This window comes from Pseudomonas sp. GM79, assembly GCF_000282495.1.
GTDB lineage: Bacteria > Pseudomonadota > Gammaproteobacteria > Pseudomonadales > Pseudomonadaceae > Aquipseudomonas.
The window spans coordinates 1-115,343 of record NZ_AKJE01000028.1 but is presented as its reverse complement, the minus strand read 5'-3'; the positions used below and the strand labels follow the sequence as shown (position 1 = coordinate 115,343).

The window sequence follows — 115,343 nt, the reverse complement described above, 5'->3', positions numbered from 1 at the left end:
GATCGGAGTCATAGTGCATGACTGATCATATTTTTCCCGGAACCATATCGTAGATCCGGTGAGCTGATTCGTGTCGCCCTTCGAGATCTTCTCAGCTAGTACTGCGCCGCTTTTGCACTCAATCACAAGATATTTGAGATCACCTAACGCCCAAAGGTTGTCAGGTCCGCGGCCCACTGTGTCCTCTGGCCGCTGCGAACCAAAACCGAGAAAACTGCCCAGATCGTGCATTGCTGCCTCAAATCGGTTCGACCCCTCCTCCCCCCAATTAAGATCGTCCAACAACCCATTCGCCCAAATTATTAAATCGTTTCCCTCTAGAAATTTCTGCATATAGGCGATTGCAGCGGAAACCTGGCCCGCAGGCGGCGCGCTGAGTTTATTGTAGGTGGCACCCGCGATGGGCTTCAGCAAACGAGGGTTCAGGCTAAGCGCGGCCAGTTGAAGCTCCTGCGCTTGTACCGGATTGACGAAATTGGTGTGTTCCGCGAGCAATTGCTTTAGATATCCCTTGAGTTTTTGCTCGGTCGTTTGGTTGGCTGCTTTTTGAGCCTTTCCCACCGCTATGTCGTGCCTTGCGACACGGACAGCATCGAAAGCTTCACGGAGTAACACTTGGTTGTCGTCTAAATGCGCGTTACCAGCTGCTGGAGCATTCACTACAGCATTACGACTCGCTTGCCCCCACTGATCATTTCGCTTCAGGCACAGGTCCAGAATTGGTCTGAGTTCTGAAATGGGCTTTCCTTTAACCTGAACCGATACGGCCTTTCCGAGATTGATCTGAGCACGCGTTGCTGACGAAAACATTTCCTCCGCTTCGGGCTGGTGCAGCCTCTGAGTCAATCGACCGCCCAGAAGGAGCACCACGCAATGGTCGTCACTGGATCGAACCCCACGGCCCATGCCTTGTTCAATACGTTGAACTTGACGGACCAATTGCCTCCTAGTGCCGTCGAGGAGCAGCATCTCTTGACGCTCCGCTAGCCCGTACACCTCTGGGAGTCCATCTATAATCAGCAGTTCGCACGCCCTCCCTGGAAGATCGATACCATCATATTTGTTAATGAGAACCGTCAGCCCTACTAGGCCCGCTCTTAGTCTATCGACACCATTGTGAATTGTGTCCTTATCTAAAACCTGAGCGGCAACCGGTCTCCAAAATTCCGCACGCTGCTTTGAGGGCACAATGACTACGACATTGATCTCTGTGGCCATCACTGCTGCAAGATGCTTGATCTGATCAACCGTATACTCGGGGTTAATTTCCTGAGGAGCCAAGATCATCCGGTCACCTATGTCGCCCCCCCCTCTAGGCCGGATCGGCACAGCAATCTCTGAAGCATTGGCCTTGAAATGGCTTACTAAGATGGTGTCGTCCGCCAAGGTCGCAGTCATGTATATACGCCGATGGGCAGAGTCGAAAGCGGGTATTCGGTCAATAGGGACGAAGCGTGGAGCGATCTCAAGACGACCACCACCAAAAACACACGTGCACTGGGAAATACAATCATTCAGTAAAGGCCAGCACCACTCTAGATCTTTGCTGTTTCGGTGTTCGTGTAAAAGAGCAAGGACGTCATCCTGGCGGTCCACCCAAGCCCAATATGGGAGCGTCATCACAATTGACGGGTCTTGAGCTTTGACGTCCAGCAGGCCTGTTGGGGATTGAGCCTTTAGGTCTTCTTCGAAAAGTTCTAGAAGCCTATCGTAGATCGGGCTCCCAACCTTGGAGGTGATTGAGAACTGCTCGTTGACCACAGATAGACAAGCGTGAGCGTCATCGATAACGACGGATCCAATGGGAATCTTTCTTTCACCGACTCCAAATACTGAACGCCCGTTGAAAAGCTTATGCACGTTAGCGACCAGAATGGATCGCCCCGCAATGAAGTCAGGATCCTTTTCATCCACTGTTACTGGGATCCCCAGCGCTGAGGCTTCCGCCGTTACCTGAGCAACTAAAAACGGGTCGGGCGTGATGTAAACCGCAGGTTTCACATTCTCATTCAGAGAACTTTGAAGGCAGAGAAGGCCGACAACCGTTTTGCCGCCTCCCGTGTTCATTTTGATGGTCAAATCCGACGCTTGTCGGCGGGTGTACCACGCATCAAGTACATCCGATTGCTCATCGGAGGGCCGCTTAAACCGGCCATCACGTTTCAGTGTCGTGAAAATTTTCCTGGGGTCAGTCTGCTTCACTGCCGCCCCGTCATTCAGCATGTCAAAATCCAGAATCATAGAACCTCCCTTCCCCAGTATATTTCCTCAGTTCGACTTTCGCACACCTCTTGAAAGAATCCGAGTCCCAGTAGGGGCAGACGGAGGCAATACTAGGAATACCCCACCCTCCTTCCAAGAGACGGCATCTGCGGACGACTGAGCGGCAGCTATGGGTCGATTGCCACCTTTCGTCGCGGGCTGCCATCAGTAAGCGCATCCTGCGCTTAAAGCTGCGAAAAGGCGCTCAACATCTTAGTGTTCTGAAGCACTTCTATAGTTATGGGACGGATCGCAACACTGGCAATTTGAGAGATCCAGATGTGCCAGTTGGGCCGTACGGACCTCTTGGGTTACCGCCCTCGACCTCCGCCTTTTGGTCGTTTGATCACGTGCAGCAATCGGTTGATAACTGCCTTATCCAACGCCAACACAAGGATCTGCTAGACACGACGTCATATGCTATTGCATGGGGGTAAGCACCCCCAAGTATTCACGTACTCCCAGATGAGACGGCGCTCAAGGTACTTAATGTAAGCTGTCGTGTACGGCTCTCCCAAGGCCACCGGGCAGGCCGATACCCAAAGATGACCGGGCGTTGCGTCTGGCATGTTCCGTTTGAAAGTATGTCCACCTGAGTGACCGGGCTTTCCGTTGAAAGCTGAGGTATTAAACTCCCAAAGACGACGGCCCAAGGTGCGCTGCGACGTCTCTCCTATGTAGACGATCGCTTCATGATGCGCTCGGTAACTCTCGGGCTCTTTATCGCTACAGGCAATGAAATACACCCCTGGCGAATCCTTCCCCGGTACCTCTCCGCGATTCTCCCAAGAACGCCACTCGCAAAACCCCACTTCACCGTGCATGTTGAATCCTTTGCCTGAAAAAAGAGATACCCCAACGTGCTACCCGAAACCGTAGGCCCATTTAGCTTATAGACACCCATTCAGACTCAATGTAGCTTTTTGCCATCCGTGATCATCGATCACCATGGGATTCTGCACAGAGGGAACTGAAGTGCTCGTAAAATCTCTTCGCCTGACCAACTTCAAGAAATTCAGCTCTTATGAATTTCAATTCAACGATGATGTGAACGTCTTCGTCGGTGACAACAATGCTGGCAAGAGCACAATCCTCGAAGCTTTAGAAATTGTGCTCAATTCCAACCATCGCGGTCGCCCATTCAACAGTGAATTCTCTCCAGATCTGTTCAATGCCAAAGCGGTAGAGATATTTCTGGCGACCGACATGACGCCAGAGCGAATGCCAGAGCTGGTTATTGAGGCGTTCATCGAAGGTATTCCTGAGTATAAAGGCACTAACAACAGTTTAGGGTTGGACGTGCAGGGGATTATGATACGCGCCCATTTCGACCCTGATTACGACGCCGTCTACCGGGATTACTTAGCTAGCAAAGCTCAGATCACCAGCATCCCTGTCGAGTTTTACAAAGTTGAATGGCTGGATTTCGCTGGTGGAATCATCAAGCCCATGAGCAAGCAATTCCGGGCTCTATACATTGACCCCACGCGCATTCATCCAACCGTAGGGAAAAATCAGTACATCCTGAACGTCCTAAGCACCGCACTTGAGAAGGATCAACTCAATAAACTGACGTTGAATTATCGTGAGAATCTCCAGTCCTTTAACAGCTCCGCCGAGGTCAAAGCAGTCAATGCAGACCTCGACGCTGACAATAAAATCACCGAAAAAATGCTCTCCATCGCGGCCAACACGATGCCGGCGGGAGCGATTCAGACGGGGCTTCAACTCGAAGTGGATGACGTGCCATTCCACCTGATTGGCAAAGGTGAGCAAAGCAACGTTCAGATCAAGCTGGCGATTCACAACAAGGCAAAAGACATTGATCTGGTGATGATGGAGGAACCAGAAAACCACCTCTCTCACATGAGTCTAATCAAGCTCGTGAACTACATTGAGGAGCAGCGGGCATACAAACAGCTGTTCATAACGACACATAGCTCCTACGTTCTGAACAAGCTCAGCATCGACAAGATTTGCCTGGTGCATACGGGCTACCAACGACTCAATAAGCTTCATCCCGACGTTGTTAAGACGCTAAAACGCCTTCCTGGATACGACACGCTCCGGGTTGCTCTATCTCAAAAGGTTGTACTCGTTGAAGGGCCTTCTGATGAGTTGATTTTGAAAAAAATCTACCATGACACGCACGGACGGCTGCCAGAACAGGATGGCATCGACATTATCGTGGTACGCGGGGTGGGCTTTAAAACATTCATTGAAATAGGCAAAGAGATTGGCACGGCGATTAACGTTCTTCGCGACAACGATGGCGACTACAAAAAAAACGTTGTGGCAGCTCGGAAGGATTACGACGGCCATGCAAACATCAAACTCGTCTCATCCGAGGAGGATGATGAGTTCTCTCTCGAACCGGCGATGATTGCTGCTAACGCTACCACCGAGGCAGAGCTGAACACCTTCGCAAAAATTGTGCTCTCCAAGCAGACGCTCAACAAATATGACCTCGAAACCTCTCTTGCAGACAAAAGAGCTTTTCTCGTCAGCTGGTTCAAGAGCGAACCTGGCAATGGAAAAGGCACGAAAAAGGTCGATGCTGCGATGCGGCTCTTTGACACTCACGAAGCTTTCAAATATCCAGAGTTCTTGAAAGAGGTGCTTCGCTTTGCCTAACGAACTCTGCTTGGCGGGTGCAGGGTCAGGAAAGACCCACAAGGTGGTCACCGAATCAATCGCGGAAATCGAGCGCGGCGGCAAGGTTCTGGTTGTGACATACACTACCAATAACCAAATCGAGTTGCGCTCCAGATTCCTGAAAGAATATGGCAAGGCCAGCGAGCGGTTTGTGGTTAAAGGTCTCTACTCTTTTTACCTTGAGGACATGATTCGACCGTATCAGCGTGTCGTTTTTCCCGACCGTATTGAGAGCTTTTTTTTCAACGCCGATAACCCGCATTTGAATCAAAAAACCCGAAGACCTCTGCCTGGACGCGCTGAGAGGCTAGCCGATGGACAGGTGAATCCGCTCTATTACCTGACATCCTGTAAGACCAAAGCCCATACCGGATTGCTTGCGAAGCTTGCCACCCACATTGCCAAAGAGACCAAAAATTCGGCGTCACTCAGGCTGAAAGAAATCTACACCAAAGTGTACTTTGACGAGGTTCAAGACCTAGTCGGCTGGGACTACTCCGCCCTAAGCTATCTAAACAAAGCAATGCCAGGTTCGATCTGCTGCGTCGGAGATTTCCGACAGACGATTTATGACACGACCTTCGGCCAAAAAGCCCCACAGAGCGCTGTCGATAAAATCAAATCCTTTACTGCGATGAAATTCGAACTCAAGCCTTTGGCAATGAATCGGCGTTGCATTAAATTGATCTGCGAAATCGCAGACCAGGTTCACCAACATGCATACGAAAAAACTGACTCGGCGGTCGTAAAAGTGCCGGATGAATTCAATCACCATCTAGGAGCTTTCGTAGTAAGGCAATCGGAGGTTTCGGATTACATCGCGACCTTCAGCCCAATAGTGCTTCGCTCTAACGTGAGGTCAGGAACAAAATACCTTCCGCCTGAAGCTCGGTGTCACAACTTCGGCGGTAGCAAAGGACTCGGTTTTGATAGGGTGCTTATTATACCTTCCGAAAGCCAATTGGACTTCGTGTATGGCTTAGAGAATCCTTTTGGGGGCAAGGACTCAGAGGTCGCCCAAAACAAGCTGTATGTAGCCATCACCCGGGCACGCTACAGCCTTGGTTTCGTAGTAGCAGACAAAAAGGCGGACGGTCTCCCTTACCCCATTTGGCAAAAACCCTAGACGTGTGTTTGGGGCGGCATCGTATCCGAAACCCAGTTCGGGATGGCGCTGACTGCTGATTTTGATGCGGCTTCATGGGCATTCACGCGTCATTGGATACCCGAACCTGGTACCCCAGTTGATCCTTGCGGCGACCTCAGCCGGGCCGGCTATGCAGATGAAACCCGCCGACATTCTCAATTTTTTTCGGCAGGAGTAATAGCGCCAGAAAACGGAAGACAGAAGGCTCGGGGAATTCGATACAGGCGCTGCTGCACTTCGGTGTGGTGAACGGCATGCTCACGGTAAACCCGCGAACTTATTACCACCAACTCACTGCCTTGGTCGGCTGGACCAGCCTGCTGCGACTGTTCCGTCTGCGCAAACGAACACTGATCCTCACCGGCGAACGCGACACCTTAGTGCGTATGTACAACGCGCGGATTCTACTCAGCACCATTCCCCGCGCCGAACTGCACGTCTTGCTGGGCGAGGGGCATTTTTTCGTAGTGACCAGTGCCAAGCGAACCGCTGAAGCGATACACGCATTCCTCTGCCGGTAACAGCGCAATAACGCGCCCGGGTGACCCTTCATAAGTCCTATTTAGGTCACCACGTCGAATCATCGAAATGCTAAACGCTGAGGATTCTCTCGATACGCTCTCGCGCCGCCCCTGTGAGACGTTTGACACCTAACAACCTGGCGACCTCCAGAGCTAGATCCCCTGCGTCGATAATGCTCGCTGCGATGCGCAATTCTTCCGCGGCAATTTCCTCGATTGAACGCGCGTCGTTTGCCGATGCTGGAACACGGTACGTGGACCATTCCATCACATCGCCCTCGGCGTGCCAGACGAAAACCTCTTCAAAAGCTGCTTGCTGAACGTGATGGTACTGTTCAGCCAACTCCAGCACTCGGTCTTTAATAAGCCGTCCTGATCGCTGGAAGCCGTGCGCGCGGGCGATACGCTGGACTAAGACCGTGTCGAGGATTGGCGCTTCCTGACGCAGCACCTCTTCGATGATCTGCCGCAGTACCGAGTTGTAAGTCGGCGAGTGAAACTGCTCGGGTTGGATCATGGGAGCAAGCGCAGAAAGATCAGCGACTCGGTACTGGCCCTTCTGTCCAAGAAACCCTGGCTGATCAGTATGAGCACGTGCGATTCGAACCTCACCGATTTCCGCTGGCAACTCACTCGCAGAAGTAACCGGCGCTTCGGAATGCTCTTCGCTAACAGTGGAGTCAGCTGCGAAATCGATAAGAATCGGAGCGGCCTGTGGCGCTTCCGTTACCTGACCGCTAAGAGTAGCTACTCGGGACTGGTCCAGAAGGTTGTTCAGAGCTGCGTGGAGCGCCTGTAACGCGCCTTCCTTATCGACCCACCACTCAGTGGACCACAATCGTACCAGGTTCCATCCCAAGCCACTGAGAATAGCGCCTCGTACTTTGTCACGATCACGAGCAGTCGCGGCGCTGTGGTAAGTAGCGCCATCACATTCCACACCAGCCAAGTAGTCGCCTGGACGGTCAGGGTGAACAATGCCCAAATCGATGCGGAAACGCGACACGCCAATTTGTGGGACTACCTGCCAACCAAGGCGACGCAGCCCTTGAGCAACAGCTTCTTCAAACGGCGAGTCATAGCCGCCTACCGAGCCTTGGATAGCCTCGGCAAGAGCCCTTGGACCGCGCTGGGCGAACTCGATGAAGTGCTTCAAATCCCGGACTGCGCGAGCGTTGGTCCGGTTCAGGTCGATCATCGACGGGTCGAACGACGTGAAGACCAACATCTCTCGTCGTGACCGTGTAATAGCAACGTTCAACCTGCGCCATCCGCCGTCTTTGTTGAGGGGGCCGAAGTTCATCGACATAACCTGCGCACCTGGCTCGGTTGGGCCATAGCCTATCCCGAGAATAATCAGATCCCGCTCATCTCCCTGGACTGTTTCCAGGTTTTTGACGACAACAGGTTCTGTCTGGGTGTCCTGGAAGAACGGCTCGATCTGCGGGTATTGCTTGCGTGCGGAATCCAACAAATCGTTGATCAGCTTTTGCTGATCAGAGTTGAGCGTGATGATCCCGATGGAATGACCCGCCGCGATGAACGCGGGATCGGTAAGGCGCTTGACGGTCTCGTTCACTATCGCTTCAGCTTCAGCCTGGTTGTAGCGCCCTTTTCCCTTTGCGTACACGCCTTCAACCCTGCGCCACTCGACCGCACTGGCACGGGTTTCTGCCGCAGGAAAGGTGATCAGATTGCTGTCGTAGTAGCGGTGGTTGGAAAACGCAATCAGGCTTTCATGACGACTACGGTAGTGCCAGCTCAAACTGTGGCTCGGCACGCCTGCCCCCAAGCACTCGTCAAGGATGCTCTCCATATCCTCGGCCGTGTCATCGTCACCCGCATTCGAACCACGGCTGAAAAAGTTCGTAGGCGGCATCTGACGGGGGTCGCCGGCGATAATGACTTGCTTGCCCCGGGCTATCGAACCAATTGCATCCCAAGGGGCGATCTGCGATGCCTCGTCAAAAATAACCAGATCGAATGGAGGCTGAGCGGCCGGCAAGAACTGAGCGATAGACAACGGGCTCATGAGCATGCATGGGGCCAAGCGGTTCAGCGCATCACCCATCTCAATCGCCAACTGGCGGACAGGTTTGTGCCTGCGAGACTTTTGCAATTCATGCTTGAGAATGGCAAACCCGCTGCTTTTAGGAATGTCGTTCTTTGAAGGGATCAGGCCACATAATTTCGCCCGGATGTAACGTACCGTCAGTTTCGCAAGCTCGTCGTCTAGGCGAACGAAAGCTCCAATGTCACTCATATGCTCGGCAGCAACAAAATTCCTCAGAAGCGGTTCGCCGTCGATGCCCTGTGTCGCAAACCAATGAGCATAGGCCGTGACAAAAGTATCCTCGCTTGCAGACGGCATTAAGGTTCCCTCTTCCAATGCATGGGCAAGCCTTCCCAGTCCAGCTTCACCAGCCTGCTCTCGCACTCGACACCAGTCACACCAAGCTTTGAGTTGTTCTTCCTGCTGCTGGATGGAAATTGAAGTAGCCCGCAACGCTGCAACGTTTGGCTGCGCATTTGTGTCCCTTGCAGCCAGTCCAGCGAATAGCCGAGCTGCGTCGTTATAGCGAGACAACGCCTGCTGCAATGTTGATAACGCTGCGCTGATTTGCCCACCCGGCGCCAACATTTCATTCGCATCGATGACAAGACGCGCGACTGCGCCGCGCAAGGAAACCAGGTGGTCGGGTGATTCAGCCACGCCACTCAGCATCCCTCGCAGAGTTTCGGCTAGTGTGATCGCCCGCAGTATACGGGCGGTGTCGCTGGTCAGACCTTGCCAGCCGGGTACCGACAGCATGTCACTTGCCAGCGCATCCAATTCCAATAGCTGCGAATGCAGGCGCTCAAAAATAGTGAGGTCACCAAGCGTGTCCGGAAGGCCCGCCGCGCCACCTAAAGAGGCTAGCTTCTTCGCCACCTTTTTCTTGGCGAAAGTAGCCAGGAACCAGAACTTGCCCTCGGCCTCCCGCCACTCGCTGTGCATTGACCCAAGGGGAATGCGACGGCAAGCTTCATCGGCATAATCCAGTGAAAGGCCTTCCTCCAGCTCTCGATAGCTCTCTAACAGCTGACAAGCACGCCGGGCTGCTTCGATACGCGAGACAGCATCGGGTGCAAATGCAAATGAAAGGTTTATCCCATAGCATTCCACGACCAAACTCACCAGATCGTGAAGCTGCTGTACCTGTGAAGCTTCAGTCACAGGCAACGCCAAGTGGGTCAGGACAAGAAGTCTCTCACTTGCAGTGTTTAGCGCGTCAAGGGCCTGCGGCAACTCTCGGGAGGCGATTGCGATTTGTGCCTGCCAGGCATTCGACCATTGGGTGTGCGCCAGAGCACCAAACTTGCCGGACAAATCGCGAGCGGCGACACCATTAAGCCCAAGCCGCCGCGCAAGATCGAGCAACTGGCCATACTCGGCAGCATCGTGTTCCTTGCTTGGCGGCCAAGCAAGTCTCGGCGTCTGAGGCCCGTGGTCACGAACGACACGACCAATCGCCTGGTGCAGGGACAGTCCATTGCTCCAGCGTCGATGCAGGACCTCGACCAACTGGTTTAATCGCGACCGCAGCGTTTGCATTCGAGCAGCCTCACGCTCCCAGTCCTCGGCGCTCAATGCGTCACTTACATCCCATGCGCGATCCAACTGCTTGAGCACTTCAACTTTGGATGCTTTGCTAGAATGTAGCTCCAGGCAAAACTCACCCAGTCCCTTCTCTGCCAAGCGACGATAAACCACGTCAAGGGCAGCCCGTTTCTCTGCCACAAACAGGACGCGACGCCCCAACGCGAGGTTGTGCGCAATCATGTTGGCAATGGTCTGCGACTTACCGGTTCCCGGAGGCCCATCCATTACAAAGCTGTGTGTACTGGCAGATGCCACTACGGCTGATAATTGAGAAGAGTCAGCAGGGAGTGGAGCAAAAAGCTGTGCCGGTGTTACAGCGGAGTCCAGACTCTCGGGTCTAGGAAACTCATCTGAGCCAAAGAAGCGCTCACCTGCCTCGTGAGGCTCCAACAAGTGCTTGACCAGTGGACTTTGCAGCAGTTGCGCTGTGTTGGCATTCAGGTCCTTCCACATCAAATATTTGGCGAATGAGAAGGTGCCCAAGACCAGTTCGGTACTCACCTCAAATCCGGGCACATCTCGTACCGCTCGCCGCACCATGTTCCAGATGCCAGTCACATCGATTCCGCTCTCATCACTCGGTAGTTCGCCATCGAGCCCGGGTATGACCAATTCAAAATCATGACGCAGCAACTCAAGTAGCGTCAGGTTGAAACGGGGCTCCTCGTCAAGCAACGTCAGAGTCACCCCAGACAAGGCACTTTTGCGCTCAAGTTTTACCGGGAGCAATATCAGTGGTGCGGAGTACGTTTTCGGATCTTCCGCGCTTTTCTTCCACTTCAGGAAGCCAATGGCCAAAAACAGCGTGTTTGCACCGCCCTCCTCCAGATCGCTGCGCGCCTTTCGGAACAGCTCAATTAGCGTTGCTTCAAGCTTGACCTTTTCCAGGCTGGCGAGCACTTCACCCCGCGCGAGCGCCTGACGGGCGACTTCGTCGACCAGGCTTTCATTATTTTGCTGCTCGTAAACTGCCACATCACGGCCGCTGCTTTTCAGGTCAGGTACCGGCACGACGCGGATGCGCTGGCCACTTGAAAGAAGGTCCTCAAGAGCCGCTGGATCCGGGCAAAGAAGACGCACGCCTTTAGCGCTGTCTGGCAAATGCAGAAGACGGTTACGAGTAGTTAGATCAAGGAGCTTGCGTTGCCACAGCGTTAATTTGTCGGCAGGACCTTCAGTACCCTCGTTGATTTCGACATCGAAACCAGGGAGTGCGGGGGCCTCCTCCAACCCTTCAGCCGCCGGCGGAGCATCATCGGCAACACCAGATACATTCACTGATGACACTAGCGCCATTGGGCGGATCTTCTGCATCCGAGCACGGTGCAAATCGATAGCCATGATGAACTGTTCATCATCGAGTTGTCGCTCAGCAGCCGCGACAGCTTGGGAAAAGCTAGGCGCGGGCGCCTGCGTAGCAAGGGTGGTTTCGAAAACCACCATTTCCTTGAGGTCCAGTCGCTTGCGTACTGCCGATGCCTCATCGGTCAGCAGCTGTGAAAACTCTTGCGGCTGCAACCAAACGCCTGCAAACGCGTGCCCCTTTGTCATGATCAGCAGGGCATTCAATCCAGCCTGCTCCAAAGCCGCAGCGAACAATAATGCCGTATCCAGACAGGTCGCCACTCCGTTCTCCAGAATGACGCTTGGCGGCCTGATCTTTTGGCCCTGCTGCTCAAAACTGGCTGGAGGCAAGGCATAACTCAACTGAAAGCTGCACACCCCAGACCAAATCGCAGAGGCAAGCTCCCAAGTGCGCGTACGCGATTTGCTTTCATAGCCATCAATACCGTCTTTCTTCCCAGCGCGTCGCAAGACTTGTGAAGCAGCTTTGAGTACTCGGTCCACCGCGGGATCATTGGGCATGCAGAAAGCCGCCAGCAACTCCGGCATGGCACTCAATCCACCCCATTCAGTGCGAGCAAGCAGCTCGGTGGGAAAGCGCTGTTCGACGAGTACGTTGTCGCCTTGGGATAAGCGCATGACCACATCGGCGCTCAAGCTTTCGCTTAGCCCGAACAGGTAGCCAGCATTTAGCTTGATGTTGCGTTCAGAAATGCTGAGGCGATCACCCGCATGGATACGGTCTATATGCCAGGTTCGGCTTTCAACGAAATCCGGGTCGGTGCTTAGAGTCAGTACCAGATTTTCAAGATTTGTTTCTTCCTGGTTCCAAATGCTCAATTCTCGTACAAGCGGAATGGCATTCTGGTGGGAAGCGAAGCCGATCTTGCGAGCGATCATTGCCTCAATCTTGATGGTCATTTACAGGCTCCTGAAACTGCCAGCGCTCGCCTCATGAAGAGGCAGCTAAAAAACCCCTATAGTCCATGACAAATCATTAGTTGGGAATTTCTTTATCTCAGAAGCCAGACCTATTGATCGGACAAATGGGTTGAAGGACTGCTGTGTACCACGTAGCGCGAGCTTCGCTGGTAGGGCTGGTTGAAACGTGCTTCCTGTACAACACTAGGCCTAACCACCTTTGGGCAATTCGGGAGATGTACTGATATGGAAATCGCTTTGGTAGATGGCGTACGAGTGCTCCCTTCGCCCGGTGCGCAAGGGAGTTGCCAAGCTTGTAGTGCGCCCATGACCGCAAAATGCGGAGAGCAGAACGTCTGGCACTGGGCGCATAAAGGACGGCGCGTATGTGATCCGTGGTGGGAAAATGAAGGTGAGTGGCACCGTGCCTGGAAGCGATCCTTTCCTGAGGATTACCATGAAGTTGTGCAGCACGACATCACAGGTGAGAAACACATCGCCGACGTCAAATTGCCTAGCGGCCTCGTGATCGAACTCCAACATTCAGCCATGTCGTCCGAGGAGATGCGCAGTCGGGAAGGTTTTTACGGCAATATGGTGTGGATTGTAGATGCCGAACCTTTCAGAAAAAACCTGCACATTTTTTATCCCCTCCCGGATCCCGCCGAGCCCTTTGCCGCAGATCTAAAGTTCGTTACCCCGGTGCCTGAGTGGCGCGATCACCAACGCCGGAATGACACGGGCTTCAATCCACTCATGTTCTTCCGGCGCTCGGAACGGATCGAAGGGTCGAATATGCAACTTCTACATTCTGGACGTGAAATCGCCGAGCACTTTCCGGCGACCTACCGAGGGCATCATTTGCACCTCTGGATGAGGCCCCGAGATATTTGGTATCAAACCACTAAGCCTACGTACTTGGACTTAGGAAATGACATCTTGGCTTTGCTTGCTCCCTACGGGCCCTGGGAGGATGCGATCATGTGCTTGCAGCTCATACCTAAAGAAGCTTTAGTCAAAGATCTTTTAGGATCCTGACACGACGATCCATTCGTGCTTACCCGCCACGCATCGATTTTCGCAATGGCATCCCAGCGGCCATCTTTCTTGAAGCGTAAAAATACAATCACCGTCCCTTATCTTGAGCTGTCTCGCCAGCCAGTAGAGCATTGATGATCGCTTGCTCGACCGCTTCAGTGGCGGCCTTAAATGGGTGTAAATGGGTGTGTTATTGGGTTTTGAGGCGCGGTCGCTCGTTGTAGATCAACTTTCCCTCAGCTTGGAGGAGGTGTGCTTTTGCTTTACCGGCTCGATGCTCTGGCTTTGGGAAAATTTCTTCCCCATGGCGGCTCATGAAAAGCTGAGGCGGATGTCCGAGTCCCCGATGGTGTTTAACGGTGACCACCACTCGATTTGAATTCCGGTAAAGGGGCGCTTTCAGCGCTGCTTTACGATGCCCACGAGGGGAAAACTGCCATACCTAATCCCCCCGACTTATATTTGGTTACAAATAGTGGCATTTAGCCGCCCAGGCGGTCATCATCCTGCCACTTTCAATGAATGGATTCAAAAAATGGGCTGGGTAGTCACGATTTCCGTCGACAGCGTGATTTATCCGCTAAGCGTTGTGCAAAGAACCTCTTACGCACTCGCTCAAAAACTGATGATCCAAGTCAGGCAGACAGAGAATTTGATCCATCTAGATGCTTGCCCCACCTTGCTTGCAGGTGGAACCACAACTGTCACATCCGCGCAGCAGGCTCGGGAACTGATTCTTCGCAGCCTCAACGACTTTGCGTTGCGTGCACAAATTCAAAACGAAACATCAGGTTTGCGGGAGCTACTCGCGGCTGCGGCGCTTCGCGGTGCAGGGGTGTGAGCGCAACTTTGATCGCTAGAGAGTCGAGCTATCGATTGCTGCCGTTTCGATTTGCACGCCTTGACGACCATGGCATTGAAAGCATCTTGCTGACAGCAGAGACCGGCGAGTACCTTTTCATCTCTGAAAAGCAGTTGAAGGATCTAGTTTACAAAACAGTGGACTACGGCTCCGCTCACTACAAAGACCTCCTTGCCCGCCACTTTATTTTCGAGCAGCACGGACATAACCCCTTGCCTGAAATGGCGGCTCAATACCGCAGTCGTAAAAGCTTCGTCCTTGATGGGCCGGCGCTACATATATTTGTCGTCACGCTGCGCTGTAATCACACGTGCCAGTACTGCCAAGTCTCACGCGCCCCACTGGGAGGCTCCGGCCATGACATGTCAGCCGAGCATGCAGAGCTGGCAGTCGAGCGATTGTTCGAATCACCCTCCCCCGTAATCACAGTAGAATTTCAAGGTGGTGAGCCCCTATTGGCGTTTGATCGCATCCGTCAAATTGTCGATATGGTGGTAGCCCGAAATGTTGTTGAACAGCGAAGCATCCAGTATGTGATCACGACAACGCTCCACCACCTGAATGAGGAAGTCCTGGATTTCGCACAACGATACAAAATCCAGTTTTCGACATCCCTCGACGGCCCCGCGTTTCTACACAACGCCAATCGACCGACCCCCACGAAAGACTCGTATGAGCGAACAGTTGAGGGCATAGAGCGAGTACGAGCTAGGCTCGGCCACGATGCCGTATCCGCGTTAACGACAATCACCTCGAAAAGCCTGGAGCACGCGAAAGCAATCATCGATGAATACGTGGCTCGTGGATTCAACAGCATCTCTTTGCGCCCCCTAAGCCCATACGGATTCGCCAAGACATCCGCGAAACGCCTGGACTATTCGATGACCCAGTTCATCGATTTCTACATGGAAGCTTTGTCTTATTTGATGAAGCTGAATGCTCAAGGTACGTTCATTTCAGAGGGCTATGCATCGCTCCTTCTGAACAACATTCTTACCCCGTTTGCATCTGGCTATGTGGACCTGCGCTCGCCCCTTGGCGCTGGGCTAGGGACTCTCGTCTACAACTACGACGGTGATGTCTACCCTTCGGACGAATCCCGCATGTTTCTCGAAATGGGGGAAGACGGATTCAAGCTCGGCAATGTTAGGCAGACTCTGAATGAGCTGCTCCAATCTCCATTGATCGAGATGTTGCTATCCGCGGGCGTAGCGGAAGCATTACCTGGATGCTCCGATTGCGCACTGGTCCCTTACTGCGGAGCTGATCCTATCGAGCATTTCGCTCGCCAAGGCGATCCAATCGGTCACCGCTCGTTCAGCAGTTTCTGTGAGAAAAATACCGCACTGCTTACACATCTTTTTCGCTTACTGCGTGACGGTGACAACGAGACTCAAAAGATTCTGATGTCATGGCTAGCTCGTCGGTCACTGAGCGACCTTCCCTCTGCTGGCTACCGGGGCTGACCATGCTGCGTCTAGACACTCACTTTGAAATCCAAAACGTCGCGACTCCCAAATTGTTCAAGGTCATCACGCCTGAAGAGTTTGTCTCCAAAGGTACCGGCAGTTGCGCTGGGGAAGCGTCTTTTTATGACCTGATGTTGTGGCTAGACGAGTCGTCCACCGGCAACTTGGAGCAGTGGCTATCAGTGCCGGTCGGAGGTTTTTTGCTCCCCAGCTATCCGGACGAACTTGTGTCCGTCAGCGCTACCGTACTGACGAATCCAAAAGACCCGCTAGTGGTGCAACCAGGCGACGTTATCGCCGTGAGCCCCGGATCGAAAGTCGTGCGCGTGCTTTACCGTCGTGGTGCCAATAGCAACCTTCTGTTCATGACGGATCGGTGCAATAGCCTTTGTTTGATGTGCTCTCAGCCTCCCAAGGACATCGATGACAGATGGCACATCGACGAAAATCTGAAGCTAATCGACTTGGTTGACCGAGGCGCAGAACAGCTGGGTATCAGCGGGGGAGAACCCACGCTGTACAGGGAAGGACTACTCGCAATCATTGAGCATGCAAAAAACGTTGTCCCGGAAAAATCCCTACACCTACTCAGTAATGGGCGCCTTCTGAGTGACTCCACATGGATCACCGATCTTCAAATAGTAAATCACACCAATCTCACTTGGGGCGTCCCTCTGTACGCGGATAACGCAGCGGACCATGACAATGTTGTCCAGGCCCCAGGAGCGTTCAGCGAAACAATGGCTGGGCTTTACAACCTTCAGCGAGCAGGACAGAAAATCGAAATTCGCATGGTGCTAAGCAAATTGACCACTGGCCGGCTTCCAGAATGGGCGCATTTCGTTTTTCGAAACCTGCCTTTCGTTCACCACGTTGCGCTGATGGGCATTGAGAATACTGGGCTCGCTAAGAAGAATTACGACCAGCTTTGGATCGACCCAGCTGATTACCAGGCGGAGCTGAATAACGCCGCATTTTTCCTCGATATCCGTGGTATCGCAGTTTCAATTTATAACCTACCGCTTTGCGTGCTGGATCCGGTATTGGGACGCTTCTATCGGCAGAGCATTTCCGACTGGAAGAACCTGTTTATTGACGCCTGCCAGTCCTGCGCAGCAACACACGCATGCGCAGGTTTTTTCAAATCCCATTCAACGAAATGGCAGAGCCGTAATATCCACCCCCTCTCCGTTGACGACCTGAAAGAAATGCAAGGAGCACCTCATGAAACTGCTTGATCGCTGGAAGCTCTTGATCGGCCAATCTATCGCCATAATGCCCATGATCGGCAGTCCAATGGCCGATGCCAATCAAGCACAGCTGGCTTCAGCTGATTGGTTGCCGAATCCAAACAGTGCTCCGCCTGCATTCAAGAACACGCTCAACGCGAAAGACGCTATCAACGTTTACGCAGCACATCGCTCTCACAGCTCTCATCGCTCGCATAGCTCGCACAGTTCCCATTACAGCGGCTCCGGTGGCTACAGCGCGCCGCGAACCTACACTGCTCCGAGCACGAATTACTACACGCCACCAGCAAGCACAGGCAGCAGTTATCGTTCAGCCTCCCCAGGCACCGCCACAGTTCTCCCTGGGACTGGATCGACTACAGGATCAAATGCGTACAGCGCTACACCTGCAAAGCCGGCAGCAAATGACCTATCGATGCTTGTCCGACGCGTTCAATTGGCCTTGATGGTCAAAAAGTACTATTCGGGGCCAATTGACGGAGTCCTTGGCAACAGCACCCGAGGTTCTTTAATGGCTTTCCAGGTGGACTCCGGGATCATCAGCAGCGGCAAAATGGATACACCGACGCTGAATGCATTGGGGATTACTATTCCATAAGCTTGTCTGGTGATCTGAATAGTTCCACTGCCGGCAAACGTAATCCGCAATGCGCCAATAACTTACGATTGACTCTGCATCTAAGAACAGGTCAATAGGGAATTTTCTAATCAAAAAAATGGTGACGAGTGAAACACGCAGAATGGATCAGAGACGCTTTTTTGGCTACCTCGGAGGCGATAGCTTCTTGCTACAACGAACATGAAATAGATGGGTGGAATGAAAACATCATTACGAACCGAGTGATGGGAGCACTCAAAAGTCTCGGTCTCGAAATAAATTGGACAGACAAGGCGCAAAAAGTTAAGTGGGAAGGTTATAAATTAAGAGGAAAAACTGAAAGCACATTCGGAGACATCGCGCTAGTTGTTAAAATACAATTGGCACATGATGCTTTCATCGAAGGAGTGGCGTTTTACGAGGCAAAACGACAGTTTTTTCAGCCTGATCAAACTCCGATAGGTTTTAAATCGATCAAACTTGAACAACTTTCCAGAATTGGAAAGAGCACACACGCGGCCAATATTCTATTATATGACGTAGATAGACATGAACGCACAACAATAGCGTCATCCGTGTCTACAACTTTTGTAGAGTCATTACTAATGCAACGCGCATCACTTCCGCCTGGTCGTATACTACATCACTATGGGGATTTCTGGGTAAGGTCTATTGCTAACAACTTTATAGGATTAAATTTAGATTTCAGCCCTGCCGCCGTATCCGCCATAAAAGAGTCGGTCAGCTCCCTAAATCGCCCAGCATTTGTTCTGAATGCCTCTGTTGCGATGACCAAATTATTTGATCTTGAGCTTGATAATTCATTCATTAAATCAGCTGACTATGAACACTGGATAAAAAGCGAAAGTTTGCAATCAAATTATGATACACCTCGAGGGGACGATGGACCAAAATTCGGCCCATGAATTGATAAATAAACAAGAGAAACTAAGCGTTTGCTTTTAAGCACAACACTATCGCTCCTACAAAATGGTGTCGAGCATCGGTATCTAATGCCTCATGCTCCTCACCTTCATCAAGAACCCTACCGATTAAATCACGGCTAACGGTGAAAGACTGAATTCTAAACTCATGCCCATTTAAATCTCCGACTTGCGGAATTAGCGACTTGTAAAAGTTATCAACCTTCGCTAGATTCGCTAGCAACCCAGCCTCATCATAAGTACTGTTGAAAGAATGAAGCGCCGAAAACAAAGAAAATGGCAGCACACTTTCACCGGTATTTCCAAATACTTTATGAAACTCTAGATTTCGCTGTAGATCAGCCACGACTAGTGCCCGAGTAGGATTAAATCCTTTAAGCTCGATCGCACACAGCGGTTGCGTGCCGAAATAGGCTGTTAAGGGATCATTGTAGTAAACAACGACATCAATACGGCCATTCCTCTTAATAAAGGGACGCCCCTTTCTCAAAACACTGCTCCCCCTCACCAAAGGATTCCCAAATACTACGGGATGAAGGCAATCCCTAGCAAAATCTCTCGTTGGCTTCTCGATATAAATTTTATAAGGATCGGCCGGCTGCATATTTAATTCATCGATGGCCTTAGCGACGTTAACGGTCAGCAGATACTCAGCGTTGATTTTGCGTGCGGGCTCATCGGAAAACCTCAACATATCATTGCAAGCTGCTTTCATTGCAATCTTTACTTTTTCGGTGATATCGCCCAATGCTCGCTTCTGCACATTATTCATTTAACTACGAAATCCTTATGATTCGATATTAAAAACAAAACCAATTATTATCACTACGCTTCCGAATCATAACCTTATAACTCTGTACCTGAATTGGCGATTTGTGACCGAAAAGATAGCGGCAGCGCAGTTCGCCAAGCGCCCCAAGGATTTGGCTATACTTGACGAAATTTGAGCAGGACCTAGAGGATTTAATCGCTTTTAGATTTCGACTCATAGGGCTGAAAATAGTCGATCCCCTTAGCTTGAAGCTCTGTGGCAACATAGCTAGGAATTGCTAATCCCCTCAAAATAAAATCAGGAGCATCACCTTCTACGGTGTGAGCATGCAGTTCATTATTATGATGTCGTACTGTTTTTGAAAATTCTAAAAAAGTAGCGTCGGGCTTAAGCGAACTCGGATTTTGGCACAAGATACAGAATGCCTCGCTCAATCGCCAATGCCCACCCAATTTATCCTTCGATGCCGGATCTTTATGCCGATGGTAAAGGTTTGTTAACAGAACGAGATCTACCCTGTCGTAGGCAGATGTATCCCAATAAGATTCGACTGTGAATAAACCTTTGGCACCATACAGGTACGAGTACCACTTCTGCATATCCATGGCGTCATCGCATCCAACAACAAGCACATTCAACTCATGATTTGAAGTGGCGGGGGTAAATTTTTCATGGGCGGACACAAGAAAATCTTTAAGATTATTATCCATATGCCTTTGCCGAGACAACACGTGGCCGTCGCTGGAAAACAGATTACCTAAGTCTAATACGATATCATCGTAATCATCCATCCGACCTAATGATCCAATCTTGAAACCATCACTGGCATCAACAGCATGTTTTTTTGAGAAATCGGCGCATTTCACTTCGATGTTAAATTTAAAACCTTCTACTTTAAACGAACAATCCACATCTTTAGGTGGATTCACCTTCTCCTCGTAAATGAAATTCTCAGGGAAAAATCTGGCAAAATGCGCGCACACTGTTGCCTCTACCGCCGCCTGAATATATGCTTTTTCAACAACATTATCAGACTTTAACCCTAGCTTATTGAAACAAAGCTCCTCCCTCTCTACAGCACTCAGGTGCGGCGCCAAATCGTTTATAGCTTCAATCAGTCCACCCGCATATTCTTTAGTAGAAACAAACTTGCTATTCAAATCAAACTGCAACAACACTTCTTCTTTACTCACTTCATCCCCTCGCAATATTAGTCCAATCCCACAGCAATGTTTACCCATCGATACGAAAAAATGCCTTAAGGCATGCGATTTTGTGTAAGCGCAAATAACAGGATACCATGTTCAAGCTACAGACCCCTCTTATAACGCCGAAAGCGATATCTCATATTTCGACCTGGCCATCCCTTGGTTGATGAAGCCTGCGTTCTCTTCAATTGTTGAGCGCGCTCCTCGAATGTTTCCGCCTACTTCCTCCAAGCCACTTTTTTTCCGGTACAAGGGGTAATCTTTATAATTGCTGCTTCCGGCATAAGTTTGTTCTGATTCATCCTCTGTAACACGCCATGCAGCGATTAATCGTCTCTTATGCATTGGCTCCATCTAAAACCCCGAGCGTAGCAGGACATCTGCCCATTCCCCTTCCGCCCGCGAAGCTCACCAGATTCGTCTCTAGCGAGACGCATATTTGCTCACCAACGCCGCACCGGACGGTAAAAAGAAGACGGCATTTAGGACATACGCCACGCCTAAAATGCCGATCAGATCTAGCTTACAACGATGCTTAATTTTTTATTAAGTGCAACTCACTGATAAAAAACTCGGACAACCTTACAAAACTTTACATTAAAAAACTGCAAGGTAATGTCAACATTACAGTAAATCAACAAAACACATTCAATTGTCAGGCGTATTTACAATTTCATTCATCGTCACAATTAATTTCACTACCACTAAAATTCACCATCACAAAATTCGCACGAGCACACTGAGCGCCACCCATTTGACGATAACCATTTTCGAACTATCTTAATCTCCCACAGCTAGGAGATTTTTTCATGATGCAGATCGAGCGCTTCCCTGTTAGCAAAAAAGATCTAGAACACAAGAATATTTCCGGCTCTGCAAGGAAACTCATAAAAGCGCTTGGTGCCGATTTGAAACTCGGGCAAGGCAGAGAGATGATTGCAAGAATATTAGGTTATTCCAATTGCCATGAATTAGAACAAGAAGCAAAAAATAGCATCGACTGTTCACTCCCTACCTTTGTAGAAAAATCAAAAGCTTACTTGAAAGTTGCTATCAATATCTCCAACACACTCAGCATCCCCTTGCCAAAAGCTATTGGGCTGGTAAACCAGCTAGGACTTCACTACTACTCTGCAATGAAAAATGGCCAAGCAAACACCAGTGACGTTGAATCGCTTGAGTTTCAGATCGAACCAGATGGCCAGACTACCAATCAAAGGGAAAGCACTGCGTTTTCTTACCACTGTAAAGATGCAAATGTCGTAGTAACATTTAAACAGCGCCGAAAAATCATAGCTCCTTTAGACGCTTAGTTAAAAACATACTACTGCCAGAATCTGCCCACTCAAATAACTACCTCGCTTTCAGCATAAGGAGCAAAATATGAAACCAATGTTATCCCGCGAAAGGCGCATAGCGGAAGTAAAAAAGATGAAATCAAAACTGGAAAATATGAGGTCCGGAATGGGTCATCAGCCGACCACGCTCACCTATTTGATAGACTCCCACTTGATGTACATAGATTTTCTTCTTAAGGATAAGGACTTTAACAAAGATGTAGAAATTGAATGGTGGTCTCTCACAGATACAGAGCCCGGACATACTCTGCATTAATGCCAGCGCACGCAACAGACGAACTATTTGCGGGCTGATAGTTTTATCCCCTGCGGGGGTTCACATTTACTGACTCTGCGAAGCCATCTCTGCCCGACCACCCCCGACTAGACTAATCCGGCAAAGCCGGGCTGGCTTGAACGTGTAGGAATTCGCAAGCCCCAAGCTCTTAACTAGGAATTACACTAACTTTTCAAAACGTAATATTAGCGCATTGCCGGATGCGCCTTTCCAGCTTTTTCACAAGCGACCCTGTCCGCCTCAGCGTTAGCGCTAAAATCCAGAGCTAACTTATCTATCAGACCGCGAACTGAAGGCAGCAGACCTCTACGGGAAGGGAAGACAGCATGAATGAGCCCACTACGCAGCACGAACTCAGGTAATACCTCCACCAATAGCCCATCATATATTGCGTGCCGCACCATGATCTCAGGCAGTTGCACGACCCCCACACCTTGTATTGCAGCGCGGTGTAACGCATCAAGATCAGAGGTAACAAATCGGGGCGTGTGTACGACCTCGATTCGATGATCTTTCCCTCCTAAGAACGTCCACTGGTGTTCACGGTTTGGTGGACCAAGATCCATGCTAGGGAAGCTCGTTAGGTCATTTGGGGTGTTGAGATTTAATCCCTCGATTAAAGATGGCCGCGCAACCAGTTTCTGATGGCTATCTCCCAGCACTCTCATCACCAGGTTATCGTCTTCCAATGGCGGAAAACGCACTCTCAGCGCGATGTCATAACCCTCGCCCAGTACATCCACCCTGCGATTTGTACTATCTATGTGCACTTGGACTTTAGGGTGCAACACCATGAATTCCGCGATGATGTCGCTCACACCCATAGCACCCAGCGCAGGAGGGCAACTGACACGCACGATCCCTTGGGGCTCAGAGCGTGAATGTTCTACAACTTGTTCCGCCGCGTCAGCTTCGACCAGCATTGCCACACAATGACGGTAGTAGTCTTGGCCGATCTCTGTGACCGTAAACTTCCTCGTTGAACGCTGGATCAGGCGGACACCAAGCCGCTCCTCCAGGGCTGCGATACGCCGGCTCAGCTTCGACTTTGGAATGTCGAGTTTTTTACTCGCGCTTGAAAATCCGTTGTGGTCGACGACCTGAACGTAGTAATACAAATCATTGAAGTCGTACACGGAGCGATTCACTCACTGTCTAAATGCAGGATGTAGTATCGCAGGTGATGGCGTTTGTTTCACATCACAGGCACTCGCTTCCTTATGCTTTGCTCGGACGTACCGGCTCCTTTGACCGGAATCGACATTGGCAGGGTGCAGGGGTGTAGGGGTGTAGGGGTGTAGGGGTGTAGGGGTGTAGGGGTGTAGGGGTGTAGGGTTGCTATCGAGAATTAGGCGAGTAAACATAAGCTTTGTCACAACTGGCGATAGGATTTTTCTTTGACGATCGTCAATCCAAAAATGACCATTTTTCATATCAATTTCAAAAGCTTATGCGTTTGATGAAAGTGGTCTTTCTAGGAAAATGCTTGACCTCTACTATTTCGCCAAAGTGGTCGAAGCCGGTGGCTTTGCTGCAGCCGGGCGTTTGCTGGGGATTCCCAAGTCGCGATTGTCGCGACGCATTGCTGAGCTGGAAGAGCGCCTCGGCGCGCGCCTGCTGCAACGCACAACCCGCCAACTCAACCTCACCGCCGTGGGCGAGCGCTACTTGCGCCATTGTCAGGCGATGCTGCTGGAGGCCGAAATGGCCGACGAAGCGGTGGCCAGCATGTCCAGCGAACCCCGGGGGCGCTTGCGAGTGTCCTGCCCCGTAGGGTTGGCCCACCAAATGCTGCCTGGCGTAATCAGTCACTTCCTGGAGAAGTTCCCTCAGGTTCAACTGGAAGTCATGCTGCTCAATCGTCGGGTTGATTTGATCAACGAGGGCGTCGACGTTGCCTTGAGAGTGCGGGATCTGGGTGATGAAGATCCATTGCTGGTGACCCGTCGCCTGCGTCAGGCTCAGATGCTGTTGCTTGCCAGTCCCGCCTTTTTGCGGGGCCATGAAATCAATCACCCCGAAGACCTGAAAAACTTGCCCGTGCTCGGCGCTCTGGAGGCCGATCGCATGGTGCACATCCGCATGCTTGATCAACAGGGCAAAAGCTACGACCTGAGCCTCGAGGCGCGATTGGGCTGCGAAGATTTCATCGTGCGTAAAGCCTGCACCCTCAGCGGCCAGGGCTTTACCATGCTGCCCATGATGTATTGCGAGCAAGAGCTGGAAAACGGTTCGCTGGTGCAACTATTGCCCGACTGGTCATTGCCGGGCGGCTGGCTGCAAGCCGTCTACCCTCATCGACGCGGGGTGATGCCGGCGGTGCGCGCCTGGATCGACCATTTGATCGAATCATTCAATGTTTGCGGGGACAGACTGTTATGAAAGCGGGACGAATGAGCGAAGAGGATGTCGCGCAATACTGCCTGGCGTTGCCCGGCGCGCGGGAGGATTACAAGTGGGGTGGCGTGCGGGTGTTTTCGATTGCGGGGAACAAGATGTTTGCCTTGCAGAACCTGCGGGGACAGTCCCTGGCTTTCAAGGTCGACAAGGACCTGTTCCTGGGCCATTGCGACCGCCCGGGCATTCACCCGGCACCGTATCTGGCCCGGGCCCAGTGGGTCATCATGGAAACGCCCTACCCGCTGGGCACCGAAGAACTGCAAGGCTTGCTGCAACGTTCCCACCAACTGGTGGTGAGCAAGTTGCCCAAGCGCACGCAGGTCGGCTTATTGCTTTGAAGCGCTTTAAAACAATGCAAACAGGTTAGCGCCCAGAAACAGCTGATCGATCCAGAACACTTGATGCATCAGCACGATGAGCCAGAACACCAACTGAAACGAGACTTTGCGGGTCTTGTGCCGAAACGCTTGCTGGGCCAGCAAGGCTCCTGGCCAACCTCCCGCCAGCTCCACCGCGTGCAAGACGTTCTCCGGCGTGCGCCAGCTATCGGCGCGGGCCTTGTGCTTGTCGCTCCAGTACAGGAAAAACGCCAGCACGCTGACGATGCCGTAGGCCGCCAGGGGAATCACCGACACCCCGCGCAGCCACATCGACACCGAGCCAAACAACGGCACTGCGCACAGCACAACGAACACCAGCAGTTTCAGCCGCAGATTCTGCATGGCGCCCCCGGACTTGCGCCCGGGGTTGTTGTTGCGTGCACTGGAATCGCTCATGGCTTGACCGCGGTCCAGTCGACCCAGCCGAATTGCCAGGTGGCCAGGATCACCAGACCGAACGCAATGCGATACCAGGCGAATGTCGCGTAGCTGTGGCTGGCAATGAATATCAGCAGGGCCCGAACGGCGATCATCGCAAAGATGAAGGCGGTGATGAAGCCAATGGCAAATACCGGAAAATCAGCCGGCACAAACAGGTCGCGGTATTTGTAACCCGAGTACACCGCCGCCCCGACCATGGTTGGCATGGCGAGGAAGAACGAGAATTCGGTGGCCGTTTTGCGCGACAACCCGAACAGCAAGCCGCCAATGATCGTCGAGCCGGAACGCGAAGTCCCCGGAATCATGGCCAGGCACTGGGCGAAGCCGACTTTGAGAGCGTCTTTCCAGGTAATGTCATCGACGCTTTCAGCATGCACTTCATGCTGACGACGTTCGGCCCATAACATCACGACCCCGCCCACGACCAATGCGGTAGCCACGGTAATCGGGTTAAACAGGTACTCGTGAATCAAGTCGGCGAAAATCACCCCCAACACCACCGCCGGCAGGAAAGCGATCAACAGGTTCGCGGTAAAACGCCGAGCGCTGGGCTGCGTCGGCAAGCCAATGACCACGTCGAAGATCTTGCGGCGAAACTGCCAGACCACCGCCAGGATCGCGCCGAGCTGAATGATGATATTAAAAGCCATGGCCCGCTCGCCGCCGAAATTGAGCAAGTCCGCCACAATAATCTGGTGCCCGGTACTGGAAATGGGCAAGAACTCCGTCAGCCCTTCTACCACGCCTAAAATCAATGCCTGAAAGGCCGTCCAAAGATCCATCAATCCCCCAAGAAACAATGCCCCCAGGCATGCTCCGTTAATAATTCATATGCATTAGCTGCGATCAACCTTAGCTGAATCCCCGCGCGCACAAGATCCACGCAACACGGTAAAAATTGCGTGAAAAAAGACTTGGGCTCAGGTTTTCCTGCGCGGGGCCGAAATCCTATCAGACAAGCCTCGTTTACGCTGCCGCGTAATAGGACCTGAGTCGGATAGGCCCGATCGGCAAAGTGTGATTGGATGCTGGCGATCGTTTATTACAAGAACAAGAAACCGGAGTAACCGCGTTATGAACAGCTTGCGCAGTGTGTCGATCAGCCGACGCTTGTGGCTCATCTTGATCGTGGCCGTGGTGATGCTATTGACGTTGGGCGTGTTGATGCTCAAGCAAATTCACGACGACCTCTATCAGGCCAAGGCCCAAAAGACCCAGCACGTGGTGCAGACCGCCAGCGGGATCCTCACCTACTATCACGGCCTGGAAACTGCCGGCACCCTCACCCGCGATGCCGCGCAAAAACAGGCACTGACCGCCGTGCGCGGTTTGCGCTACGACCAGAACGATTATTTCTGGATCAACGACCTGACGCCCGTCATGGTCATGCACCCGACCAATCCGAAACTTGAAGGTCAGAATCTCTCGACGATCCGCGACCCCGACGGTTTCGCGCTGTTCAACGAGATGGTCGCCATCGCCAAGGCCAAGGGTGCCGGCATGGTCGATTACCGCTGGCCGAAACCGGGCGCCAGCGCGCCGGTGGAAAAAACCTCCTACGTGAAACTGTTCGAGCCCTGGGGTTGGGTGATCGGTTCCGGCGTGTACATCGATGACATGCAGGCCGAGTTTTATGCCCAAGTCTGGAAGGCCTCTTTTGTGGGTCTGGTCATTGCGCTGATCATGGCCCTGCTGGTGATCATGATTGCCCGCAGCATCGTGCGTCCGCTCCAGGAAACCGTGAACGCCATGGCCAACATTGCCAGCGGTGAAAGCGACCTGACCCGCAGCCTCGATACCCACGGTCAGGACGAAGTCACGCAACTGGCCCGGCACTTCAACGCCTTCACCGCGAAACTGCGCCTGGTGATCAGTCAGCTGCAAGTGTCCGCTGGTGCGCTGGGCCAATCTTCCAATGAACTGGGCAACGATGCCGCGCAAGCCCAGCAGCGCAGCCAACAGCAATCCCAACAAATGGAACTGGTGGCGACCGCGATCAACGAAGTGACCTACGGCGTGCAGGATGTGGCCAAAAACGCCGAACACGCGGCCAGCGAAATGCGCAATGCCGAGTCTCAAGCGCAACAGGGCCAGGTCAATATCGACGGCAGCCTGCAGCAGATCGACAAGCTGTCGTCGACCATCGATCAAGCCGTTGAAGTGATTCGTACGCTGGCCGCCGAAAGCACGCAAATCGGCAGCGTTCTGGAAGTGATCCGCTCCATCGCCGAGCAAACCAACTTGCTGGCCCTCAACGCAGCCATCGAAGCCGCCCGAGCCGGCGAGCAAGGTCGCGGGTTTGCGGTGGTTGCCGATGAAGTGCGCCTGTTGGCCCAGCGTACTCAAAAATCGACGGCGGAAATCCAGTCGATGATCGAACGCCTGCAAAGCCATTCGGAAGCGGCGGTCAAGGTGATTGGCGACAGCAGCCGTGCCTCGCAACTGACCATCGAGCAGGCCGGCCTTGCCGGCGCCAGCCTGAATGCCATCGGCCAGGCCTTGCGCAATCTCAATGGGTTGAACGCTTCGATTGCCAGCGCGACTTTGCAACAGGCCCACGTGGTGGAAGACATCAATCAGAACGTGACCCAGGCCGCAGGCTTGTCCCACAGCACGGCACTGGCGGCCGAGCAGTCGAGCGTGGCCAGCGTTCATCTCAAGGAATTGAGCGAGCAGTTGAACGGGTTGCTGGAGCAATTTCGGGTGTAACTCTTTTCTTCACCTGACGCGATCCCTTGTGGGAGCGGGCTTGCTCGCGAAAGCGGTGTATCAGGCAGCATCAATATTGACTGTGCCGCCGCCTTCGCGAGCAAGCCCGCTCCCACAGGGATTGCGTTTGATTGACTGGCATTGGCAAGCCCCCTTCCCCACAACAAGCCCATTCCCCAACAATCCGGGTACAATTCGCCCCCCTTCATTTTTACAACACCAAGGAACCTCCATGTCCGGGCTTGAACTGTTTGCTGCCGCCCTCGGCGTGATTGCCGTCTGGTTGACGGTCAAACAGAACCCCTGGTGCTGGCCGATCGGTCTGGTCATGGTGCTGCTGTATAGCTGGATCTTTTTCGAAGTGAAGCTGTATTCGGACATGCTGCTGCAAGTGATCTACGCCGGTTTGCAGATCTACGGCTGGTGGCAGTGGACCCAGGGGACCGCGACTCATGGCAAGCGGCATGTCAGCCTGCTCGATGGCAAATCCGTTGCGCTCGGACTGGCCGTCGGCGCAGTCGGCAGTTTGCTGCTGGGCGCCGCGATGGCCCACTGGACCGATGCCGCGCAGCCCTGGCTCGATGCGGCACTGACCGGTTTCAGCCTGGTGGCGCAGTTATGGATGGCGCAAAAACGTCTGCAATGCTGGCCGCTGTGGATCGCACTGGACATCATCTTTGTTGGCCTGTTCATCTATAAAGCGCTGTACCTGACCGCCGGCCTCTATGGGGTATTCGCACTGCTGGCTGTGCATGGCTGGCGGACATGGCGCACCGACCCGGCGTTGCGCACATGAAAGTACTGGTACTGACGGGGCCTGAGTCCAGCGGCAAGAGCTGGCTCGCCGCCGAACTGCAACAGCAATTCGGTGGTGTTCTGGTGGGTGAATACGTGCGCTGGTTTATTGAGCAGAAGGCGCGCGACACCTGCCTGGCCGATATCCCTGAAATCGCTCGCGGTCAGTTGCAATGGGAAGACGACGCTCGCTTCCAGGGGCCGTCGTTGCTGATTCTCGATACTCACTTGCTGAGCAATATGCTCTGGAGCCAGACCCTGTTTGGCGATTGCCCGGCCTGGCTCGAGCAAGCACTGCTGGCTCGACACTATGACTTGCACTTGCTGCTGTCGCCCGAACAAGTCGATTGGACCGATGACGGTCAGCGCTGTCAGCCCGAGCTGGAGGAACGCCGGGCTTTTTTCAACGCGACTCAGGCATGGCTGGTGCAGCATCGACAGCCTGTTCAAGTGCTTCAGGGCAATTGGGCCGAACGCCGGCTTCAGGCATTGCAAGCCGTCACGCTGCTGCTCGGGCGCTGAGCCGGCCAACACCTAAATCCCTGTGGGAGCGGGCTTGCCCGCGAAGACGGCGGCACAGTTAATATTGATGTCGCCTGACACACCGCTTTCGCGGGTAAGCCCGCTCCCACATTGGCTTGCGCGGAGCTGAAGGACACTGGCCAAATACCCCAGCATTTGTTGCAGAATTTTTGCAAATACGTCCGCTTCTGAAACACCGCCCCCTCTCGAACAACCCGTCTCAACGCTGGTCATCTTATTGTCATGCGATGTGTTAGAGCGCTGATACATCCTGAACAAAGCTTGGATCCAGTGCTATTGCGATCTCTTATCAATATTGCCGTCCCGGCGGTTGTCTCAGACCTGAAACACCCTTTTATCGATCCACTAGCGTTGATCGATAACCCTCTGAATCAAAACAATAATCAAAAACCGGCACAGCTTTCGCTCATTCCTTCACAACGCTGACCAGGACCAGCCACAACAAAGAAGGAATTGCCGCCGTGGGGACATTTGATAACAGCATCTTTAGCCTCCTACTGATCGGATGTGTACTGGGCTCAAGTGTCAGCCTGCCGGTTCAGGCTGACAACGGCCTCATCATTATCAAACGTGATGTCCAACCGCGCATGGCAACGCGTGCACCGGTGATCCCAGACCCTAGCCCCACGACCGCCAATGCCAACCCGTCCAAACAAGTCCTCAGGCAAACGAACGAGTTGAGCGACGGCGACTTCGCCAACGTCGCCAGTGGTGCCGGTATCTCCCGCCTGGTCACTCAAGGCACCAACAACCTGGGCGGCAATATCACCAACCAGACCCAGCTTTCCAACCTCCCCGCTGGACGTTCGGGAAACTCGGGCAACGGTATTGCCAACATGGTCAATTCAAATGTCCAGCAAGGCCTGGGTGCTCTGAGAGTTGTAACGGGAGACCGTTGAGATGAATCGTACGCTGCTGATGATCGCCATGTTTTGCAGTGCATCCACCTTTGCCCAATCACCCGTCATCAATAACGCCAACATCGACGGTTCGGGCATGCAGCACCAGGGCAACCTCTCGGTCAATCAGGCGGCGGGCGATCAGCAGCAACAGGCCAACGCCCGGGCCATCGCCATTGGCAACAACGCCAGCGCCACCACACAGATTCGCCAACGGCTGCGTACGCAGGTCGACCCCAGGATCGATGCTCGATCCAGCATTCAAGGCGACTCCTTCAGCCACGGCAACGGTGTACTGGGCGTCAACCAGAGCGCAGGCGCCAGCAACCAGCAAGCCAATGCCCTGCGGATAAGTATCAGTACACAGCCGCAAAGTATCGACGACAGCGTCCTCATGCAGCAGAACGTGACGCTGATCAACAACTCCGATCCAACTGACTCTGCACCAGGCAATCGCCAGGTCGCTACCAGCGATCAGGCCTTCACCGGTAGCCGTGGGGTGATCCAGTTGAATCAGAGCTCCGGGGTGGGAAACCGAATGGCCAACACCCTGAGCGTACGGGTCACGGATTGATCCAAACAGGTAGAAACAACACTTAACCTAAAATAAGTACGGAGAATCACCATGAAACCTTCGATGGCACTCAAGCCTCTGGTTTTCGCAATTGCTGCGGTCATGGCTGTTGCTGTACAAGCGAACGATTGGCGTGACAATGACCACCACCATGGTCATAAACCCCCTCCTCCAACAAAGATCCCTGTCTATGCGACGGCCAATGCGTGGGATAACCAGAGCAGTACCGGCAACCGCATCCGTAACGAGGGGACGGTCAACGAAGCTGAAATGAGCAGCTCTGCCACAGGCGCCAGCGGCAACGTCGGCGTCAACGTGGCGGCAGGTAGTGGCAACCAACAAGACAACGCGTCCGCCATCGCCAATGCTGCCTCAAACTCCAGTCAGGACAACAGCTTCGTGTTCGGCACTGCCGAAGCCACCGCCGACGTCACGCAATACAGCAACAACAACAGGGTCAACAACTTCGGCAGCACAGCCTCTGCCGTGATGAACGGATCGGGGAATGGCGGCAGCGGCAATATGGGTATCAACATTGCTGGCGGCGACCTCAACCAACAGAAAAACACCATGGCCATTGCCAACACCAATGCCCCGCTCGGTAACGCAACAGCCACCGCCTCTGCCGATCAACAAGGTCCTGGCCTGGTCGTAAATAACAACGCCGATCGGACATATCGCCAGGATACGTTCACATTTACCAGAACGGCCAGCGGTAGTTCCTCTCGCGACAAGTCTTCCGATTTGAGCGTTGATAAAAGCGCTTCTTCGAGCTTCGATGTGAGTGGTTCCAGGAGCGCTGATGCGAGTGGTTCCAGAAGCTCCGATGCGAGCGGCTTCAGAAGCTCGGACAGCAGCTCTACCAGCAGTGCTTCTTTGAGCGCTGCTTTGGATGCGTCTGCTAATGCCACCAGAACTGTTACCTGGAACAATGGCAATGGCGATCGCACCCGCACCAGGACTGTCGACGTATCGGTTGACGCATCGATCGATGCAGATTTCGACGCATCGCGTGAAAGATCGAGCGACTCCTCGTTCGAAAGATCGTTCGATAAGTCGTGGGAGAGATCGTCCGCCTCCTCGTTCGAAAAATCGGGCAGTAAAGAGTCCGAATCTTCGTACGACAAATCGAAAAGTTACAGCGAGAGCAGCTCTTTTGATTTGAGCAACACCTATTCCTATCAAGTGCTGACTCCAACTGGCTGGGCAAACCCTGTGACCAACACCGCAACCCTGAACGGTTCGGTGAATGGTGGCAGTGGCAACCTGGGCGTCAACGTGGCTGCGGGTGTGGGCAACCAACAAAGCAACTCGTTGGCCATTTCCAACAACTCGTTCTAATGGCTGTCTCTGGAGGCCCCCTCACGGGGGCCTGTTTCAACACAACCAGAAGGCGTTCCACCATGCGCATTATCGCCTTGGCATTTTTGCTTTATGTGGCCAGTGTGAGCGAGGCTGCACAAATGCCGCTTTCCGTCCTGCCGGGTGGCGCGGTGGTGTACAAACCGATCCAGAGCATACGCGAGCGTAAGTTTGCCGACCTGGTGCAGCAGAAAACCGACTTCAGTTGCGGCGCAGCTGCGCTGGCAACCATATTGCGCCAAGCCTATTGGCTGGACGTTAATGAAGAACAGATCATCGAAGGCATGCTGGCACATTCCGATCAAGATCTTGTCCGTGTCCAGGGCTTCTCCATGCTCGACATGAAGCGTTACGTGGAAAGTATCGGCATGCGGGCCCGTGGCTACCGGGTAGCGCCGCAAACGTTGAGCGACATCAGAATTCCGGTTGTGGTGCTTCTGGATATCCGTGGCTACAAACATTTTGTGGTCATGCAAAGAGTCCACAAGGGCTGGGTCTATATCGGAGATCCGGTACTTGGTCATAAACGCTACAAAGTCGACGACTTTGTAAAAGGCTGGAACGGCATCATCTTTGCCGTCATCGGTCAGGGCTACGACAAAGCCAATGCGTTGCTCGACCCACCGATGCCACTGACCGCCAAGAACCGCATCAACACCTTCACCCCGGTGCGAGACGCAGAATTGATGGATTTCGGATTCATCCAAAGCGACTTCTTCTGATAACAAGGAGCACGACGCTCCGGGAGCATTCAATGAAGACTCCACTCTGGCTGGTCGTGGTTTGCCTGGCCGCCAGCCTCCCGACCCAGGCACAGACGTTCAAACCCATTGAGCTGAAGGATCAGGAATTGGCGACCCTGCGCGGCCGCTATGTCATGCCGGGGCGGATCATCAGTTTCGGTATTGTCATGACCAGCACCTGGCAAAATGCCAATGGGGAAGTGATCGGGGCAACGTCCTCGATGCAAATTCAACAATCGACCATCAAGCCACAGTTCTATGTGTCGATGATCAATGAAAAAGGTAATGGCTCCACGAGTTCGCAAGGCACCGGCATCGTCACGGGTGGCAATGGCCTCAACAGCACCGAAGGCGTCACTCAAGTCGTGCGTGCTGCCGGCGACCATAACAGTGCCTACAACAACGTTCAGATCAACGTCACAAAGGCTAGCCAGGCGCCAGCAACAGAACAACAGGGCCAGGCGTTGGCCGCAGGCTCGACGTTGGTCGGCGCCAATGGCGCGGGCGCGTTGAGCGTTTCCTCGACCGCTACGGGTGTGCAACTCAACATCGTGGCCAACAACAACCAGGGCAGCACCGAACAACGCCTGGCCCAAGGCGGGCTGATGCAGAACACGACTTTGCTCGGCGGTGGTAACCAGGTCAACAACCTCACATCCTTCAATGTCGTGCTGCGTGACAACGTGACAACCGGGTCGCTGAACGGCAACCTCGACCAGCTCAAAGGTCTTCGCACTCAAGGATTCTGATCTACGCTCAGTGTCACCCGATGTAGTCAGAAGGGACGGCTAACCCATGCACCGATCGTTGACGTTTAGAGCTATCGTTTGTTTGAGTAGCCTGGCCCCGGCCACACTGCTGTGCGCAGCACCGGACCCCCAGGTCGAAGCACTAAAACAAGAACTCATGGAGTTGAAACAGCGTTACGAAGCACAACAGAACGCGCTGATGGTACTCGAGCAGCGCATTCGCCAAGTCGAAGAAACACCTGCGACGCCTGCCCCCAAACGCCTGACCAAATCCCCCGCAGAAACGCCCGGCGGTGGTCAGGCAGTGGCCGCCGGTGCGCCGGGAACCACGGGCAGCTCATACGGCCAGTCGCTCAAGGACGACTCGGAACCTGCGCAAAGCGTTTCCAACCTGTATGACGAAGCCAGCGGCTTCTTCGGTGGCGGCAAGTTCAGCTTCGAAACCGGCCTGACGTACACGCACTACGATACCCGTGCATTGGTACTCAACGGCTTCCTGGCACTGGACTCGATTTTCCTTGGCAACATCAACCTCGACCGTATCAAGGCGGATAACTGGACCCTGGACCTGACCGCCCGCTACAACGTGGCGCAACGCTGGCAGTTCGACATTAACGTCCCCGTGGTGTATCGCGAATCAACGTATTCCTCCGGTGGCGCCGGTGGCGCGGGCCCGGTGACGTCGGACGCAACCGTGACCCGTGACCCGACCATCGGCGATATCAACGTTGGCGTTGCCTACAAGTTTCTGGATGAGTCGGCCAATCTGCCCGATGCGGTCTTTACGCTGCGCGTCAAGGCGCCGACCGGTGAAGACCCTTACGGCATCAAACTGGTCAATGACCCGAACAACGATAATCTCTCGGTACCCGAGGAATTGCCTACCGGCAATGGTGTCTGGTCGATCACTCCGGGTCTCTCACTGGTCAAGAGCTTCGACCCGGCTGTACTGTTCGGCAGCCTGGCCTACACCTACAACATGGAAGACTCTTTCAGCGACATCAGCCCTCAGGTCAACTCCAAGGTGCCCGGGGACGTGAAACTGGGGGATTCCTGGCAGATCGGCGCCGGTATTGCATTCGCCTTGAACGAGAAGATGAGTATGTCGTTCTCGTTCACCGATCAGTTTGCCAGCAAGAGCAAGATCAAGCCGGACGGTGGTGACTGGCAATCGATTTCCAACAGCGATTACAACTCGGCCAACTTCAACATCGGCATGACCCTGGCCGCGACCGATAACCTGACGATCGTTCCCAACCTGGCCATCGGCCTGACCGACGACTCGCCGGACTTTTCCTTCAGCCTGAAATTCCCGTACTACTTCTAATCCCGCGCACACACTTTTGTTGATCATGTAGCAGCGAGGCTTGCCCGCGAAGAACGCCAGGCGGTTTAACTGAATCACCGCGCTATCGTTCTTCGCCGGCAAGCCTCGCTCCGGGTCTGCAATCGCTCAACGTATCTGATGCTTGTGCAACAAACGGTAGAAGGTAGGCCTGGATATCCCCAGCACCTTGGCGGCGTTGCTCAAATTATCGCTGTGGCGGTTAAGTACATCGCACAAGGCCTGGCGCTCTGCCCGGCACTTGTAGTCTTCCAGCGTGCCCATCGGCGAAGCGGTGGCATGTTGACTGAGCAACCCCAGGTCTCGCGCCTCGATCTGCCGTCCTTCAGCCAGAACCAATCCGCGCCGTACCCGGTTGGCTAACTCGCGGACATTACCCGGCCAGTCGTGCTTGCCCATGGCGATCAGCGCGTCTTCGCTGAAGCTGCGCGGACGACGACCGGTTTCATGGCTGTAGAAATGGGAAAAGTGATTGGCCAACATCGAGAGATCACCATGGCGCTCGCGTAGCGGCACGGTGATGACTTGCAGGACGTTCAAGCGGTAATACAGATCTTCGCGAAAGCGTTTCTTCTCGATGGCCGCTTCCAGGTCGACGTGCGTTGCCGCCAATACCCGCACATCCACCGGAATAGGCTGGTGCCCCCCTACACGCTCAATGTGTTTTTCCTGCAGGAAGCGCAGCAGATTGGCTTGCAGTTCCAAGGGCAAATCACCGATTTCATCGAGAAACAGCGTTCCGCCGTTAGCCGCCTCGATCCGCCCGACCTTGCGCTGATGAGCGCCGGTAAAGGCGCCCTTCTCGTGGCCAAACAGTTCGGACTGGATCAAGTGTTCGGGGATCGCGCCGCAGTTGATCGCCACGAACGGTTTGCTGTGACGCTGGGATTGTCGATGCAGGGTGCGGGCGACCAACTCCTTGCCAGTCCCGCTTTCGCCGCGAATCAGCACCGGAGATTCGGTGGGTGCCAGTTTGCTCAGCAGTTTGCGCAGTTCGCGAATCGGTTTGCTGTCGCCGAGCAGTTCATGTTCAGGCTGATCGATATGAACCGTGCCCTGGCCGCGCAAGCGTGCCATACCGAACGCTCGGCCCAGGGTGACCTGAACCCGTGAGACATCGAACGGCAGGGTATGGAAGTCAAAAAACCATTCGCAGACGAAGTCTCCGACATTTTGTAATCGCAGGACTTCTTGATTCAGCACTGCAATCCACTCGGTACCACTACGGGTGATCAATTCCTTGACGGCTTCCGGGCGCTCCAGATGAAATGGCTGCAAACGCAACAGGCCGACATCGCAGGTTCGTTCAGTGGCGTTTTCCAGGGTGCAGCTGTCAACATCCCATCCAACGGCGCGTAAACCCGGCAACAAGCGGTGGCAGTCGTCGCAAGGATCCACTACTAAAAGACGTCGTAAGGCAGGCGCTTCGATCATGACTGTTCCTTGACGCCAAATTTAGGAAATATTAGTAAAAACAGTCATTTGGCGGGCTTCGATGTAACACTAGCAAGATTTTGACGCGAGCTTGTATCGATTGCTTATAGGGTTGTTTGCTTATTAGTTATAAGAAGTCAGTTGGTTAGTTGCCTAACGGGTTAAACCTTTCATTCAGCTTTCAGAAGTGGCCTGAATATCGAATCAATCCAAGAAAGTTAACATTTCTTTCGATTGTGTGTGACCTAAACCCCAGTTGCGGACATCAGTACAAGTAACCAGCCGAACGGTAAGCCCAACCGACGGCACATCACTTGTTTGGGCATATAGAGAGAAGATCCCATGAACGCCCCGCTCCGTATCAACGAAGCACTTTTGATTGCCGACCGCGCATTCCAACCCTTCCAATGCGTGGCCTGGGCTCTACAAGACGGTAGCGAACTAAGCCTGGCCATCATTGATCGCACCAACACGCGCATCAGCTGCAAACAAATTCCAAGCAGCGCCTATTCCGATCCAGAGCAACTCGAACACGTGCTGGAAGAAGCCCGTGCCGAGTTGAGCCAGGAAGGTTACACACTGCAATCATGGTCCATGCCGCACTAAGTGTTTTCGCGGATTGCCTTCCGGCAATCCGCTCCCCTCTTCTTCTTAGTTGACGATTTTCTACAGTCAGCTGCGCGACACCACTCTCCTGTTTCAACTTCTAGTCGCCGGATTACTTGGCAGGCTTTTCAGTGGTTCGAAAAGACACTGTTCTGGCACAAAACGCCCCCCCTCCGGCCCATGAAAACAGTTGTGCGCCGAGTCATTCAGGGATTGAATGTTTTGCTCAGGCAGTCACCTTCCGGGCACCCGGATCAGGACGACTGGCAAGGAGATGCATGCATGTCACCCCAGACTGCTTTTGCCTTACCTGCAACCGTGAATGGCGCCGAACGGCTCGATGCGAGTTTCGCTGGCACCGGCAAGACTCAAGTGTATTTTTCCGGCAGTCTCTCCAGCATGGCCAATGACATTGCGATTGACCCTGTCGGCCGGTTGATGGTGGCGGCAAAAGTCGGTACGCCGGGCGGCCATCGCTTCGGCCTGGCCCGCCTGCTTGCAGATGGTTCGGCGGATCTGGCATTCGGCAAACAAGGCAGCATCAGCGGGCAGTTCGCCCACGGCTTCGAGGCCATGGCCGGCAAGGTGCGGGTGTTGGCCGACGGGCACATTCTGGTGGCCGGCCTGCATTACGAAAATGCTCACCGTACGCTGCCTGCCCTGGCGATGTTCGATCAGCAAGGCTGCCTGGTCCAGGGTTTTGGCGACAATGGATACTGCGTGGTGCGCCTGCCGGGTGATCTTTCCCGGGGCGCTCGCGATACCTGGTTACCGCGCGGCATGCCGGGCACTGAAGCCTGTGATGTCTGCGTGCAGGACGACGGTCGAATCCTGCTGCTGGCCAATCATCACTTCGACCCGGCCGATCACGCCGGCATGCTGATACGACTCAATGCCGACGGTTCGCTGGACGATAGTTTCAACGGCCGTGGTTTCGTCATGGTCCGGCACCTGTTAATGAACACCTGGCTCTGCAGCTTGATGGTGCAGCGCGATGGTCGGATCCTGGTGAGTGGAACAATCAATGTTCCCGAGGAAGGTCTGCTGGCGCGTTATCACCCGGATGGCCGGCTGGACGACCGCTTCGCCGTGGATGGTTTCATGACCTTCAAGGCACGCGAGCACAGCGCTCGGGTCTGCCAGATCGTCCAGCATGAAAACGGTGACTTGCATTGCTTTGGCAGCAGTCGCGACCCGATGCTCTGCCTGTCTCTGAAAGTTCACAGTAATGGCCGGCCGGATATTCATTGCAACGGTGGCCAGCCAAAGCTATTGGGAGTCAGCCGCAGCGACTGCCACTGGACCGCCGCCGGGGTTCAACCGGACGGGCGAGTGCTGACAGTCGGAGCGACGGTCGGCGGGGTCGAAGCTGATCTCGTTTTTGCCCGATATTTACCCAGTGGGCAGCTGGATCGCAGTTTTGCCAAGGGCATCGGCTGGTGTCGCACACACCTGAGTCGCGGTTCGCATACTGCTACTTCATTGGCCATTCAGGCCAACGGTTGCATTGTCATAGGCGGCTATTCACTGGACGGAAACTGCCGCGCGGTCGTCGCGCGTTATCGGTGTTAGGCCAACGTCATTTTCCACACTTGATCTTCTGTTGTTCTTACGGCAACTTGCGCGCTTCTTAATACAAGGAGTAGCCGATGTCTGGTTCAATCGCCCAGGCCTTCGCGCATAATTTTCTCGGGCACTCACCTCGTTGGTACAAGGCGAGCATTGTCGGCTTCCTGATTCTCAACGCTCTGGTGTTGTGGACGGTCGGTCCGGTGGCGGCCGGCTGGTTATTGGTGCTGGAGTTTATTTTCACCCTGGCCATGGCGCTCAAGTGTTATCCGTTGATGCCCGGCGGGTTGCTACTGGTCGAAGCATTGCTGCTGAAAATGACCACGCCCCAGGCGCTCTATGATGAGCTGGTGCACAACTTCCCGGTGATCTTGCTGCTGATGTTTATGGTGGCAGGCATCTATTTCATGAAAGACCTGCTGCTGTTTCTCTTCTCGCGCTTGTTGTTGGGGGTTCGCTCCAAGGCCCTGCTGGCGTTAATGTTCTGTTTCCTGTCCGCGTTTCTGTCGGCGTTTCTCGATGCGTTGACCGTGACTGCGGTGATTATCAGTGCGGCGGTGGGTTTCTATTCGGTGTATCACCGTGTCGCCTCGGGCGGCGATCCGCGTCAGGACAGCGAAATCGGCGATGACCGGCACTTGCCCACGCTCCATCACGCAGACCTCGAACAGTTCCGCGCCTTCCTGCGCAGCCTGCTGATGCACGGTGCGGTCGGCACCGCATTGGGCGGTGTGTGCACGCTGGTTGGCGAGCCGCAGAACCTGTTGATCGGCCATGAAATGGGTTGGCACTTCGCCGAATTCTTTTTGAAGGTCGCACCGGTGTCGTTGCCGGTATTGGCAGCGGGTCTGGTGACTTGCGTACTGCTGGAGAAACTGCGCTGGTTCGGCTATGGCACGCTGCTGCCGGACAACGTGCGTACGGTGCTGGCCAACTACGCCGCCGAAGACAACGCCGCACGCACTGCACGTCAGCGCGCTGCGTTGATGGTTCAGGGCGCGGCAGCGCTGATCCTGATTGCCGGCCTCGCGTTTCACGTCGCCGAAGTCGGCTTGATCGGTTTGATGGTGATCGTGCTGATCACCGCATTCACGGGCATTACCGATGAGCATCGCCTTGGCAACGCCTTCAAGGATGCCATGCCGTTCACGGCGCTGCTGGTGGTGTTTTTCGCAGTGGTGGCAGTGATTCAAGATCAGCAACTGTTCACACCGCTGATCCAGTGGGTGCTGGCGCTACCGACAAGTCAACAGCCGGGCATGTTGTTTATTGCCAATGGCTTGCTATCGGCCATTAGCGACAATGTGTTCGTGGCGACCATTTACATCACCGAAGTGAAACAGGCGTTCCTCTCCGGCCACATGAGCCGCGAACAGTTTGAAACCCTGGCGATTGCGATCAATACCGGCACCAACCTGCCGAGCGTGGCGACGCCCAATGGTCAGGCGGCGTTCCTGTTCCTGCTGACCTCGGCGATTGCCCCGCTGATTCGCCTGTCGTACGGGCGGATGGTATGGATGGCGTTGCCTTATACCGTGGTGATGGGCGTGTTGGGTTGGTATGCGGTGAGTTACTGGCTATAACACCGGCCAAATGTGGGAGCGGGCTTGCTCGCGAAGGCGATGTGTCATTCAACAACGATGTTGAATGTGACGGCCTCTTCGCGAGCAAGCCCGCTCCCACATTGGTTTTGTGTCGTTATCGAGGGAGGATGTATTGCTCGATCGCCTGGGCCGCGCCGTCTTCGGTATTGGCTCCGGTCACCACGTCGGCCTGACGCTTCACCGCCTCTTCCGCCTGCCCCATGGCGATCGACAACCCGGCCCGGTGAAACATCGCCGGGTCGTTGCCACCGTCACCCATGGCGGCGGTCTGCTCCAGCGGCACCCCGAGAAACTCGGCCAGTGTCGCCAATGCCTCGCCCTTGTTGGCTTTCATCGCCGTCACGTCCAGATAGATCGGTTGTGAACGCGAAACCTGCGCCTGCCCTTCGACCTTGGGCAGCAACTGCGCTTCCAGCTCGATCAACAGCCCGGCGTTGTTGCTGGCCGCGACGATTTTGTCGATACGTGCAAGGTAAGGCTCGAAATTCTCGACCACCACCGGCGGATAACCCAGGCCGTGCTGCTCTCGCGGGACCATCGGGCCGTACTGATCCTTCAACAGCCAGTCGCCGCCACTGAATACCCAAACCTCAATGTCCGGCTGATCGGCAAACAGCGTCAGCGCCGTCAGCGCCGCCGTTGCCGGCAAATAATGTGCAACCAGCACACTGCCGTCCGGGTTTACAAGGGTGCCGCCATTGAAGGCCGCCGTCGGCAGATCGACACCCAGGGCTTCGATCTGTTGCAGCATGGCTTTTGGCGGACGTCCGGTGGCCAGGCTGAACAGTACGCCAGCCTCGCGCAAGGCGCGGACCGCTTCGATCGTGCGCTGACTGAGGCTGTGATCAGGGAGCAGTAACGTGCCGTCCATGTCGCTGAGCAGAAAACGGATGGGCTGTTGCGTTACGTCACTCATCCGACGCTGTGCCAGACGCGACCATCGCGGGTGAGCAACTCATCAGCAATCTTAGGCCCGTCTTCGCCGGCCGCGTAGTTCTCCACTGTTGCGTCCTGCTGCCAGGCATCGAGGAATGGCTGCACGGCGCGCCAGCCGTTCTCGATGTTGTCGGCGCGCTGGAACAGCGTCTGATCGCCGGTCAGGCAGTCGTAGATCAGGGTTTCATAGCCGGTCGATGGCTGCATTTCAAAGAAATCCTTGTAGGCAAAACCCAGCTCGATATTGGCCATGTTCAACGCCGGCCCCGGCCGCTTGGCCAGCAGGTCGAACCACATGCCTTCGTTGGGCTGGATCTGGATCCGCAGGTAAGTCGGCTGCAACTCATCGACCTCGGTGTCGCGGAACTGCGCATACGGCGCCGGCTTGAAGCAAATGACAATCTCGGTGTCGCGCGCGCTCATGCGCTTGCCGGTGCGCAGGTAGAACGGCACGCCGACCCAGCGCCAGTTGTCGATCATGACTTTGAGCGCGACATAGGTTTCGGTCGTGCTGTCGGGCGCCACGTTGGCTTCCTGGCGATAACCGGGCAGCGGCTCGCCACCAATCTGGCCGGCGGTGTATTGGCCGCGCACCGAATTGGCTCGCGCTTCCTCGGTTGTCCAGGGGCGAATCGCGCCGACAACTTTGGCTTTTTCGCCGCGTACCGCATCGGCGCCAAAAGCGGCCGGTGGTTCCATGGCCACCATCGCCAATAATTGGAACAGGTGATTGGGCACCATGTCCCGCAGGGCGCCGGTGACCTCATAAAAACTGCCGCGGGTTTCCACGCCGACGGTTTCGGCGGCGGTGATTTGCACGTGGTCGATGTAATGGTTGTTCCAGAAGGCTTCGAACAGGCTATTGGAAAACCGGCTGACCAGAATGTTCTGCACGGTTTCCTTGCCCAGATAGTGATCGATCCGGTAGATCTGCTTTTCCGTCATCACTTTGAGCAAGCACGCGTTCAAGGCTTCTGCGGTATGCAGATCGGAGCCGAAAGGCTTTTCGATCACCACCCTTCTGAAGGCATCGGGGGTTTCTTGCAGCAATCCGGCAGCACCAAGACGCCGCACCACTTCGCTGAAAAAGCGTGGCGCGGTGGCCAGATAGAAAATCGTATTGCCCGTGCCGCTGTCGGCGATTTTCGCCGCCAGCGCTTCGTAGGTGCGTTCGTCAAGGAAGTCGCCCTGGACATAGCTGATGTGCTTGGCCAGTTTGGCCCACAACGCCGGATCAAGGGCTTGATCGCCCTTGCCGACCTTGGCCGCCACTTCCGCCCGAATGAAATCTTCGAGTTTTTTGGCGAAGGCTTCGTCACTGATAGCGTTGTGATCAACGCCGATGATCCGCAGTCCATTCCCCAGCAAACCGTCGCGACTCAGGTTGTACAGCGCCGGCATCAGCAAGCGCTTGACCAGATCACCATGGGCACCGAACAGAAACAGCGTGGTAGGCGGTGCGGGTTCTGCCTTGGATTTCCTGCGGATCACATGGGTCATTTTTTCGGGGTCTCCACATGGCCACCGAAGCCGAAGCGCTGGGCCGAGAGAATCTTGTCGCCAAAGGTGCCTTGCCCGCGCGAACGGTAGCGCGAGAACAGCGAGTTCGACAGCACCGGTACCGGCACCGATTGCTCCATCGCGGCTTCGATGGTCCAGCGCCCCTCACCGCTGTCAGCCACCGAGCCTGAGTAGCCGTCGAGCTTCGGATCGCTGGCCAGTGCGTCGGCGGTCAGATCAAGCAGCCAGGACGACACCACGCTGCCACGACGCCAGACTTCGGCGATGTCGGCAACGTTCAGGTCGAAACGCTGGTCTTCCGGCAGGTTGGTGCTGGCTTTGGTCTTGAGGATGTCAAAGCCTTCGGCGAAGGCCTGCATCATTCCGTATTCGATGCCGTTGTGAATCATTTTCACGAAATGGCCAGAACCGGCCGGGCCTGCATGGATGTAACCGCGCTCGGCGCGATCGTCATCGGACTGGCGATCCTTGGTGCGCGGGATATCGCCCATGCCCGGGGCCAGCGTTTCGAACAGCGGGTCAAGACGCCTAACGGTGTCGGCATCGCCGCCGATCATCATGCAGTAACCACGCTCCAGACCCCAGACGCCGCCGGAGGTGCCGACGTCAATGTAGTGCAGGCCTTTTTCCGACAGGGTTTTGGCCCGGCGGATGTCATCCTTATAGAAGGTGTTGCCGCCATCGATGATGGTATCGCCCGCTTCAAGCAAGGTACTCAGGGTGTCGATGGTGTCTTCGGTCGGTGCGCCGGCGGGCAGCATGACCCACACCGCGCGTGGTTTGGCCAGGCCAGCGACCAGGGCTGGCAAGTCGGCAACACCGGTGGCGCCTTCTTCAGCCAGGGTATCGACAAAGGCGCTATTGCGGTCGTAAACAACGGTGGTATGTCCGTTGAGCATCAGGCGCCGCGCAATATTACCGCCCATGCGGCCCAGTCCAATAATCCCGAGTTGCATGTACTGATGCTCCCTACTACAAATAAAGTGTGTCAAAGGTTATAGCCCAACGCGACTCATTCGAGTTAGTCCAGCGTATGGGGATGAAGTTTCCGGGCATTGTGCCCGATCCAGACTGATAACGTCGGGAATCGTACCGAAGACACAACGACCATGAAAAATAAAAAAGTTCCCTTCAGGGGCAAAAGAAATCAAAATTGGCGCCGATAGTAAGTGAGCACCCGAATTCGGGAGCGAACTTACAGTTGAGACAGCCATTTGCGAGGTGAGCAATGGGCACCGTACACACAGCACTGCCAGCACAAACCCTTTACGTCACGATCCGTCGCGATGAACTGCGCCAGTTGAAAGATGAGCGCGACCAGTTGAAACGGGAAGTCGCGCAATTGCGCCTGCTGACCCAAGGCAATCAGGCTCAGCCTTTGCCTGTCACCCAACGTGCTCCCCACGCCTGACCCCCTCGTTTGAATCGGAAGCAGCCGCTGCTGTTTCCGACTTGCTGCAACCCTGCCAGCCCTGGCAACTCACAAAGTTTTCACACCTTCTTGTTGATACTCCGGCTCATTGTGGCCGCTCGGTATCCACGCGGCGCCCGTTCGTCTGCGACAAGGAGAGTGCCGACGGCCGAAGTAATTATCAGGCTGGAGTGCTGAATGGCTTTGTTTAAACGCAGCAAAACGTCTGCGAAAGGTTTTGATTGGGCAGGATTTCTCTGGTTATTTCTGTTCTTCTGGTATTTTTCCGGCATCACCCAACTGCTGATTCAACTGACAGGTACTTCCGGTTTTGCCGGGTTCCGTCAGGCCTTTGTGATGAGCGCCATCTGGCTCGCGCCGATGCTGCTGTTCCCCAGACAAACACGGGTGATGGCCGCACTGATCGGCGTGGTGCTGTGGGCCTGCTCGATGGCCAGCCTCGGTTATTTCTTCATCTATCAGCAGGAATTTTCCCAGAGCGTCATCTTCATCATGTTCGAATCGAACGTGTCTGAAGCCGGCGAGTACATGACCCAGTATTTTGCCTGGTGGATGGTACTGGCGTTCCTCGCCCACACCGCGTTCGCGTATTTGCTGTGGACCCGTTTGCGCCCGGTATACCTGCCACGCGGCCAGGCATTGGTCGCGGCGACGGCGATTCTGCTGGCCGTGGTCGGTTACCCGCTAATCAAGCACACCGCACGCAGCGGCAGCCTGGCGGGCGGCTTCGAGAAGTTCGAAACCCGCATCGAGCCCGCCGTGCCTTGGCAGATGGCCGTGGCCTATCACCGTTACCTCGATACCCTGGCCGGCATGCAAGACATGCTCGACAGCGCCAGCAAAATTCCACCGCTCAAAAACCTCACCGATTCGATGGCCAATCAGCCGGCGACCCTGGTGCTGGTGATCGGCGAGTCCACCAACCGTCAGCGCATGAGCCTGTACGGCTACCCTCGGCAAACCACCCCGGAGCTGGACAAGCTCAAGGATCAACTGGCGGTCTTCGATAACGTCATTACCCCGCGTCCCTACACCATCGAAGCGTTGCAGCAGGTGCTGACCTTCGCCGACGAAGAAAACCCGGACCTGTACCTGTCGACGCCGTCATTGGTCAGCATGATGAAACAGGCGGGTTACAAGACTTTCTGGATCACCAACCAGCAGACCATGACCAAGCGCAACACCATGCTCACGACCTTCTCCGAACAGGCCGACGAGCAGGTGTACCTGAACAACAATCGCAACCAGAACGCCGCCCAGTACGATGGCGACGTGATCGAACCGTTCAACAAGGCCCTGGCCGATGCAGCGCCACGCAAGCTGATCGTTGTGCATTTGCTCGGCACGCACATGAGCTACCAGTACCGTTACCCGCCGACATTCAACAAGTTCACTGACCGCAAAGGCGTTCCGGACGGCGTGCGTGACGATCAGGTGCCAACGTACAACAGCTATGACAACGCAGTGCTGTACAACGACTTCGTGGTGTCGAGCCTGATCAAGGACTACGCCAAGTCTGATCCGAACGGCTTCCTGCTGTACCTCTCCGACCATGGCGAAGACGTCTTCGACTCCGTTGGCCATAAAACCCTGGGCCGCAACGAGAGCAAGCCGACGGCGCCGATGTACACCATTCCGTTCATGGCCTGGGCTTCGCCGAAATGGCGCGAAACCCATGACTGGAGTTTTGCTGGCGACTTGAGCCGGCCGTACAGCAGTTCGCAACTGATTCACACGTGGGCGGATCTGGCCGGCCTGAGTTTCGATGAACTGGACCGCAGCAAAAGTCTGGTCAGCGACAGCTTCAAGCCTCGGCCATTGATGATCGGCGACCCTTATGCACGTAAGCAGAGGCCGTTGATCGACTTCAGCCTGATGAAACCCAAGGGCGCACCTATCACGCCGGAAGTCGTTCAGCAGTAATTCTGGCGCGGATCCTGTGGGAGCGGGCTTATGTGGCGAGGGAGCTTGCTCCCGCTCGGCTGCGAAGCAGTCGCAAACCCTTTACATGCGGTTTAACTTTGAAATGCCGGGGTCGCTGCGCGACCCAACGGGAGCAAGCTCCCTCGCCACAAAAGCCCCACTCCACAACAAGCTCGCTCCCAAAGGACTGCGAATTAAAGCGCCTTGGTCCAGAACAGCATCCGACCGTGCGCCGGGTCGAACATGCCTGGCGAGAAACCGAATTTGCCATAAGCCCCCTGAGCCACCGCATTACCTTCCAGCACTTCCAGGGTAATTTTGCAGCAGCCGCGCTGGCGCGCGATGTCTTCGACTTTGTGCAGCATCTTCTGACTCAGCCCCAACCCGCGAAACTTCGACACCACCGCCACATCGTGCACGTTCACCAATGGCCGGCAGGCGAATGTCGAAAAACCTTCAAAGCAGTTGACCAACCCTGCCGGTTCGCCGCCGACAAACGCCAGTACACTGAAGGCATGGGGACGTTTGGCCAGTTCCCCCGGCAGTTGTTGCAACACATCGGCGGGTAACGGATGACCGCCGCCCATCGGGTCTTCGGCGTAATGGTTCAACACCAGGCTAATCGCCTCTGCATGCACCGGGTTGGTGTAGCTGGCCTGAAGCACAAGAATTTCTGCGGATTCCATTTCCATCCTCAATCACACAAGTTGCCCCAGCTCGCTTCTTGCGCACTGAAAGGTCTGACGACCTTATCGCGAGTGCCGGTGTGCCGACAACCGGATCCTGTTGTGATCGTTCCTCCTCAAACACCCCAGATCAATGACTCGGTCCATCCCAACTCAGCAAAATCCTCAGCCCTCAACCCCGACTCACCCGCACAAAAAAACTCGTCCAGTTGCGGTGGCTTGACCGACGTGCCACTGAGCATCGCGTGAACCTGCCCGCGATGATGAATCTGATGCTCGAACAAATGGGACAGCATGCGCAAACGGCTGTCATGTTGCGGGGTGTCGCGCGCGATGGTCACGAGCCGTCCTAGGTCTGCGTCGCGCAGTTGCTCACAGTAGGCAATCAGTCGACGGTCCACCAGGGCTTGCTCGCGCTTGAGATCGGCGCCGTGGGCGAACGGCTCGTCTTCGTTGAAAAACACGTAGCAATCGGGATGCGGTTCGTCACCGCGCAACTCCCGCTCAAGTGCATCAACATAGAACCAGTCACAGGTCAGAATGTGATTGAGGGTCGCGCTGAGGCTGGGAAAGAAACTGACTCGCGGCGCTGCCAGTTCGGCCGGGCTTAGCTGAAGCCAGGCCTTGGCCAGTCGGTGATTGGCCCAGGCGTTCTGATAGGCCATGGTCAGCAAATGGTGGGACAAGGGCTGATTCATGTTCGCTCCTCCCGGAGATCAAACCTCGGCGAAACGTTTGAGCTGCATTTCCTGCAGACGACTAAGGGTGCGACGAAACGGAAACTCCAGATAGCCCTCGGTGTACAACGCCTCCATCGGCACCTGCGCTTCGAGGTACAGCGGCACCTTGCGGTCGTAGCATTCGTCCACCAGGGCGATGAACCGCCGCACGCCATCGTCATGCACCGACAACTGCGGTAACTCGCGATCCCCCGCCGCCACCCGTTCAACGCCGTCTTCAGTGCCGCGGGCGATGCGCCCTTCGCGTTTTTGCGCGCTGAGATTGGGCACATCACTCAACACAATAGCGCTGAAGGTATCGCACAGGGCCATGAAGTCCATGGCGGCAAATGGCTGCTCGCAGAGCTCGGCGTAACGGCACCAGAGCACGGTTTGACTGGCCTGCCTGACATTGACCGAACGGTAGCCGATCTTGACCGGATCGCTGGACAGCGACTGGCCGACGGTCAAGGCTTTGAACACCTCGCTCAATGCGCCAGGCTGACCCGGTACGTTCACCCAGTAACGCTGCAGACCGGCGCCAGGATGCAGGCGATGATCTTCCCCGCCATCCACCGCAATCACTTGCATGTGTTGCTTGATCGCAGCAATAGCCGGCACAAACCGGTCACGGTTGAAGCCATCCGCGTAAAGCTGATCCGGCGGCTGATTGGAGGTGCAGACCACCACCACGCCCTGCTCGAACATCACCTGAAACAAACGTCCGAGAATGATCGCGTCACCGATGTCGTTGACGAACAATTCATCGAAACACAGCACCCGCACTTCCTGGCTCAGCTCGCGGGCCAGCGCTTTCAATGGGTCGGCGGTGCCGGTCAATTGAAAGGAGCGCTGATGCACCCAGCCCATGAAATGATGAAAGTGCTGACGCCGGGCCGGGACGCGCAGGTTTTGGTAGAACTGATCCATCAACCAGGTCTTGCCCCGCCCGACCGGGCCCCAGAGGTACACGCCGGTGACGGGCGTGCGGTCTTCATGCAAGGCTTCGTGGCATTTTTGCAGCGCCCACACAGCGTGTTCCTGGGCTTCGTCCTGGACGAAGCCCTTCTGTTCGATGGCGTGTTGCCAGGCGCTTAAGGGAGAGTCGACATTCATGCGCGGCAGTATAGGTAAAACGCAATCCATGTGGGAGCGGGCTTGCTCGCGAAGGCGTAGGGTCAGCCAACATCAATGTTGAATGACACACCGCTTTCGCGGGCAAGCCCGCTCCCACAGGTTTCGCGCCGGGTTACAGCGAGATGTCCAGCCGGGCAATCTTGCCCTGCTCATTGAGGCGGAACATGTAGCGCAGTTCCAGCGGGCTGCCAGGAAATGTGCCGGAGATCAGGTTGTGCACCAGCACTTTGCCGGTGCGCAGTTGAACGTCGAGCACCTCGACCCGGGGCTGATAACGTTGTGCGGTGTCTTGCATCCATTGGGCGATGGCGTGTGTGCCGACCTGATGCTGCCCCTCATCGAACACATTGGCATCCTCAGCGAAAAAACTGGCAACCCTCGACGTGTCGCGAGCATTGGCAGCGGCAATGTAGGCGGCAATGGCGGGGGCCAGTGAAGAGGCTGGATTGGACATGTTTACGGCTCCTTGTGAGTTGATTCTGGAGCCATGCTAAAACAAGCCTGTGTCAATTCTTGTCAGGAGTGAAACGCCCTGCTTCGTCCAGTTGCATCTGCTTGCGCCAGGTGCGCAACAGGTCGCTGCGCCGCCCCGGATAGCGCTCACCCTGCTCGCTGGCGGCCGAGATCCGGTCGGTGCGAAAGGTGCGATAGGCACTGCGCAACTCACACCAGGCGACGATGATCCGCACCTCGTTGAGAAAACCCAGGGCCAGTGGCCAGATCAGCCGCTGACTCGGCACCTGATTGGCGTCCGCGTAGTCGATGTGCAGCTTGGCCTGATCGCGGATGGCTTGGCGAAACACATTCAAAGGCACGGCATTTTGCGGGTAGCCATAGCCCGGCGGCCCCGGCAGCACCGTCGGGTTGCGCAAGGCCTCCTGGGCGGCGGGGTCGAGTACCGCGGCGATTTTTGCCAGGGCATCGGCCGCGGCTTTGCCCAACACCTCATCGCCACGCTGATCCACGTAGCGCAAGCCGAGCACGATGGCTTCGGTCTCATCGGCATTGAGCATCAAGGGCGGCAGAAACAGGCCGCTGCGCAACACATAGCCGATCCCCGCCTCGCCAAAAATCGGCGCGCCGAGCGCGGTGAGTTCAGCGATATCGCGGTACAGCGTGCGTTCGGAAATCTCCAGTTCGCTGGCCAATGTCGCGGCAGTCACCGGACGACTTTTGCCCCGCAGCACTTGTAACAAAGTCAGTAAACGGCTGGTTCGCGACACGGTCGGCAGGCTCTTTCCTGAAAAGTCGTCGGAGCTTAGCAGAGGCTGCTGTCAGAAACTGGCAGGAGCGACAAGACCATCGCTCGATGGCCTGGCACAGATCAAATGTGGGAGCGGGCTTGCTCGCGAAGACGGCTTAACATTCAACACTTCTGGTGGCTGACACTCCGCTTTCGCGAGCAAGCCCGCTCCCACATTGGCTTGTGTGTTACCGATCGACCTTGTGTTTGGCCGCATACAAACACAGCATCTCCATGGCCAATGTCGCCGCTGCCAGTGAGGTAATGTCCGCGCTGTCGTAGGCCGGCGCCACTTCCACCACGTCCATGCCCACCAGGTTGATCCCGCGCAAGCCGCCGAGGATTACCAGCGCCTGCACCGTGCTCAAGCCGCCACACACCGGCGTTCCGGTGCCCGGCGCAAAGGCCGGGTCGAGGCAGTCGATGTCGAAGGTCAGGTACACCGGGTTATCACCGACCCGGGCACGAATCGCCTCGACGATCGCCTCGCACCCTTGCCGATGCACCTGCCGCGCATCCAGTACCTGAAAGCCCTGATGATCGTCATTGGTGGTGCGCAACCCGATCTGCACCGAGCGCGACGGATCCACCAACCCTTCTTTGGCCGCATGCCAGAACATCGTGCCGTGATCGACGCGCTTGCCCTCCTCATCCGGCCAGGTGTCGCTGTGGGCGTCGAAGTGAATCAATGACAACGGGCCATGCTGACGGGCATGGGCCTTGAGCAGCGGATAACTGATGAAGTGATCGCCGCCAAACGTCAGCATTGCGCAACCGCTACTCAGGATGTGCTCGGCGTGGGCTTCGATACTTTCCGGCACCGAATGCGGCGTGCCGTAATCGAAGGCGCAATCGCCGTAGTCAATCACCGCCAGGTGATCGAACGGGTCGAACGTCCACGGCCAGTGGCGTTCCCAGGCGATCCCGGTGGACGCCGCCCGAATGCCGCGCGGTCCGAAACGCGCGCCGGGGCGGTTGCTGGTAGCGGTGTCGAACGGCACGCCGCTGACCACCACGTCGACGCCACGCAAGTCGCGGCTGTAGCGGCGGCGCATGAAACTGGTGATACCGGCGTAGGTGCTTTCGGCGGCAGTCCCGTAAAGACTGTCGCGGGTCATGGCCTGATCGTTCTGTGCAGGGACGTCCATGGTGTATTCCTTGTTATTGGCTTATTGGCGGCTACGGAAAGTGGTCCACAGGCGGGTGCGCTGACGCATGTCCTTGAGGCTCATGCTGCGGTCGGCGTACAGCCGTTCACGCACCTCGCTCTGCGGGTAGATGTCGGGATCGCTGCGCACCGCCTCATCCACCAACGGCGTCGCTGCCCGATTGGCCGTGGCGAAGAACAGCGTGTTAGTCAGCGCCGCGACGGATTCGGGGCGCAACATGAACTCGATGAAGGCCCGGGCGGCTTCCGGGTGCGGCGCGTCCTTGGGAATCGCCAGGTTGTCCTGCCACACCAGCGTGCCCTCCCGCGGAATGCGGTAGGCCACCTCGAACGGCTTGTTGGCCTTGCGCGCCTGATCGGCGGCCATGCTCGCGTCACCGTTGTAGGTCAATGCCAGGCAGACGCTGCCATTGGCCAGATCGTTGATCTGCCGCCCGGTGGCGACGTACAGCACCGACGGCTGTAACTGACGCAACAGTGCATCGGCGGCTGTCAGATCAGCCTTGTCGGTGCTGTAGGGATCTTTACCCAGATAGTGCAGCGCCAGGCCAATCACCTCTTGGGGCGAATCGAGAATGGCGATGCCGCAGTCTTTGAGCTTGCTGGCGTATTCGGGCTTGAACAACAGGTCCAGGCTGTTGAGCGGTACGTTGGGCAAACGTTGTTTCACCGCTTCGACATTCATCCCCAATCCGAGCGTGCCCCAGGTGTAAGGCACGCCATACCGATTGCCGGGGTCGACCGCCGCCAGTTTTTCCAGCATGTCCGGGTCGAGGTTGGCGTAACCCTTGAGGCCATCGTGAGAAATTTCCCTCAACGCGCCCGCCGCCAGGCCGCGTGCCAGAACGCTGGACGACGGCACCACCACGTCGTAGCCGCTGCCGCCGGTGAGCAGCTTGGTTTCCAGCACTTCCGGCGCATCGAACGTGTCGTAGCGCACATGGATGCCGGTTTCCTTTTCGAACCGTTGCAAGGTCTCGGGCGCGACGTAATCGGCCCAACTGTAGAGATTGAGGACTTTTTCCTCGGCCTGGGCCGGCACGGCCATGGCGAGGAACAGTGCGGGTAAACACAGCTTGAAGAGCGGAGCCATGACGAACACCTGACCGGAGGAAGTGACTGCAGGATGCGTCGTCAGTTACATTGGAAAAATACCAAGTTAATTATCCTGACTTTATTGCGGAGTAATGTTTGATGCTCGGTCAACTTCATGACCTCGACCTGCAGCTGCTGCGCCTGTTTGTCAGCGTGGTGGAATGCGGTGGTTTCAGCGCGGCTCAGGGTGAGCTGGGGCTGAGCCAGTCAAGCATCAGCCAGCAGATGGCCAGGCTCGAAACCCGGCTTGGTTATCGGCTGTGCAGTCGCGGCAAGGGCGGGTTCAAAATCACCCCCAAGGGCGAACAGCTGCTCCTTGCCATTCGTACCTTGTTCGAGTCGATCGAAGCGTTCCGTCATCAATCCAACGGCGTGGCCGGACGGTTGATCGGCGAAGTGCGCCTGGGCTTGTCCGAAGCACTTGATCAATCGGTGCTGCAACGGGTTGCCGAGGCGATCCGGCGCTTTCGCGAACGGGACGAGTCGGTGCGTATCGAGTTGATCAGCGCCATGCCCGGCGAAATGGAGCGGCTGTTGCTGCAACAACGGCTGGACCTGGCGATCGGCTATTTCTCACAGGTGCAGAGCGCTTTTGACTACCGCGAACTGTTCACGGAAACCCAGCACCTGTATTGCGCCCCGGGGCATCCGCTGTTCGCCGATGGGGCGCCTGACGATCAGGCTCTTCAGGCCTGCGACCGGGTCGATCATCCCTACCGCTTCCTGCGCAGCGACGAGCCGTTTCAGGGGAAGATGTGTTCGGCGCGTTCCGAACAGGTCGAAGGCACCCTCGCCTTCATTCTTTCCGGCAAGCACGTTGGCTACCTGCCCGATCACTTCGCCCGCAGTTGGGAAGACAAAGGGTTGCTGCGCGCCGTGCGTCAGGGCGACATGAGTTTTGAGGTGGCGTTCCATCTGGCCCGCCATCGCGCGCAGGTACCGGGGGATGCGCAAAAAGCCTTTGAAGAAGACTTGCTTGCGGCGTTTGCTTGAATAGCAGGGGCTTGCGTCAAGCGCAATCCATGTGGGAGCGGGCTTGCTCGCGAAGAGGCCGTGTCAGTCGACATTAATGTTGCCTGGTATACCGCCTTCGCGAGCAAGCCCGCACCCACAGGTTCTGCATCTGACTGACTGGCAGTGTGGCAAGCGATCGCGTTGTACGTTGCCCTCACTGCCCGCGGCTGGCATCCTGCGCCTCCATTTTCTGACCCGGCCCGCCTTTCGGCACGCAAATCACCATGACCGCCTCTGAAAAAACCGCCCCCCCACGCAACAACGACCTCATTTACGGCCTCGACGATCGCCCCCACCTGACCGCCACGGTCTTCGCCGCCCTGCAACACGTACTGGCGAGTTTCGTCGGCATTATCACGCCGACGCTGATCATGGGCAGCGCCCTTGGCTTGCAAAGTGAAGTGCCTTATCTGATCAGCATGGCGCTGTTCGTTTCGGGGCTGGGCACGTTTGTGCAGGCGCGGCGGTTCGGCCCGGTCGGCTCCGGTTTGCTGTGCTTGCAAGGCACCAGTTTCTCTTTTATCAGCGTGATTCTCAGCGCCGGGTTCATGGTAAAGGCGCGCGGCGGTGGCACCGATGAAATCCTCTCGACGATTTTCGGCGTGTGCTTTTTCGCCGCGTTCATCGAAGTGGTGCTAAGCCAGTTCATCGGCAAGTTGCGGATGCTGATCACCCCGGTGGTGACCGGCACCATCATTACCCTAATGGGCCTGTCGCTGATCAAGGTCGCCATGACCGACATTGCCGGCGGTTTTGGTGCGACGGATCTCGGCGCGGCCAGCCATCTGGCGCTGGCGGCACTGGTGCTGGGGACCATCGTGGTGTTGAACCGGGTGGATGTGCCATTCCTGCGCCTGGGCGCGATCGTCATCGGCCTGGCCCTCGGTTATGCGGTCGCGTGGTTCATGGGCCAGGTCGATTTCACCAGCCTGCCCGCCGTGCCGTTGATGAGTGTGCCCGTACCGTTCAAATATGGCTTCTCATTCGACTGGGTCGCGTTTGTGCCGGTGGCGGTGATTTTCCTGGTGTCGCCCCTGGAGGCTGCCGGGGATCTGACCGCCAATTCGATGATTTCCCGGCAACCGGTCAAAGGCCCCATTTATATCCGCCGGATCAAATCCGGGTTGCTGGCCGACGGTCTCAATTCGGCGATGGCTGCGGTGTTCAACAGCATGCCGATGGTGACCTTCGCCCAGAACAATGGCGTGATCCAGCTCACCGGCGTGGCCAGCCGTTATGTGGCGTTTTTCATCGCGGGCCTGTTGGTGGTGCTGGGGTTGTTCCCGATGATCGGCGCGGTGCTGCAATTGATGCCGAAACCGGTGCTCGGCGGCGCCGAACTGGTGATGTTCGGCACCGTGGCAGTGGCCGGGATCAAGATTCTCGCCGAGGCCGGCCTGCATCGGCGCAACATGCTGATCGTGGCGATTTCCCTCGGCATGGGCCTGGGCGTCGCGGCAGTGCCTGAAGTATTGCGCGAGTTGCCGAAGGCGCTGCACAACATCTTCGAATCACCGATCACCGTCGGTGCGTTGTGCGCTATCGTGCTGAATATCTTCCTGCCCGAAGAATTCATCGAGCTGGAAGAAGACGAGTTCGACCCGGAAGCCTCGGTGCTTCAGGTGATGCAGAACCCGGATGTTGCGGCCAAGGGTGAACCCGTTTCACCTGCGGCTGTCGCACAGTTAGACCGTGCGTAATGCTCAAGAGCCGAGCCACGAGCGGCTCGGCCTTTTTCTTTACGAGAACCTGTCCATGCGCAGATTGTTTGCCCTGTCCCTGTCCCTCCTCTTGCTCTCCCTGAGCGCCTGCGCCCTGTTCCCCCAACACGACCCGCTGAACATCAACGTGGTCGGTATCGAGCCACTGCCAAGCCAGGAACTGGAAGTGCGTTTCGCGGTAAAACTGCGCGTGCAGAACCCTAATGAAACGGCGATCGACTACAACGGAGTGGCCCTGGATCTGGAGGTGAACGGTCAATCACTCGCCTCCGGTGTCAGCGACCAGTCGGGCTCGATCCCACGGTTTTCCGAGGCGGTTATCGTGGTGCCGGTGAGCGTTTCGGCCTTCTCGGTGCTGCGTCAGACCCTCGGGCTGGGTCAGACGCAGACACTGAACAATCTGCCTTACGTGCTTCGGGGCAAACTGGCTGGTGGCGTGTTCGGCACGATGCGTTTCCTTGATCGCGGCAAACTCCGCCTGCCGGAGCCGACCACCGGCACGTGGTAACGCTCACGGTTCGGCCCGCGGCTTAACCGGATCGATCACCTGGGTCACACAATGTTTGAGGCCTTCTACGTGCCAATTGGCCCACAGCCGACGTTTGCCGGTGCTGTCTTCATCCGGCTCTATCGCCAGCCAGTTTCGAGCGGCAATCAGGTAACGTCCCCGTGCACCGATGGGCAACATGGTTCCGGTGATGGCGTAGTCGATCTGCTCCTGGTGCTTGCCAATGGACTCCAGAAACTGCACCGCCAACACCGGTGGTGAAGGATGCACGACCCCGGTCGAAATCAATTGGTAGATCAATCCCGAACCATCATTGCGATGCCGGGACAACGTCGATTCGATCACACAGGCCCCTGCCACATGAACATCACCGGACACCAGCGTGACCTTGCATGACTCGGCGTGGGCGAAATCCAGCAATCGCATGATCAACCGCTTGCGTTCGTCCCGGTGAGGCAGGCTTCGCCAATGGTCGCGCAAATCGTCCTCGAGTTCCTGTTGCCCCGAAATCAGGTCCAGTGCCTTTTCGGCCGCCTGCAAATCAAGGTAACCCACGGGAATACTCGACATCAGCAGCAAGTGCTTATGCCCCTTGACCTTGCCCAGCCAGGCATAAATCGCATCCCAACTGACGGGCGAAATGATCCGGGTTTGCCGAGCCGGCGGGGTCGTCAAATCCGGCGCACGCTCACTGCGCAAGTCGGGAACCAGCAATGCCAATTCACCCAAGCCGGTAAACCCCAGGTGAAAGCCGTCAGCGGTGTCGGGAATCGCGCAGGGATGAGTATCAGCGGACGGTTTGAGGTGCGGATGAGTCTGGATCAGTTGCTGCTGGAAAATCCTGAAATAGCGTTTGGCCGTGGCAAACAGCCCCTGAAATACCGGGCTTGAATGCAATACCTCATCGTAGGAACCCCAGCCATCGATGATGTCATGGTCATCCCACATCATCACCGTTGGCACGGCGCTGAGCAGCTTCGCGACCTCAGGCTGTTTCCAGCGCTCCAGGTAGAGTCTGGCGAAGAACTTGTCCAGGTCGGCTTCGATCACCTTGCTGTAGACCGCCTTTCGGCGCTCGGCGAAGGGTTTGGCAAACCATGTTTTCATCGACGACAGATTACTGCGCATATCGTCGCTGTAAACCTGATCGCCCCCCATCAACAACAGGTGATAGGGCTTGCTTTGATGAGCCCCCCACATGTGCTCCCAGCGCTCATGGTTCCTGTCCACCTTCTCCATGTCCTTGGGGTCCGAAAAGCCGTTGCACGACACATAGGCCATGCGCGGCGACTGCCCCTCGGCCGGAACGACGAAGTTGGCCTGCGCACCCTCTATCTTGATCGTGTAAGTGCTGGCAACAGCCTGGTCTTGCAGCGCTTTTAGATCGATGCGCCAGACGCGGTACTGAGGACTGAGCAACGGGATATCGGCGATGGCCAACGGTTTGCCGGCAGTGACACCGCCGGGTACTTTTACGCTGGGTGATGACCCGCCCAAGGGTAAAACCACTAGAGCAGACACGTTATAGACATTACTGTTGATGCCACGAAATTGCAGAATCGGGCCGAGTAACAAACTCATGGACAGTCCATCCGTTGACAGGGGTGTGAACGCCTAGAGACTAGACGACAATCGACGCTGCGCATGATGCGCACCACCCGTCCCTACAAGGAGGTCACCCACGATGCACGCCGCTCCAACGTTCTACACCGAACGACTGATCTTGCGCCCGCTGGAACTGGCCGATGCCGAGGCTTCAACTGCGCTGAAGATCCACTGTGGGAGCGGGCTTGCTCGCGAAAGCGGTCTATCAGTCAACAATGATGTTGAATGTGATGGCCTCTTCGCGAGCAAGCCCGCTCCCACATTAAGTTATGCGTTGAACCGCACGCCCGGTTTGGCCCGCTCATCCACCGTCAACTCAAACACGTCCGGGCGCGCGTAGTGCCCGACCACGTCGTAATCGTAACGGGCGCGGATCAGGTCGTCGGTGTCGATTTCGGCGCTGAGCAAACCCGCCTCGTCACGCAGTGGCCCGGCGAGAATGTCGCCCATGGGTCCGACAATCACGCTGCCGCCGGCAATCAACGGGCGTTGCGCCGGCCAGTTGGCGATGTCCACACCCAAGGCTTGCGGTGAGGCCTGGACCTGACAGGCGCTGACGACAAAGCAGCGTCCTTCATGGGCGATGTGGCGCATGCTCACCTGCCACATTTCCCGCTCGTCCACGGTCGGCGCGCACCAGACCTCCACGCCTTTGGCGTACATCGCGGTGCGCAGCAGCGGCATCATGTTTTCCCAGCACACCACGGCGCCGATTCGCCCGACCTGACTGTCGATCACCGGCAAGGTCGAGCCATCGCCCTTGCCCCAGATCAGCCGTTCGGTGCCGGTGGGCATCAGCTTGCAATGCTTGGCGACCAGTCCGGCCTGCGGGTCGAAATACAACGCGGTGCAATATAACGTGCTGCCCGCGCGCTCTATCACGCCGATCACCAGATTGGCGCCAGTGCGTGAGGCCAACCCGGCCAAGGCTTCAGTCTCGGCACCGGGCACGTCTATGGCGTTGTCGAAATACCGCGCAAACGCTTCACGACCTTCCGGCAGTCGATAGCCGAGTTGCGTACCGAAGCCCTCGCCCTTGGGGTACCCGCCGAGCAACGCCTCCGGCATGACCACCAGCGCGGCGCCGGATTCAATAATGGCGGTTTCCCAGGAGAGGATTTGATCGAGGGTTTCAGCCTTGCCGCCGGGCAAGGCGCCGATTTGCAGCGCAGCGACGATGGACTTGGGCATCGCGGTGACTCCGTCAGTAATGAGGTGTTGCTCATTCTCCGGCGCCACAGGATCATGAATAAAGCCCGACTCACTGCTGAATGATATGAACCAAATGAATATCGCCACCGTCGATCTCAATCTGCTCAAAGTCTTCGAAGCCCTGCATGAGGAATCCAGCGCCAGCCGTGCCGCACTACGCCTGGGCGTGACGCAATCGGCGGTCAGCGCGGCGTTGCGTCGATTGCGCGAGGTGTATGGCGATCAATTGTTCGTGCGTACCGGCCGAGGTCTGGCGCCGACGCTCAAGGCCAACCAATTGAAACCGGTGGTCAGCGATGCGCTGAACAAATGCCGCCAGAGTTTGGCGATGGTCGATCCGGCGGCGAATCATTACGACGGACGTTCGGTAACGGTGGGTTTGTCGGATGATTTCGAAATCGCTTACGGGCGACGATTGATTGAAGAGATCGCGGACCGCGCGCCGAAACTGCGGCTGATCTTTCGCCAGACCCACAGCCAGATCGTCGCCCAGGCCTTGATGGAACGCAGCATCGATCTGGCGATCACGGCAGGCGGGTTTGCCGAGCGTTTGCTCAGTCGCCAGGTGCTGGGTGAAGGCGATTATCTGTGCCTGGTGGACCCCCTCAGTCTGGCCGAGGGACAAGAGACTCTCAGCCTTGAGGCGTTCGTCGCCCGCGAACACATTCTGGTGTCATCGGGCGGTTTTATCGGGATTACCGATGAAGGCCTGGCCGCGTTGGGGCTGAGTCGGCGGGTATGCGCGTCGACCACGCACTTTGCCGCGTTGCCGCATCTGCTCAAGGGCAGCCAGGCGGTGGCGACTATTCCAGCCCATGCGGCTCGAAGTATCGCCGCGCTCAGCGGATTGGCGCTGCTGCCCTGCCCTTTGGCGCTGCCACGCTATCCGATCGAGCTGGGCTGGCGCACCAGCACGCAGCTCGATCCGGTGGTGTTGAAAGTGCGCGAGGCGATTATCGCGACCTTTTCCCAAAGGTAGGAGTGCGTACATCGGCCATGGATCGGTCGTACTCATTCCCCGTAGGAGCTGCCGCAGGCTGCGATCTTTTGATCTTTGGCGGTTTCGAAACCGGCAAAAGAGCAAGATCAAAAGATCGCAGCCTTCGGCAGCTCCTACAGGGGAATGGTGTCTGGACGTTTATTTAGCCGCCATCAGACGATTGACTTCACTGCGCACCATGTTGGCGAATTCCGGCGGCGACATGCCGTCGAGTTCGGCGCGGACCCACTCGGCCCATTTGCCTTTGCGCTTGGCACGCTCACCGAACAACCGTGCGGCTTCGCCCTTGGATTTACCCAGGTTGTTTTGCCAGAGTTCGAACAGACGGGATTTTTCATCTTCAAGCGCCGCGCGCTCGGCAAGGGGTTTGTCGGCCAGATTGAAGCTCATGGGAGTTACCTGCTGCATAAAATAGGCGACATCTTACACTGTAGGAGGAAATGTCCTGCCCTGGATTTTTCTTCAGGGTGGAGTCGCCACGCAAAATGACTGCAACTTTTGCCATGGCGCCAGACTCCATTGTTCACTGTCCATTCACCTGCAAGGAGTACTCTAATGGCCCGCAAAATCATCGATCAAGCCGCCGAGGATCAAATCAAGGATCAGGTCTTCAGCGAACTTCAGGCCCTGATCGAAGAGTCGGAAAAACTGCTGAAAAGCAGTGCTTCACTGGTCGGTGAAGAAGCGGACACCCTTCGAGGGCAAATCGCCCAGAAGCTCCAGCAGGCCCGGGGTTCAGTTTCCAGTATGCGTGACCGGACCAGGCCCGCGGTCGAAGCCAGTGAAATCTACATCGGCGGTCATCCCTGGCAAACCGTGGCTATCTCTGCTGGATTCGGTTTGGTGGTGGGGCTGTTGTTGGGCCGTCGTTAAGCCAAGCGCAACCTATGTGGGAGCGGGCTTGCTCGCGAAAGCGGTGTGTCAGGCAACATCAATGTTGACTGTGCCGCCGCCTTCGCGAGCAAGCCCGCTCCCACAGGTTCCGTTTTCAGGGTTCAGAGCCCGGCCAGCTCCCGCAGATTGGCCAGCGTCTGAGCATCAAGCACAATGCCTTCGACCTTGGCTTTGGCGCGCTGCCCGTGACGTCGATCACCCGGTAACCGCTTGAGCCCCACACCGTGCATCTGCCGGACCAGTTCCTGGCTGCGCTCGGCAAAATTCTGCCCCGCCGCTTTGCTCGGATCGATCACAATCAGCAGTTGACCGGTCCAGGGTGTTTTCGCCCCCGGATGGTTCGACCAGTCGAACTCGAAAGAGAAATTACCGCCGGTCAACGCCGCCGCCAACAGCTCCACCATCATCGACAGCGCCGAACCTTTATGGCCGCCAAATGGCAGCAAGGCGCCACCTTCAAGAACTGCTTTCGGGTCTTGAGTCGGCTGACCGAGGCTGTCCACCCCCATTCCCGCTGGCAAACGTTCACCTTTACGGGCTGCGATCTGTACATCGCCATGGGCGATGGCGCTGGTCGCCAGGTCGAAGACAATCGGAGCACCGTTAGCCCGGGGCGCGGCGAAGGCAATCGGGTTGGTCCCGAACAGCGGGCGATCGGCACCGTGCGGCACCACGCAGGTCATGCTGTTGACCACGCTCAGTGCCACCAGCCCTTCATCGGCAAACGGCTCGACGTCTGGCCACAAGGCGGCGAAATGGTGGGAATTACGGATGGCCAGTACCGCAATGCCGGCGCTGCGGGCTTTTTCGACCAGCAATGGCCGCGCCGCCGCGAGGGCCGGTTGGGCAAAGCCATTACCGGCGTCAACCCGAACGAAGCCCGAGGCCACGTCCTCGACCACCGGCACGGCCTGACCATTGACCCAGCCGCTTTGCAGCGTCGACACATAACCGGGGATACGGAACACACCGTGGCTGTGAGCCCCGTCGCGCTCGGCGCCGGCGCAGTTGAGGGCCAGGGTTTTGGCGACATCGGCCGAGGTGCCGTGGCGCAGGAAGATCTGCTCGAGCAACGCCGTCAGCGCTTCGAAGGACAGGTTTTGCGAGATAGCGGTAGACACATGATCGTGTGGCGCAGACATCTGAAGCTCCAGAGTAATTATTGGAGGGGGCAACAGCGTATGAAGACAAGCCGATTAACAACGCGCGACGAGCAGCCTGTCAACCTTTCGCTTGAACCGGCGCACTTGAACGCAACCGGTTGAACCGAGCAGTTGCTTTCACGCACGTTTGCACAAACACCGGGGAGCCGTGCGTTAACTATTTACCACCTTCGACTCAGCGGTGACTTCTAGTCTTGAGCCTCAATCCACAGGCGCATTCAGCCGCGCCCTGAACGAGACTCGACAATGCCCACACCTCCCGCTCCGCTGTTTTTTCCCCAGGCCCTGCGATCGCCTGGCCATTGGAATGATCTGCGCAAAACCCATGGGCTGACGCGCAAGGATTTCCAATGGCTCGGTCATGTGGAACTCGCCAGCCAAACATTGCGCAGCCAACAGACCCCGCCCATGTCCGCTGAAAAAATCCTGCTCAGTACCAGCGACCTGGCATCCACCCCCTTGGCGGGCAGCTTCGTGTTGAGCCTCACCCCGGATGACAAGGATGAGATTCTCTACACCCCCTACGCCGGCATAAAGAAGTTCCACAACCGCGCAGCCTTGACCGAACACCTCGAACACCAACTGAGCAGCGTGACCGAGGACGACGACTTGCTGGCCTTCATGTCGTTGTCTGCGCGCAAAACGCTGGCGGCCGCGGTCAATATCCAGGTGAGTTTTCAGGCCATTGAGGGCGACGTATTCGAAGACCAGCGCACGGTCATCGCCAGTAACCAGCGAACGAACGAGCAGGCCCTGCTGGATGAGTTGGTCAAGCTGCCAACGCTCACCTCGCTGCTCAACACGCTGCTCGATGAGTTGCTGAAATCGCCATTCCCGGGTCTTGATCAGCGCCAGACCCGACTCGACTTCTACTCCGTTGCACCGGCCCATGACGATAACCAGGAAAGTACCCCGCCCCGGCGCTGGATCAATTCCATGTCTCTGAGTGACGCGGTGCTGTCGTACTACCGCCATCAGCGATGGCCGATCGGGCAGTCTCATGAATTCTCCCATCCGGAAAAAAAGCCGACGAGCGCTGACCAACACCAATGGGAAACCGCGGTAAAGACCGCTTCCAGCAAACTGATCAGCCTGCTTTCCAGGAAACTGCAGCGCTACTGGGACGATGCGGCGGCTGACGGGGCATCCCGCCGCGATTTTTTCAGCCGGGCCATCCGTGAAAAGGCGCGCGCAGAGTTCCTGATCAAGCGCGAGGCCGAGATCATCAGCCCTGAACAGAGCCAGGCCTTGCATTCGTTGATTCAGCCGACGGCGGGCACTTCCTCGGCACTCAGCCTCGAGACGGTGCGTCTTTGGGAACACGCAGCCAACTATGTCGAACTGGCGGGCGCACTGATGATCAGCCACGCCAATTCCAAGGCCTTTCTTTACACCCCCACGCAAGGACTTCAGGTGCTGAAGGACTATCAGGACCTCAAAGATACCTTGCTGAGTAAATTCAGCGCGGTCGTTCACGAAGATGAGCTCTACGGCCTGCTGAGCCTGGAGGAGCGTAACCGGTTCATCGGTTTCAATCAGCCTCAGGTCTCCGGCGAGGTGATTTCAGGCTCGATATTCAAAACGCTGTTTGAGGCGATCATCACCAAGCAACGGCAAAACATGGAATACGTTCTGCAGGTTTTCCGTCACAGCGATGGCACCGTGGACCTCCATGCCTTATTCGACAAGGCACTGGATATCCGCGCCATGATCAGCGATCAATTACTGACGCTGGGTGTTCAGGGACGCTGGAGTACCCGGCCGGTGCTGTCTGGCAACCAGCTGCCCTCCATGGTCTTGGCGGATAGAGCCGCGGCTTTCGTAAAAACCTTCAGCGATGTCGAATCGCTGATCAGCGCGGAATTCGCCTCCCAGCCGATCGCCTCTGGGCCCCAGCAGCGCATTTACCTGGAGAATCTGAAACCGCGCCTGGCCCATGCGCTTTCCGTGGGTGTACGGGGAGAAGCCAGCCTTCGAGTGCTCAACGCCACGCTGCGGGACGCCGACCGGGCCATTGTCGATACGGTGTTCAACCCGGATCAACCGGATCGAGAAACGCGCCTTGCCCTCAATGGTTTCAGGCCTGACGCTTATTCACTGCTCCTTGAGTGCTCCGGGCAGAAGAATCTGCTGCCCTTGGCCAATTGCGTACTGTTGACCGAACGTGGCGGGCTCGATGTTCAACATTCCGGCCGGGCAATTCTGTGGACGCCTGCGACCGGGCTGGAAGTCTTCGCGACGGTCAGTAGCGCAACGACGGAATTGAACCGGCGCCTGCTCGACGCCAGCAAACGCCTGGAACTGCTGGAGAACCTCCCCCCTGCCCAGCGCACATTCCACCAGCGCTACACGTTCAACTCGTTGCGACTGATTGAGGGCAACGTCCTGCGGCGCCTTGCGCAATCCTCCATAGACCACTTCCTGGCCCGTTGCGAACACCTGCGCAGCCTGAAGCTGGACGCTGGACGCTGTACAGCAGATCAAAGCGCTTAACGAAATGACGCAACGGGTCATCGACACCAACTTGCAAAGAGCCAGGTTGATCTCGCAGGCCATCACCCGACAGCAGTCCCTGCCTGCATGGCTTGGCATGGCCCCTGTCGAAGAACAGCAGTTACACATTGAACTGCTGGAGCAATACCACAACAGCGTCACCGACGATAAAGACTACCTGCACGGGGTCCAGCCCCTGAAGTCCTATGTGCATGACCGATTGGTGTCACTGCTCGGCAGCCGATTCACAGGAACGCGACTGGACCCCGACCACATCAAAATCACGCCCAACCTGGCCCTGGCCGGGCCGGCGCGTAGCCTGACCGAGTTTGCCCTGAACCCTGCCAACGCAGCTCAAGGCATCGGCTTCAAGACCGCCTCGACAACCTCGACGGCCCTTCCCGATCGCCTGGATCAGAACGCCGTGCGCCAGCTTGTGCAGTCACTGAATATCCACAGCGATTATGCAACGCGGGTGACGGATGCATTGACTAAAGCCGGCACCGATGCCGACAAACGAAAGCAGCGTTTTATTCAGCAACTACCGTGGCAACTGTTGCAACACGCTCATGCACTGAAACTGCAGCAACATCTCAGTGCCAGCGCTTTCGACTTGATCTGGCAGGTTCTCGACATGCCGGACGCCATTGCCCGCGCGGCTGTAACAGGTGCCCACGCCATCGTCAGGCCGCTGGAACTGATCAAGACCGCAGGCGCCGCGGCCGTTAAAACCCTGGGTCTGTACCTGATCGGCCCCGGTGCCGGACATCAAGGGCCGCAAATCCTGTATGCGCCCTACCACACAGGCTCCGTGTTCACCGAATTCGAGAACCAAGCCAGCGTTATATCTGCGATCAATGCGCCAGGGGCACTGCAGAATCTGATCATTCGTCGGCTTCCCGAGGGAGAGCAAACCTTGTTCGGCAACCTGCTCAAGTCCACCGTCGGACAACAAAGCGAAATCACCCTCGCGTCCACCCCCATTAACGGCAACCTGCTTGCACAACTGTTCAGCGATAATGTCGGCCTTCTATCAAAAATGCTGGGCAGCCAGTCAGAGATCACCGGCCAGGCCGACTGGGAAACCGCCAAAAACCTGTTCAGCGCCGGTATCAGACTGATTTCGGGCCTGTTGCCGGGCAAACTCGCCTATGGGCAGTTACTGTGGCAAAGCTACAAGGACTTCAAGAACTCCGCCGAAGCGCTGCAGGATCATCACTGGAAACAGGCATTGCAGGCGTTTATTGCCGGCACCGCGCAAATGGTGACGCTGGGCAAGTTGTCTCTGGAGGCTTCAGCACCCCCTGCGCAAGCAACCTCCACCGCGCCTGTTGCCAAACCGGTGGCCGCCTTGCAATGGTCAAAGGTGAAACCGACGGCTCTGATGCGCACGGTGTTGCAGCCTTTCGAGGCCTCGGACGTTGCATTAAAGGATCTGAAGAAGAGCAGCACCAATGGAACTTACGTGGACTCGACCAGCAATCGTACGTACGCCCCCGTCGAGGGAAAGGTTTACCCCGTGGTCAAAACCGGGCCGGTCTGGCGAATGATCAGAGACCGACAGCAGGGTCCCGCGTTGCTGGCGGCTTCCGGTCAGCAGCTAGTGATCGATCCGGACATCCACACGGTCCATTACGGCAAAGCCCTGTCGAAAATGCACAATCAATATGTTGTTGATCGCACGGCTCGGGACATTTTGAATATCGAAGCCCGGGGAATGGAAGCCATTCGGACAAAACACCCGGAAAAAGCACGCATGATCGTGCAGGCCATGGACTTGGCTCGCTATTACGCGTTTAACAGTCTGCATAATCTGGCGCAGCTCAGACACCTGAATCCGGGGACGCGGCTGGATACCTTTCTTAAAGCCTTTTTTGATGCTGACCACCTCGACGCCAGCCTCCTGGACAAAATCAAAAAGGTCATCGTTCCCATTTGCACAGCGCTGGTGGACCCAAACGAAGACTTGATGAAAACCGAACGTTTTGTGGTCGGTTCAAACAAATACGAGACCAATAGCACGATCGCTTTTGTTGTACCTGACGATGCACAGAAGCGTGTGTATTTCACGGAGATGTTTTTTGACCCGCAACTTGATTGGTACAAGTCCTGTTTGACTGAACCTTTCGACGTCGACGACCATGCCCGGGCCGCTACCCTGATTCATGAGTTCTCCCATATTTTTTCAAACACCGTAGATATTGCAACGCTTGAGGCAAGGCGTCCGTTCACCGATCTGATCGCCACCGTCATCAGTTTCGGTACGCAAACCAAACAGACTCAGCAGGACTTCCAGCGAGAGGCACTGTCCCTGGAGACCCCGCGGGAAGAACTGTTTGCCCGCTGGAACGAAACATTGCAGTCATGGATCAGTCTGGACTCGATTGAGGGGTTGGAGCATGTGGGTAAGGACATCCTCAAAACGACGAGCTGCAAAACGATGGATGAGGCTCGCAACGCCTTCCTGAATCCACGGAAGGTAGACCTGCGAGCCGACATCATTTTGCGCAACGCCGACTCCATCGCTCACTTGATCTGTGAAATGGGTCGACAACTGGATCCGGTGCCAGCCCCGCCCACTGCCTGATATTCGACAGCTGCTACAGTCCGGGACGGAGGGATCAGTCCTGGAGGTCTTGACCATTTTTTCACTCCATTTATGGATACTGCCTGGTGGCGCCCGGCTTTCAGAGCGTCCATGTGAAAATAAGTTGTTCTTTGATGGGCAAATGCCATGACGGTTGTTCTCGCAGACTTCCCCTCAAGGTTAGAATGCAGGAAATCAGGATGAGTCAATGACCGACCACTCTCTCTCCCAAGCACAATACGACGCCATCACCGATGCTGCTGCGCACTGGTGCATGCGTTTGCATGCCATCGACTGCACAGCCGAAGAGCGTCAGGCGTTCGAGCAATGGCGTGATGCCCATCCCCTGCACGCTTTCGAGTACGAAGCCATGCTGGAAATCTGGGAGGTTGCGGGCAATTTGCCTCGTCCCGAATCTCCCGCGCCGGCTGTTCGCGGCAAACCGACAATGCCTTGGCGCACTTTCGGCATTGCCGCCACCGTCTGCGCCTTGGCGTTGCCGCTGGCGGCCTATACCGGATGGAACCTGGGTTGGCTGCCCAATGCCTATCAGCATTTCGAAGCGACCGATAATGTTCGTGAGGTCACGCTGAGCGACGGCAGTCAGGTGGAGCTGAATCTGGGCACTGAACTGACGTTCAGCAATTACAAGGATCAGCGTCGTGTCACGCTGAAAAAAGGCGAAGCCTTCTTCAGCGTCAGTCATGACCTGCAGCATCCATTTATCGTCAAGGCAGCCGATGGCAGAATTCGCGTCACCGGTACCCGATTCAACGTCTGGATGTATGAAGACCAGGTACGCGTGAACCTGATCGAAGGGTCCGTACTGGTGACCAGCAACGGAGCCTTGCCCGGCGAAGGTTCACGTCTTGAACCTGCCATGCAGGCACGTTATCGACACGGCGACTTCACGCCGCAAATCAGCCAGGTCTCTGCCGATGACCACTCGCTGGCGTGGCGCAGCGGCAAACTGGTGCTCGATGATCTGACGCTGACCGATGCCCTGCCCTTGATCAATCGTTATTTGAACAAGCCAGTCATGATCGCGGACCACAGCACCGGCTCGATTCGCCTCGGTGGTGTCTACAACATCAAAGAGCTCAATAGCCTGGTGGCTTCGTTGCCCAAGGTGCTGCCGGTCTATCTGACCCGCAACAAGGACGGTAGTCCGGTCCTCAATTCAATTCCGCAACAAGCCCCAAAAAGCTGAAGGCCGCCACCCTTGCGGGGTGCGGCCTTCATGTTTCATTCGAACGCTATCGCTATTACTTCGCGGCGATCTTCCCTGCTTTCTCATCCTGCTCGCGGATCGTCTGAGCCTGGTACTGCGGATCGGACGTGATCTGCTGCTCGGTGAACGGCAACACACTCAACTGCTTCTTCGAAAAGGCCAGTGTCTGGTCCCGGGAGTACTTCGATGCCGGGTCACTGGACAATGAGAATGCCAACAAACCTTGAGCCTGCGGCCCCTTGTCATCGAAAGTCACCACCTGCAAATAGCTGGTGCCACTGACAACCTCGCGTTTGCCGTCGGTTCTCGGCACGCTTTGGATCGCGTTATACACACCCAGCGTGCCCGGCCCGCCATGGATCGGCGTTTGCTGCCCGCCACTGCTGACCACCTGGATATCGCCCCAGCGGCTATCGGGCTTCAGGCCAAGGGTTTTTACCTGTTCGACCGAGGCCAGCATCGCCGCCCGAATCGCTTTGGCGACGTCTGGCTGTTCAATTGCCAGGCCACGCGGTGTGTGTTGCGGATCCTTCGGATCGAACGCGACACGCCAGATGCCAGGGATTTGCTGCAACGGCTCCATGACATTTTGAAAATGCACAAAGCCCAGTCCACTGTCCAGATTCACCCGGCGATCCCAAGCCTTGAGACTGGCACACAACGGTGTAAGCGTCGGCGCATCGGCGCCAAGATCCGCGGCGCAGAATTGCAGCAGGTCCGGCATCACTTGCGCCGCCTGATACACCTGATCGTCCATCACCATGTGTTGCAGATCTGCCGCAGCGACAGGGCCGGCCTTGCTCAAATTCCCCAGACGCTCCAATGCAAAGCGCGAACGCAGCCCCAACGGTTGATTGTCCTGACTGATCAACGGCGAGAAGCCGGTAAGCGGTTGTGCCGGGTTGGCCATCCAGGCCGAATCATTGGAATGCTGCACAAAGTCTTTGCGCAACAGTTGCGGCAACTTGTCTGCCGCATAAATACCTTTTTGCGCAGCGTGTGGGTCGATGTCCCAGGCACAGGCGCTGTTGGAACCATCGAGCAGGATCATCTGTAATCCGGCCCGAGGATCGCTGCACTTGGCCAGCTTGTCGGCATTGACGTTCGGCACCACCGACAGGTTCATGTAAAGCGTCTGCCCCTGATCGTCCACCGCCAGGGTATTGACCCACGGAATCCCCTGAATCTTATGCACCGATGCCTGCAAATCCTTGAGGCTGGCGGCACGGTTCATTGCATACCACTGTTGCAAGACCCGGTCGTTATCCAGATTGGCATCGCGCAGGCTATAGGCGAACTGGTTGTTCCAGTCCAGCTTGCCGGGCCATTGCACAATCGGGCCGAATTGCGAACTGTAGACCACATGGGAAATCTGCCGGGTCTGGCCATCGGCTTGCTTCACGTTCACCGCCAGCGTCTGCTTTTTCATCGGCAAGGACTTGCCATCCAGCAGGTAACGGGTCGGATCCTTGGGATCGAGTTGCAGACGATACAGCGTGAAGTGCTTGGACGAATCCACCGTGTGGGTCCACGCCATGTGCTGGTTGAAACCAATATTGATCATGGGCAGGCCGGGCAACGCGGCGCCCATGACGTCCAGTTTGCCGGGAATAGTCAGGTGCATCTGATAGAAACGCATCCCACCAACCCAAGGAAAGTGCGGATTGGCCAGCAGCATCCCGCGTCCGTTGAACGAACGTTCGCTGCCGACCGCCACGGCGTTACTGCCGCGATCCAGAGCGAAACGTTGCATGCGCGAAGCCGCCAGCTGGAACGACGCGGGTTCGCCTGCCCTATGGGCAACGGCTTTCGGCGGGGTAGCGCCGGCCAACGCTTCGGCAAACTGCCCCACGCCGCCTTCGACCAGCAGACGTCGGGTCAGCTTGACCAGATCCTGCGCAGTGATCGCGCGCACCCATTCGCCCTGGCATTGCTGCGGCAAACCCTGGGCCTGGCGCTCTGTCAGCGAACGGTTGTAACCGGCCACATAACCATCGATGAGCTCACGAACTTCCGGCGTTTGCGCCTGCCAGAAAGCGCCGACCGCCTGCGGCGTATTCAACCAGTTGAAGAACAGATCGCTGGCCAGGTTCCCGCGCTCTTCGACCGTAAACTGGTCCGGGCCGAAATACCGGGAGCGCTCGCCATTGACGGTGACAATCTCATTGGCCAGCAAGCACAGATTGTCCTGAGCGTAGGCATAGCCAATGCCATAGCCGAGGCCGCGCTCGTTTTCGGCACGAATATGCGGCACGCCGAAACTGGTTCGACGAATTTCGGCTGTCGCCTGCTCTGGCTGGCTGCGCGCGGTTGCCGCAAGACTCAGCCCCAGCAACACACCCGCAAGGCTCAACCTGGTTAACTGCCTGGAAATAATCACGCTCGCTCCTGATCGAAAAGACGTATGACACGCAATGCGCCTCCCCTTAAAACGAAGCAAACAGCAAAAATTTAAGCCTTTGAGGGTGCCCCTATGCCCGGCTCACGGGCCGCTGACGTACTGGCGACAAATTTTCTACATATGGGTCTTCATTATTTGCCTGGCTCGTTCGTCTTATTGATTGAGAGCACCCATCACATTTTTCCTGATCAGGCTCTGAAAAGGAGTTTTTGCATGTACAACCCGCAACTGCCAACGGACGGTAGCCATGCGCCAAAGGCCAGCACCCTGGGCTCCGGCGTTTTCAATCAACCAGCCGAACGCCACGGCAACGAACGGATCAGGTTTCTGCTCAAGAGCTTTGGCCTGCGAACCAGTCTGATTCGCCTGAAAGTGATCGACGCCTTGCTGACGGCCGCCCAAAGCGACCGCAGCCTGGGTGTGCGTGGCGTGCACAGTCACTTGCTGGACCTGGACATTCCCCTGTCCTTTCTCAGTGTCCGTGAAGTGTTGAAACGCTTGTGCGGTGAAGGCGTGATCACCCTCAATCCGGACAAAAGCTACAGCCTGCATCCACAGGCTGCCGCCGTCCTGTTTCGCGAGTAATCCGGCCATGGGGCGTCGCTCAAGGCTTGACCTTGCGACGCATCACGCCATTGATCACCACCACGAGCACCGCCACGCCAATGGCGATGTACTGGAACAGCTGCTCTGTGATGATCCCTGCATTTTGCAGCCAGGAAAGGCCGAACATGATCCCCAGCACCACCAGGGAAATCAGTATCGAGTATTTCAAACGTTGCGACTGGGTCATTGCGGGTTCCTGAACCAAAAAAAGTATCCGATTTGTATCCGATTGCATGCCAAGCCACTACCGGTCTGCGGGAATGAGGGCTGCAAACGGGGTCTCATGTTACAGCCGATGACGAAATTTGACTTCATTGCGGCGATAACCATGAGGATTTTGAAATGTTTCGGCGAATTACACTGCTGATTCCTTTGCTTACCCCCTTGACATTGAGTGGCTGCATCGTCCCCCCCTAATGGTTGGCTTGCATAGCGACCGCCGCTATGGCGTGCCACCCAGCTATGATCAGCCTCGATAACATTCAATATGTTTGCCTGAGCAGTTATATAACCGAATTTATTCACCCCAAAAACTTTCCTACGAGCCCCATACACATGCATGCGTTCTAGCAGGCATTTATCGTGTAGGACAATTCTGATTAAACTGGGAATTTATTACGAACTCACGATCTATTTTCCCTAAAGGTCCAAAATCTGACACACAATGAAAAAACACTGAAACTTTTTGCCTCAAACAAGCACATGAAATTCATCATGGGCCATGGATACTCTTGTTCTGCCGCCTTATCAAACTTCCGGCACCAACAGGAACATCATGCACAAACCGTTAATAGATATAAGTTCGTCTCGTCTCCTTGGTTTTTGCCTTGCAATCACTCTTTTTGAACTTCTGACCTACATGGCCAGCGATATGATCATGCCGGCCATGTTGACCGTAACCGATCAATTGAATGCCAGTGCGAGTCATGTTCCCTACGCCTTCAATCTTTATTTGGCAGGGGGCATTCTTTTGCAGTGGCTTATCGGTCCGCTGTCCGATCATTTCGGTCGTCGCAGAATGCTGCTCATCGGTTGTGCGGTATTCGCTCTAGCCTGTGCTGCGGCGTTTTACGTGCAGAGCATCTTTGTCTTCAATGGTTTGCGCCTGATTCAGGGCATGGGATTGGGATTTGTCATCGCGGTCAGTTATCCAGCCCTGCAAGAAGTCTTCTGTGAAGCCGACGCAGTAAAGATCATGGCATTGCTGGGCAACGTGGCGCTGCTCTCCCCGCTGCTGGGCCCCTTGCTCGGCAGCCTGATGCTGGAATGGCTCTCCTGGCGGGAGCTGTTTTTACTGTTAGGGGTCGGCGGTGCGATGGTCTGGTTGGGGCTTTATTGGTACATGCCGGAAACGGTGGGCACCTTGCGTCACGATGGTCAGCGACTGGCTGCCGTCCCCTTTGAATGGGGCGGCACGGTGCGCCGCTACGCCGCTTTGCTCACCAACACGCAATTCCTGCGCGCCACCGTCGCCTTGGGACTGATGAGCCTGCCGTTGATTGCCTGGATCGGGCTGGCACCTCTCTTGCTGATCCAGAACCAGGGACTTTCCACCCTGCAGTACGGCCTGTGGCAGATCCCGGTATTTGCGGCAGTCATTCTCGGCAATCTGATACTCAACCGATTGATTGCCAACACTGAACTGCCCCAACTGATTCGATACGCGCTCTGGCCGTTTTGCGGTGGGCTCATCGCATTGGCCGCCATTACTTTCATCGGTGCCTCGACGCTCCTGTTGGTCAGTTGCCTGTCGCTTTACGCCATCGGTCTTGGCATGAGCAACGCCGCGCTGTACCGGCTCGCGCTGTTTTCCAGTGATGACAGTAAAGGGCTGGTCTCAGCCGCGATCGGCATGATCTCCATCGCTGTCATGGGTGGTGGTGGCTCGATTATCGCGGCCTTGGGTGCCGGTGACAGCCTTGAAGCCTTCGCTCTGATGGCCTGTCTCATGGGGCTATTGTGCCTGGCGCCCTTGAGACTGTTTCTGCGTCGCTCTCACATCCCGCTTGCGATCTGACACCAACCAGTAGGTCTTTTGATGATCCATCTACCCCATACCGATGCGCTTTGTGCGTTAACGCAACCCTATTGCCTGGATTCCGTGCCGGACGGTCTGTTCGACCGGGCCATGAGCGAAATCAGCCTGTTTCATTGTCATCACACTCCCGGATACGAACGCTGGTTGAATGCTAATGATCTTGACGCCAACGCCCTGGAGTCGCTGGATGACTGGTCAAGGTTGCCGCCGATTTTCGCCAATTACTTCAAACGTCATCTGGTGTTCGGTCCCACAGGCGAAGACGCGCTGGAGCTGACATCATCCGGCACCAGCGGCCAAAAGAGTCGCATGCGCTACGACCATCGCAGCATGGCCGCGGCACAAGGCATGGTGAACCACATTTTCCGGCATTACGGCTGGGATACACCGGACAGCCCCTGCAACTATCTGCTCCTGAGCTATGAGCCCGAGGCAGCCATCACCCTGGGCACTGCCTATACCGATCAGTTTCTTTGCAGCTACGCCCCCGTCAACCGTGTCGCTTACGGCTTGCGCCTCACCGGCAAAGGTCATGAGTTCGATCTTTTTGGTGTGATTCGAGCCTTGCAGGAATTTGCCGAGGAAGGATTGCCGGTTCGCATTCTCGGTTTTCCGGCGTTCCTTTCGCATGCCCTTCAATGCATGGAAGACACCGGCGTGGCTGATTTGCAGTTGCCTGCCCAGTCACTGGTGTTTCTGGGGGGCGGCTGGAAAACCCAGGCGGCACAGGAGGTTCCCCTGCATCAGTTGTATGCCCGAATCAATCGGCAATTGGGTATCGACCTGCCCCGCTGTCGGGACGGCTATGGCGCCGTAGAGCATGCAGTGCCTTATATCCAGTGTGCCCACCATCATTTTCATGTACCGATCTATTCGAAGGTTTTCGTGCGCAAACCATCCGATTTCACTGTCCAGCCATACGGCCAGCGTGGCTTGCTGGAATTCGTCTCGCCGTACATTTCGTCGAGCCCTGCCCATGCCGTGGTCATGGGCGATCTGGCAACTTTGCATCCCGGCGCCAGTTGCGGATGCGGTCTGCCAACCGATTGGTTCGAGCTCCATGGTCGTGCCGGCACCTCCGCCAGTCGCAGTTGTGCCATGGCCGCTTCCGAATTGATCGCAGGTGCTTGATATGTACCTGATCAATGGCCAGTTGCGTGATGACATCACCCCGGAAAGTGCCCTCGAACTCCTTAAGAAACCATTGCCCCGGCTGCTTTCTTCACCGATCGATAGTGAGACCGTTATCGAGTCTGCTGTGCGCTTTGCCACGAAGTTGCAATCTCGTAGCCAGGATCTGTCCCTTGACGATGAGCAATATCAGGGGCTGATCGATTTCTGCCAGCGCAGCAACCTGAGCACAAAACTTGAGCGAGAGCTGGGCCTGCAACCGCGTTCGCTGCGACGTATCGACTATCGACAGCCATGTTTCGAAAGCTGGCATCCATTAGGATTGGTGGTGCATATCACCCCAGGCAATGCGCCGTTACTGGCTTTCTGCGCAATACTCGAAAGCCTGCTGGCCGGCAATATCAACTGGTTGCGCCCCAGCGCGAGCGATCAGGGGTTGACCGCACAGTTGCTGGCCGCCCTTGTGCAATGCGACAGCAGCGGCAGGCTGGCCGAATTCGTAGCAGTTCTGCCGGTTGATACCTCACGGATAGCGCAACTTTGCGCCACGGCAGATGGAGTATCGGCCTGGGGTGGTGTAGCAGCGCTCAAGGCGATTCGTCAGCAGATTCCTGCGGGATGCCGCTGGATCGATTGGGGGCACAAGATCAGCTTCGCCTATCTGTCACCTGAAGCGGCAGAGCCCGCCGCGCTCGATGCCTTGGTAGATGAGGTCTGTCGGCTGGATCAACAAGCGTGCTCCAGCCCTCAATGGGTATTGGTGGACAGCAACGATCCGGCGGTCCTGCACGCGCTCGGAGAGCGTCTGGCCGAAGCCTTCAAACGTCGCGCCCAACAGTGGCCGGCGCTAATGCCGACAGATCAGGAAGCTTCGGAAATCACCACACGCACTGCCATGGCGCAGCTTGATCAGTGCTTTACCGATCAGACCGGCCAAGTGTGGACCGGCTCCGGGTGGCGTGTCATCTGGGAGCATCATCAGACGCTTGCGCCGTCGCCGCTGTTTCGTACAGTGCTGCTCAAGCCAGTCCCACAGCACTTGCTTGCCGAATCACTGTTGCCTTGGCGAAACGTCCTGCAAAGCTGCGCATTGATAGCCTCCCCGGCAGGGACACCCGAGCTTGTTCGTACACTGGTCAATGCCGGCGTCACTCGCATTGCTCCTTGCGAGACGATTCATGATGGCTACGCTGGCGAGCCTCACGATGGTGTTTATGCGCTGTCGCGCCTGAGTCGCCGCCTCTCAGTGAGCCTGGCCGCTGATGTCTCGATTGGCCGCTCAACGCTCGACCCGGTGCCGCCTGCCCCTGACACAGCCCGTGGCCCGATCATGGACAAAGACACCTTCACGACCCAGCCGATCAACCCCACGGCACAGCTGTATTTTCGCTCCGGCGGTAGCAGCGGCACTCCGGCCCTGGCAGGTTTCAGCTACCGAGACTTCCAACGACAAATGCGCGCCGCGGCTGATGGCATGTTCGCTGTCGGGCTCGATCCGTCACAGGACCGAGTGATGAACCTGTTCTATGGCGGGAACCTGTACGGTGGTTTTTTCAGCTTTTCGAGCATTCTTGAACAGATGGGCGTTGCACATTTGCCTATGGGGGCTCCCCAGGACGACGACTTCAGCGAAATCGCCCGACTGATCGTGGAGCAACGAGTCACCGTGCTGATTGGCATGCCCAGTACGCTGCACCGCCTGTTTTTCAGGGAGCAGGCGCGACTTCGCGACTATGCCGGTATTGGCAAAGTGCTTCTCGGCGGCGAGCATCCGGGCGAGGCCAGTCGACGCCTGATGGAAAGTTGCGCAGTGTCGACGATTCGTTCTGCTCTCTATGGATCCGTCGATGCAGGCCCACTGGGTCATGCCTGCCGGGCGACCGCGGACGGCGTGTTCCACTTGATGTGCGAGACCCAGTATCTGGAGATCGTTCAGCTCGAACAGGATGTGCCGGTGCAAGCCAATGAGATCGGCCGTCTGCTATTTACTTCCCGCGCCCGACAAGGTCAGCGGGTTCACCGATATGACATCGGCGACACCGGCCGCTGGCTCCCCGGAGCCTGTCCTTGCGGACTGGAAACGCCACGATTCGAACTGCTGCAGCGGCACGGCAAGCTGGTGCGGATTGGCACGGAGTTCATCTCACCTTCGGCGCTGGAACACAGCGTAGGAGTCCCCATTCAAGTTGTGCTGGACTACACCGCCAGTGGCGTCGAACGAATGCAAGTTCGAACGGATGCCGATATCACTTGGGTACGAGAAAAATTGCTGACCCATGAAGCATTGGCAAATGCCATAGCCGCTGCCCTGTTAATTGTCGAAGTTACCGCCTGCGCTGAACATGAATTCATACGAAACAAGCACAGCGGAAAAGCCCCACTGATTGTCGATCGAAGAATATAAAAACAGAACGTTTCAACGACCGTGTTTTTTTCAAACCAAAACGCCTGATTAGAAAAGAGAATCCAGTGAAATCAATTCATTCGCTCGAACAACTCGTGTCTTTTGTACGACAACACTCAAACTACTACAGCGCGCATCTGAAACATTTACCCACCACAGGTATTACTTTAAAAGATTTACCGTTAACCAATGTGACCAACTATTGGACCGGCAGCAATGATCTGAATCATTGGCCGGTCTTGACGGGAAATGTTGATGATGCGTTGGTGTTTAAAACCGGAGGTTCGACCAGCCAGGGAAAACTTGCGGTTTACTCCTACGAGGAATGGCAAACACTGGTCAGTACATTCGGAAACAGTCTCTCTTCTCAATTGAACAATGGCGACCGCGTCGCCAATCTGTTCTTTTCAGGGGATCTCTACGCCAGTTTTCTGTTTGTCCACGATTCCCTGGCCCATGTCGGACGATCCATCTGTGAGTTTCCGTTTACCGGAGACATCGAACCGGACGTACTGGCGGATGCGATCGCACGACACCGAATCAATGTTCTGGCCGGGGTGCCCGCACAGTTACTTCGATTCGCCGCCTACCTGACGCAGCATCGGCGTGTGCTGTGCGGGGTCGAGACGCTGCTGTATGGCGGCGAAAGCCTGTTTGCCCCGCAGTTGGCAATCCTCGATGAAGTATTCCCCAACGCCCGTATTGCCTCTATCGGCTACGCCAGCGTAGACGCCGGGCTCATAGGGGCCAGCACTCGCGACTGCGCATTGGGCGAGCATCGGGTATTCGAACAGCAAACCTTGCTGCAAATCATCGATGAACACACCGGTGAAGTGATTGAAGAATGCGATCGTATCGGGATGCTAGTGCAGACCAATCTGACACGCCGGCTCATGCCGCTGCTGCGTTACCCGGTGGGCGACCGTGCATGTTGGCGTGAACCAACCGCAACCCCGAGGCGTAAATTCGCCCTCAAGGGGCGTAGCGCCCACAGTCAGCGGGTACGAGTCGGCGTGCTGTCGCTGTTTACCGAAGAAATACACGAGATCATTCAGCGCGTAGCGCACAGCGAGCAATGGCAATTGCTGATCGAACAGACCGGCCCCAAGGATCTGTTGAGCGTGAAGTGGGTGCCCGAACCTCAGTCACAAACCGTCGAGCCGGTACTCCGCGCATTGCGTGAAGCTTTGCTTGCCCACTACCCTGCCATCGACGACCTGAGCCGCGAGGGTCTGCTGGAGTTTCGAGTACTTTCCTGCGCAGCCACAGACCTGCAGCTTCACCCTCGCTCGGGCAAACAATTGCGAGTGCGGGATTTGCGAGTGTATGACGTTTGCTCGCAGGAGCCCGCGCAATGACCCGGTTGATATTTCGCCCCTACCGTCCTTGCGACGCAGATGCCGTGAGCCGGTTGTTTCGAGAGGTCTACGGCGATCTTTACGCTCAGCCGGATATTTACCTGCCGGACATGATCGATCAGCACAACGCCGAAGGCCGTTGGCAATCCATGCTGGCCGTGGATGACGCGCGGGTGCTCGGGCATGCCGCGCTGTGCCGCGACTCGCCTTCGAATACCGCAGAACTGGCCCTCAGCGTGGTGCATCCCGTCGCCCAGGGGCAGCATATCGCGACGCGCCTGGGCCGAGAGTTATTGATGTTGTCGGGTTCTCTGGGGATCCGGAGCGTATCGATCAAGCAAGTGACCCACCATCCCTACACTCAACGCATGGCAGAGAATATCGGTTTTCACAGCACTGGACTGCTTCCCGATTACGTCCCTTCGCCATTCGGTGAATCGCTCCCGGAAACCATCGTGATGGGCAGTCACATGATCGAAGGACACACGCGCCCGCTCCCCGACATCCCCTGGCCTGAAAGCTGCCGAGCATTCATGCAGCACCTGTGCTCGGTGTTCGGAGCCTGCCAGGACAAGGCGTCACAACCCGCGATGCCGCTGCAAATCAAACAACATCAGCATCGGTTCGACATTGTCATTCAGCGTTTGAACAGACGTTTGCTTGAGCAGATCAGCCAATTACCCCAGCACTGGCTGATCTCGGCACGGCTGGAACTGTCCCGGCACTTTGCCCGGGACATGCTGAGTTTTTCGGCGCTGGGCTTCGCCTTCACCGGCTTGATGCCCACGCCAGATGATAATGGCTGGTTCGCCCTGTTTCATCGAGGCGTCCAGTCTCGATCCCTCAACCTGCACTGCGCGCACATGCAACGATTGCATGACGACTTACAGCAAAACGCAAATGCCACGAGAACTCACCGGTACGTCGACGCCCGTATCGGTTCCCGCTCAGCCGCTTGAGTGTTTTCTATAAAAGTCACAGCTCGGCTGCGCGCAAAGCTCCACCAGCCAATCGACAAACACCCTCACCCGTCGAGACAACTGGCGGTGCGGTGGATAGAGCGCCGTCAACGGAAACGCCGGTGGCGGCACTGCCTTTAGCACTTCACACAAACGGCCTTCGTCCAGTTGTCGTGCGACGTGATAATACGGGGTCTGGACCAGACCATAGCCCGCTTCGCAAGCGGCGAGATATCCATCGGCGCTGTTGACTGAAACCTGTTTGGGCAGATCGATCGGCTGCACCTGACCATCAACCACAAACTCCAGCCCGTAACGCTTGCTGGTGCTGCTGGAGAAATACTCCACCATCTGGTGGCCGTCGAGATCGACCAGACACTGAGGCGTTCCGTGACGTTGCAAATATTGCGGGCTCGCGCAGGTGACCTGGTCCATCATGACCAGCGGCCTTGCCACCAGAGAATCGTCCAGGGCCGAGCCACCCCGCAACACGCAATCGACACCTTCGCGGATCAGATCCACTGGCCGGTCATTCAACCCGATTTCCAGTTCGATCAAGGGATACCGGTCAGTGAATTGCGGCAATGCCGGAATCACGATCAAACGTCCCACTCCCGCAGGCATATCCACTCGCAGCAGACCTTTGGGGTTTTGGCGAGCAGCGGAAAACACCGCTTCGGTCTCCTCCAGATCCGCCAGCAGCCGCACGCAACGTGGGTAATAGGCGGCGCCATCGAGCGTCAGGCTGATCTGCCGGGTGGTGCGTTGCAGCAGTTGCACACCCAGATGAGCCTCAAGTTGCTTGATCAGAATGGTCACCGAAGCCCGGGGCAATTGCAGGCTGTCTGCCGCTTTGGCGAAGCCGCCCAGTTCGACGATTCGGGTGAATACGCGCATGGCGTTGAAACGGTCCATTGCTTTGGCTTACCGGCTGATTATTTAGAAATTACAAATAGTGATAGCAGTTTTAGCCGGTTTATCTTGTTTCTGTCGAGGTTAACAATAGGATTTCAATTCACAGGGAGCTGATTTCATGCAAACACGTCAACTGGGCAAAAACGGTCCGCAGGTGAGCGCGATCGGTCTGGGCTGCATGGGCATGACCGATTTCTACACCACCGGCGTAAACACCCGCGAAGCCACGGCCACTTTGCACCGCGCGCTGGAACTGGGAATCAACCTGCTCGACACGGCAGACATGTACGGCCCACATACCAATGAAGAACTGATTGGCAAGGCCATTGCCGGCAAGCGTGACCAGGTGTTTCTCGCCAGCAAATTCGGCATTGTCCGTGACCCATCCTCCCCCGGTGCACGGGGCGTCAACGGTCGACCGGAATACATACACAAATCTATCGACGGCACCCTCAAACGTCTGGGTGTGGAGACCCTGGATTTGTATTACCAGCACCGCATCGATCCGCAGGTGGCCATCGAGGAAACCGTCGGCGCCATGGCAGAACTGGTGAAGGCCGGCAAGGTGCGTTACCTGGGATTGAGTGAAGCATCGGTCACCACGCTGGAGCGAGCGAACACGGTTCACCCGATCAGCGCACTGCAAAGTGAATACTCGCTATGGAGCCGCGACCAAGAGGAGAACGGCTGCCTGGCAGCTTGCCAGCGTCTGGGTGTTGCTTTTGTGCCTTACAGTCCGTTGGGCCGGGGCTTTTTGACCGGTGCACTGAAAAGCCCGGATGATTTCGCGGCCGATGACTACCGTCGCTTCAGTCCACGCTTTCAAGGGGAAAACTTCGCTAAAAACCTGTTGCTGGTGCAGCAAGTGCAGACCCTGGCCACCGACAAAGGTGTGACGGCGGGACAACTGGCGTTGGCGTGGGTCTTGGCCCAAGGGGATTACCTGATCCCGATTCCAGGCACCAAACAGCGTAAATACCTGGAAGAAAATGTGGCCGCGCTGGACGTGAAGCTGAGCCGCGAAGAGTTGCAGGCCCTGGAAGCGATATTCCCGGCCAATGCCACGGCAGGGCTGCGTTATCCGGAAGAAGTCATGAAGTTGCTTGACCGATAACAGGTGCCCGGCCCGTTCGATGGTTCGAGCGGGCCAGCGCTGCCAGACATCACGCCTTGGCGTTAACGCCCTTGTCATTAGGAACCGTCGTACCGTTGCCCTTGCCGTAAGCTTGCAAGTTCTGCAGTACGTAGATCGCCGTCTTGTATTCAGGGATCAGGCCAACGGCGTACTTGTCACCCTTGATACTGTTGTTCTGAATGGTGTCCAGTTGCGTGGCGAAATACTCCAGCGCATTGAACTTTGCATCCGGGTCTTTCTGTACGCCAAAACGATCAAACTTGTCACCGGCATTAAGCAAGGTCATCGAAGTAATATCGGAAATCAGGCCTTTGCCTCTCAAGAAGGCACTGAGATTGCCCAGTTGCTTGGCGGATACATTTTCCGGATCGAAGCCCTTGATGTTCCTGTGCAGTTTCTGTTCATCCATTTTCGCCGTATTCAGCGCATTGGGATTACTTCCCACCAATGCCAGCATCTGCTTGACCCTGGCGCTGTGGGTAACAGGCTTGCCGCTGCCGGTATCCTTGACCAGTAAACCTGCCTTGCTCGTCCACGCGCCTGTATAGCCGATTGTCATGACCGGGCTCCCGACTGCGTGACGGGATGCCGATCATCCAAAACACACAGACGTCCTTGTGAGGCGACCATAAAAGTTCCTTGTTTAACCGAGATAGGTGCGGGCGAGTATCGATGTGTGCTCTAACGTCACCAACAAATATTTCAATTTTTTACAATTCTCATACATTTACGGTACATACCAGAAAGCGTCTTGTTTCATTGATCTACATGATCTTTCGATATTGGCGAATATCACTAATCAAGCTCATGTACACCTTGGTTAGTTATTTGTGCGTGCCGGGCAAACCAACTTGCTGGCGCTCAAGGTGCGTTGATCGCAACAGGTTGGCATGTCCCCCTGTGGCGAGGGGGTTTACCCAACGCTGTATTACTTCGAAACAATCCACTGTCTCTTTGTTGGGTAAACGGGTCAAAATGCATCTTTTTGGCCACAACCCGAGACGAGATCCCCATGCGAACCCACCTGCGTCTGGCCGCCCTGAGCGCCCTTTTCATCTCTTCCCTGGCCCAGGCTGCTGAGCTGATTCCCATCGAAGTTCATCGCGATGCCAACTGCGGTTGCTGCAAAAAATGGGTCAGCCATCTGGAAGCCAACGGTTTCAAGGTCGCAGACCATGTTGAAGCCGACATGAGCCAATTCAAGCAACAACACGGTGTGCCACCTCGCCTCGCGTCGTGTCACACCGGCCTTATCAACGGCAAATTCGTCGAAGGCCACGTGCCGGCCGATCAAGTACTGGCCTTGAGCAAGCGTGACGATTTGTTGGGGGTTGCCGCACCCGGCATGCCCATGGGCTCGCCCGGCATGGAAATGGACGGCATGAGCGATGCCTATCAAGTGATCGGTTTGAAAAAGGACGGCACTGACGTGGTGGTGGCGGACTACCCCGCCCATTGATGTTCGGCGCCTACATCGGGCTGTTTCTCGCGGCGTTCGGTGCCGCGACGCTGCTGCCACTGCAATCCGAAGCAGTGCTGGTGGGGTTGTTGCTCAGCAATCAGGATTGGCTCTGGTCGTTGTTGGCAGTCGCAACGCTGGGCAATGTGCTGGGCTCGCTGCTGAACTGGTGGCTAGGGCGCGGCATCGAGCGGTTTCGCGAGCGGCGCTGGTTTCCGGTCAGCCCTCGCCATCTCGAGCAAGCCCAAAAGCACTACCAGCGTTATGGCCATTGGTCATTGTTACTCAGTTGGGTGCCCATCATCGGCGATCCACTGACGCTGGTGGCTGGCGTCATGCGCGAACCGTTGGGGCGTTTCCTGGTGATCGTGACACTCGCCAAGGGCGCCCGCTATGGTGTGTTGGCCGTGGCTACGCTGGGGTGGATGGGTTGAATGGTCATGGCGGTGGCGGCGCGGAACCTGTGGGAGCGGGCTTGCTCGCGAAGAGGGAGTGTCAGTCGACATTAATGTTGTCTGGCACACCACCTTCGCGAGCAAGCCCGCTCCCACATGGATTTCGCTCGGCATTGCGGCCATGACCTAATGTTTAATGTCACCCTAATCATGCCAGTCCAGCATCGGCGGATTTCCTGTGGAGCTTTACCCATGTCGCCCATCCTCTCCCGCTGGTTACCCGGCCTGCTGCTGACAGCGGCTCTGCCCGTTCTCGCTCACGCCCAGAACCAGGCCGAAACGCCAGAATACGGCCCGCAACTTCAGGGCTTCGATTACCCCTACACGGTCAAGTACTACGACTTTGAGTCCCAAGGCAAACCCCTGCAGATGGGTTACATGGACGTTGCCGCCCAAGGCAAGGTCAATGGACGCAGCGTGGTGCTGATGCACGGCAAAAACTTCTGCGGCGCGACCTGGGACAGCTCGATCAAGGCGCTGAGCGAGGCCGGTTACCGGGTCATCGCGCCGGACCAGATCGGCTTTTGCACCTCCAGCAAACCGGACCACTATCAATACACTTTCCAGCAACTGGCAGCCAACACCCAGCAACTGCTCAAAACCCTGGGCATCCAGAAAGCCACCCTGCTCGGCCACTCCACCGGCGGCATGCTCGCCACCCGCTATGCGTTGCAATACCCCGATCAAGTCGAACAGTTGGCCCTGGTCAATCCAATCGGCCTGGAAGACTGGAAGGCCCTTGGCGTGCCCTATCTCACGGTTGATCAATGGTATGAGCGCGAGCTGAAAGTCACGGCACAAGGCATCCACGACTACCAACGCAACACCTATTACGATGGCCGCTGGAAGCCGGAGTTTGATCGTTGGGTGAACATGTACGCGGGCCTGGCAAAAGGGCCAGGCAAAACAGCGGTGGCTTGGAACTCGGCGCTGATTTACGACATGATCTTCACCCAACCGGTGTACTACGAGTTCAAGGACCTGAAAGTGCCGACCCTGCTGCTGATTGGCACCCGCGACACCACGGCCATCAACAAGAACATCGCACCGCCCGAGGTCAAGGCGAAAATCGGTCATTACGACGTACTCGGCAAGCAAGTGGCGGAACTGATTCCCCGGTCGACGCTGATCGAATTCCCCGGCATGGGCCACGCGCCGCAGATGGAGGAACCGGCCAAATTCCATCAGGCATTACTCGACTGGCTAAACAAAACCAATCCCGTTCGTTGATGAGGTAAGGCTGATGGCGGTGCAGATTGCGGTGATCGATGACTGGCAGGACGTGGCTCGCGATGTGGTGGACTGGTCGGTGCTGGACAGCATTGGCCAGGTGAGTTTTATCCATGACTACCCGGCCGACAACGAAACCCTGGCCGAACGGCTCGGCGCATTCGAGGTGATCTGCGTGATGCGCGAGCGCACCCGGTTCGACGAAGACCTGCTGCGCCGCTTGCCCACACTCAAACTGCTGGTTACCGGCGGCATGCGCAACGCTGCCCTGGACCTGAAAGCCGCCACCGCGCTGGGCATTCAGGTGTGCGGCACCGACAGCTACAAACACGCCGCCCCCGAACTGACCTGGGCGCTGATCATGGCCGCAACACGCAACCTGGTGGGCGAAGCCAACGCCTTGCGCGCCGGTCAGTGGCAACAAGGGTTGGGCGGCGACCTGCAGGGCAAGACCTTGGCGATCCTCGGTCTGGGCAGCATTGGTCAACGGGTAGCCCGGTTCGGGCAGGTGTTCGGCATGCGGGTGATTGCCTGGAGCGAAAACCTGACCGCCGAACGAGCTGCCGAAGTCGAAGTCACCTATGTCAGCAAGCAGGAACTGTTCGAGCAGGCCGATGTGCTGTCGGTCCATCTGGTGCTCAGCGAGCGCAGCCGAGGGCTGGTGGACGCTCAGGCACTGGACTGGATGAAACCCACGGCATGGCTGATCAACACCGCCCGCGGGCCGATTGTCGATGAGTCGGCGCTGATCAAGGCACTTCAGAAAAAACGCTTGGCGGGCGCGGCGCTCGACGTATTCGAGCACGAGCCTTTGCCCTGCCATCATCCTTTCAGAACGCTGGACAATGTGCTGGCCACGCCTCATGTCGGGTATGTCAGCCGGCAGAATTACCAACTGTTCTTTTCGCAGATGATTGAGGACATTCAGGCTTGGGCGGCAGAGGAGCCCATTCGGATTCTGAGCTAAGACCGCGTTATCGTTCTTCGCGAGCAAGCCCGCTCCCACATTGATCTCGGGTGTACACAAAATAGGTGACCACAACCAATCCCCTGTGGGAGCGGGCTTGCTCGCGAAGAGGCCTTCAAATCCGCCACATTCCCCTGAACCATACGCACCGCAATGGTGCAACCCACATCCCATCACGCCCGATTATCGTGACCTCTCGGTCCCGATTTGACCCACACCCAAAAACCAACCTGCCCTTCGTCGGTGCGCTCCCCCAAAAAGCCCGCGTGTTTTGTACCCTCTTCCAACCGATTGTCGAACAATTTCGCAGTTGACCGGCCCTGCTCTAAGTTCTGGCCTAGACTCATTTTCGCGGGGTAAAACCGGTCGGTCATTCGGTGAAAATAATCGAAACTTTTGGTACTGGCCGCGAGTCAGGTTAAGAGTAGGGCCACAGCGACTGGTGCATTCCTTGCAACAGCCACTTCACCCATTCTGCTTCAGCGCATGGGCAGCACTTGCTCACCGATGCGTAGCGCGTTTGCGCCCGGCCACAGGATTTGGCCACGAACACCGTTTGTGCCAGGCCTAGAATTAGATCAACAACACGGGAGATTCATATGACCAGTGCGGCTTTAGATATCCAGGGAGAACGTGCTCATCAGCAGGTCGGGGAAACGAGCACCGTCGGTGTCCTCAGTGCCAAATCGGTCAACGCGCCCGTCCCCAAGACACTGGCACCGGTAGTCAGTCAGAATCCCAACAAGAAGAGAGTCCTGTTCGTCACCTCGGAGATTGCCGACCTGGTAAAGACCGGAGGTCTTGGCGACGTTTCCGCCGCACTGCCACGGGCGATGGCGCATCTGCACGATGTCCGTGTGCTGATCCCCGGTTATCCGCAAGTGATGAATAGCGAAAACCCGATTCATATCATCGGTGAACTGGGCGGGCACGCAGCGTTGCCGCCCTGCAAGATCGGGCGCATGGACATGCCCGACGGCCTGGTCATTTACGTGTTGATCTGCCCTGAATTGTACGAGCGCGAAGGTTCACCTTACGGCGCCAACAACGGCCGCGACTGGCCGGACAACCACATTCGTTTCGCCCGATTGGGCCTCGCAGCAGCCGATATCGCCGCCAACCTCGCCCAAATTCACTGGTGCCCGGACCTGGTGCACGCCCACGACTGGCCCGCAGGCCTGGCGCCGGCCTATATGCACTGGCGTGGCCAACGCACCCCGACCCTTTTTACCATTCACAACCTGGCGTACCAAGGTGTCACCAGCCTCGGCTCGTGCCCGGAACTCGGTATCCCCATGCATGCCTTGCAACAGGAAGGCATGGAGTTTTACGGCAAGATGTCGTTCCTCAAAGCCGGCATGGCCTACTCGAGCCACATCACCACCGTCAGCGCGACCTATGCCCAGGAAATCACCACGCCGGCCTTTGGCTGCGGTCTCGACGGTTTTCTCGCCGCCAAGACCCAGCAGGGACTGCTCAGCGGGATTCCCAATGGCATCGATGAAAGCTGGGATGCAGCGACCGATCCGCACCTGTTCCACCCGTTCGGCATCGGCGACTGGGACGGCAAAGCAGTCAACGCGGCGCATGTTCGCCGGCTGTTCGACCTCGACGACTCCGATGGTCCGCTGTTTGCCGTAGTCTCGCGGCTGGTCTACCAGAAAGGCCTGGACCTGACCGAAGCGGTGGCTGAATACATTGTCGCCAACGGTGGGCAGATCGCGATCATCGGCCGTGGCGAACCGGAAGAAGAACAGGCCATGCGTGAACTGGCGTTGCGCTTCCCCGGGCAAGTCGGCGTGCACATCGGCTTCAATGAAACCGACGCCCGCCGGATGTTCGCCGGCAGTGACTTTTTGCTGATGCCTTCGCGTTATGAACCCTGCGGCCTGAGCCAGATGTACGCCCAGCGCTTCGGTTCATTGCCGGTGGCCCGCAATACCGGCGGCCTGGCCGACACCATCGAAAACGGCGTGACCGGTTTCCTCTTCGACGAATCCACGGTGGAGAGTTATCGCGAAGCCCTGAGCCGCGCGTTCAAGGTGTTCGCCTTCCCCGGCCTGCTCAACGCGATGCGTTGCCGAGCTATGGCGGCGCCGTTCAACTGGTGCAAGGCAGTCGAACCCTACGCCGAACTCTACGAACAACTGGTGGCTAAAGCGCTGGGAAAATCGGGCAAACAGTAAGAGGCTTTCAACGATGCCGTTACGGACCCTTGAGACCTGGCCCCACGGCGCAATCATGCTGGACGCAGAACACACGCGTTTTGCCTTGTGGGCGCCAGATGCGTTTTTTGTCAGTCTCGAACTGGAAGATGGACAATCCCTGCCACTGCTACCTCAGGCCGATGGCTGGTTTGTGATCAAGACCCGCTGCCCCGCGGGTACCCGCTACCGCTACAACATCGATGGCGAGCTTACGGTGCCGGACCCGGCCTCCCGCGCCCAGGCGGGCGATATCGACAGCCACAGCGTGGTGGTCGATCCCCTCGCCTATCGATGGCAACACAGCGCCTGGCAAGGTCGACCGTGGAATGAGGCGGTGATCTACGAACTGCATGTCGGCGTACTCGGCGGGTTCAGCGAGGTCGAACAACACCTGGCGCACCTGGTTGAGCTGGGTATTACCGCCATCGAACTGATGCCGCTGGCGCAGTTCCCCGGCGAACGTAACTGGGGCTATGACGGGGTTTTGCTTTATGCGCCTCAAGCCTCCTACGGCTCGCCCGAACAACTCAAGCACCTGATCGACACGGCCCACGGCCACGGCCTGGCAGTGATTCTCGATGTGGTCTACAACCATTTCGGCCCCGACGGCAATTACCTGCATCGCTACGCAGAAGGCTTTTTCCGCGAAGACAAACACACCCCGTGGGGCGCGGCGATCGACTTCCGGCGGCGCGAGGTACGCGACTTCTTTATCGACAACGCGCTGATGTGGTTGTTGGAGTACCGCTTCGACGGCCTGCGTCTGGACGCGGTGCATGCCATCGAAGACCCGGACTTTCTTCAAGAACTGGTGCAACGGGTGCGGCGGCAAACCGATCCGGCGCGGCACGTGTGGCTCATGGCGGAAAACGAACACAACCAGGCCAGCTTGCTGGAGCAAGGTTTCGACGCGCAATGGAACGATGACGGCCATAACGCCCTGCACGTTCTGCTCACGGGTGAAACCGATGCCTATTACGCCGATTATGCCGAGCAGCCAACCGAACAGCTCGCCCGCTGCCTGAGCCAGGGCTTCGTGTTTCAAGGCCACATCACCCGCCACGGTACGCCGCGAGGTGAGCCGAGCGGTCACTTGCCGCCCACGGCCTTCGTGCTGTTCCTGCAGAACCACGACCAGATCGGCAACCGCGCCTTTGGCGAGCGCCTGCATCAGTTGGCCCATCCTGATGCCCTTTACGCCGCCACCGCGTTACTGCTGTTGTCGCCGATGATCCCGCTGATGTTCATGGGCGACGAATTCGCCGCCGAGCAACCGTTCCTGTTTTTCACCAGCCACCACGGTGAACTGGCGAAACTGGTGCGCGAAGGACGACGCAATGAATTCGCGGCGTTCAGCGCCTTTGCCGATCCGCACAAACGCGAGCAGATTCCCGACCCGAACGCGACGCAGACCTTCGAAGCTTCACGGCCGACACTGACCGCCAGCCGCCAATCGCCGATGTACCAGCTGTATCGCCAACTGCTGCAGATTCGCCATCAACACATCATCCCGCACCTGCCCGGCGCCCAGGCGCTGGGTGCGCAGGTACTGGCTGCCGGCGCGGTGTCGGCGCGCTGGCGGTTGGGCGATGGCAGTCAGTTGCGCATTGACCTGAACCTCAGCGACGCGCCCGTGGTCCACACCCCACAGGCCGACGCGACGTTGCTGTTCGAACACCCGCCACAATCGGCCGGTCTGTTGAATCAGGGCACACTTGCCCCGTATTGCGCGCTAGTCAGCCTCACGGCCGCAGCCCCTTTGCTACCCCCGGATGGAGAGCGCCCATGAGCAATGCGCAACTGGAAATACTGGCCAGCCTGGCAGGCCTGGCCGTCGACTGGATCGATGCCAATGGCCGTCCACAGAAAGTGACCCCGGCGGTGTTGCGCTCGGTGCTGAGCGGGCTTGGCCATCCCGCCAATACTGCCCAGGAGATCGACGCCAGCCTGCTGCAATTGCAGGAAGTGCAACAAACCCGTCACCTGCCACCGCTGTTGACCTGCGATGTGGGCGTCGGCCTGGACCTGGCCCACTACTTCGAGCCGCAAACCCCGTGTGAGATCCATCTCGAAGACGGCTCACGGATCAACTTGAAGCTCGATGACAACGCCATGTTGCCCGGGCTGGTGCCGGTGGGTTATCAGCACGTCAGCATCGACGAACAATCCTTCACCCTGGCGGTGGCACCCCAGCGCTGCTACAGCGTCGGCGACGCGGTTGACAGTCAAAACCCGCGCGCCTGGGGCCTGAGCGTGCAGTTGTATTCGCTGCGTCGCCCCGGCGATGGCGGTTTCGGCGATACCCAGGCCCTCGAAGATCTGGCCCGGGTGGCCGGGGAACGAGGCGCCGAAGCGTTGGCGATCAGCCCGCTGCATGCAATGTTCAGCGGCGACACCCAGCGGTACAGCCCTTACTCGCCGTCCAGCCGTTTGTTCCTCAATAGCCTGTACGCGGCGCCCGGGGCGATTCTCGGTGAACGTGCCCTGCGCACCGCGATCGACGCCACCGGCCTTGCCGCTGAACTCAAGCACCTTGAAGCGCAGCCGCTGATCGACTGGCCCACCGCCGCCGAAGCCAAGCACCGCTTGCTCGAAGCCTTGTATGAAGGATTCACCCACGGCGAACATCCCTTGCACCCAGACTTCAGCAGCTTCCGCCATGCCGGTGGCGAAGCGCTGGAAAATCATTGCCGCTTCGAAGCGATCCAGGAAGCCCGTGCGCGGCGTGGTGAAAGCCTCGACTGGCGCGAGTGGCCCGAACAATGGCGTGACCCGCGCAGCACCGCTCTGGCGCATTTTGCCGAAGAAAACTCGACCCGCATCGGCTACTACGCGTTCTGCCAATGGCTGATCGCGCGCAGCCTGGAACGCGCCCAGAGCGCCGCCCGCGGTGCCGGCATGGGCATCGGCCTGATCGCCGACCTGGCGGTGGGCGCCGACGGCGGCGGCAGCCAGGCCTGGAGTCGTCAGGACGAATTGCTCGCCTCACTGACCGTGGGTGCGCCACCGGACATCCTCAACCGTTCCGGCCAGGGCTGGGGCATTTCCGCGTTCTCCCCCGAAGGTCTGGTGCGCAATGGCTTTCGCGCGTTCATCGAAATGCTGCGGGCCAACTTCGCCCATGCCGGCGGCCTGCGTATCGATCACGTCATGGGCCTGCAACGACTGTGGGTGATCCCCAACGACGCGCCGCCCTGCGACGGTGCCTACCTCTATTACCCAGTGGACGACCTGCTGCGCTTGCTGACCCTCGAATCCCATCGACATCAGGCCATCGTCCTCGGCGAAGACCTCGGCACCGTGCCCGAGGGTCTGCGTGAGAAACTCATCGCGCGCTCGATTCTCGGCATGCGCGTGCTGCTGTTCGAACAGGACAATACTCACTTCAAGCCAATTCTCGACTGGCCGGACAACGCCTTGGCAACCACCAGCACCCATGACCTGCCGACGCTCAATGGCTGGTGGCATGGCCGCGATATTGACTGGAGCGCGCGCTTGAATCTGGTCGACGCCCCGGGGGAAATCGAATGGCGCCAACACCGTGAGCGCGAGCGCGAAGGTTTGCGTCGGGTGCTGAGCCAGGACCCGCAGAATTTCCGCGAAGAGTCCCACGAAACCGATCAGGTGCTCGACGCCGCGATCCGCTTCCTCGGCCATACCCGCGCGCCGCTGGTACTGTTGCCAATGGAAGATGCCTTGGGTATCGAACAGCAGGCCAACCTGCCCGGCACCACCGACACCCATCCCAACTGGTCCCGCAGGCTGCCCGGCGACAGCGAAGCCCTGCTCGATGATCCGGACGCCGCCCGACGCCTGGAACTGCTCGCCTGTGCGCGACTTCAGGCGGCCGAGCGTGACCAATGAATCAACCGTTCAACCAACCGCTGCGGGCGACTCTGCGGCTGCAATTTCATAAAGGTTTCACTCTGGATCAGGCGGTGCCGCTGGTGCCGTACTTCGCCAGCCTGGGCATCAGCCACGTCTATGCCTCGCCGCTGCTCGCCGCCCGCGCAGGGTCCATGCATGGCTACGACGTGGTGGACCCGACCACGGTCAACCCTGAACTGGGTGGCGAAGCTGCGTTGCGCCGTTTAGTCGCTGCATTGCGCGAACAGAACATGGGGCTGATCCTCGACATTGTCTCCAATCACATGGCCGTCGGCGGTGGCGACAACCCTTGGTGGCTCGACTTGCTCGAATGGGGGCGACTGAGCCCTTACGGCGAGTTCTTCGACATTCAATGGCACTCGCCCGACCCCTTGATGGAAGGCCAATTGCTGCTACCTTTTTTGGGCAGCGATTACGGCATCGCCTTGCAGGACGGCACCCTGCCCTTGCGTTTCGATGCCCGGCGCGGCGCTTTTTATGTCGAGCACTACGAACATCACTTCCCGATTTGCCCCACCAACTACGGCGAATTGCTCAAGGCCGATGATCAATTGAATGCCGAGCAGGTCGAGCAGCTCAAATCCCTGGCAGACCGCTTCAGTACCTTGAGTTACCAGACCGACGCGCACAGCCTGGCAATTGCGCTGAAAACCGAGCTGCATGAACTCGCCAGCGATCCGGCGATTCTTCACGCCATCCAGCACACGCTCGGCACCTATGACTCACTCACCCCCGAGGGTTTCCAGCGCCTGCATAACCTGCTGGAGCGCCAGAGTTATCGCCTGGCCAGCTGGCGCACCGCAGCGGACGACATCAACTGGCGGCGCTTTTTCGATATCAATGAACTGGGCGGCCTGCGCGTTGAACGCCCGGCGGTGTTCGAGGCGACCCATGCAAAAATCTTCGAGCTGGTGGCCGAGGGTCTTGTCGACGGGCTGCGCATCGATCACATCGATGGCCTCGCCGACCCGCGTGGTTACTGTCGCAAATTGCGGCGCAGAGTCGATCACCTGGCACCGGGCAGGCACCTGCCGATCTACGTCGAGAAGATCCTCGGCGAAGGCGAAACCCTGCACCGCGACTGGTCTGTCGATGGCAGTACCGGTTACGAATTCATGAACCAGTTGTCATTGCTGCAACACGACCCCGAAGGCGCCCAGACCCTGGGTGAACTCTGGAGCCGACATAGCGAACGGCCCGCCGATTTCCGTCAGGAAGCGCAACTGGCGCGCCAGCAGATTCTCAACGGCTCCCTGGCCGGAGATTTCGAAAGTGTCGCCCACGCCCTGTTGCAAGTGGCCCGGGACGATCTGATGACCCGGGACCTGACCCTCGGCGCGATTCGTCGGGCCTTGCAGGAACTGATCGTGCACTTCCCGGTGTATCGCACTTACATCAGCCCGCTGGGCCGAAACTGCGCCCAGGACGAGGTGTTTTTCCAGCAGGCCATGGACGGTGCAAGGCAAACCCTTGGCGAGGCCGACTGGCCCGTGCTCGATTGCCTGTCCGGCTGGCTCGGCGGTCATCCCTGGCGCAAACACCCGGTGGGCCGCCCACGCAAACTGCTCAAGCATGCCTGCGTGCGCTTCCAGCAACTGACCTCACCGGCGGCGGCCAAGGCAGTGGAAGACACCGCGCTTTATCGCTCGGCGGTGCTGCTGTCGCGCAACGATGTCGGCTACAACACCGAGCAGTTCAGTGCGCCGGTGGCTGACTTCCATGCCGCCAGCGCCAATCGCCTCGCCGAATTTCCCGACAACCTGCTGACCACCGCGACCCATGACCACAAACGCGGCGAAGACACCCGCGCGCGGCTGGCGGTGTTGAGCGAGCGCAGCGCCTGGTATGCCGAACAGGTCGGACACTGGCGACCCCTGGCCGATGAATTGCGCATTGAACCCGGCGCGCCTTCGGCGGGTGACGAGCTGATTCTTTATCAAGCGATCCTCGGCAGTTGGCCGCTGGAGCTGCACAGCAACGATCAAGTGGCGCTCGAGGACTACGCCAAACGCCTCTGGCAGTGGCAACAGAAAGCCCTGCGCGAAGCCAAGTTGCAAAGCAGCTGGAGTGCGCCAAACGAGGGGTATGAACAGGCGACCCATGGGTTTCTCGAACGCTTGCTGCTCAGCCCCGAAGGCCAGCCACTGCGCACGGCCATCGGTGCGGCGGCGCAGAGCATCGCCGCCCCGGGTGCATTGAATGGCTTGGCGCAAACCTTGCTGCGAATGACTGTGCCGGGGGTACCGGACCTCTATCAGGGCAACGAGTTCTGGGACTTCACGCTGGTCGATCCGGACAACCGTCGGCCGGTGGATTACGCCAGCCGTCAGCAGGCCATCAACCTACGGTTGGACCTGCCCGATCTGTTGGTGAACTGGTGTGACGGGCGCATCAAGCAAGCCCTGATCGCCCAGACGTTACACCGGCGTGCCGAGCATGCCGGGCTGTTTCAAAAAGGGACTTATCAAGCCCTTGAAGTCCTTGGCAGCCAGGCTCATCGGGTACTGGCGTTTGCTCGTGAATGGCAGGGAAAACGGGCTATCGTGGTAGTACCGATACGCTGTGCCGAACTGCTGGAAAACAGTGCCGAACCACAGATTGATGCGCCGCTCTGGGGCGATACACGGGTCAAGTTGCCGTTCGCCGCCCCTGAAGAAAATCTGAAGGGACTTTTTACAAGCGTCATAGTCACAAAACACAGGGAACTGTTGGTCAGCACCGCGCTGGGGAATTTCCCGGTCAATCTCTTTATCCAAACGACCCAAGCTTGAGTTCAGTTCAGGAGCATTGCGATGAGTACCGACGATAAACGCATCCGCGAATTTGCCTATCAAATCTGGGAATCCGAAGGAAAACCCACGGGCCAGGAAAAACGCCATTGGGAGATGGCCTGCAAACTGGCCGACGCTGAAGCCCAAGCCAAAGCGCTGGCGCCCGGCAAGTCATCGAAAGCTGGCAGCAAAAGCATCGGTGCCAAGTCCGCGGTCGGCAAGCCCGACGGCAAGCTCAATGCCAAAGGCGTCGAACCCAAAACCAAGGCCAAGGCCAAAGCCAAACCCTCTGCTTCGACAGTGACCCCGCTTGGCGAAAAAAACGTCGAGAAAAAGCCACGCGCTGCGCGCAAGCCGCCAACGACCTGACGCGTTTATCGCCTTGCCTCGCTTGATTTGTGGCGTGTCTCTCGCCACCGAGGGCGCGCTCGCCCTCGAAAAAAACCAGAGCCACGGTTCATCGCAGCCGAGTACCGTCACCCCATGCAGGAGCAACTATGAGCAGTCCAAAGAAAACCGCGCCCGAACCTCGTGCCGAGGCTTCGCGAATCCGTGAAGGCTTGCCCTTCCCGCTAGGCGCGACCTGGGATGGCCTGGGGGTCAATTTCGCGCTGTTTTCGGCTCACGCGACCAAGGTTGAACTGTGCATCTTCGACGATAGCGGAGAGGTGGAACTGGAGCGAATCGAGTTACCGGAGTACACCGACGAGATCTACCACGGCTATTTGCCCGATGCCCATCCGGGGCTGATCTACGGTTATCGCGTGTACGGTCCTTACGACCCGGCCAACGGTCATCGTTTCAACCCCAACAAGCTGCTGATCGATCCCTACGCCAAGCAATTGGTCGGTCGATTGAAATGGTCCGAAGCATTGTTCGGCTACACCATCGGCCACCCTGACGCCGACCTCAGTTTCGATGAACGGGACAGCGCGCCCTTCGTGCCCAAATGCAAAGTGATCGACCCGGCCCACACCTGGGGTCATGACCATCGCGTCAGCGTGCCGTGGGACAAAACGATCATTTATGAAACACACGTACGCGGTTTCAGCATGCGTCACCCCTCCGTCCCCGAGAATCTGCGTGGCACCTTCGCCGGGTTGATGGTCGATGACGTGCTCGAACACATCCGCAAGCTCGGCGTATCAACCGTCGAATTGCTGCCGATTCATGCCTTCGTCAATGACCAGCATCTGCTGCACAAAGGCATGACCAACTACTGGGGTTACAACAGCATCGCATTCTTTGCCCCGGACCCGCGCTACCTGGCCAGCGGCAAGATCGCCGAGTTCAAGGAGATGGTCGCGCACCTGCACGAGGCCAATCTGGAAGTGATCCTCGACGTGGTCTACAACCACACCGCCGAGGGCAACGAACAAGGCCCGACCCTGTCGATGCGCGGCATCGACAACGCCTCTTACTACCGCTTGATGCCCGACGACAAGCGCTACTACATCAACGATTCCGGGACCGGCAACACCCTGGACCTGAGTCACCCGTGCGTGCTGCAAATGGTCACCGACTCCCTGCGTTACTGGGCCACGGAAATGCACGTGGACGGCTTCCGTTTCGACCTGGCGACCATTCTTGGCCGTTATCACGACGGTTTCGACGAGCGTCACAGCTTTCTCGTGGCCTGCCGTCAAGACCCGGTGCTGCGCCAGGTGAAGATGATTTCCGAGCCCTGGGACTGTGGCCCCGGCGGTTATCAGGTCGGGAATTTCCCGCCGGGCTGGGTCGAATGGAACGACAAATTCCGTGACACCGTGCGGGCGTTCTGGAAAGGCGACGACGGCCAACTCGCCGACTTCGCCAGCCGCATGACCGCCTCCGGTGAGATGTTCAACCAGCGTGGGCGCCGGCCGTATGCGTCGCTTAACTTCATCACCGCCCATGACGGTTTCACGCTCAACGACCTGGTGTCGTACAACGACAAACACAACGAAGCCAACGACGAGAATAATCAGGACGGCAGCAACAACAACCTGTCCTGGAACCACGGTGTCGAAGGCCCCACCGACGATCCCGAGATCAATGAGCTGCGCCAGCGGCAAATGCGCAACTTCTTCGCCACGTTGCTGCTGTCCCAGGGCACGCCGATGCTGGTGGCTGGCGACGAATTCGCCCGCACCCAGGAAGGCAACAACAATGCTTACTGTCAGGACAGCGAGATCGGTTGGGTCAATTGGGACCTGAGCGAAGACGGCAAGGCCCTGCTCAAGTTCGTCAAACGCCTGATCAAATTGCGCCTGGCCTATCCGATTCTGCGTCGCGGGCGCTTCCTGGTGGGCAACTACAACGAAGACATCGGCGTCAAGGACGTGACCTGGCTGGCCCCGGACGGCAGCGAAATGTCCATCGAACAATGGGAAGAAGGCCACGGTCGTTGCCTGGGTATGTTGCTCGATGGCCGCGCCCAGGAAACCGGCATTCGCCGCAAGGGCGCCGACGCGACCCTGCTGCTGGTGGTTAACGCCCACCATGACATCGTCAACTTCCTGCTCCCGGAAGTGCCTGACGGCGGTTTCTGGACCTGCATGATCGACACCAATCAACCGTCGATTCGTGGCCAGGAACGCTTCGAGTTCGGTCACCAATATTCGGTCACCGGCCGCTCGCTGCTGCTGTTCGAATTGCAGCGCGAAGAAGAAGAGTGAACATCCTGTAGGAGCTGACGAGTGGAACGAGGCTGCGATCTTTTCGATGTCAACGCACAAGCAAAATCAAAAGATCGCAGCCTCGTTGCACTCGTCAGTTCCTACACACGGATTGTGGTTATTTGCGAAACCTGACACAGCCTGGGTTAAAAAAACCGCATCAGACCAAAGACTGGGGCGACGAATAGTGATCCATGAGCAATACTCTGCCCGCGGCAATCCAGGGTTCGGAGCGCTGCAATTGCTATTTACCCCGCCTTCACGGGTCTGCCAGGCTTGCACCCTCGCAAGCATTGCGCACGACTGAGGGCCAGACAGAACAAGGACGTAGCGCCTATGAAAACAGTTTCCATCAGCGAAAGTGGTCTGCCCGTGCAGATCTGGAACAGCGCCCAGCAACTGGACAACATCCCTGTCATCGATACCGAAACCCTGGTCCCGGCCGGCGCTCGCGCAGTGGTGATCGCGCCGCATCCTGGCGACGAAGTGGTGACCTGCGGCGGCCTCCTGCAACAGCTGTGCGCCCTTGGCCATCCTCTGCAATTGATCTCGATCACCGACGGTAGCTACAGTCATTTTGGTTCGCGACAGTGGTCACAGAAACGCCTGAGCGTATTCCGCCCCCAGGAAAGCGTCGAAGCCTTGCGCCGGCTCGGAGTGCCGATGCACAGCCTGAAGTGGATTCGCGCCGGCTTCACCGACAGCGGGCTGGCCGAACGGGAGTCTGAACTGACCCAATTCATCGTCCGCTACCTGCGCCCCGGCGATGTGGTGTTCACCACCTGGCGCGAAGACGGTAACCGCGACCACGACGCCGTCGGCCGCGCCAGCGCCAGAGCCGCAGCACTGGTCGGTGCGACGCTCAACGAAATACCGGTTTGGGCCTGGCACTGGCCGACACGTGACCATGGGCTGATCCCCTGGGATCGCGCGCGCAAGGTACGCCTCGACACCTGGACCGTCGCGCGTAAAAGCCATGCCACCTACGCCTACGCCAGCCAACTCGACGGTGAGCCGATGATCGGCGTCTCCCCGTCAGTGCCCCGGGTGCTTCTTGAGCGCATGCGTTTGCCGTATGAAATTGTGTTTGTCTGAAACCCGACTCTCAATCAAGTCACCATTCAATGTGGGAGCGGGCTTGCTCGCGAAAGCGGTTTGCCAGCCGCCGAAGATGTATCGGATGTACCGGCCCCTTCGCGAGCAAGCCCGCTCCCACATTGGATTGGCGTCGCTCAAACTGAACTGCTCGCCCACGCACCAGTCGCATGCATACATCAGCCTTGATTCAGAGGAGTGAACGTGACCAGCGATGCCGAACGACAAGCCGTCGAATCAATACCACCGAACACGCCTGCGGCGGTTCATCGACTCAGAGTGCTGACGGTCAACACCCATAAAGGCTTCACTGCCCTCAACCGGCGTTTCATCCTCCCGGAGTTGCGTGAAGCGGTACGCAGCACGTCGGCAGACCTGGTGTTTCTGCAGGAAGTGGTCGGTGAGCACGACCGGCATTCTTCCCGCTACAACGACTGGCCACAGACCTCGCAATACGAGTTCCTGGCCGACAGCATGTGGAGCGATTTCGCTTACGGTCGCAACGCGGTCTACCCCGACGGCCACCACGGCAATGCCCTGCTGTCGAAATACCCGATCCGCGAATTTCGCAACCTCGACGTCTCGATTACCGGCCCCGAGCGGCGCGGGTTGTTGCATTGCGTACTGGATGTGCCAGGGCATGCCGAAGTGCATGCCATTTGCGTGCACCTGAGCCTGTTGGAAAGCCATCGACAACTGCAACTGCAGTTGCTCTGCCTGTTGCTCGAATCGTTGCCCGATGACGCCCCGGTGATTATTGCCGGCGATTTCAACGACTGGCAGTTGCAAGGCAACGCCGCCCTCGCCCGGCGCGACTACCTGCATGAAGCCTTCGAACGCCATCATGGCCGACCGGCGAAAACTTACCCGGCGCGTTTTCCCCTCCTGCGCCTGGACCGGATCTACCTGCGTAACGCCAGCAGTCATGAACCGCGAATACTTGGCCACAAACCCTGGACGCATCTGTCGGACCATTTGCCGCTGGCGGTGGAAGTGCGCCTGTAACACCGTCAAATGACAGTCGCCAAGGACTGCCAACTCTGACAGAAAAAATGACAGCAATAGCGCACCGACGCCGTTTGTTTATCCTGCACTGGATCATCCACCAAACAACCGATAGCCCCCTACCCAACGTGTCTGGGCCGCGCCTTTCTGGATGATTTTTCGCACAAACAACAACTTATATACGCGCCAAAAATCAGTCACTTACAACGCCTAAAATAGCCATACCGCTTATCGGCCACTTTCTTGACGCAGCGCCAGCAGTCTTCTTAGCTAGTGCTTACTACCCCCGGAAATCCATCAGGGGCAAGCCACCAGACTCCTGTAAAAACGGGCGGGTCTGACCTTGCCCCAATCCATTCGGTCGCCCCTCATTCGGGGTAGGAGAGACGCCAAAGCGAGATACGCATGCGATTGCAAGGTAGACCCCCATGAAAACTTCATTCACCCCACAAGAGATCAAAATCACTTTTTGCACCGTCACGAGTTCACTCCTGCTGTGCTCATCCATGGAGGTGCAGGCCTCGTCTGCCGAGGATGAACCAACGCTTTGGTATAACCAGGCACTGCCGACCCTTACCTTGCCCGCCGGCTCCGCCACGTATCCCGGTCGTTCACGCGTCAATCCAGACTTACAAAGCTCACGCCTTACGGTCGAAGACGCCGCGCCTTCGGCCTGGGACCACGTCTATGGAAAGACCTCACGGCAGGCCCAAACCGACTATCTGGCCCAGGGCTCTTCCATCCCCGGCGCCAGCGAATTCAAAGGCCCGGCACTGCTGACCGTCCAAAGCAACAGCGGCCATACCCAACGGGTCGGACTGATCGGCGGCACTACCCAATTCCAGGGCAATGACAACGGTCTGCTGACCAGTCGCGCCCTCGCCGATCCCGGCCATGACACGCTCAACCTTCAAGGCCAGAGTCTCGGCGCCTACTGGAGCCTGACCGGCCCAAAAGGCTGGCACGTAGACTTGAGTGCCAGTGGCGGCCGGGTCAACGGCTACAGCCGCAATGATCAAGGGGCGCGACAAGCCACCGAAGGCAGCGCGGTGACGCTGTCGGTGGAAGGTGGTTTCCCGATTGGCCTGGGTAATAACTGGGTGATCGAACCCCAGGCGCAGTTGATCAATCAACGCATTACGCTGGATACGCCCTATGCCGGCTCCGGCAACGGCTCCTCCAGCGACATGTCGTCCTGGAGCGGTCGGGTCGGTGCACGCTTGAAAGGCAGTTACGATATCAATGGCCTGCCGGTCGAACCCTATGTGCGCACCAACGTGTGGCACACGGTATACACCGGTAATACCGTGAGCCTGGATCAGGTCGACAAAATCAGCAGCAGCCGCAAATCCTCGACGGTGGATGTGGGTTTGGGGCTGGTAGCCAGAGTGACGCCTTTGGTCAGCCTGTACATCAGCGCCGATTACAGCAGCGATGTGGATGACAATGATTTGAACGGGTTGATTGGCAGTTTGGGGGTGCGGATGCGGTGGTGAGTGCATGAGTTTCAGGAAGCGCTTTGCTCGGTCTGGCCCCTTCGCGAGCAAGCCCGCTCCCACATTGGTGTTGTGCACGACGACAATCCAATGTGGGAGCGGGCTTGCTCGCGAATGAAGCGACGCGGTTTTAGATCAACCCTCCGGCCGCAAAATCAACACCCCCAACGGCGGCAAATTCAACTCCAGTGAGAGCGCCTGGCCATGGCTCGGTTCTTCGTCGGTGAACACCCCGCCACCATTGCCGTAATTGGACCCGGCGTAAGTGTCGGCGTCGCTGTTGATCAACTCGACCCAACGCCCGGCAAACGGTACGCCGACACGATAGGACTGACGCGGTACCGGGGTAAAGTTGGCCACCACCAACACCGGCCTGCCCTCCTTGCTCCAGCGCAACCAGGCGTAGACGCTGTTGACCGCATCGTCGCCGATCAACCACTGGAAGCCTTGCGGGGCATCGTCCTGGTCGTGCAGCGCCGGTTCTTCGCGATACAACCGATTCAGGTCACCGACCAGTTTGCGCACCCCCTGGTGTTCCGGGTATTGCAGCAAATACCAGTCCAGTTGCTGATCGTGATTCCACTCACGCCACTGGCCGAACTCGCAGCCCATGAACAACAATTTCTTGCCCGGATGCGTCCACATGAAACTCAGATAAGCCCGCAAATTGGCAAACTTCTGCCAGCGATCCCCCGGCATCTTGTCAATCAGCGAATGCTTGCCATGCACCACTTCATCGTGAGAAATCGGCAGGATGAAGCGTTCGGACCAGGCATACACCAGGCCGAAACTCAGCTCGTTGTGATGATGGGCGCGGTACACCGGATCCTGCTGAATGTAATGCAGCGAGTCGTGCATCCAGCCCATGTTCCACTTATAGGCAAAACCCAGCCCACCCTGTTGCGTGCTCTGGCTGACACCCGGCCACGCCGTGGATTCTTCGGCAATCACCAACGCGCCCGGCGTTTCCAGGGCCACCACATCGTTGAGATGGCGGACGAAATCAATGGCCTCCAGATTCTCCCGACCGCCGTGACGGTTGGGCACCCACTCGCCGGCCTTGCGCGAGTAATCGCGATACAGCATCGACGCCACTGCGTCCACGCGCAGGCCATCGACGTGGAAATGCTTGAGCCAATGCAGCGCCGAGGCCAGCATGTAGCCGTGTACCTCGGTGCGGCCCAGGTTGTAGATCAGCGTGTCCCAGTCCTGGTGAAAACCTTCCTGCGGGTTGCCGTACTCATACAGCGCGGTGCCATCGAACTGCGCCAGGCCGTGGGTATCGGTGGGGAAATGCGCCGGCACCCAATCAAGGATCACGCCGATCTCGGCCTGGTGACAGGCATTGACGAACGCGGCGAACTCATCCGGCGTGCCGTAACGGGCGCTCGGAGCGAATTGCGACAGCAATTGATAACCCCAGGAACCACCGAACGGATGCTCCATGATCGGCATCAGTTCGATGTGGGTGAAACCCAGCTCCTTTACATAAGGAATCAGCCGCTCGGCCAACTCGGGCCAGGTGTACTGACGGGCGACCTCGCCCAGGTCATCCAGCTCGCATTGCCAGGAACCGGCGTGCAATTCGTAGATCGACAACGGTGCGCTGGTTCGCTGACGCTCGCCCCGCGACTGCATCCAGGCGTGGTCCTGCCAGTCGATTTTCAGCGGCGAGGCAACTTTCGATGCAGTGTCGGGCGGCAGTGCAGTGGCGAGGGCCATCGGGTCGGCCTTGAGCGGCAGAATGCCATGGGCGCCGAGAATTTCGTATTTGTAGGCTTCCCCCGCTTGCAGGCGCGGAATGAACAACTCCCAGACACCGGTGGGATGGCGCAGACGCATCGGATGACGACGGCCGTCCCAGACGTTGAAATCGCCAACCACCGAAACCCTTTTGGCATTCGGCGCCCACACGGCGAAGCGCACACCCTCCACGCCATCGACCGTCTTCAGCTGCGCGCCGAGGCAACTGCTCAAGTCCCGGTGATTGCCCTCGGCGAACAGGTACAAATCCATCTCGCCGAGTAACGGGCCAAAGCTGTAAGGGTCCTCGGCGAGTTGCTCGCCACCGGCCCAACGGGTTCGCAACTGATAGGGTCGGGCCCGCTCGAAGTGCCCGACGAACAGCCCCGGGGTTTGGGTGGTCTCAAGGCTGCCGAGCTCTTCCCCGGATTCCTTGTCCACCACCTGCACGCTCAAGGCGTCCGGTAGATAGGCTCGAATGAATTGCCCGCCAGCGCCATCGCTGTGCGGGCCGAGAATTGCGAAGGGATCCCGATGCTCGGCGCGTACCAACGCATCGATATCCCGTGCCCTGGGCAGCAGCGCCTGTTCCACGTGCCCCTGTTCCTTGTTCGAGATACTCATGACTACTCTCCACCAAGATCGGAAAAGGGTTTGAGCCCACTCAATAACCCGTACAGACCGTGCAACGGCACGGGCAGCCAGGTGGGGCGATTTTCAGCCTCATAGGCCACTTCATAAGCCGCCTTCTCCAGACCGAACAACGCCAGCGCGGCGTCCTCGCCTTCAGGATCTTGCCATGCATGAGCAAGACTAGCTGCCGCCAGCCGATAAGCGTCGACAAATGCTTGCCGCGCCTCTCTCAGATAACGATCGGCGACCCGTTGACGCGCGGCCTGGGCCTCGACGGTGTTATCGACGTTATGCACGTTGATCGTCATCGCCGCGGCATAATCGAAGGAGCGCAACACGCCGCTGACATCTTTATAAGGGCTGTGTTTGCCTCGGCGTTCATGCAGTGGCCGCGCCGGCTCGCCCTCGAAATCGATCAGGTAGGCATCGCCCTTGATCACCAGCACCTGCCCCAGGTGCAAGTCACCATGGACGCGAATGCGCAGGCCACCAGCCGCTTTCTTACCCAACTCCTGAACATGGCTGAGGATGGCTTTTTTGTTGTCCAGCAAGCGACTGACCAATGCCTGATCCGCGGCGTTCAGTTCAGTTTGATGCTGCTTGAGCAGCTTCAGGGCGTGTTCCAGTTGCGCCGCCACGTCCTTGGCCGAGGCCAGGGCATCTTTCTGGGTGGTGATCTGTGGGGCGAAGTCCGGGTTGGCGCTCGGGGCCGCCAACACCTGATGCATTTCCCCCAGACGCTGGCCGAGCATGCCGGCAAAATCCTTCAGCTCACCGAGAGCGTTGTAATGCTGCTCCTGCTCCGACACGGCATCGGCAAGTTCATCGCGAAGCGCCCGTTCGAGGTTGTTCTGGGTCCACTCCCACGCATCGCCCTGATTGCTCAAGTAGCCTTGGGCGATCATCAGCAACGTGTCCTCGCCTGCCGCGTTGCGACGAATCACCGCGCCCAGCAGCGGCGAAATATTCTGGAAACCGGCATGGGTCAGGTACGCACTCATTTCCAGTTCCGGGTGCACCCCTGACGCGACCTTGCGGATCAGCTTGAGCACCAGGCTGCTGCCGATCACCACCGAACTGTTGGATTGCTCGGCGGACAGATACCGCACCTCCGACTCGGCCGTCAGGCCAAGCCTGGTCAGTTCGTCGGTCGGCTCGAAACGGATCTCGCCGCCGTCGGACGGTAACACCATGCCGGCCTGCATGCTCTGCAACACGGCATGAACAAAGCTGTCGAGGCTGAAAGCATCGGTGATCAGGCCGACCTGACGACCGCGCCGGACTCGGGCCAGTGCCAATTGCTGCGGTAAGGCAGCGCCAACCTGTTCCTCGGAAATAAAACCGAACGGCAACTGATAGCGGCTGGTCTGCCCGCCGCTGGTGACGTCGATTTCCCCCAACAGCACCGGATGCTGCGGGTCGCCGAAACGTACGCCATAAGCGAGGTTGACGCTGTCGATGACGCCGTCCTTGCCGGCGTACCAGCGGCGGTTCTGCAACCAGCTCGGCAGGATGCCCTGTTCCAGTGTGTGGCGGGACGGCGCTTCGAGCAGCTCTTCCATGCGTTTCTTCAGCACCAGGGTGGTGAAGTCCGGCAGGCTTTGCGCCGGCTCCACGTGCCAGCTCGGCATTTGGTTTTCCGCCGCCAGCCCGAACCAATAAAAACCGTAAGGCGCCAGCGTCAGCAGGAAATTCAACTGGCCGATGGGCGGGAACGCATTGCCGCCGAGCATCTCCACCGGAACCATGCCGACGTACGCCGACAGGTCCAGTTCCGCCGCCTGCGCGCTGCGGGACACGTTGGCCACGCACAAAATGATCTCGTGCTTGCCGTCCGGGCCGGTGAATTCGCGGGTATACGCCAGGATCCGTCGATTGCTCGGCGAAAGCATCTTCAGCGTCCCACGACCAAAGGCCTTGGACTGCTTGCGCACCGCGAGCAGGCGCCGGTTCCAGTTCAACAATGAATGAGGGTCACCGGCCTGGGTTTCGACGTTGACCGACAGATAGCCATAGAGCGGGTCCATGATCGGCGGCAACACCAGACTGGCCGGGTCGGCGCGGGAGAACCCGCCGTTACGGTCGATCGACCATTGCATCGGCGTGCGCACACCGTCGCGGTCACCGAGGTAAATGTTGTCGCCCATGCCGATTTCATCGCCGTAATACAGGGTCGGCGTGCCAGGCATCGACAGCAGCAAACTGTTGAGCAATTCCACGCGGCGACGATCACGTTCCATCAACGGCGCCAGACGCCGGCGAATCCCCAGATTGATCCGCGCCCGACGGTCGGCGGCGTAGTAATTCCACAGATAATCGCGCTCCCGGTCGGTGACCATTTCCAGGGTCAGCTCATCGTGGTTGCGCAGGAAAATCGCCCACTGGCAGTTGGCGGGAATTTCCGGGGTCTGGCGCAGAATGTCGGTGATCGGGAAACGATCTTCCTGAGCCAGCGCCATGTACATGCGTGGCATCAACGGGAAGTGAAAGGCCATGTGGCATTCGTCGCCTTTCTGGCCGCTGGCGTCAGTGTTGCCAAAGTACAACTGGGTGTCTTCCGGCCACTGATTGGCCTCGGCCAGCAGCATGCGGTCGGGGTAATTGGCGTCGATCTCGGCACGGATCTGCTTGAGGACGTCGTGGGTCTCGGGCAGGTTTTCGTTGTTGGTGCCGTCGCGCTCGATCAGGTACGGGATCGCGTCCAGCCGCAGACCGTCGATGCCCATGTCGAGCCAGTAACGCATCACCGACAGCACCGCTTTCATGACCTGCGGGTTGTCGAAGTTCAGGTCCGGCTGGTGGGAATAGAAACGGTGCCAGAAGTACTGACCGGCCACCGGGTCCCAGGTCCAGTTGGACTTTTCGGTGTCGAGAAAGATGATGCGGGTGCCGTCGTATTTCTGATCGTTATCGGACCAGACATAGAAGTCGCGGGCCGCCGAACCGGGCTTGGCCTTGCGCGCGCGCTGGAACCACGCGTGCTGGTCCGAGGTGTGGTTGATGACCAATTCGGTAATCACCCGCAGCCCGCGTTTATGGGCCTCGGCAATGAAGCGCTTGGCATCGGCCAAGGTGCCGTAGTCAGGGTGTACGCCACGGTATTCAGCGATGTCATAGCCATCGTCACGTCGTGGCGAGGGGTAGAACGGCAACAGCCAGATGGTGTTGACGCCCAGATCGGCAATGTAATCGAGTTTGGCGATAAGGCCGGGAAAGTCGCCGATCCCGTCGTTGTTGGAGTCGAAAAAAGACTTAACGTGAACCTGGTAGATCACCGCATCCTTGTACCAGAGCGGGTCCTTGATGAAGGTGGCTGACCTGGGTTTCTTCGCCATTTGTAACTCCTGAAAAATTCTGGGAAAACAGTATCTGCCTGAAGAAATGCAGTCAGTGTGGGAGCGGGCTTGCTCGCGAAGGGGCCATAACAGTCAGCGTTGATGTCGCCTGACACACCGCTTTCGCGAGCAAGCCCGCTCCCACATTTGATCTTCGCCAGGATCAGGAACTAGTAATCCTCCAAATCCCGAACGGCAGATGCCACGGTTCGATCCGCATGAACTGGTACTTGCCGTGCCAGGTCCAGCGATGGCCGTTCATCAAATCTTCGCCCTGAGTGACAGCATCATCGGGCAGGCCCATTTCCCACAGCGGCAATTCGAAGTTTGCCTCCTGGGCGTGATGCGGATCGAGGCTGACCGCCACCAGAATGAAATTGCTGCCGTCGACGCTGCGTTTGCCGAAGTACAGGATGTTGTCGTTCCACGCGTTGTAGACCTTCAGACCCAAGTGCGTGTGCAGCGCCGGGTTCTGCCGGCGGATGCGGTTGAGCTGGGCGATTTCGGCAATGATGTTGCCCGGCGCGTTGAAGTCCCGTGGGCGGATTTCGTACTTCTCGGAATTGAGGTATTCCTCCCGGCCCGGCACCGGCGCCGCTTCACACAACTCAAACCCCGAATACATGCCCCACAGGCCGGAGCCCATGGTCGCCAGCGCGGCACGGATGAGAAAACCGGCGCGCCCGGATTCATGCAGGAACGTCGGGTTGATGTCCGGCGTATTGACGAAAAAATTCGGCCGGTAGCATTCACGCCACGGCGACTCATTGAGTTCGGTGAAATAAGTCGCCAGCTCGGTCTTGGTGTTGCGCCAGGTGAAATAGGTGTAGCTCTGGGAGTAACCGACCTTGCCCAAACGCGCCATCATCGCCGGGGTGGTAAAGGCTTCGGCCAGGAAGATCACCTCGGGATACAGCGCCCGCACATCGGCGATCATCCACTGCCAGAACGGCAACGGTTTGGTGTGAGGGTTGTCGACGCGAAACAGCTTCACGCCCTCCTTGACCCAGCCCACGACGATGTCGCGCAACTCGATCCAAAGGCCGGGAATCGCGTCCACGGCATAGAAATCGACGTTGACGATGTCCTGGTATTTCTTCGGCGGGTTCTCGGCGTATTTGATCGTGCCGTCCGGCCGCCAGTTGAACCAGCCCGGGTGCTGGTTGAGCCACGGGTGGTCCTGGGAGCACTGAATCGCGAAATCGAGGGCGACTTCCAGCCCGTGCTCGGCGGCGGCCGCGACGAGCCGGCGAAAATCTTCGCGAGTACCCAGTTCCGAGTGAATCGCCTCATGCCCACCCTCTTCGCTGCCAATAGCGTAAGGGCTACCCGGGTCGTCCGGGCCGGCGATCAACGAGTTGTTCGGGCCTTTGCGGTAGCTGCGGCCGATCGGGTGGATCGGCGTGAAATACAGCACGTCGAAGCCCATGTCCTGGATCATCGCCAGCCGCGAATGCACGTCATTGAAGGTGCCATGACGGGCTGGGTCATCGGTGATCGAGCGCGGAAACAATTCATACCAGCTGGCGAACTGCGCCAGCTCTCGCTCCACGTCCACCGGGTATTCAGGGCTCAGGCTCAGGAAGGGACGATGATCGGCCTGGGCCATCAAGCCCGCGCTGCGTTGGTGCAGAAACAAGGCGACCTGCTCGGTTTCGAGCAGACCGGACAGCTCATGGTGCAACGCCGCCAGTTGTTCACTGAGCGGGCCTTCAGAGCGTTCGGCTGCCTGCTGGACGTGGGTGCGCCCTTCCTGCAATTCCAGGCTGACCGAGACGCCGGCGTCGTGCTTTTTTTTCAGTTCATAACAAAAGCTGGCGAACTGATCGATCCAGGCTTCGAGGCAGAACACATAACGCCCCTGCTTCTGCACACGAAACTGGCCCTGCCAGCCGTTATTGCCCAGCTCGGCCATCACCTCGCTCTGCCAGGTTTCGTCGCCCTCGGCACGCCAGCGGATGCGCACGGCCAGCTTGTCATGACCGTCGGCAAACACTTTGCTGGTCACCACCACGTCCTGATCAATCACGGCTTTAACGGCGAATTGCCCGCCATCGAGGGTCGGCATGGTGTTTTCGATCACGATCCGCGGTAGCAGTAACGCCTGCGACAGCGGTATATGCGGGTTGTAGCTCAACTCTGTGGGTTTTTCAGCGGTCATCGAGCATCTCTCCTTAACGCCCCAAGGACGCTCTTGTGCCTGGTCGTCGTTCACACGAAGCGGTCTGCCCCGACATGAACTCACTTAAGTTCCGAACAGCAGGCGCCGGTAAAAGTTCAGAGGGATTTGCCAAGTCTTTCGGGGAATCAAATTCCCTGTGTACGGGTCAACCAACTTAAGCACGACTCACGCCATCTGCCACTGGAGACTGTAGCGATGAGTATTCCAATGCCGGCCGAGACACCCGATCCGAACATCGATGAGCCGACGGTACCGCCGACACAGCCAACACCGCCGACCGAACCCGCCCCCGTCCCTGAACAGGAACCGCCGGGCACCAACCCGCCACCGCGCGAAGAGCCACCGACCGTCCAGCCGCCGGAAATCGTGCATCCGTAAACGCATGAAGACTCAATGTAGGAGCTGCCGAAGGCTGCGATCTTTTGATCTTGTCCTTCAGCAATCTCCAAATCGCTATAAAGCTAAAGATCAAAAGATCGCAGCCTTCGGCAGCTCCTACGGGGTTCGATCCTTTTCAATCTGGCGCACCACGACTGGCATCACACCGAGGATCACCAACGCCAGCAACGTACTGAACACAGCCGTCGCCTCGCGGCCCATCCCGGCCGAAACGCCAATGGCCGCCGTCATCCACAAACCGGCGGCGGTGGTCAGGCCTTTGACATGCCCCTCGTCGCCATCGGTGTTTTTCAGGATAGTCCCGGCGCCGAGAAAGCCGATGCCGGCGATCACGCCCTGCACCACCCGGCTCATGGCATCGGCCTGGGATCCTGACATTTGAGGCACCAGTACAAACAGCGCCGCACCCAGCGCCACCAGCATATGGGTGCGAATCCCGGCGGCCTTGCCCTTCTGTTCACGCTCAAAACCGAGAATGCCACCCAGCAAGGCAGCCATCAGCAATCGCACGGTAATGCGCGTCAGTTGTGAAGCATCGCCAATGTCGGCGAACTCCGCTTGCAGCGTCACCCAAACCTCGTGCCACCAAGCGTCCATGGCGCAGTCCTTGTGATGATCAATGGAAGTCACTCGATATAAGGTGGACCGCCCCCACCATTAATCGGTTGCACAGAACGATGAGCGGCAGATGCGTCCTAACGATCTAGAACCTGCAAAAAAAGGGCACCCCCATGACCGTGCGTATCGAAAACCAGACCTGCTTCTTCATCACCAGGAACGGCGAAGAAATTCGTCTTTGCCCCGACGTCACCATCATCACCGACGCGGAAAAATCCATGTCGGCGGTGGACCTCGACGGCCAGCGCATCTACATCACCGAAGCAGAAGCCGATGCATTGACCGTAGCAGGCGCAGCAGACGGTCGCCGGCATTTGAAGGCCACGGACAGTGATTCGGTGATTTGACTGACCCGCATCAACACACGCCGCAAACACTTGGCATAGGCGTTTGCGGCCAGCCGTTGCGGGTGCATCAAGTTGTCGCAGGCGGGTGCCAGAAACTCATCTGATCCGCTTTTTATTGCTTTAGCTGAGTCTGTTATGCAAACAGATCGCTGGTCATAGTGCTCAGGCCTGATGGAGGCTGATGAGCGAAAGACCATGAGCGATAGAATCCCCGTCCGAACCGTTGAACCTGCTTCATTTATCAATGAGCCTTTGCGTCCAAAGATAAAGGCCAAGTCCAGCGACAACCTGATCCACACCCGCAGCTTCACGGGTTTATTCCGCACCCTGCGCATGAGTGGCGCGGGGGTTCTGTTTCTGCTGTTCTTCGGCACCGTGTGGCTGAACTGGGGTGGCCGCCAAGCGGTGCTCTGGGACCTTTCCGAAAGTAAATTTCACATCTTCGGCGCGACCTTCTGGCCACAGGATTTCATTCTGCTGTCGGCGCTGCTGATCATTGCTGCGTTCGGCCTGTTTGCGATCACCGTGTTCGCTGGCCGGGTCTGGTGCGGTTACACCTGCCCGCAGAGTTCCTGGACCTGGATCTTCATGTGGTGCGAGAAGATCACCGAAGGCGAGCGCAACCAGCGAATCAAGCTACAAGCCGCCCCTTGGGGCCTGAACAAACTGATCCGCCGCTCGGCCAAGCACACCTTGTGGCTGGCGATCAGCCTGCTCACCGGCCTGACCTTTGTCGGCTACTTCACACCGATCCGGCCGCTGGCCGAAGAACTGCTGACCTTGCAAATGGGCGGGGTCAGCCTGTTCTGGGTGCTGTTCTTCACCGGGGCCACTTACATCAATGCCGGTTGGTTGCGCGAAGCAGTGTGCATGCACATGTGCCCGTATGCGCGGTTCCAGAGCGTGATGTTCGACAAGGACACCCTGACCATTTCCTACGACGTGGCCCGCGGCGAAAACCGTGGCCCGCGCAAACGTGACGTGAAACCGGCCGAGATCGGACTGGGTGATTGCATCGATTGCCAATTGTGCGTGCAGGTCTGCCCTACCGGCATCGACATCCGCGACGGTTTGCAGATGGAATGCATCGGTTGCGCCGCGTGCATCGACGCCTGTGACTCGATCATGGACAAAATGGGCTACGCCCGTGGGCTGATCAGCTACACCTCGGAGCATGAACTGCAGGGCGGCAAAACCCACCTTCTGAGGCCGCGACTGATCGGTTATACCGCCGTGCTGCTGGTGATGATCGGCGCCCTCGCCCTGGCACTGGTGGAGCGGCCGATGGTGTCGCTGGACGTGAGCAAGGACCGTGGTCTGTTCCGCGAGAACAGTGAAGGCCAGATCGAAAACATCTACAGCTTGAAGGTCATCAACAAGACCCAGCAACGTCAGGATTATCGATTGACGCTGGTCGATGGCGATGGCTTCCAGCTGCAAGGCAAGACTGAACTGAGCCTGGCCCCCGGAGAGATCGTCGACGTGCCGGTATCGGTGGCCATGACCACGGATCGCCCGAGCAGCAGCTCGCAGACCATCAGTTTCAAGATTGTCGACAGCGATGAGCCGGACATCAACAGCGTGGCCAAGAGCCGGTTTGTTGCACCGATGAACCGTTGAGCCATTAAGATGCAATCCTTTGTCAGATGCAGTCCTCTGTCAGATGCGATCCTCTATGGCGAGGGAGCTTGCTCCCGCTCGGCTGCGTAGCAGTCGTAAATTTTTGGGGGCGCTTCGCACCCCAGCGGGAGCAAGCTCCCTCGCCACAACAGCGCACCAACTGAATAACCTCAAACCGGGTCTTTGATGAAACGCTACGAAAAATTCGCCGACGATATCGCTGAACTGATCCGCTCCGGCGTCCTCGGTCCCGGCCAGCGGGTGCCGTCGGTGCGCTACGCCAGCCAGACTTACGGGGTCAGCCCGTCCACGGTGTTCCAGGCCTATTACCTGCTTGAGCGCCGTGGCCTGATCCGCGCCCGGCCGCGTTCCGGCTACTTCGTCAATACCCATGCACCGAGCCCGTTTTCGGAGCCGGTGATCAGCAGCCAGGTCAACGAGTCCACCGAAGTCGACGTCAGCGAACTGGTGTTCTCGGTGCTGGACTCGATCAAGGACCCGAACACCGTGCCCTTCGGCTCGGCCTTCCCCAGCCCCACGCTGTTTCCGCTGCAACGCCTGTCTCGCTCGCTGGCCAGTGCCGCCCGGGAAATGGACCCGCGCATGGTGGTCACCGACATGTCGCCGGGCAACCCGCAACTGCGTCGGCAAATCGCCCTGCGCTACATGGTCGGCGGGCTGATGCTGCCCATGGAAGAATTGCTGATCACCAACGGCGCCCTCGAAGCCCTGAACCTGTGCCTGCAAGCGGTCACCGAACCCGGCGATCTGGTGGCCATCGAAGCCCCGGCGTTCTACGCCAGCCTGCAAGTGCTGGAACGGCTGAAGCTCAAAGCGGTGGAAATTCCCGTGCATCCGCGCGATGGCATTGACCTTGGTGTGCTGGCCCAGACGCTGGAACGGCATCCGATCAAAGCCTGTTGGTGCATGACCAGTTTCCAGAACCCGATGGGCGCGACCATGCCCGAGGCGAAGAAGCAGGAACTCGTGGAGTTGTTGCGCAGCCATCAGGTGCCGCTGATCGAGGACGACGTCTACGCCGAGCTCTATTACGGCCAACAGGCGCCGAAACCGGCCAAGGCCTTCGATACTGAGGGCCTGGTGATGCACTGCGGTTCGTTCGCCAAGAGCCTGGCACCCGGTTATCGCATCGGCTGGGTCGCCGCCGGGCGGTATGCACAGAAAATCGAACGCCTGAAACTGATGACCTCCCTCTGCGCCTCAATGCCCGCCCAGGCCGCCATCGCCGATTACCTGCAACACGGCGGCTACGACCGACACCTGCGCAAACTGCGTTACGCCCTGGAAGAACAACAAAGCGCGATGCTCGCCGCCATCGCCCGCTACTTCCCGGCCCAGACGCGCGTTAGTCAGCCGGCGGGAGGGTACTTTTTGTGGCTGGAGCTGCCGCCGCAGATGGATTCGTTGAAGTTGTTTCAGATGGCATTGGCGCAAGGGATCAGCATCGCGCCGGGGCCGATTTTCTCGCCAACCCAGCGGTTCAGGAATTGTATTCGGCTGAATTACGGCAGCCCTTGGACTGAGGATTCGGAGAAGGCGATGGAGACGTTGGGGCGGATTGTGCGGTCGTTCTGAGGGTTTGATGTTGTCTGGGCTATCGCCTTCGCGAGCAAGCCCGCTCCCACAGGGGTTCGGTGGTGTTCACAAATGTTGTGTACACACAGAACCCCTGTGGGAGCGGGCTTGCTCGCGAAGAGGCCAGAACAGACAAAGCAAATCCTGAGGATTAACGCCCACCACCCAGATCGACGAAAGTCCCCGTCGCATAAGAAGCCTTATCCGACAACAACCACACAATCGCCTCCGCCACTTCATCCGGCCGCCCACCCCGGGCCATGGGAATCGCCGACTCCAGCTTGCTGACCCGGTCCGGATCGCCGCTCAATGCATGGAAATCGGTGTAGATGTAACCCGGCCGCACGGCGTTGACGCGAATACCCTCGCCCGCCACTTCCTTGGACAGACCGATGGTGAAGGTGTCCAGCGCGCCTTTGGACGCTGCGTAGTCGACATATTCGCTGGGGGCGCCCAAGCGGGCAGCGACCGACGACACATTGACGATGCTGCCGCCCTGCCCGCCATGTTTGGGCGACATGCGCAAAATCGCGTGTTTGGCGCAGAGGATCGGCGCCAGGACGTTGGTCTTGAGGATTTTCAGAATACGGAATTCGGACATCTCGTCGATCCGCGATTTTTGCCCGACCGTGCCGGCGTTGTTCACCAGCGCCGTGACCCGACCGAGTTCGGTATCTACGCGGTGGAACAGCCCGATCACCTCGTCTTCGATGCTGACATCGGCGCGTACCGCAATGGCTTGAGCGCCGAGTGCGCGGACTTGTTCCAGCACACTGTGCGCCGCCTGTTCGTCGGACTGATAGTTGATACAGATCCGATAGCCCTGCTCTGCGGCCAACAGGGCCGTGGCGGCGCCAATTCCGCGGCTGCCGCCGGTGATGACGATGACTTTGTCCATGCTGGCATTCCCCCGTTTCAAGCGTATGCAGTCGGGGCCAAGAATAACCGCCATCGGCGGGTTTTGCATGAACCTGCGTCAATGGCTGCACTGATGGCAATCTGAAGTGAACCTATTCCTGTGGCTGAAGATGCTTCTGTGGCGAGGGAGCTTGCTCCCGCTGGGGCGCGCAGCGGCCCCCTCATTTTTTCAGACCCACCAGGCCGACTGGTTTTGCGACTGCTTCGCAGCCGAGCGGGAGCAAGCTCCCTCGCCACAGGTCTGCCCCCAATAAGCTGCTCGGTTTCAGCCCGCCGCCAATCGCTCCCCACGGTGAATATCGGCCATAAAGCGATCGGCCGGCAGCGGGTGTCCCAGCAGATAACCCTGCAACGAGTCGCATCCGAGTTGGGTCAGGAAGTCTTGCTGGACACCGGTTTCAACCCCTTCGGCCACGATCCGCAAGCCCAAGGCCTGGCCGAGGGCGACGATGGCCGAGACGATGGCCGCGTCGTCGCTGTCGTGTTCCAGATCGCGGACGAAACCCCGGTCGATCTTCAGTTCATTGGCCGGCAGGCGCTTGAGGTACATCAAGCTCGAATAGCCGGTACCAAAGTCATCGATAGACAGGTCGACGCCCATATCCGAGAGTTCCTGCAGCACCGTCATGCTCGCATCGGCGTCGCTCATGGCGGTGGTTTCGGTGATTTCCAGGGTCAGGCTGTTGGCCGGCAAATGATGAGTGGCCAGGGCCTTGGCGACACTCTGCACCAACCCGGCGTGGCAGAACTGCAAGGCCGAGAGGTTCACCGCGATGCGCCAGTCGGTGTAACCGAGCACGTACCACTCGCGCATCTGACGGCAGGCTTCATTGAGCACCCACTCGCCAATCGGAATGATCAGCCCGGTCTTCTCCGCAAGATCGATGAAGCTGTCCGGCTGCAGCATGCCCTGGGTCGGGTGTTCCCAGCGCAGCAACGCCTCGGCGCCCACCGGTCGGCCATGGCCGGCGTCGAACTTGGGCTGGTAATAGAGGCTGAATTGCTGCTGATCCAGGGCGTTGCGCAAGTCCTGAAGCAATTGCAGCTGTTTGCGCGCGTTGCTGTTCATCGAGGCGTCGAAGAAGCTGTGGCCGTTTTTCCCGGCGCCCTTGGCGTGGTACATCGCCGCGTCGGCGTTCATCAGCAATTCCTCGGCGGTCTGACCGTTGCCCGGATAGAGCGCGATGCCGACGCTGGCGGAAATCTGCAAGTCATGTTCCGCGACCCGGAACGAGCGCGCGATCAGCCCCACCTGTCGCGCCGCCAGGTTCAGCGCGTCATTCGGCTCGGCGAGTTGCACCAGCAACACAAACTCATCGCCGCCGATCCGCGCCAGGGTGTCCTGGCTACGCAAATCTTCACGCAAGCGCAGGCCGACCTCACGCAGCAACTGGTCGCCCATGTGGTGCCCAAAAGCATCGTTGACCGGTTTGAAACCATCCAGATCAATGAACATCAACGCAAAACAGCCACCCTGCTCCTGCACCCTCGACATCGCCTGATCGATACGGTCGGCCAGCAACACCCGGTTTGGCAGCCCGGTCAGGGTGTCGTGCAGCGCCAGCTGGGTGAGTTCGCGATTGGCCTCGGTCAGTGAGTGAGCCAGGTCTGCGGTGCGAGCCTCCAGGCGTGCATCGAGGATCGAGGTCAGCAAGGCAATGCTCAATACGGCAAGGGTGGTGATCAGAACAAGATTGTCCAGGCCCTCGCCGTTCAGGCCATCGGCCGCCGCGCCACAGAAACTGCCGTCGGCAAAGCGTGCCGCGGCCATGCCGGTGTAGTGCATGCCGACGATGGCGATGCCCATGATCACCGCAGCACCGCCGCGGATCAGGCGAACATAGGGCGCCTGCCGACGCAGGCGGAAAGCGATCCACAACGCCGCGCCCGACGCGCCGACGGCGATCAGCAGCGAGGCGCTAAACAGAGCGGGGTCGTAATCGATGCCCGGCTGCATGCGCATGGCGGCCATGCCGGTGTAATGCATCGCACTGATGCCGGCACCCATGACCAGCGCGCCGAACACCAGTTGCCAGGCCGGCAGTTGTGGCTGGCTGACCAGCCA

91 protein-coding genes and 1 pseudogene (1 of these 92 running past the window's edge) are annotated in these 115,343 nt (G+C 57.3%); 60 read left to right on the top strand and 32 right to left on the bottom strand.

The features are described 5' to 3' along the window. On the bottom strand, positions 1 to 2,241 hold the 5' portion of the coding sequence (locus tag PMI36_RS22090) for a helicase C-terminal domain-containing protein (RefSeq protein WP_008069318.1). It extends 234 nt beyond the left edge of the window; the window shows 2,241 of its 2,475 coding nt (coding positions 1-2,241); the start codon lies at positions 2,239 to 2,241; the stop codon falls past the left edge of the window. Positions 2,242 to 3,237: 996 nt separating this feature from the next. Between PMI36_RS22090 and PMI36_RS22095 the strand changes: the two genes are divergently transcribed. The 3 genes from PMI36_RS22095 to PMI36_RS22105 all read left to right on the top strand — a co-directional run bounded on the left by PMI36_RS22095 (position 3,238) and on the right by PMI36_RS22105 (position 6,585). Then, complete coding sequence (locus PMI36_RS22095; RefSeq protein ID WP_008069316.1) at positions 3,238 to 4,896, top strand: ATP-dependent nuclease; 1,659 nt, start codon at positions 3,238 to 3,240, stop codon at positions 4,894 to 4,896. Continuing rightward, positions 4,889 to 6,043 carry a UvrD-helicase domain-containing protein gene (locus PMI36_RS22100; RefSeq protein WP_008069315.1) on the top strand — a complete coding sequence of 385 codons (1,155 nt, stop codon included), beginning with the start codon at positions 4,889 to 4,891 and terminating at the stop codon, positions 6,041 to 6,043. Before PMI36_RS22095 ends, PMI36_RS22100 begins: the two co-directional genes overlap by 8 nt. Before the next feature lie 275 nt (positions 6,044 to 6,318). Continuing rightward, positions 6,319 to 6,585, top strand: coding sequence for an alpha/beta fold hydrolase (locus tag PMI36_RS22105; RefSeq protein WP_008069314.1), 267 nt, complete (start codon positions 6,319 to 6,321; stop codon positions 6,583 to 6,585). A 70-nt stretch (positions 6,586 to 6,655) separates the two neighbouring features. Here PMI36_RS22105 and PMI36_RS22110 read toward each other — a convergent pair whose 3' ends face one another. Then, complete coding sequence (locus PMI36_RS22110) at positions 6,656 to 12,493, bottom strand: DUF3320 domain-containing protein (RefSeq protein ID WP_008069313.1); 5,838 nt, start codon at positions 12,491 to 12,493, stop codon at positions 6,656 to 6,658. A gap of 246 nt (positions 12,494 to 12,739) precedes the next feature. Here PMI36_RS22110 and PMI36_RS22115 point away from each other — a divergent pair, with 246 nt between their 5' ends. From PMI36_RS22115 to PMI36_RS31395, 6 genes are all read left to right on the top strand, one after another. Further along, positions 12,740 to 13,531 carry a competence protein CoiA gene (locus PMI36_RS22115; protein ID WP_008069308.1) on the top strand — a complete coding sequence of 264 codons (792 nt, stop codon included), beginning with the start codon at positions 12,740 to 12,742 and terminating at the stop codon, positions 13,529 to 13,531. 535 nt (positions 13,532 to 14,066) lie between these two features. Then, positions 14,067 to 14,372: a His-Xaa-Ser system protein HxsD gene (gene hxsD, locus PMI36_RS31885; RefSeq protein ID WP_008069306.1), complete on the top strand. Its 306-nt coding sequence runs from the start codon at positions 14,067 to 14,069 to the stop codon at positions 14,370 to 14,372. Next, complete coding sequence (gene hxsB / locus PMI36_RS22125; RefSeq protein ID WP_008069305.1) at positions 14,369 to 15,859, top strand: His-Xaa-Ser system radical SAM maturase HxsB; 1,491 nt, start codon at positions 14,369 to 14,371, stop codon at positions 15,857 to 15,859. The genes hxsD and hxsB overlap by 4 nt, the downstream gene beginning before the upstream one ends. Positions 15,860 to 15,861: 2 nt before the next feature. Beyond that, a complete protein-coding gene (gene hxsC, locus PMI36_RS22130) occupies positions 15,862 to 17,100 on the top strand; it encodes a His-Xaa-Ser system radical SAM maturase HxsC (RefSeq protein ID WP_177319482.1) in 1,239 nt (412 codons plus the stop codon). Beyond that, positions 17,087 to 17,710, top strand: a complete 624-nt coding sequence (gene hxsA / locus PMI36_RS22135) for a His-Xaa-Ser repeat protein HxsA (RefSeq protein WP_008069300.1) — start codon at positions 17,087 to 17,089, stop codon at positions 17,708 to 17,710. Before hxsC ends, hxsA begins: the two co-directional genes overlap by 14 nt. 128 nt (positions 17,711 to 17,838) lie before the next feature. Further along, positions 17,839 to 18,636 carry a hypothetical protein gene (locus tag PMI36_RS31395; protein WP_157214934.1) on the top strand — a complete coding sequence of 266 codons (798 nt, stop codon included), beginning with the start codon at positions 17,839 to 17,841 and terminating at the stop codon, positions 18,634 to 18,636. 22 nt (positions 18,637 to 18,658) lie between these two features. Here PMI36_RS31395 and PMI36_RS22140 read toward each other — a convergent pair whose 3' ends face one another. Beyond that, positions 18,659 to 19,426, bottom strand: coding sequence for a hypothetical protein (locus PMI36_RS22140; RefSeq protein ID WP_008069297.1), 768 nt, complete (start codon positions 19,424 to 19,426; stop codon positions 18,659 to 18,661). 191 nt (positions 19,427 to 19,617) lie between these two features. Beyond that, complete coding sequence (locus tag PMI36_RS22145) at positions 19,618 to 20,619, bottom strand: hypothetical protein (protein ID WP_008069296.1); 1,002 nt, start codon at positions 20,617 to 20,619, stop codon at positions 19,618 to 19,620. Positions 20,620 to 21,443: 824 nt separating this feature from the next. Here PMI36_RS22145 and PMI36_RS22150 point away from each other — a divergent pair. Both PMI36_RS22150 and PMI36_RS22155 read left to right on the top strand, forming a co-directional pair. Next, a complete protein-coding gene (locus PMI36_RS22150) occupies positions 21,444 to 21,947 on the top strand; it encodes a hypothetical protein (RefSeq protein WP_008069295.1) in 504 nt (167 codons plus the stop codon). A 70-nt stretch (positions 21,948 to 22,017) separates the two neighbouring features. Next, on the top strand, positions 22,018 to 22,248 hold the full coding sequence (locus tag PMI36_RS22155) for a hypothetical protein (protein WP_008069294.1): 231 nt from the start codon (positions 22,018 to 22,020) through the stop codon (positions 22,246 to 22,248). A 206-nt stretch (positions 22,249 to 22,454) separates the two neighbouring features. On the opposite strand, the gene PMI36_RS22160 is transcribed toward PMI36_RS22155, so the two are convergent. Continuing rightward, positions 22,455 to 23,405, bottom strand: coding sequence for a LysR substrate-binding domain-containing protein (locus PMI36_RS22160; RefSeq protein ID WP_008069293.1), 951 nt, complete (start codon positions 23,403 to 23,405; stop codon positions 22,455 to 22,457). Between the two features lie 346 nt (positions 23,406 to 23,751). Between PMI36_RS22160 and PMI36_RS22165 the strand changes: the two genes are divergently transcribed. After that, the gene (locus PMI36_RS22165) at positions 23,752 to 24,651 is read left to right on the top strand and encodes a LysR substrate-binding domain-containing protein (RefSeq protein WP_008069292.1); all 900 of its coding nucleotides are present in this window, start codon (positions 23,752 to 23,754) and stop codon (positions 24,649 to 24,651) included. Beyond that, positions 24,648 to 25,007 carry an MmcQ/YjbR family DNA-binding protein gene (locus PMI36_RS22170; RefSeq protein ID WP_008069285.1) on the top strand — a complete coding sequence of 120 codons (360 nt, stop codon included), beginning with the start codon at positions 24,648 to 24,650 and terminating at the stop codon, positions 25,005 to 25,007. The genes PMI36_RS22165 and PMI36_RS22170 overlap by 4 nt, the downstream gene beginning before the upstream one ends. Before the next feature lie 6 nt (positions 25,008 to 25,013). Here the strand turns inward: PMI36_RS22170 and PMI36_RS22175 are convergent, their stop codons facing one another. Both PMI36_RS22175 and PMI36_RS22180 read right to left on the bottom strand, forming a co-directional pair. Continuing rightward, entirely contained in the window at positions 25,014 to 25,445 is a 432-nt protein-coding gene (locus tag PMI36_RS22175) for a DUF1294 domain-containing protein (protein WP_008069283.1), read from the bottom strand. After that, positions 25,442 to 26,272, bottom strand: a complete 831-nt coding sequence (locus tag PMI36_RS22180; protein WP_008069282.1) for an undecaprenyl-diphosphate phosphatase — start codon at positions 26,270 to 26,272, stop codon at positions 25,442 to 25,444. The genes PMI36_RS22175 and PMI36_RS22180 overlap by 4 nt, the downstream gene beginning before the upstream one ends. A gap of 292 nt (positions 26,273 to 26,564) precedes the next feature. Between PMI36_RS22180 and PMI36_RS32380 the strand changes: the two are divergent. From PMI36_RS32380 to PMI36_RS22225, 10 genes and pseudogenes are all read left to right on the top strand, one after another. Further along, positions 26,565 to 27,293, top strand: a pseudogene (locus PMI36_RS32380) (cache domain-containing protein); the annotation flags it as partial. A gap of 171 nt (positions 27,294 to 27,464) precedes the next feature. Next, a complete protein-coding gene (locus tag PMI36_RS32375; protein WP_443216684.1) occupies positions 27,465 to 28,199 on the top strand; it encodes a methyl-accepting chemotaxis protein in 735 nt (244 codons plus the stop codon). Positions 28,200 to 28,431: 232 nt separating this feature from the next. After that, positions 28,432 to 28,995 (top strand): nicotinamide riboside transporter PnuC, encoded by a 564-nt coding sequence (gene pnuC, locus PMI36_RS22190; protein WP_008069278.1) that lies wholly within the window; start codon positions 28,432 to 28,434, stop codon positions 28,993 to 28,995. Beyond that, positions 28,992 to 29,516, top strand: a complete 525-nt coding sequence (locus PMI36_RS22195) for an AAA family ATPase (RefSeq protein ID WP_008069275.1) — start codon at positions 28,992 to 28,994, stop codon at positions 29,514 to 29,516. Before pnuC ends, PMI36_RS22195 begins: the two co-directional genes overlap by 4 nt. A gap of 482 nt (positions 29,517 to 29,998) precedes the next feature. Continuing rightward, positions 29,999 to 30,436: a hypothetical protein gene (locus PMI36_RS22200; protein WP_008069273.1), complete on the top strand. Its 438-nt coding sequence runs from the start codon at positions 29,999 to 30,001 to the stop codon at positions 30,434 to 30,436. A 1-nt stretch (position 30,437) separates the two neighbouring features. Further along, positions 30,438 to 31,010, top strand: coding sequence for a hypothetical protein (locus PMI36_RS22205; protein WP_008069272.1), 573 nt, complete (start codon positions 30,438 to 30,440; stop codon positions 31,008 to 31,010). A 51-nt stretch (positions 31,011 to 31,061) separates the two neighbouring features. After that, positions 31,062 to 32,351, top strand: a complete 1,290-nt coding sequence (locus tag PMI36_RS22210; RefSeq protein ID WP_008069270.1) for a hypothetical protein — start codon at positions 31,062 to 31,064, stop codon at positions 32,349 to 32,351. A 62-nt stretch (positions 32,352 to 32,413) separates the two neighbouring features. Then, a complete protein-coding gene (locus PMI36_RS22215; protein ID WP_008069268.1) occupies positions 32,414 to 33,094 on the top strand; it encodes a C39 family peptidase in 681 nt (226 codons plus the stop codon). Between the two features lie 32 nt (positions 33,095 to 33,126). Continuing rightward, complete coding sequence (locus PMI36_RS22220; protein ID WP_008069262.1) at positions 33,127 to 33,864, top strand: hypothetical protein; 738 nt, start codon at positions 33,127 to 33,129, stop codon at positions 33,862 to 33,864. A gap of 46 nt (positions 33,865 to 33,910) precedes the next feature. Next, positions 33,911 to 35,191, top strand: a complete 1,281-nt coding sequence (locus PMI36_RS22225; protein ID WP_008069261.1) for a transporter — start codon at positions 33,911 to 33,913, stop codon at positions 35,189 to 35,191. A gap of 126 nt (positions 35,192 to 35,317) precedes the next feature. Here the strand turns inward: PMI36_RS22225 and PMI36_RS22230 are convergent, their stop codons facing one another. Further along, the gene (locus PMI36_RS22230; RefSeq protein WP_008069260.1) at positions 35,318 to 36,643 is read right to left on the bottom strand and encodes a sigma-54 dependent transcriptional regulator; all 1,326 of its coding nucleotides are present in this window, start codon (positions 36,641 to 36,643) and stop codon (positions 35,318 to 35,320) included. Positions 36,644 to 36,985: 342 nt separating this feature from the next. Here PMI36_RS22230 and PMI36_RS22235 point away from each other — a divergent pair, with 342 nt between their 5' ends. From PMI36_RS22235 to nhaB, 3 genes are all read left to right on the top strand, one after another. Continuing rightward, positions 36,986 to 37,249: a hypothetical protein gene (locus tag PMI36_RS22235; RefSeq protein ID WP_008069259.1), complete on the top strand. Its 264-nt coding sequence runs from the start codon at positions 36,986 to 36,988 to the stop codon at positions 37,247 to 37,249. Between the two features lie 282 nt (positions 37,250 to 37,531). Next, positions 37,532 to 38,821: a hypothetical protein gene (locus PMI36_RS22240; protein WP_008069257.1), complete on the top strand. Its 1,290-nt coding sequence runs from the start codon at positions 37,532 to 37,534 to the stop codon at positions 38,819 to 38,821. A gap of 77 nt (positions 38,822 to 38,898) precedes the next feature. After that, positions 38,899 to 40,401 carry a sodium/proton antiporter NhaB gene (nhaB, locus tag PMI36_RS22245; protein ID WP_008069256.1) on the top strand — a complete coding sequence of 501 codons (1,503 nt, stop codon included), beginning with the start codon at positions 38,899 to 38,901 and terminating at the stop codon, positions 40,399 to 40,401. A gap of 115 nt (positions 40,402 to 40,516) precedes the next feature. On the opposite strand, the gene PMI36_RS22250 is transcribed toward nhaB, so the two are convergent. Genes PMI36_RS22250 through gnd form a run of 3 tightly spaced genes read right to left on the bottom strand, consistent with a single transcriptional unit; the run spans position 40,517 to position 43,835 of the window. After that, positions 40,517 to 41,338, bottom strand: a complete 822-nt coding sequence (locus tag PMI36_RS22250) for a Cof-type HAD-IIB family hydrolase (RefSeq protein ID WP_008069254.1) — start codon at positions 41,336 to 41,338, stop codon at positions 40,517 to 40,519. After that, positions 41,335 to 42,858: a glucose-6-phosphate dehydrogenase gene (gene zwf / locus PMI36_RS22255; RefSeq protein ID WP_008069252.1), complete on the bottom strand. Its 1,524-nt coding sequence runs from the start codon at positions 42,856 to 42,858 to the stop codon at positions 41,335 to 41,337. The genes PMI36_RS22250 and zwf overlap by 4 nt, the downstream gene beginning before the upstream one ends. Continuing rightward, positions 42,855 to 43,835, bottom strand: coding sequence for a phosphogluconate dehydrogenase (NAD(+)-dependent, decarboxylating) (gnd, locus tag PMI36_RS22260; RefSeq protein WP_008069250.1), 981 nt, complete (start codon positions 43,833 to 43,835; stop codon positions 42,855 to 42,857). Before gnd ends, zwf begins: the two co-directional genes overlap by 4 nt. A gap of 272 nt (positions 43,836 to 44,107) precedes the next feature. On the opposite strand from gnd, the gene PMI36_RS22265 reads away from it, so the two are divergent. Together PMI36_RS22265 and PMI36_RS22270 are read left to right on the top strand one after the other, a co-directional pair. Next, a complete protein-coding gene (locus tag PMI36_RS22265; RefSeq protein ID WP_008069248.1) occupies positions 44,108 to 44,290 on the top strand; it encodes a DUF6026 family protein in 183 nt (60 codons plus the stop codon). A gap of 198 nt (positions 44,291 to 44,488) precedes the next feature. Further along, a complete protein-coding gene (locus PMI36_RS22270; RefSeq protein ID WP_008069247.1) occupies positions 44,489 to 46,234 on the top strand; it encodes a phosphoethanolamine transferase CptA in 1,746 nt (581 codons plus the stop codon). A gap of 194 nt (positions 46,235 to 46,428) precedes the next feature. Here the strand turns inward: PMI36_RS22270 and PMI36_RS22275 are convergent, their stop codons facing one another. The 7 genes from PMI36_RS22275 to PMI36_RS22305 all read right to left on the bottom strand — a co-directional run bounded on the left by PMI36_RS22275 (position 46,429) and on the right by PMI36_RS22305 (position 52,280). Next, the gene (locus PMI36_RS22275) at positions 46,429 to 46,920 is read right to left on the bottom strand and encodes a GNAT family N-acetyltransferase (RefSeq protein WP_008069244.1); all 492 of its coding nucleotides are present in this window, start codon (positions 46,918 to 46,920) and stop codon (positions 46,429 to 46,431) included. Positions 46,921 to 47,036: 116 nt separating this feature from the next. Next, positions 47,037 to 47,618, bottom strand: coding sequence for a DinB family protein (locus PMI36_RS22280; RefSeq protein WP_008069243.1), 582 nt, complete (start codon positions 47,616 to 47,618; stop codon positions 47,037 to 47,039). Positions 47,619 to 47,636: 18 nt separating this feature from the next. Next, on the bottom strand, positions 47,637 to 48,755 hold the full coding sequence (gene zapE, locus PMI36_RS22285; RefSeq protein ID WP_008069242.1) for a cell division protein ZapE: 1,119 nt from the start codon (positions 48,753 to 48,755) through the stop codon (positions 47,637 to 47,639). 133 nt (positions 48,756 to 48,888) lie between these two features. Next, positions 48,889 to 49,230: a nuclear transport factor 2 family protein gene (locus PMI36_RS22290; protein ID WP_008069241.1), complete on the bottom strand. Its 342-nt coding sequence runs from the start codon at positions 49,228 to 49,230 to the stop codon at positions 48,889 to 48,891. A 52-nt stretch (positions 49,231 to 49,282) separates the two neighbouring features. Next, entirely contained in the window at positions 49,283 to 49,999 is a 717-nt protein-coding gene (locus PMI36_RS22295; protein ID WP_007897371.1) for a helix-turn-helix transcriptional regulator, read from the bottom strand. Positions 50,000 to 50,207: 208 nt separating this feature from the next. Next, complete coding sequence (speB, locus tag PMI36_RS22300; RefSeq protein WP_008069240.1) at positions 50,208 to 51,167, bottom strand: agmatinase; 960 nt, start codon at positions 51,165 to 51,167, stop codon at positions 50,208 to 50,210. A gap of 21 nt (positions 51,168 to 51,188) precedes the next feature. Beyond that, positions 51,189 to 52,280: a polyamine ABC transporter substrate-binding protein gene (locus tag PMI36_RS22305; RefSeq protein ID WP_008069239.1), complete on the bottom strand. Its 1,092-nt coding sequence runs from the start codon at positions 52,278 to 52,280 to the stop codon at positions 51,189 to 51,191. Between the two features lie 101 nt (positions 52,281 to 52,381). Between PMI36_RS22305 and PMI36_RS22310 the strand changes: the two genes are divergently transcribed. The 3 genes from PMI36_RS22310 to PMI36_RS22320 all read left to right on the top strand — a co-directional run bounded on the left by PMI36_RS22310 (position 52,382) and on the right by PMI36_RS22320 (position 55,525). Next, positions 52,382 to 53,275 carry a LysR family transcriptional regulator gene (locus tag PMI36_RS22310; RefSeq protein WP_008069238.1) on the top strand — a complete coding sequence of 298 codons (894 nt, stop codon included), beginning with the start codon at positions 52,382 to 52,384 and terminating at the stop codon, positions 53,273 to 53,275. 245 nt (positions 53,276 to 53,520) lie between these two features. Next, positions 53,521 to 54,996: a nucleobase:cation symporter-2 family protein gene (locus tag PMI36_RS22315; RefSeq protein ID WP_008069226.1), complete on the top strand. Its 1,476-nt coding sequence runs from the start codon at positions 53,521 to 53,523 to the stop codon at positions 54,994 to 54,996. 55 nt (positions 54,997 to 55,051) lie between these two features. Beyond that, entirely contained in the window at positions 55,052 to 55,525 is a 474-nt protein-coding gene (locus tag PMI36_RS22320; RefSeq protein WP_008069225.1) for an LEA type 2 family protein, read from the top strand. Between the two features lie 3 nt (positions 55,526 to 55,528). Here PMI36_RS22320 and PMI36_RS22325 read toward each other — a convergent pair whose 3' ends face one another. Both PMI36_RS22325 and PMI36_RS22330 read right to left on the bottom strand, forming a co-directional pair. Next, the gene (locus PMI36_RS22325; RefSeq protein WP_008069223.1) at positions 55,529 to 57,106 is read right to left on the bottom strand and encodes an alkaline phosphatase D family protein; all 1,578 of its coding nucleotides are present in this window, start codon (positions 57,104 to 57,106) and stop codon (positions 55,529 to 55,531) included. A 291-nt stretch (positions 57,107 to 57,397) separates the two neighbouring features. After that, on the bottom strand, positions 57,398 to 58,321 hold the full coding sequence (locus tag PMI36_RS22330) for a carbon-nitrogen hydrolase family protein (protein ID WP_008069218.1): 924 nt from the start codon (positions 58,319 to 58,321) through the stop codon (positions 57,398 to 57,400). An 85-nt stretch (positions 58,322 to 58,406) separates the two neighbouring features. Here PMI36_RS22330 and PMI36_RS22335 point away from each other — a divergent pair, with 85 nt between their 5' ends. Continuing rightward, positions 58,407 to 59,321, top strand: coding sequence for a LysR family transcriptional regulator (locus PMI36_RS22335; RefSeq protein WP_008069217.1), 915 nt, complete (start codon positions 58,407 to 58,409; stop codon positions 59,319 to 59,321). Between the two features lie 159 nt (positions 59,322 to 59,480). On the opposite strand, the gene PMI36_RS22340 is transcribed toward PMI36_RS22335, so the two are convergent. Next, complete coding sequence (locus tag PMI36_RS22340; RefSeq protein ID WP_007897387.1) at positions 59,481 to 59,732, bottom strand: hypothetical protein; 252 nt, start codon at positions 59,730 to 59,732, stop codon at positions 59,481 to 59,483. A 165-nt stretch (positions 59,733 to 59,897) separates the two neighbouring features. On the opposite strand from PMI36_RS22340, the gene PMI36_RS22345 reads away from it, so the two are divergent. After that, the gene (locus PMI36_RS22345) at positions 59,898 to 60,215 is read left to right on the top strand and encodes a DUF883 family protein (protein ID WP_008069214.1); all 318 of its coding nucleotides are present in this window, start codon (positions 59,898 to 59,900) and stop codon (positions 60,213 to 60,215) included. Between the two features lie 122 nt (positions 60,216 to 60,337). Here PMI36_RS22345 and PMI36_RS22350 read toward each other — a convergent pair whose 3' ends face one another. Further along, a complete protein-coding gene (locus PMI36_RS22350) occupies positions 60,338 to 61,378 on the bottom strand; it encodes an Ldh family oxidoreductase (RefSeq protein ID WP_008069212.1) in 1,041 nt (346 codons plus the stop codon). 267 nt (positions 61,379 to 61,645) lie between these two features. Between PMI36_RS22350 and PMI36_RS32295 the strand changes: the two genes are divergently transcribed. From PMI36_RS32295 to PMI36_RS22355, 3 genes are all read left to right on the top strand, one after another. Continuing rightward, on the top strand, positions 61,646 to 63,892 hold the full coding sequence (locus tag PMI36_RS32295; protein ID WP_008069210.1) for a hypothetical protein: 2,247 nt from the start codon (positions 61,646 to 61,648) through the stop codon (positions 63,890 to 63,892). A 4-nt stretch (positions 63,893 to 63,896) separates the two neighbouring features. Then, entirely contained in the window at positions 63,897 to 66,479 is a 2,583-nt protein-coding gene (locus tag PMI36_RS32290) for a dermonecrotic toxin domain-containing protein (RefSeq protein ID WP_008069208.1), read from the top strand. Between the two features lie 208 nt (positions 66,480 to 66,687). Then, complete coding sequence (locus tag PMI36_RS22355; protein ID WP_008069207.1) at positions 66,688 to 67,689, top strand: FecR family protein; 1,002 nt, start codon at positions 66,688 to 66,690, stop codon at positions 67,687 to 67,689. A gap of 55 nt (positions 67,690 to 67,744) precedes the next feature. Here the strand turns inward: PMI36_RS22355 and pvdQ are convergent, their stop codons facing one another. Further along, positions 67,745 to 70,090: a bifunctional acylase PvdQ gene (gene pvdQ, locus PMI36_RS22360; RefSeq protein WP_008069204.1), complete on the bottom strand. Its 2,346-nt coding sequence runs from the start codon at positions 70,088 to 70,090 to the stop codon at positions 67,745 to 67,747. Between the two features lie 234 nt (positions 70,091 to 70,324). On the opposite strand from pvdQ, the gene PMI36_RS22365 reads away from it, so the two are divergent. Then, positions 70,325 to 70,696, top strand: a complete 372-nt coding sequence (locus PMI36_RS22365; RefSeq protein WP_008069201.1) for a hypothetical protein — start codon at positions 70,325 to 70,327, stop codon at positions 70,694 to 70,696. Positions 70,697 to 70,715: 19 nt separating this feature from the next. Here PMI36_RS22365 and PMI36_RS22370 read toward each other — a convergent pair whose 3' ends face one another. Next, positions 70,716 to 70,904 (bottom strand): hypothetical protein, encoded by a 189-nt coding sequence (locus tag PMI36_RS22370; RefSeq protein ID WP_007901365.1) that lies wholly within the window; start codon positions 70,902 to 70,904, stop codon positions 70,716 to 70,718. A 588-nt stretch (positions 70,905 to 71,492) separates the two neighbouring features. Between PMI36_RS22370 and PMI36_RS22375 the strand changes: the two genes are divergently transcribed. From PMI36_RS22375 to PMI36_RS22395, 5 genes are all read left to right on the top strand, one after another. Next, positions 71,493 to 72,734, top strand: coding sequence for an MdfA family multidrug efflux MFS transporter (locus tag PMI36_RS22375; protein WP_008069199.1), 1,242 nt, complete (start codon positions 71,493 to 71,495; stop codon positions 72,732 to 72,734). 21 nt (positions 72,735 to 72,755) lie between these two features. Continuing rightward, positions 72,756 to 73,886, top strand: coding sequence for a LuxE/PaaK family acyltransferase (locus tag PMI36_RS22380; RefSeq protein WP_008069197.1), 1,131 nt, complete (start codon positions 72,756 to 72,758; stop codon positions 73,884 to 73,886). Between the two features lies 1 nt (position 73,887). Then, positions 73,888 to 76,290: an aldehyde dehydrogenase family protein gene (locus PMI36_RS22385; protein ID WP_008069195.1), complete on the top strand. Its 2,403-nt coding sequence runs from the start codon at positions 73,888 to 73,890 to the stop codon at positions 76,288 to 76,290. 65 nt (positions 76,291 to 76,355) lie between these two features. After that, positions 76,356 to 77,648, top strand: coding sequence for an AMP-binding protein (locus tag PMI36_RS22390; RefSeq protein WP_008069194.1), 1,293 nt, complete (start codon positions 76,356 to 76,358; stop codon positions 77,646 to 77,648). Further along, entirely contained in the window at positions 77,645 to 78,607 is a 963-nt protein-coding gene (locus PMI36_RS22395; protein ID WP_008069193.1) for a GNAT family N-acetyltransferase, read from the top strand. The genes PMI36_RS22390 and PMI36_RS22395 overlap by 4 nt, the downstream gene beginning before the upstream one ends. Here PMI36_RS22395 and PMI36_RS22400 read toward each other — a convergent pair. Next, positions 78,596 to 79,522, bottom strand: coding sequence for a LysR family transcriptional regulator (locus PMI36_RS22400; RefSeq protein ID WP_008069191.1), 927 nt, complete (start codon positions 79,520 to 79,522; stop codon positions 78,596 to 78,598). The genes PMI36_RS22395 and PMI36_RS22400 overlap by 12 nt on opposite strands. Positions 79,523 to 79,640: 118 nt before the next feature. Between PMI36_RS22400 and PMI36_RS22405 the strand changes: the two genes are divergently transcribed. Beyond that, entirely contained in the window at positions 79,641 to 80,636 is a 996-nt protein-coding gene (locus tag PMI36_RS22405) for an aldo/keto reductase (protein WP_008069189.1), read from the top strand. Between the two features lie 49 nt (positions 80,637 to 80,685). Here the strand turns inward: PMI36_RS22405 and PMI36_RS22410 are convergent, their stop codons facing one another. Continuing rightward, positions 80,686 to 81,216 (bottom strand): hypothetical protein, encoded by a 531-nt coding sequence (locus PMI36_RS22410; RefSeq protein WP_008069187.1) that lies wholly within the window; start codon positions 81,214 to 81,216, stop codon positions 80,686 to 80,688. 453 nt (positions 81,217 to 81,669) lie between these two features. Here PMI36_RS22410 and PMI36_RS22415 point away from each other — a divergent pair, with 453 nt between their 5' ends. From PMI36_RS22415 to PMI36_RS22475, 13 genes are all read left to right on the top strand, one after another. Then, positions 81,670 to 82,116, top strand: a complete 447-nt coding sequence (locus tag PMI36_RS22415; protein ID WP_008069185.1) for a DUF411 domain-containing protein — start codon at positions 81,670 to 81,672, stop codon at positions 82,114 to 82,116. Then, entirely contained in the window at positions 82,116 to 82,550 is a 435-nt protein-coding gene (locus PMI36_RS22420) for a YqaA family protein (protein ID WP_008069184.1), read from the top strand. The genes PMI36_RS22415 and PMI36_RS22420 overlap by 1 nt, the downstream gene beginning before the upstream one ends. Positions 82,551 to 82,763: 213 nt before the next feature. Then, a complete protein-coding gene (locus PMI36_RS22425) occupies positions 82,764 to 83,801 on the top strand; it encodes an alpha/beta fold hydrolase (RefSeq protein ID WP_008069183.1) in 1,038 nt (345 codons plus the stop codon). 13 nt (positions 83,802 to 83,814) lie between these two features. Beyond that, positions 83,815 to 84,768: a D-2-hydroxyacid dehydrogenase family protein gene (locus PMI36_RS22430; RefSeq protein WP_008069182.1), complete on the top strand. Its 954-nt coding sequence runs from the start codon at positions 83,815 to 83,817 to the stop codon at positions 84,766 to 84,768. Between the two features lie 599 nt (positions 84,769 to 85,367). Next, positions 85,368 to 86,954 (top strand): glycogen synthase GlgA, encoded by a 1,587-nt coding sequence (gene glgA / locus PMI36_RS22435; RefSeq protein ID WP_008069181.1) that lies wholly within the window; start codon positions 85,368 to 85,370, stop codon positions 86,952 to 86,954. A 13-nt stretch (positions 86,955 to 86,967) separates the two neighbouring features. After that, positions 86,968 to 88,764: a malto-oligosyltrehalose trehalohydrolase gene (treZ, locus tag PMI36_RS22440; protein WP_008069180.1), complete on the top strand. Its 1,797-nt coding sequence runs from the start codon at positions 86,968 to 86,970 to the stop codon at positions 88,762 to 88,764. Beyond that, positions 88,761 to 90,839 carry a 4-alpha-glucanotransferase gene (gene malQ / locus PMI36_RS22445; protein WP_008069178.1) on the top strand — a complete coding sequence of 693 codons (2,079 nt, stop codon included), beginning with the start codon at positions 88,761 to 88,763 and terminating at the stop codon, positions 90,837 to 90,839. Before treZ ends, malQ begins: the two co-directional genes overlap by 4 nt. Beyond that, entirely contained in the window at positions 90,836 to 93,634 is a 2,799-nt protein-coding gene (locus PMI36_RS22450; RefSeq protein WP_008069175.1) for a malto-oligosyltrehalose synthase, read from the top strand. The genes malQ and PMI36_RS22450 overlap by 4 nt, the downstream gene beginning before the upstream one ends. Before the next feature lie 21 nt (positions 93,635 to 93,655). Further along, entirely contained in the window at positions 93,656 to 94,003 is a 348-nt protein-coding gene (locus PMI36_RS22455; protein ID WP_008069174.1) for a DUF2934 domain-containing protein, read from the top strand. A 128-nt stretch (positions 94,004 to 94,131) separates the two neighbouring features. Beyond that, entirely contained in the window at positions 94,132 to 96,291 is a 2,160-nt protein-coding gene (gene glgX, locus PMI36_RS22460; protein WP_008069172.1) for a glycogen debranching protein GlgX, read from the top strand. Between the two features lie 336 nt (positions 96,292 to 96,627). After that, positions 96,628 to 97,386 (top strand): PIG-L deacetylase family protein, encoded by a 759-nt coding sequence (locus PMI36_RS22465; protein WP_008069170.1) that lies wholly within the window; start codon positions 96,628 to 96,630, stop codon positions 97,384 to 97,386. Between the two features lie 204 nt (positions 97,387 to 97,590). Further along, positions 97,591 to 98,391: an endonuclease/exonuclease/phosphatase family protein gene (locus PMI36_RS22470; protein ID WP_008069168.1), complete on the top strand. Its 801-nt coding sequence runs from the start codon at positions 97,591 to 97,593 to the stop codon at positions 98,389 to 98,391. A 428-nt stretch (positions 98,392 to 98,819) separates the two neighbouring features. Then, entirely contained in the window at positions 98,820 to 99,887 is a 1,068-nt protein-coding gene (locus tag PMI36_RS22475; RefSeq protein ID WP_008069166.1) for an autotransporter domain-containing protein, read from the top strand. A 135-nt stretch (positions 99,888 to 100,022) separates the two neighbouring features. On the opposite strand, the gene glgB is transcribed toward PMI36_RS22475, so the two are convergent. From glgB to PMI36_RS22490, 3 genes are all read right to left on the bottom strand, one after another. After that, entirely contained in the window at positions 100,023 to 102,254 is a 2,232-nt protein-coding gene (glgB, locus tag PMI36_RS22480) for a 1,4-alpha-glucan branching protein GlgB (RefSeq protein ID WP_008069164.1), read from the bottom strand. Positions 102,255 to 102,256: 2 nt separating this feature from the next. Beyond that, positions 102,257 to 105,598 carry a maltose alpha-D-glucosyltransferase gene (gene treS / locus PMI36_RS22485; RefSeq protein ID WP_008069162.1) on the bottom strand — a complete coding sequence of 1,114 codons (3,342 nt, stop codon included), beginning with the start codon at positions 105,596 to 105,598 and terminating at the stop codon, positions 102,257 to 102,259. 163 nt (positions 105,599 to 105,761) lie between these two features. Next, complete coding sequence (locus PMI36_RS22490) at positions 105,762 to 107,759, bottom strand: alpha-1,4-glucan--maltose-1-phosphate maltosyltransferase (protein WP_008069161.1); 1,998 nt, start codon at positions 107,757 to 107,759, stop codon at positions 105,762 to 105,764. 216 nt (positions 107,760 to 107,975) lie between these two features. On the opposite strand from PMI36_RS22490, the gene PMI36_RS22495 reads away from it, so the two are divergent. Further along, positions 107,976 to 108,158: a hypothetical protein gene (locus PMI36_RS22495; protein WP_008069160.1), complete on the top strand. Its 183-nt coding sequence runs from the start codon at positions 107,976 to 107,978 to the stop codon at positions 108,156 to 108,158. A gap of 117 nt (positions 108,159 to 108,275) precedes the next feature. Here the strand turns inward: PMI36_RS22495 and PMI36_RS22500 are convergent, their stop codons facing one another. Continuing rightward, on the bottom strand, positions 108,276 to 108,776 hold the full coding sequence (locus PMI36_RS22500) for an MgtC/SapB family protein (protein ID WP_008069159.1): 501 nt from the start codon (positions 108,774 to 108,776) through the stop codon (positions 108,276 to 108,278). 134 nt (positions 108,777 to 108,910) lie between these two features. Between PMI36_RS22500 and PMI36_RS22505 the strand changes: the two genes are divergently transcribed. The 3 genes from PMI36_RS22505 to mapR all read left to right on the top strand — a co-directional run bounded on the left by PMI36_RS22505 (position 108,911) and on the right by mapR (position 112,360). Beyond that, positions 108,911 to 109,144 carry a DUF3203 family protein gene (locus tag PMI36_RS22505; RefSeq protein WP_007901318.1) on the top strand — a complete coding sequence of 78 codons (234 nt, stop codon included), beginning with the start codon at positions 108,911 to 108,913 and terminating at the stop codon, positions 109,142 to 109,144. Positions 109,145 to 109,339: 195 nt separating this feature from the next. After that, positions 109,340 to 110,764 (top strand): cytochrome c oxidase accessory protein CcoG, encoded by a 1,425-nt coding sequence (ccoG, locus tag PMI36_RS22510; RefSeq protein ID WP_008069158.1) that lies wholly within the window; start codon positions 109,340 to 109,342, stop codon positions 110,762 to 110,764. Positions 110,765 to 110,950: 186 nt separating this feature from the next. Continuing rightward, the gene (mapR, locus tag PMI36_RS22515; RefSeq protein WP_008069156.1) at positions 110,951 to 112,360 is read left to right on the top strand and encodes a GntR family transcriptional regulator MpaR; all 1,410 of its coding nucleotides are present in this window, start codon (positions 110,951 to 110,953) and stop codon (positions 112,358 to 112,360) included. 151 nt (positions 112,361 to 112,511) lie between these two features. On the opposite strand, the gene PMI36_RS22520 is transcribed toward mapR, so the two are convergent. Continuing rightward, positions 112,512 to 113,258: an SDR family oxidoreductase gene (locus PMI36_RS22520; RefSeq protein ID WP_008069154.1), complete on the bottom strand. Its 747-nt coding sequence runs from the start codon at positions 113,256 to 113,258 to the stop codon at positions 112,512 to 112,514. Between the two features lie 285 nt (positions 113,259 to 113,543). Further along, on the bottom strand, positions 113,544 to 115,343 hold a 1,800-nt coding region (locus PMI36_RS22525; RefSeq protein ID WP_008069151.1), incomplete at its 5' end, for a putative bifunctional diguanylate cyclase/phosphodiesterase.

Bases quoted from the DNA above. Each gene is read 5' to 3' on its own strand.
- PMI36_RS22425 (WP_008069183.1), top strand. From the start codon at position 82,764: ATGTCGCCCATCCTCTCCCGCTGGTTACCCGGCCTGCTGCTGACAGCG.
- PMI36_RS22155 (WP_008069294.1), top strand. From the start codon at position 22,018: ATGAAACCAATGTTATCCCGCGAAAGGCGCATAGCGGAAGTAAAAAAG.
- PMI36_RS22170 (WP_008069285.1), top strand. From the start codon at position 24,648: ATGAAAGCGGGACGAATGAGCGAAGAGGATGTCGCGCAATACTGCCTG.
- PMI36_RS22430 (WP_008069182.1), top strand. From the start codon at position 83,815: ATGGCGGTGCAGATTGCGGTGATCGATGACTGGCAGGACGTGGCTCGC.
- PMI36_RS22215 (WP_008069268.1), top strand. From the start codon at position 32,414: ATGCGCATTATCGCCTTGGCATTTTTGCTTTATGTGGCCAGTGTGAGC.
- glgX (WP_008069172.1), top strand. From the start codon at position 94,132: ATGAGCAGTCCAAAGAAAACCGCGCCCGAACCTCGTGCCGAGGCTTCG.
- hxsC (WP_177319482.1), top strand. From the start codon at position 15,862: ATGCTGCGTCTAGACACTCACTTTGAAATCCAAAACGTCGCGACTCCC.
- PMI36_RS22415 (WP_008069185.1), top strand. From the start codon at position 81,670: ATGCGAACCCACCTGCGTCTGGCCGCCCTGAGCGCCCTTTTCATCTCT.
- PMI36_RS22455 (WP_008069174.1), top strand. From the start codon at position 93,656: ATGAGTACCGACGATAAACGCATCCGCGAATTTGCCTATCAAATCTGG.
- PMI36_RS22405 (WP_008069189.1), top strand. From the start codon at position 79,641: ATGCAAACACGTCAACTGGGCAAAAACGGTCCGCAGGTGAGCGCGATC.
- PMI36_RS22280 (WP_008069243.1), bottom strand. From the start codon at position 47,618: ATGAATCAGCCCTTGTCCCACCATTTGCTGACCATGGCCTATCAGAAC.
- PMI36_RS32375 (WP_443216684.1), top strand. From the start codon at position 27,465: ATGGAACTGGTGGCGACCGCGATCAACGAAGTGACCTACGGCGTGCAG.
- speB (WP_008069240.1), bottom strand. From the start codon at position 51,167: ATGGACGTCCCTGCACAGAACGATCAGGCCATGACCCGCGACAGTCTT.
- hxsD (WP_008069306.1), top strand. From the start codon at position 14,067: ATGGGCTGGGTAGTCACGATTTCCGTCGACAGCGTGATTTATCCGCTA.
- PMI36_RS22375 (WP_008069199.1), top strand. From the start codon at position 71,493: ATGCACAAACCGTTAATAGATATAAGTTCGTCTCGTCTCCTTGGTTTT.
- PMI36_RS22250 (WP_008069254.1), bottom strand. From the start codon at position 41,338: ATGAGTGACGTAACGCAACAGCCCATCCGTTTTCTGCTCAGCGACATG.
- PMI36_RS22495 (WP_008069160.1), top strand. From the start codon at position 107,976: ATGAGTATTCCAATGCCGGCCGAGACACCCGATCCGAACATCGATGAG.
- PMI36_RS22175 (WP_008069283.1), bottom strand. From the start codon at position 25,445: ATGAGCGATTCCAGTGCACGCAACAACAACCCCGGGCGCAAGTCCGGG.
- PMI36_RS22225 (WP_008069261.1), top strand. From the start codon at position 33,911: ATGCACCGATCGTTGACGTTTAGAGCTATCGTTTGTTTGAGTAGCCTG.
- PMI36_RS22235 (WP_008069259.1), top strand. From the start codon at position 36,986: ATGAACGCCCCGCTCCGTATCAACGAAGCACTTTTGATTGCCGACCGC.
- PMI36_RS22355 (WP_008069207.1), top strand. From the start codon at position 66,688: ATGACCGACCACTCTCTCTCCCAAGCACAATACGACGCCATCACCGAT.
- PMI36_RS22330 (WP_008069218.1), bottom strand. From the start codon at position 58,321: ATGCCCAAGTCCATCGTCGCTGCGCTGCAAATCGGCGCCTTGCCCGGC.
- PMI36_RS22310 (WP_008069238.1), top strand. From the start codon at position 52,382: ATGCTCGGTCAACTTCATGACCTCGACCTGCAGCTGCTGCGCCTGTTT.
- zapE (WP_008069242.1), bottom strand. From the start codon at position 48,755: ATGAATGTCGACTCTCCCTTAAGCGCCTGGCAACACGCCATCGAACAG.
- PMI36_RS32290 (WP_008069208.1), top strand. From the start codon at position 63,897: ATGACGCAACGGGTCATCGACACCAACTTGCAAAGAGCCAGGTTGATC.
- PMI36_RS22325 (WP_008069223.1), bottom strand. From the start codon at position 57,106: ATGAGTTTGTTACTCGGCCCGATTCTGCAATTTCGTGGCATCAACAGT.
- PMI36_RS22500 (WP_008069159.1), bottom strand. From the start codon at position 108,776: ATGGACGCTTGGTGGCACGAGGTTTGGGTGACGCTGCAAGCGGAGTTC.
- nhaB (WP_008069256.1), top strand. From the start codon at position 38,899: ATGTCTGGTTCAATCGCCCAGGCCTTCGCGCATAATTTTCTCGGGCAC.
- PMI36_RS22315 (WP_008069226.1), top strand. From the start codon at position 53,521: ATGACCGCCTCTGAAAAAACCGCCCCCCCACGCAACAACGACCTCATT.
- PMI36_RS22165 (WP_008069292.1), top strand. From the start codon at position 23,752: ATGCTTGACCTCTACTATTTCGCCAAAGTGGTCGAAGCCGGTGGCTTT.
- PMI36_RS22210 (WP_008069270.1), top strand. From the start codon at position 31,062: ATGAAACCTTCGATGGCACTCAAGCCTCTGGTTTTCGCAATTGCTGCG.
- PMI36_RS22275 (WP_008069244.1), bottom strand. From the start codon at position 46,920: ATGGAATCCGCAGAAATTCTTGTGCTTCAGGCCAGCTACACCAACCCG.
- gnd (WP_008069250.1), bottom strand. From the start codon at position 43,835: ATGCAACTCGGGATTATTGGACTGGGCCGCATGGGCGGTAATATTGCG.
- PMI36_RS22380 (WP_008069197.1), top strand. From the start codon at position 72,756: ATGATCCATCTACCCCATACCGATGCGCTTTGTGCGTTAACGCAACCC.
- PMI36_RS22240 (WP_008069257.1), top strand. From the start codon at position 37,532: ATGTCACCCCAGACTGCTTTTGCCTTACCTGCAACCGTGAATGGCGCC.
- zwf (WP_008069252.1), bottom strand. From the start codon at position 42,858: ATGACCCATGTGATCCGCAGGAAATCCAAGGCAGAACCCGCACCGCCT.
- PMI36_RS22490 (WP_008069161.1), bottom strand. From the start codon at position 107,759: ATGACCGCTGAAAAACCCACAGAGTTGAGCTACAACCCGCATATACCG.
- PMI36_RS22270 (WP_008069247.1), top strand. From the start codon at position 44,489: ATGGCTTTGTTTAAACGCAGCAAAACGTCTGCGAAAGGTTTTGATTGG.
- PMI36_RS32295 (WP_008069210.1), top strand. From the start codon at position 61,646: ATGCCCACACCTCCCGCTCCGCTGTTTTTTCCCCAGGCCCTGCGATCG.
- pnuC (WP_008069278.1), top strand. From the start codon at position 28,432: ATGTCCGGGCTTGAACTGTTTGCTGCCGCCCTCGGCGTGATTGCCGTC.
- PMI36_RS22505 (WP_007901318.1), top strand. From the start codon at position 108,911: ATGACCGTGCGTATCGAAAACCAGACCTGCTTCTTCATCACCAGGAAC.
- treS (WP_008069162.1), bottom strand. From the start codon at position 105,598: ATGGCGAAGAAACCCAGGTCAGCCACCTTCATCAAGGACCCGCTCTGG.
- PMI36_RS22420 (WP_008069184.1), top strand. From the start codon at position 82,116: ATGTTCGGCGCCTACATCGGGCTGTTTCTCGCGGCGTTCGGTGCCGCG.
- PMI36_RS22265 (WP_008069248.1), top strand. From the start codon at position 44,108: ATGGGCACCGTACACACAGCACTGCCAGCACAAACCCTTTACGTCACG.
- PMI36_RS22520 (WP_008069154.1), bottom strand. From the start codon at position 113,258: ATGGACAAAGTCATCGTCATCACCGGCGGCAGCCGCGGAATTGGCGCC.
- glgB (WP_008069164.1), bottom strand. From the start codon at position 102,254: ATGAGTATCTCGAACAAGGAACAGGGGCACGTGGAACAGGCGCTGCTG.
- PMI36_RS22115 (WP_008069308.1), top strand. From the start codon at position 12,740: ATGGAAATCGCTTTGGTAGATGGCGTACGAGTGCTCCCTTCGCCCGGT.
- PMI36_RS22195 (WP_008069275.1), top strand. From the start codon at position 28,992: ATGAAAGTACTGGTACTGACGGGGCCTGAGTCCAGCGGCAAGAGCTGG.
- PMI36_RS22410 (WP_008069187.1), bottom strand. From the start codon at position 81,216: ATGACAATCGGCTATACAGGCGCGTGGACGAGCAAGGCAGGTTTACTG.
- PMI36_RS22105 (WP_008069314.1), top strand. From the start codon at position 6,319: ATGCTCACGGTAAACCCGCGAACTTATTACCACCAACTCACTGCCTTG.
- PMI36_RS22205 (WP_008069272.1), top strand. From the start codon at position 30,438: ATGAATCGTACGCTGCTGATGATCGCCATGTTTTGCAGTGCATCCACC.
- PMI36_RS22385 (WP_008069195.1), top strand. From the start codon at position 73,888: ATGTACCTGATCAATGGCCAGTTGCGTGATGACATCACCCCGGAAAGT.
- ccoG (WP_008069158.1), top strand. From the start codon at position 109,340: ATGAGCGATAGAATCCCCGTCCGAACCGTTGAACCTGCTTCATTTATC.
- malQ (WP_008069178.1), top strand. From the start codon at position 88,761: ATGAGCAATGCGCAACTGGAAATACTGGCCAGCCTGGCAGGCCTGGCC.
- PMI36_RS22465 (WP_008069170.1), top strand. From the start codon at position 96,628: ATGAAAACAGTTTCCATCAGCGAAAGTGGTCTGCCCGTGCAGATCTGG.
- PMI36_RS22150 (WP_008069295.1), top strand. From the start codon at position 21,444: ATGATGCAGATCGAGCGCTTCCCTGTTAGCAAAAAAGATCTAGAACAC.
- PMI36_RS22220 (WP_008069262.1), top strand. From the start codon at position 33,127: ATGAAGACTCCACTCTGGCTGGTCGTGGTTTGCCTGGCCGCCAGCCTC.
- PMI36_RS22345 (WP_008069214.1), top strand. From the start codon at position 59,898: ATGGCCCGCAAAATCATCGATCAAGCCGCCGAGGATCAAATCAAGGAT.
- PMI36_RS22350 (WP_008069212.1), bottom strand. From the start codon at position 61,378: ATGTCTGCGCCACACGATCATGTGTCTACCGCTATCTCGCAAAACCTG.
- PMI36_RS22475 (WP_008069166.1), top strand. From the start codon at position 98,820: ATGAAAACTTCATTCACCCCACAAGAGATCAAAATCACTTTTTGCACC.
- PMI36_RS22305 (WP_008069239.1), bottom strand. From the start codon at position 52,280: ATGGCTCCGCTCTTCAAGCTGTGTTTACCCGCACTGTTCCTCGCCATG.
- treZ (WP_008069180.1), top strand. From the start codon at position 86,968: ATGCCGTTACGGACCCTTGAGACCTGGCCCCACGGCGCAATCATGCTG.
- PMI36_RS22395 (WP_008069193.1), top strand. From the start codon at position 77,645: ATGACCCGGTTGATATTTCGCCCCTACCGTCCTTGCGACGCAGATGCC.
- hxsA (WP_008069300.1), top strand. From the start codon at position 17,087: ATGAAACTGCTTGATCGCTGGAAGCTCTTGATCGGCCAATCTATCGCC.
- PMI36_RS22450 (WP_008069175.1), top strand. From the start codon at position 90,836: ATGAATCAACCGTTCAACCAACCGCTGCGGGCGACTCTGCGGCTGCAA.
- PMI36_RS22140 (WP_008069297.1), bottom strand. From the start codon at position 19,426: ATGAATAATGTGCAGAAGCGAGCATTGGGCGATATCACCGAAAAAGTA.
- PMI36_RS22110 (WP_008069313.1), bottom strand. From the start codon at position 12,493: ATGACCATCAAGATTGAGGCAATGATCGCTCGCAAGATCGGCTTCGCT.
- PMI36_RS22340 (WP_007897387.1), bottom strand. From the start codon at position 59,732: ATGAGCTTCAATCTGGCCGACAAACCCCTTGCCGAGCGCGCGGCGCTT.
- PMI36_RS22370 (WP_007901365.1), bottom strand. From the start codon at position 70,904: ATGACCCAGTCGCAACGTTTGAAATACTCGATACTGATTTCCCTGGTG.
- PMI36_RS22335 (WP_008069217.1), top strand. From the start codon at position 58,407: ATGAACCAAATGAATATCGCCACCGTCGATCTCAATCTGCTCAAAGTC.
- PMI36_RS22180 (WP_008069282.1), bottom strand. From the start codon at position 26,272: ATGGATCTTTGGACGGCCTTTCAGGCATTGATTTTAGGCGTGGTAGAA.
- PMI36_RS22365 (WP_008069201.1), top strand. From the start codon at position 70,325: ATGTACAACCCGCAACTGCCAACGGACGGTAGCCATGCGCCAAAGGCC.
- PMI36_RS22230 (WP_008069260.1), bottom strand. From the start codon at position 36,643: ATGATCGAAGCGCCTGCCTTACGACGTCTTTTAGTAGTGGATCCTTGC.
- PMI36_RS22320 (WP_008069225.1), top strand. From the start codon at position 55,052: ATGCGCAGATTGTTTGCCCTGTCCCTGTCCCTCCTCTTGCTCTCCCTG.
- glgA (WP_008069181.1), top strand. From the start codon at position 85,368: ATGACCAGTGCGGCTTTAGATATCCAGGGAGAACGTGCTCATCAGCAG.
- PMI36_RS22290 (WP_008069241.1), bottom strand. From the start codon at position 49,230: ATGTCCAATCCAGCCTCTTCACTGGCCCCCGCCATTGCCGCCTACATT.
- mapR (WP_008069156.1), top strand. From the start codon at position 110,951: ATGAAACGCTACGAAAAATTCGCCGACGATATCGCTGAACTGATCCGC.
- PMI36_RS22400 (WP_008069191.1), bottom strand. From the start codon at position 79,522: ATGGACCGTTTCAACGCCATGCGCGTATTCACCCGAATCGTCGAACTG.